An 83,500-nucleotide genomic window follows, 5' to 3' on the forward strand; every position below is an offset into this window, starting at 1 on the left:
CGCCGACGCCAACACCGACGCCGACGCCGACGCCGACGCCGACACCGACGCCGACACCCACGCCAACGCCGACGCCGACGCCGACGCCAACACCGACGCCAACACCGCCGCCGCCAACGCCAACGCCGACGCCAACACCTCCGCCGACGCCCCCGCCGACGCCGACGCCGCCGACGCCGACACCGACGCCGACGCCGACTCCTCCAGGTCCTCCACCCGGGCCGCCACCAGGTCCTCCGCCTGGACCGCCTCCGGGACCAGGAGGAGAGAAATTGCCTCGCTCTCCGCGCCGGCCCGGCCCCGTGCCGAAACCGGCGGGTATCCGACCGGGCACGCAGGCCCCTCGGGGAAGAACAGGACGGTGAACGTGTAAGTGAGCGGGCCCGGTATTAAGCCGGGCTCGCATATAGGAGAAATGCCTTATGCCGCCGAATGCGAAGCGAAGTTCTGTCGATCCGGTTGGCCGCGAGACGTCTCAGCCCACCGAAGGCTTACCCGCGGTGGCCGAACAAACTCTGCCTATGGAGTGGCGGATTTGGATCGCGGAGAACAGAATTCTAGGAACCCCGCCAGATGTTCTCGTTGAAGCAGCCGTGAAGGCTGGGTACTCCCGTCACATCGTCGAAGAGGAGTTGCGCTCGGAACAGGATAACCCGTATCGCCGCGTTGCCGAACTCACGACGAAACGATATCTGAAGCTCAAGTCAATTCTCCAGGCGCGAAAGACATTGAGAAATCTAGGCTTCAACGCGCAAACGATAGAGCGCAGAAGCAAGATCTCACGCGGCGAGTTCCTTGATCGCTACTATGCCGCAAACAGGCCTGTTATCCTCACCGGGATGCTTGCGGGGAGTGTTGCGCGCCGTGACTGGACGCCGGAATATCTTGCGGAAATGTGCGGAAACGCCGATGTCCAGATCATGGCGGGGCGGGGCTCCGACCCTCATTACGAACTGAATTCGGATCTACATCGTCGTGAACTAAAGATGGCCGAGTACGTGTCGATGGTGACCGCTGGAGGGCCGAGTAACGACTATTATCTGGTCGCTAACAACCACTTTTTTGAAAGAGAAGAGTTTGCTAAACTCTACGACCAAATTCCACGAATTGATGAGTACATAAATCACGATGACGGAAAAAGGAAGACTTTCCTTTGGTTTGGACCGTCAGGAACGATTACGCCCCTACATCACGATCTGATGAATGTGCTTGTTGCCCAAATATTTGGCAAAAAGCGTTTCATATTAGTATCACCAGAGGATACTCCATTTATATACAACGAGTCTGGATGCTACGGGGATGTGAATTGTTCGCTTCCAGACTACGACAAACATCCGCTCTACAAAGAATCATCGCCAATAGCTTTGACATTGTTTCCCGGAGACGTTCTTTTTATACCTGTTGGATGGTGGCACTATGTTCAATCTATAGATGTCTCTATCATGGTATCCTATACAAACTTCCACTATCCAAACGATTTTAATTTGTACCTACCTCGCCCTTAAGAATAGAGAGAGGTCTGAGTGCATTCGGAAACCCGAAACGGGACGTTCGACTACAAGACGATGAATAGACGAGCATGGTCCCATCTTGCCAGGAGCGGATATGATTCGTCGCGTCCTCATCCACGACAGAGCGCCAACTGGGCAAAAGCGTGGCTCGATCCTAATGCTTGGATCGACTGGTCTGAAGTCCGTCATGTGCTTTGTCTCGGATCAGGTGGCGGTCAGCAGGCACCGATGCTCGCTTCGCTGGAGTGCCGCGTCACTTCCGTAGACCTTTGCCCTGAACAGATCGGCCTGGATGCCAGCGTGGCAACTGCCCTCGGCTATGATCTGGAGTGCGTAGAAGCAGATATGCTGGATCTGTCCATGCTTCATGGACGCGATTTCGACCTCGTCTATCAAGCGGTCTCCTCGTGCTATGTTCCAGACGTCCACCGACTGTATACCGAAGTAGCGAAGGTTCTGCGGCCGAATGGGTGCTACATGGCCGAGCACTGGAGCCCCGTGCATATGCAACTGTCCGACGACCGTCCTTGGACAGGTCGCGGCTATGAACTCGTGATCCCATACGTGTCCGGCTATGGCTGGGTCAGCCGCCATTCCACCGTCGATGGACAAAGCGCGGAGTGTGTCCATTACCTTCATACTCACACCGCCCTGATCGGCGGATTGTGCGACGCGGGTTTCAGCATTCGGCACTTCGCCGAGCGGAAGGCAGGCGGTCAGCCTGGTGGGCCGCAGATCGAGGAGCAGGTTCAGACCTTCGCGCCTGCATTTCTGTCGCTCTATGCACAAAAGATCTCAGCGCCCTGAATAAGGAAGTAAGTTGTGACGCCAGATACCAGTTATTTCATCTGCACCCTGCCTCGTTCGGGCAGTTGGCTTCTAGCGGAGTCCCTTGAGAAGACCGGTGTGGCCGGGCGTCCACGGGAATACTTCGAGCCGCAACTCTTTTCAGCTATGACGAATGACGCTCTGCCGTCGGCTATCAACCGCATAATACGCAAGGGTATGACCAGCAACCGCGTCTTTGGTGCAAAATTACATTGGTATCAATTCGAGCATGCGCCACGGATCATATCCCATCGACAGCCCGGAGAACTACCTGTTGCGCTGTTGATGGCTCGACGTTTTCCAAAATTGAAATACATCTGGCTGACCCGGCGCGATAAAGTCCGACAGGCAGTCTCCTACTACCGCGCAACTCGAACGGGCGTTTGGTGGGATATAGCGGGGATTTCCCCCCCAGTCGCACGATTGCCGGATTTTGATTTCCAACGCATTTTACAACTCGAGCGCCTTCTGCTTCGGCATGAGGCATGTTGGCAACGGTATTTCGACGAGCATGATATCGACCCACTGGTTCTCGTCTATGAAGAGTTCTGCGACAATCACGTCGAAGCAGTCGAGCTAGTTTTGCAGCATCTCGGGATCGAATATGCGAAGCTGGGGAAGATCCGCTCGCGGCTGAGGCGTCAGGCAGACGAGGTCACTGAAGAATGGATTGAACGGTATCTCGGCATGAAAGGCACTTTCGGGAGTATTTCTTCAGGGGCACCAACAGGTGTTCATTAAGCAGATGGACTGGGTCTTCGGTTGGCCGACATCACGGCGTCCTGACCGAACGACTAAGTCCTCCAGTCGCGTGAATGGCAGGTTCAAGAGGAGCGATCATGCTAAGCGAGTTTCGCCTCGAGGAGGTGCTCGACAATCGCGCTTGGTGCAGGACTTCGGCCCCTTTCCGTCATATCACGGCGACCTCGGTCTTCATCTCGGATTACTACGACCAACTTGACCAGGCGTTCCGTCGGATCCTGCGGGATGGGCTTGGCGAGCAGGCACGCGGCCGACGCATTTCGAGAAGTATGCCGGGGTACGACGCTTATGGAATGACGTTTCCATATGACTACAATGGGCCGTTCGCATTGTTCATGACGCGGCATTTTCACGACATGATCGCAGGGCTGTTTCAAGTGCCGTGTACCGGACATGTCAATTGCGGCATACATCATCACGCCCCTGGAAGCCTTGATGGGTGGGTGCATAACGACCTCAACCCTGCCTTCTTCGTAGACTACCGCAGCGATGATGGGATTAATATCGTGAGGCACGATCAATGCAGCTATGCTCGAGGTGTGGTGCCCAACGGCAAACCGCCGGGTCGCAAGGTGGTCAGAGCCGTGGCCATGATATTCTATCTCTGCAACGACGGGTGGGAGTGGGGAGACGGAGGCTGCACTGGCCTTTATCGATACAAGGACAGTCCCGTAGGCAGTCCCGATGTCACCATTCCGCCTCTGAACAATTCACTCTTATTGTTCGAATGTACGCCTTGGTCATTTCACAGTTACATGAGCAATACACGGGGTGCGAGGAACAGTCTTATTATGTGGCTGCATCGTAGCGTCGAGGACGTTGCCTCGCGCTGGGGTGAAGACAAAATCGTTAAATGGACCTGAGGCAATGATCGCATCGCGCGTGTGCCTCATCACCGGGGCAAGTGGCAGGCTCGGGGCGAAGTTCTGCGAGTTGTTCAGGAAGGAGTACAAGATCGCGGCTGTTTATCACGAAAACATTCCATTGCTCCCTTCACAGCACACCGAGATTTTTGATCCATGTAAGCAGATGTCCGGCGCCGGTGACCCCGACTCCCTGTTCGTCATCAAAGCTGACTTGTTCGACTCCGCGCAAATCGACCGAGTTGTCGAGCTCACCTTGGCGCGGTTTGGTAGAATAGACCTGCTGATCAACAACGCGGTCTTCTCGCATTGGGGGTCGGCAGTGGATGACAGGATGCTCGTTGACTGTGCTATGCAACAGTTTGAGATGAATGTTGTCGTTCCGCTTAGATTATCAGTCAAGATCGCAAGCGAATTCTGGCGCGACAAACTGCAAGAAAATCGCGAGGCAAACCGGAACGTAATTAACGTTTCAAGTTCGTCTGGAGTGTACATATACCAAAATTCGAAACAAGGCGTCTATAGTGCGTCCAAAGCGGCTCTCAATTACATGAGTTGTCACTTGGCGAACGAATTTCACGCATTCGGCGTTCGTGTCAACGCTGTCGCTCCAAATGCATTTCCCGGCATCGTCGCAACAGAGGATGTTGCTCGGCTGCTGAATCGAATTGATTCAGAGGCCGTTACTGGTCAGATAGTCGTATTCGACGCTGATGGAGAGCTGATGTATTCCCCATGACGTGGACGTAAGATATGGCTCACGGTCGATTTCCGATTGAATATATCAGAGATACCGACATCCGAAAATCGATATCTGAGATATATGCTGATATAGATTCATTTACGTGGGAATTGATGGATGACGACGCAGATGTCGCTGCTCGTGTAGACGTCTGTGTGGTTTTGCCCCCGATGATGTATGAAGGTGTTTTCGTTAAGGGGCTGTATTTCAGCAGGGGGGTCGATTTCCTTGCTCATGCTGTACCGAAACTGTCGGTATTTTTTAATTCGATGGCTTACAGCATGTTTTCTTCTTATCCTTGGTCCGAACAGGCAGACGGGTATCTTGCCTGTTATCGCAATGCAGCTCGGGAAAAATGGTTTCGCGAACGCAACCCCGAGAAGGCAAACATTCCCCTGATCCCGCTAGCGGAGACTGACTTCCTCGACGAATTTCGTTTTGCGCCAGTGCGAGGGACGGAACGGGACATCGATATCCTCTGCGTTTCACGTCTTCAAGATGTGAAGAATATCCAGATGATTGCCAAGGCACTCCTGGTTTACCGGGCAAAATATCGCTCGTCGCTGCGCATGACTTTGATAACCGGGCATAGAGGCGGCGTCACGGCGGAGTCTCTCGCCCCATATGCACGAGAGCAGCTTGCGATGCTGCAGCGGCTGCTCGGACGCGTGGAGGATTTCATTGACCTGATAGGATATGTGGACCACTGGAGCGAGTTGCCTCGATTTTACTCGCGTGCTCGGGTTTTCGTGCTCGGGTCGCTGATCGAGGGGAAAAATCGTAGCCTCGGGGAGGCGATGAGCTGCAATCTGCCCGTCGTCTGCTTTCGCGAGTTCAATCAGTACGCGCGCCAAGGTTTCGCGATTATGCCGGAGCGGGCCGGGGTCTGCTGCGTCTTCGACGCCGAAGCGCTAGCGGACGCATGGCATTTTGTGCTGCACAATGCAGACACCTTTTCTCCGCGACTTAGCTATCTGCGGCAGAGCGGCAGACGCAATTTCGTCAACGGTTGCCTCGACAGCATTCCCTACTATAGCCAAGCGCTGCCGAACTTTATCCCAGGTCAGAATACACAGAACCCGTGGCTAGAAGCGGCGATCCATCGTTCCTATGGTATGCAGCTCAATTCCTTCTTGTATCGCCCCGGCGCTGGGCTAGTCAGGGCTTGGGGATTGGAGCAAATCCGCCAGTTGGCGGACCGCTATGAGAAACTCGTCGGCCCAGTTCAATAGTGTAGCCGGAGAAGACTGCACTGTTGCTCGCAGCGATGGACCTTGCTGCAAGAATCAACACCGAAGCCGGATCTGCGCGCCTTACCTAGGCTCAGGACTCATTGATCAGAGCCAGAAGATTACGGCTGCGGCGATACAGATCGCGGACATGAAGGTGTGGGCGCAGCGGTCATAGCGGGTGTGGATGCGCCGCCAGTCCTTGAGCCTGCCGAACATGTTCTCGATCTTGTGGCGGCTTTTGTATAGCACGGTGTCGTGCGGGATCGGCAGGTTGCGATTGGCTTTGGACGGGATGCAGGCGGCTATGCCGCGATCGGCCAGGGCCGTGCGGAACCAGTCGGCGTCGTAGCCTTTGTCACCAAGTAAGGCTGCGGCTTTCGGGAAGGCGTCGATCATGAGCGCGGCGCCTTTGTAGTCGCTCATCTGCCCTTCGCTGAGCAGCATGATCAGCGGCCGGCCATGTCCATCGCATACAGCATGCAGCTTGGAGTTCAGGCCGCCCTTGGTTCGCCCGATACGTCGGGGAACAGCCCCTTTTTTAGCAGGCTGGCGGCCGTTCGATGTGCTTTCAAATGGGTGGCATCGATCATCAGTTGATCGGGCTTGCCGCCTTTTGCCGCCAATTCGGCGAATATCCGATTGAATACGCCAAGGCGGCTCCAGCGGATGAAGCGGTTGTAGATCGTCTTGTGGGGACCATACTCTTTGGGTGCGTCGCGCCACCGCAGGCCGTTCCTGATCACGAAGATTATGCCGCTGACGATCCGCCGATCATCGACCCTCGGCACACCGTGAGACAGCGGGAAATGCCGCTCGATCCGATGCATCTGCGCCTCCGACAGCCAGATCAAATCACTCATTGCAGCGCCTCCTCGCACCGCAAATGAATCAGCCGTTTGGCGTCGCCGCAAGAGTTTTAATAGGTCCTGAGCCTAGTGGTCACGACATCGCTTCCAACTCTAGACTGGTACGGAGTCTGCATCCCGGCATGACAAGCTGCACAAGCGGTTCGTTGTGTTTCTTCGCAAGCTACATCGGGCGACCCTGATCCAGGAACATCCGAAGAAGGACCCGTTCATACAGGCGCAGGGCCTGACGGTTACTGCACGACCGAGGGATTGCGGCCCGTAATCTGCAGGTCGCTCCTTCATCTTCCAAGCCCGCGCCGCACGTCCCGCTGGATGCTCAGAAACCTGCTGTCAAAAACGCAGGAGGCGGTTGATGGATTGTTTTGTGGGCTGGACGTGTCGATGGACGAGACTGCGGTTTCAAGCAACCTTCTGACTTACTTACTGAATCGGCGGCTGCAGCTGCTTCGAGCGATTGCACTAAGACGAAAATATTCACAGGGCATATTTGGCTGGGGCTCATGGAAGCTTTTCGAACTTTCTCCCTCGCGCCGCCAGCCGAATTGTGGGTGCTTGTGGATGGGGTCGGAAAGGATGGGTCCGGTGCGGAACACACTTGATGGACGCGCTCACGTATAGCACGAGCGGGCCGTTCTGGATTGGCACACACGACGTCCTCGTGCATGTCGCTGTGCGGTGGGGCGAGCGCCTTACAAGTGGCGAGAGCCGATTTGATTTCCCCATATCGGCGAAGTCTGAAATCGCGCGTGCAAAGCTGCCATTGCTTTGTAGGGTTGAACGAGTCTACGGTAGGCGCCCAATTATTGTTAAAGTGCGCGTAACCAACGGTAGCTTTTTCGCGCTCTGTCCCATATCGCGCCTCAACCTTAATAGTCATATGCTGCTGAGCGTATGCTTCGGTGACGAGTTGTCCAACGCTCACGTTCAAAACAAATATGGCGGTCAGTGCTATCTGCTCAAAACGATACCCTCCACCAAACCCATCGATTGTGCGCGCGGTCGTCATGCGGTGAACTCATCAAGGAGGGTGGCGGCTGACCACCTGCCGTTCTTTTGTGCAGACCGGCCATCGGAGAAGCTTGCTCAGCTAGGCTGAAATTTAAAGACTTCCATTGGTCTCGTACTGCTCTAGTCCCGAAGCATGTCCGATCATCTCGTACCGAGTTTCGCAGGCACCGGTTTGCGCATGAAGGCTAAAACAGATATGATATGGTTTATCAGTGGTTAGCTTGTAATTCGTGCGAATTGCAGTCGGGTCGCTCATGCTTCTTGTCACGAATGCAGCTGACCTTGGGACAAATGTACCTCCGTGCAATGGAGATATACAGCTATCCACGTCATGATCTTGGCAGCCGGGGTTAGGTTCATCACGACCCCCTGACCAAGCAGTTCTATCTTCATCCTCGACAAGTTTTGTGATTGTTTGTATCGCTTGTGGCGTTACTTTGGGATTTAGATCGCCGCCAGCCTGTGCGCCTTCATAGACCGCCGCGGCAATAACAAGCACAATCAAGGCGGTCAGAATTGTCAAAATGGGGCCAGATACGGGTGTTTGTGGGCCTGTCGTTCGTGCAATCAGCCATGCAAACACTCCGATTGCAGCTACGCCAAAAGTAAGCAGCATCAATGACATGATGACGGCAAACGCGTGCGACGAATCAAGCCCGGTTCCCGGCATGAACTTCTGTTGAAGCACACCCTGAAACAGCAGAAGAAAAATGCCGAGGGCTACCCCGCCAATCCCAGCGATTTTTCCCAAAGAACTAAGGAGCTTTCCTTCCACAGTCGATGCGCCCCAGCCTGTCCAGAACCAACAATCTATAGGCGAGGTCGTCGCTTGCATAGCATCAGCCGTTCAAAGATTTCGGCTGGAACCGGCGGCATGTGGCGGGCGTTGCACGAAGAGGAGCCGCAAGCATGCCCTTCTGAGCCAAAGTGGCTCTCGGCAGGCAGATTGAGGCCCCCAGCAAGGTCGAACTGGTTCTCATTTTGTCAGCTTGGCCTTTCCAGGCGCTATCTTTGGATGAAGCGGATTGTGCGGTGGGCAAAATCGCTCAACTCTGCATCGTTGATGAGTTCGGGCGCGAAGGCCGGATTGGAGTCGTGATGGATGGGGCAGATACCTAAATATAATCAGTTAGTTACGAGATGCTGTGTGCAAAAATCGCACACGAAAGTTCTTCTTCTCTTCTTTTTTCGTTCCCACGAGGGAGCTGCCGACAGGCCTCTTCGGACGCTCTTTTGCCGACGATGTTGACCGCGCATTGGTGGCTGCTGCTCCGCTGGGCGCACGTCCACGTGGGCCGCCTTTCGGCTGAGCCAGGCCGGCAAGAGTTCTTGGAGAACCGATTTCAGGTAATCGACCATGCAAGGGCAACGCATGTTGCCTTCTGCCGGTTCCACGGCCTGACCCGGCTCCTTTTGCAGCGCCGGGTCTGTGATCCGAGATTAGTCCTCGCTGTCGTCGCCCTGGTCGTCCTGAATCACGATGTGGCGGTGGCGATGCATGGGGCGATCGTCGGCGCGCCTGATGACGATGGTATCGGGGCGGTGCTTCCGATGCCAATGGCGCTTGCCGTTATCGTAGAACGCCTCGGTTCCATGCTTGCGATGATGGAGGCGCTGTCCGTCCTCGTTGATGACGGCAACGTGGGTATTATTATCCAGATTGCGGTGATGATGGCGGTTTGTGGTGATGACGATCGCATCCGCCGAAGCCACCGTAGGCGCGGCCAAGCAAAGCGCCATCGCGCCCAGAATGAGGGTGGTTTTCATTATCAGTTCTCCGAGAATTTAAGGTGCCCTTCGCCACCTAAACATCGCTGCCGGGGTTTTGTTCCTGTGTCGAAGAAAGTTGGTAACGGCTGCGGACCAGTTAGGGGAGCAGAATGACGCTAGCCCAACAGGATCCCCACTTGGCGAGTCTAGTGGCGGAGATCAAAGCGGCTGAGACGGCACTTGCCGCCAGGCTCGCCGAACTGCACGGCTACATCGGGCATGGCCTTCAGCAGGCGTTACCTTCACCCAAAACATCTGCTGTCGAGCCAGAGAGGCGGACAGACCTTATCGGCAAGGAGTGGATCGAGACGGGAGCGGCGGCAAAACGGTTCGACACTTCGAAAGTGAGGATCCTCGCCTAGTGCCAACGCGACGACAACTTCGCGTGGAAATGCGGCGGGCGCTGGCTCGTCTCGATATCAAAAATGCAAGCAAAACTCGGCATCAAGTAAACTGTCGTGTTTGTCGCGTTTGTCGTGTTTTGAGCCCTTCGTTCGTCGTGTTTCGTTCGGCATCTTTCGTGCATGTCCACAGCCCGAAAGTTCGAACTCAGATGAACATCCAAACCATCGTCAAGTCGTTGCGAGGAGGTGGCAGCGACACGGCGCCGAGCCTATGGCTCGCTACAGGGCCAGTCTTCAGGCCTCGTCAAGCTAGAAGGCAACTCGGTCCGGGCGTCTCCGCAAGCCATGTTGAGCTGCCACTGGGATAGACCCGCTGAATTGGAAAGATCGAGGCCCTCGATACGGGTCAGGAAGAAAAAAGCGCGGTCAAAGTCTATCGGCGCGGTGAACGTCGCTCCTCGGAAGTCCGCCCGCGCGAGATTGGCAAACGAAAAGCGGCTGCCGCTGATGTCGGCGTCATTGAACTGCGCTCGCCCCAATTCCGCCTTTGTGAAATCAACATTGGTCAGATTGGCGTCCTGGAAATTCGAGCGGTGCACTTCCGCGCTCGTAAACACAGCGCCCTGCGCGTCCATATGGCTGAAGTCGGTCCTGTAGGCCTCGATTTTGTCGAACCGGGCGCCTTTGGCGGTCGAGTCGGCCAGGGAAGCACGCACAAGCGTTGCCTTCTCAAAATTTGCCGCAAGGAGATTGCTGTTACTGAGGTCGGTCGAAGTGAAATCAACACCGATCAGGTTCGACCCGCTCAGGTCCTGTCCTTTTAGGATGAGAAGCTTTTTGTCACAGTCCTGCCAATTGACGCCAGGCGTCGCGGCAGTGGCATTCTGCCAAGCAAATACAATGCAAACCGCTAGAACCAAGCCGGATGTGCCGTAAGCTCTGGTTCGTCTCAAAGTCATTGTTGCTGGACCTCTGCTCCTCGCCGACAATCAATCTTACCACATCTGCTGACACTCGAAAGCGACAGCATTTCCCCGATCTGCTGACACTCGAAAGCGACAGCATTTTCCCGCCAATCCCGCCTGGTCCCCACAGCCAAATGAAAAGCCCGCCACCGTGAGGCAGCGGGCCAAAATGCGTCGGCGTCGACGGGCCAGTTGAGGCCGGCCAGACATGCGCCTCCCATAAGGCCACGGGGCCGCCCTGGTGGCTGATGTCGGCCATCCAGTCATCCATCACGTGGCGCAATGGGTGAAGCCTGGTCTAATCGGCCGCGTGAAGCACTTGCGCGGCGAAGAGGATTTGCGACACGCTTCTCTGCAGGACTTCCGGGAGGATATCGATGCCAATACACACCAAGGCGAATGAGGCCGGCATTTTCGATCCATCAGAGTTGGCTTTGCTCGGCAGGGTCTATGAGCACTTGAAGCTTCATGACCAGTCGCCAGAGGCGCGAGACGCCATCGCCTCCAGGATCATCGCCAATTATATGGCCGGTATCAAAGACGAGACTGAACTTGTCTCGCTTTCAAAACGGCCCTTGGGGCGTTGAGGAGGAAGAAAATGGCGGTCGCTAAGAAGGACCAGGAGCGCGCCAACTACGCCCGGCTGTACGGCGCCCAGGCTCGCAAGGACGGCAAGGAGCGTGCGGTGCCGGATACTGGCAGGAATTTGTCGACGCCTAGCTGTTAGCGAAGCGGGTGGCCGGACGAAGCCGGAGTCGACAATCAGCCTACTGAGATTTGATGCACTCCCTTCCAATCAAGGCCAAATTTTCTGACTATGTCAAAGTTTAAGACACGCACTTCAGCTCGCTCTAATGAGGCCGTGCTTTCCTGGGGGGGTTGGGCAGGGGGCGAGGCCGTCGTTCGTGGGAAACGACGGCCTTTCTGCTTGATCTACCTCTTAAACGTGCGTCCGCTACCGGCGGGATGGCTTTATCCTTTATGCTCTCTGCCGGCGGCGCGACATTCCATTGTCGGTCGTGAGACCTCTATCGCCTTCAGGGCGGGCTAGCGACGGAGCGCCTTCGACGTTGAAAACAATTCCGGCGTCCTCCAACGCTTGGCGTATTGCAGCGATATTATGGGGGCGCGGTTTCCTAAAGCCGTTCTCAAAATCGCGGATCGTCATTTCGCTAAGATTAGCCTTTGCGGCAAGGCGCACTCGCGACCAGTTCAGTAGGGCTCGTGCTGCCCTTGATTGATCCGCTGAGAGTAGGTTTAGACTGTCCATAGAACTCGAAACATTCAATATGGCTAAAATGTTCCGGAATTGTTTTAGCGCGAGCTAATTGATCCGCATTATGCAGGTCAGTGCATGCGTCTGAAGTTCATCAAGCCCATGGAACCCGATCTGGTCGACACGCCGCCACAGGGCGGTGAATGGCTGCATGAGATCAAGTTCGATGGCTACCGGACGCAACTTATCAAGGATGAAGATGGTATTCGGCTGATCACCAAGAACGGCTATGACTGGACGAGCCGCTATATCCATCTCGCCGAAGAGGCGGAGGCGATCGAGGCTCAAAGCTTCATCATCGATGGCGAGGCGATAACGGTCAACGAGGCAGGGCTGTCCGACTTCCACGCCCTACAATCAGCCATGACCAGGCGTAAGCCGTCGCGCGACCTGTATTTGGTTGCATTCGATGTCCTGCACCTGAACGGGCATGATTTGCGCAACGTGCCGGTGGACGACCGTCGCAAGATACTACAGGAGATGATCCCGCTCGTCGGCCGCATTCAGTTCAGCAAAGCGATGCCTGGCACCGGCGACGCCGTCTATTGCCTGGCCGACAAAGCGGGGCTTGAGGGAATGGTCTCGAAGCGCAAGGACAGCACCTATCGCAGCGGGCCAACGATGAACTGGCGCAAGATCAAGTGCTACACCGAAAAGGAAATGGACATCATCGGCGTGCAGCGCGAGACCGGCAAGCCAGCGATGGTGCTCATGGCCGACAAGGGCCTTTATGCCGGCGGCGCCTTCGTCACCTTCAAGGCTGACATGCGCCAGCGCCTATGGGACCGCGTGCAGGGAAAGGTCGGTGGACCTGTCCCGATAGGGCTCAAGAACGACAAGGTCGAATGGCTGAAACCCGGTCTCGTCGGCCGCGTGCGGTTCCTTAAGGGCGAGGATAAGCTGCGGCACGCGAAGCTGCTGGATTTCCGGGATAAGCGATAGAGGCGCTTGCTGCCACTATCGATCTCAGGAATATAATCCTCCCGTTGCGGCGATCCCTCAAACGGAGTTCGTCACCATGGCTAGATCAAAACCCTTAAAGCAATTTTCTCAGGCCGAAATCGAGCGCTTTCTGGAGGCGGCGGAAGCGCTGCACAAGAGCATCGTGAAACCCTTCATATCGCCGCATTGCGACCACTACCGGGCAACGCGCGTCTTGCATGAAGTGCTGTTGAAAGCAGTGCGGGACGTGACCGGGAAGGAAGTTACCTTCATTCACTGGAACGGGACAGGTCCGTCTAAGGGCCCTACGGCTGGGTAGCGTCTAGGGACCGATGCTTGACGGAAGATTAGCAGCGTCGAATAGTTGAGTTCATGCTCGGATGTTGTCACTGGCATCCGGCAAAGGCTAGTGGGTCACAGCTCAGCCGGCCCGCGTCCTTGGTCCCTCCATGGCGCGGGCTTTTACCGATCAGGGGAAAAGATGACCGACAAGCCGGCCACAACCTATATCATCTCAGTTTTCGAGAAGCCGCATTGGCGTACGGTGCTGACCACGAAGGACAAGACTAAGGCGCTGGCCATGGCAAAGGAGATCGGCGACAAGGTGCGGGTCGAGGAGATCACGCCGAAGCCTAAGAGGCGCTAGACGGCTCTCGATGCCGCTGCAATCGGCGACATGAACTATGGTACCTGGGCGAGCTTTGAAGGTCTCGGGCTGCATGGGTGAAGAGCAGCACGATAAACAGAACGGCCGCTGCAAACGCAAACCGTGTAACGAGAGCCATACAGGCCAACGTCGCCAGCGTCGGGAAGTTCCGTGGGTAGAATGGCCGGCGCCATTGGGCTGGGAGCTGTTGTGCTGCGCGGCGCCGGCCAAGCGGACAATCAGGTCCGCCGCCCCTCAGGCGTGACGGATTCGCGAGCGTGTCGGTATGGTGCGATCACGTATCCGCTAGAGGCCGCAATATTCGCTTGCGCTAATATAAAAGTGACGTAACGTCACGCCCCAGCATCTTGGGGATGCGCAACCGTGGGGAAAGTACGATGAGAGTGGCTATGTTTTGCGCGGCGATCGTAATCGCTGCGACCGGGGTCGCTGTTGCCAAAGAGAAGAAGGTGGTGGTCAGTAATGCTGCGGCCCTATGCTCTACCAAGCATTCGGCCAAGAAGCCGGTGCCGGAGCTGGACTGCAGTATGACTGGAACGGCCAAATTGCCGGATGGAGCAACGCCGGAAAAGCCGCGCCTCGGATACGATACCAATCCTTGGATTGTCGTCGGGTTTTAAAGAAGCAGTAAGGCACCTAACGCGGCCATGGTAGGGCACTGATAGGCGGCCGCCGCTTGATCTTGGGAAGAATCGCAGATCCGGAACCTCGGCTTCGGATGTGCGGAGGGTGCTGAAACGATCGCCGAGGACGTCCTGGATTTAGCCGCCGCTCTCGAGTTCGCCGGGGGAGCCGGCGTGCGCCAGACCACCTTCCGCCACATGGCTGGCGGTAACGAGGTTCTGCATGGTGCTGGATAGTTTGCTTATCATTCTTCACATAGCACGTCGAGGCCGTTGAACCCCCAGCGGATTAGGCCGTACCGATGCAACCAGATCCTGGCTGAAAGGTTCTTGCTATTATTTTATACAGGCCCGGCGTCGATCGCCGGCTATGAGTGGTCATTTCATGGACATATCCGTTTCGCGAATTGCGGACTACAACATCGCGGCTGGCAGGAGTGGCTTGCTGCTTGTCCCGGACAATTATGACGCCTTCGCCGTGCGCGTTCTGGCGGCAAGAAGCGCCATTCGCACTCTCGACCTGATGTACTACCTTTGGCACGATGACCATACGGGTCGCCTGCTCCTGGAAGAGGTTTTCCGGGCCGCTGAGCGCGGCGTGCGGGTGCGCATGCTCCTCGACGACACCAATCCGCGCAAAAACGATTCCACCTATCTGGCGTTGAGCAATCATCCCAACATCGAAGTGAAGGTTTTCAATCCGAGCGGCATCAGGCCCGGCAGGATAATGCGTGGTGTGGAACTGCTTATGCGGCTTTTTGCGCTCACGCGGCGTATGCACAACAAGGCCTGGATCGCCGATGATACGATCGCCATCGTCGGCGGGCGCAATGTAGGAGACGCCTATTTTGATGCGGCGGAAACCAATTTCCGGGATCTCGACGTGCTGCTCCTCGGTCCTGCGGTGCAGCAAACCGCTCAAATCTTTGAGGCGTTTTGGGCTTGCAAGGAAGCAATACTGATTGGCGTCCTCGGTTCAGTTGCCGAGACCGCGCATGCTAATCTGTTTGAAAGAAGCGATGCTGATACCGCGTCAAAGCTTTTGAATGCCATCGGTGACCGCGTGTCGATTACAGAGTTCATCGCCGCAAGCAACGAGGTGCATTGGGTCGCTCAAGCGCGCGTGATTTCGGATCCTCCAGAAAAGGTGCGCGGCTGGAGACGGCGGAGCTGGCTCATGAGGGAACTGCTCCCAATCATTCAGTCGGCACGCAATTGCCTTGAAATTGTATCCCCCTATTTCATCCCTGGGAGAAGGGGTTCCGCCGTCTTACTGGACCTGGTGGCGAAGGGGGTCGATGTTTCCGTTTTGACCAATTCCCTGGCGGCGACAGATGTCGCAGCGGTCCATGGTGCTTATGCAAACTACCGCAAGCGCTTGCTCAGGAATGGTATCAAGCTTTTCGAGCTTCAACCTTTCAGCCGTCAAGCGGTGATCTCTGTATTTGGCTCCAAGGGTGCCAGCCTGCACACGAAAGCGTTCACCGTTGACGACAAGACCGGGTTCGTCGGTTCCTTCAATTTTGATCCACGGTCCGTGTCGTTGAATTCCGAAATGGGCGTGCTGTTTGAAGATGAGAAATTGGTAGCTGAGCTTCGGCAGCGCTTTCAAGCCGAGATAGCACCAGAAGCCAGCTATCGGCTTGAATTGAGAAACAATGTTTTGCACTGGCATGGGTGCGATGAAGGCGAGCTCCAGGACTATACCCATGAGCCAGAGGCCGGCGTTTTTCGCCGAATCCTGTCAGCCTTGGTTCGCCACTTACCGATTGAGTCTCAGCTTTAGCCAGCACCACAAGAACTTAGTGGCGTCAGTCCACGTTTCAGCGCGCCAACGACGCTGGTCGTGATGCCCGAGGAGTGCCAATCCGTCCCCATGACCGCGCCGAAGGATTGAAACCAGAAAGGATGGGCGAGCCTGCGCAGCGGTTCGTTGCGACCATAGTGATGGATGATCGCTTCGCACATGACGGCACCAAGGCGCGTCATGCGGTCGCCGAGCCCTTTCGGCACGCGCCCGCCATGAAGCGGAAGATCGGCACTTCCTCATCGTTGGGACAATTTGTGCGGCCTGTCCTGTTCGCTGCCTTCGACAGATAGTCATCCAACTGGCAAACAGGAAGCTGCCTTGGGCTATCAGTCGGCTACTTTTCCCAACGTATCGGCGACGACTGCACCACGCTTGCCCATGGGAAGCGCCGGACCCGTGGTCGAGTCGATCGCCGTCTGATGCTCCATCTCCGCATTGATTGCCGCACCAGCGATCAGGATGATGACCGAAATCCAGGTCCACATCATCAAGCCGACAACCGCACCAAGCGATCCGTATGTGGCGTTGTAGTTGGCGAAATGTTGCAGATAGAATGAGAACAGCCACGAGGCAGCGATCCAAACTGCAGTCGCCGAAAAGGCACCCCAGCTCAACCATCGCCATTTCGCACGCTCGCGGCTTGGGCCGAAGCGGTAGAGCAATGAAATTCCCGACAGCATTGCCACCATCAGAACCGGCCATCGCGAAACGTTCACAAGCGTCTCCGTCCAGGCATCAAGATAGAAAAAGCGCAACAGCGCGGGGACAACGCCAACCGTCAGCAGCAAAACGATGCCGATGACCAACGCCCCAACCGTGAACAGGATCGACATAAGATTCAGGGTGATGAAGGTACGTTTCTCGCTTTCCTCGTAGGCGATGTTCATTGCATCGAATAGCGCCTTCATCCCGCTGTTGGCACTCCAGAGCGCGATGGCCAGGCCGAAGAAAAAGCCGGTCCCGAGTGCTGCCGGTTTCTGTGTGGCAAGGGCATGCAGCTGATCACGGATGAGGTCGAGACCTCCCGATGGCAACAATCCGCCAAGATACGCGACATGGTCCGCAACGGTGACTGGATCGGCGACGAAACCATAGATCGAAATGAAGGCCGCCAGCGCCGGAAACAGCGCAAGCAGGAGATAGAAGGTGGCTCCGGCCGCGACCAACAGAACCCGGTCCTTATTGAACTCTTCCCAAAGGCGCCAGAAAATGTCCTTCCAACCGAGGGCCGGAATTTGCGACGGCCATGCTGCATCGCGCCCCCGATCCCCATGCTCTGACCTTAGCGCAGCCCTACTCGCTTCCGTCGTTGATTCCGCGCGACTGGCCGCTTCGTTATCAATTAACGAGGGCTTGTTGTCCATCGCGTGATGGCTCCGTTCCGTTGGAAATCCTGTCTTTGCTTTGGCAGAAAGCCTGCCGAGGCCGCGCCGTTGCGGGAAGTTGCTATGGCTGATCTACATTCACTTTTATCTCGAGTGCAGTCCTGACGACTACAGATCGACCTTGGCGACGTTGTCCTTGTAGCTCTCCTTAGGGTCGAACCCGAGCAGCATCTTGATGCCCGCCATCACGCTTGAGCCATCCAGCCAAATCTCTGCCTCCTGCGGATCGAACCGCAGCAACGCAAGCTTGGGGTCCTCTTTCCCGCCTTCAAACCAGGCAGCCACGAAGCGGTTCCAAAGCCGATCAATCGCCGCGCGGTCTTTGTCCAGCCAGAGCTTCCCTTGCACGGTAGCAAACAGATCATGGTTCTTGGAGGTGAAGGTAGCGGTTACCTGCCTGCCGCTCCCCAGGCCCTGAACAAGCTCGCTGTCTTTTGCGGTGAAGAACCAGATCGGACCGTTTCGGTCACCCTCTAGCTGCGCCGTCATCGGTCGCGGGATCACTTTCGATCCGTCGATGCCGATCATCATTGTCATGTCGGCCTTGAGGGTCTTCCAGAACTTGGCTTCGAGTTCGGCAGGGGTCGGCATATGCACTTCCTTTCAGCATTGCGAAAGAAGGCAAACGACCGCGGGTCATGTCTGTTCCATTCAATTGAACAAAGACGCATCTGAGGTCGGATGGTGCCGCCCGCCTGGTTAGCAAGTGCCTATGAGGTTGCTGAAACGAAGGTTATCAATGGATAAACAGGTGCAGCAACGATATTGCTGCAAGCGCGTTGTGTGCGACGCCATTCCGGAGAGCAAGGATATCGATTTGCGAAACATCTCAGATACGATCGCCCGCCTGAGCGCCATGCGCGGTCGACCGGTCGCTTCCGCAAAGCACCGTGACGATCGACTGTGCGATGTGACCGGCTTTGGTTCCAATCCCGGTGCTTTGCGTGCACGCCTCTTCGTTCCCGAAAATCTACAGGAGGATGCACCGCTTGTCGTCGTGCTGCACGGCTGCACGCAGATCGCAGCCGGCTATGATCATGGTTCCGGCTGGTCGCAACTGGCCGCCGAGCAGGGTTTTACGGTCCTATTCCCCGAGCAGCAACGCGCCAACAACGCTAACCTTTGTTTCAACTGGTTTGTTCCTGGAGATATCAGGCGCGACAGTGGCGAAGCCCTGTCCATCCGTCAGATGATCGAGGCAGCGGTGGTCGCGCATGGGCTCGACCGCAAGCGCATCTTTATCACCGGCCTCTCCGCCGGCGGCGCCATGGCGACAGTGATGGTGGCCGCCTATCCCGAGGTTTTCGCCGGCGGCGCAATCATTGCCGGACTGGCCTACGGTAGCGCGTCAACGATCCCCGAAGCCTTCGACCGCATGCGTGGCCATGGCGGTCCGTCCAAAGCTGAACTCCAGCGGCTTGTGCGCGAAGCCTCGCCGCACAAAGGTCCTTGGCCGAAGATTTCGGTCTGGCAGGGCTCGGCCGACAACACCGTGGTGCCGTCCAACGCGGATGCCATCGTCGCGCAATGGCATGGCGTTCACAACGTGGGCACCAGCCCGACGCGAGTCGAGACAGTCGATGGTCAGACACGACAGGTCTGGTGCGACAGCAGCGGCCGAGAACTGATCGAGAAATATACCGTTGCCGGGATGGGCCACGGCACACCACTGAAGACGGCCGGCGACGATGGGCTGGGCGGGGCAGGGCCATTCATGCTGGATGTCGGGATTTCCTCGACACGCCATATAGCCTGCTCCTGGGGCCTCGCGAAGCCACCTGTGCGGCGCGCGGAGAAGACAGAGGCAGCCTCCACGGCGCTCGCCTCCCACAACGCGTTGAAGACCTACAACATCGCTGAAAAGCCGCGCGCTGTGCGCATCGATCCCGCCGCGGAAGCGCGGTCGGGTGATGCGCGCGGTTCAGCCGCTGGCATCACCAAGGTCATTGAGGATGCCCTGCGCGCCGCCGGTTTGATGCGCTAGCCATCCGCGCGCGGACGTCGGAACGCGCCGCGATGGCGGGAGTTGTGTTCCAGCAATGGAGGACGAAATGGCGAAAGAGCCCACAACGAACGATTTGACCAAGCAGACACTGCACGGCAAAGCCTTCCAGGTGAACGAAAACAGCGTTGAAGGCGGAGAGCCGATCGGATCGCAAGCGCCGTTACAAGTGCCGCGAACCGAGAATTCCAGCAGCAAGCGAAATCGGACGAAGCTGCAGGGCAAAGCCTTCCAAGTTAACGAAAACACCGTCGAGGACGGAGAGCGTCGACGTCTCCCAAACGCGTTTGAAACCTCGTCGTTCCGACAGTGTGATAAGGGCGCCTTACCTCTGGAAGAGGGCAGGTCCAATGCGGTCGTGTCCTTTTTTTACTGAATCTGACCTTGGGAGCGCTGCTGGACTTACGACATTTTCACTTTCGGCTCTCGATCCCACAGGCGCAGTTCGCCGAGCTCGCCCAGGAAGCCGGCAACGTCTTTCGGGCCGGACAACGAAATGAGGCCCTTGTCCAGGCTGTCCGCGATGCCCGCCTTCTCCAACAGGGGCGTTGCCGCTTCGACGTAGCCGATGAACTTGCAACGCGCAAAAGCATCGGCGACGAAATCGCGAGCGGTCGATTCTTTCACAAGATCGGCGATGGCCGCCTGCGAGGGCAACAACGCCACCGCATCGTAAAGGACGGAGGGAGCGCCCGCGAGCATCTGATCCGCTTCGATAAAACTGCCGTCGCTGGCTTTGGCGCCGCCAACCTTGGGAGCGATGATCTCGAAACTGGAGCCGGCCTTGGCCAAGGCTGAAGTCAGTGCCTTCAGCAGTGCGGCGTCGGTACCGTCGGTGACGAGGATGCCGAGCTTGCGGCCCTTGAACTGCTGAGCCCCGTTTTCCAGGATGCTGAGCGATGGCGCGGCGCCGAGATCCTGGCGGGTGGCGACTGCCGCATCAGCGGGTTTTGGCATCGCCTTCAATCCAAGATCGGCAGCAACTTTTTTGGCAAGCCCATCATCGATGTTGAGAAGGTGCGCCACCATCCGTTCGCGAATGACCGGCGTTTTCACCTTGCTGAGTTCGAAGGTCAGGGCAGCCGCGATGTGTCCTTGCTCCGTCGGTGTCTGGCTGATGTAGAACTGCCGTGCCTGGCTGTAGTGATCGGCAAAGCTCTCGGCGCGAATGCGCTGTTTGGGACCTTCTTCGGGCTCGGCGAACGAGCGGAACCCGCGCTCCGGCGACTCCCGCGGCCCTTCGCCGAAGGAGTTCGGCTGGTAGTTCACCCGTCCCACGGGGCTGCGCATGGCCATGTGGCCGTCCTGCTGGAAATGATGGAACGGGCACTTCGGCGCGTTGATCGGGATATGCGTGAAGTTCGGCCCGCCGAGCCGCTTCAGCTGCGTATCCAGATAGGAAAAATTCCGTCCCTGCAGCAGCGGGTCGTTGGAGAAATCGATGCCGGGTGGGACATTCTGGGTCATGAACGCGACCTGCTCGGTCTCAGCGAAGAAATTGTCGGGCATGCGGTTAAGCACCAGGCGACCGACCGGGATCGGCGCCAGGATTTCCTCGGGGATCAGCTTGGTGGCGTCGAGCACGTCGAAATCGAAGCTGTCGGCAAACGCCTGATCGAACAGTTGCAGCTGGAGCTCCCACTCCGGAAAATTGCCGGCCTGGATCGAATCCCAAAGGTCGCGGCGATGGAAATCCGGATCAGCACCGTTGATCTTCACCGCCTCGTTCCAGGCCACCGACTGCATTCCGAGCTTCGGCTTCCAGTGAAATTTGACGAAGGTGGATTCGTCCTTGGCATTGACCATCCGGAAGGTGTGGACGCCGAAACCCTCCATGAAGCGCAAGGAGCGCGGGATGGCCCGATCCGACATCACCCACATGATCATGTGCATGCTTTCGGGGGTGAGCGAGATGAAATCCCAGAAATTGTCATGCGCCGACTGGGCCTGTGGAAAGGCACGGTCGGGCTCTTCCTTGACCGAATGGACGAGGTCGGGAAACTTGATGGCATCCTGGATGAAGAAGACCGGGATGTTGTTGCCGACAATGTCCCAATTGCCTTCCTGCGTGTAGAGCTTGACGGCAAAGCCACGCACGTCGCGCGCCAGATCCGCCGATCCCTTGCTGCCGGCGACGGTGGAGAAGCGCACGAAGGCCGGCGTCTTTTCACCGGCACGCTGGAAGATGTCGGCGCGGGTGTATTTGGACATTGATTCATAAGTTTCGAAATAACCGTGGGCGCCGTAGCCACGTGCATGGACGACGCGCTCGGGGATGCGCTCGTGGTCGAAGTGAAAGATTTTCTCGCGGAAATGAAAGTCTTCGAGGACGGTCGGGCCGCGTGCGCCGATCTTCAGCGAGTTCTGGTCATCCGACACCGGGCCGCCCTGGGCGGTGGTCAACACCGAAAAATCGCCTTCGGCCGTCACAATGCTGTGTCTGGCAGGCGGTTCCCCGCGGTTGCTGATTAACTTCGCCGAGATTGGCAACTGGTTTCGGCTGGCGAGCAACAAGCCTATGGGCGGTTGCAGAGCAATCGCAACAGGCCGTGCATGCGACGGAACGCGTTGCTGGAGCGCGCGAACCTACCGATCGTGGGGAATTGTTCAGCCTACGCAGCAGCGATCCGCTTTGCGCATAGAAGTTCACGTGGCCAGTGGCAACGTTATATCATCCAGCAGGCCAAGCGCAGAGCTGGGTTTGGCGGGCTGAAGGAGCCCCTGTGTTTGGGCCGCATTCTCAAATACTGCGAAGGCCACGGCTGGCTTGCAGACCCCCTCTTTGGCAGCTGACAGTAGACGCGCTGCTTCATTGTATGTCGCGGCTTCCTTGTTTCTCCATTGGCACGCCAGCGCTTTCTGGGCATCTGCGATGGAAGAAACGACCATCGTGGTTCCGTCTACAAATCGGATGTTGAGAGGAAGAAATATGCTCATGCCTTCACTCCCTTAGATGCCGACCGGGTGCCTACCAGCTGAACCACTCTCGGCTACGCCAGGGTCCGGCGAAAAGTCCTAGCAGGACAGTTGTTCTGTTCGAAGCGGATGTGGAGACATTCTCGACCCTTGATACAGAATAGGACGGGCCATTAACGCCGACTGCCCAAGCTGGTTGCATCATCGAAAGAAATCCAGAGTGGCAAAGCGGATCGCATGAGCCGGCCAGCAATATTGCTAAGCCGACCACCAGACATGAAGCCGTCCAAATCCATTCCTGTTGCGAGGAGGTTGATCGGTCGACAATCTTCGCCGCCGAGGAACTTCATCGACAGCGCAACGTTCTGAAAGGTTGATGAACCCTCCAAGGAGCGCGTACCGTTATGGGAAGCACAAGCGACAAAGCAGCCGGCCTTGCAAACCAAGCAGCTGGCAACGTGAAACAGGGCGTCGGCAAGGCCGTTGGAAATGACAGGCTGAGAGCGGAAGGCGCTGCCCAGGAAGCGAAAGGCAAAGTTCAGAAGGCCGTCGGCGACGCAAGGCCGCCGTGAAGGACGCCACGAACAAGACCGCGGCGGCGATCAACAAGAAGCTGTGAGCTTGAAAAAGGGTCGGCCAATGCGCTAGCCCTTTTTCCTGCACTCGCCTCTCCTGGGCGAGCGAGATGTCAGCCGAAATGGCCGACCCCGGCCAGGTTCCGTGGAACGAATCGCGCGGCCTTTGTTCCGGAGCAAATGCGATATCGCCGTTTGACAGATGGCAACTGGCTGAGCGTCAGCAGCGTGGTCGAAGTCTTAGGAGGTGACGATAATTTTTCAGGCGAAACGGGCCGCGTTTGCACTTGATGGCGTGGGCCACCGTTCCAAGCTGTTCTCGTCGGCGTCCTTCCTCGAGCGTGGTTCGGATAGTAATGGAGTGACCACCTTACGGGATAAAACAGACTGCATGCGGATCGGCGGATTTCATCAGCTTTGGATAGCTGCAGCGTTCCTCCTGGAACTGTTTTTTGTCCTTAAGTCAAATAGGGAAACTTTGTCCTGCCGTGAGGCAATTGCGCGGAACTTTTGTACACACGATTCGTTTTTCGTTTTGCTTCGATCGCTGCTTTGACGATCTCAAAATCAATCAGGAGGAATAATCATGAACATGAAAATGCTGTTAGGCGCGATGGCGCTTGCGATGACCACTGGTGCGGCACTTTCGGCCGGCAACACCTCGGCGCTCGACGATCCGGCGAAGATGTCGCCCTTCTTCACCGATGCCGGCATGAAGACGATGAAGGCGGCGGATGAATTCAAGGCCGCCTGGATGGCCATGACGGAAGAAGATCGTGCCGCGATGACCAAGGCTTGCGGCGACGAAGCCATTGCCAAGGAGCACGACAATTTCTGCAAGATGACCAAGCAGCTCGGCGGCGCCAACTGAGCGTTTCGCTTAATACAAACAGAAAGTGGCGGGCCGTCGAGTCCGCCATTTTTTGTTTCTCACACAGGCGAAATGGTTCTGTCGTGGGTTCTTGACCGCTACGAAGGGACGCCATGGCGCAAAACAGGGCTCAGACGAAACCTCTTCAGTGCAGCTTCAAACCCATCATATGAAGCTACCCGATAGCGCGCTGCGCCAAAATCGGGCAGGAGTAATGCGAATGCCCGTTTCCGGCCGCCACCTAGTCCGATTCACCTCTGCGGCCCTGCTGATCGGGTTCGTTGCGCTGATGGCTATCGTTGCCATGAACTTTTGGCTGGGCGTGAGGGCGCAATCCTATTTTGACGATGCGATCGCGGCGCGCGACACGCGGGTCGCGGCAGTTGAATTGAGAAATGCCTTGCAGACGGCTGAGTCGAGTCAGCGCGGCTTCATCATCACCGGGAACGAGATCTATTTGGCACCCTACCGGTCCGCAAAGACCCAGGCGCAGCGTCATTTGCAGGCCTTGCAGACCCTTCTGCTCTCCTATCCCAATTCAGATTTGGCTCTGGAACGGCTATCACAAATTCTCACCGCCAAATTTGAAGAGTTCGACAGCACAATATCTCTAAAGCGAGATCAACATGACGAAGAAGTCCTGGCAATTGTTCGAACCAACAAAGGGAAAGCCCTGACTGACGAAGCCAATGTCTTTTTCTCGGGCATCATTGGAAGCGCGGACGCCCGCCTGACGTCCGGCGTCGCCGAACAACGCGCCAACAGTGGATGGCTTCGGCTGGTGTCGGCCGTCGGCGCGCTTGTTATCGTCGCTGTCGTGGCTGGAGCAGCCTATGGTGTCGCTCGCTATACCAAGGAGTTGCGCAAGACGCGCGATCAGGTCAACCTGTTCAACAGCGAGCTTGAACAGCGCGTTGCCGCTCGTACAACGGATCTGGCCCAGGCCCGCGATCGGGCGGAAGTGCTGCTTTCCGAGGTGAACCACAGGGTGGCCAACAGTCTGGCTCTTGTCTCTTCGCTGGTGAATCTGCAGGCGAAGGCGCTAGGCGACCGTGCGGCGAAGGATGCGCTCGCCGAAACTCAGGATCGCATCTTTGCGATCTCGCTTGTCCACAGGCGGCTCTACGGCTCCAACGACGTGCGCACGGTTGCGCTGGAGGAGTACCTTACCGGACTCCTGGATCACCTGCGCACCTCGCTAAAAAGCCAAAGCCACGGCGTCAGTTTGGTGTTTGAGATAGAGCCGGTCGACCTCGAAACTGATGCCGGCATCAATCTCGGCGTGGTGGTCACCGAACTTGTCACCAACGCCTTCAAGTATGCCTATCCCGACGGCGTTGGAGTAATCCGTGTCCGGCTGCAGAAACTACCCGAAGAACAGGTGGAATTGGTTGTTGAGGACGACGGTGTTGGCAGGATCGATGATGCGCCCGCCAAGGGGACTGGCGTCGGCAGCAGAATCGTCAATGCCATGTGCGTCAGCCTGGGAGCCAAGATCGACTATCGACCTCGCCAGCCCGGAACCTCTGCCCATTTGCTGTTCTCGTCCAAACCACGACGTACAGCCGTTGGATAGTAGACGGCGCTCTGGCTAAATGGAAAACTACCCCGTCGGCAAAAGCCGGCGCCGTCATCATCGCTCTTCGCGTTTAGGGTCGGTAACACCGGGGAAACTGCATGCCGTCCAATCAAAACAAGCTCGCGGGGCAGGGGACACTGGCTTCGGGCATTCTTCTGCTGGCAATCGTGATGATGAGTGGCCTGACCTTGGCGACAGCGCAGGAAGGCGCACCGGGTATCACGCAACGCACCTTGTTCGCTACCTTCGACCCCAAAGCGCCGGCATGCAATCCGCCGCCAGGCCTGACCAAGTCGCTGGCCTATGTGCAGGAAAATGAGCGCGACTTCCTGCAAGGCGTCGACCACGGCCTCGCCATGGCCGCGAAGGATCGCGGATTGGAATATCATAGGGTCTTGGTGGAAAATGATGCTGCTAAGGCAGTTGAGCAGATACAGTCGTTGCTCGCCGCCAAAGTCGGCGCGTTGGTCGCTACATCGCCCGACCCTGCGGCCCTGAGCAAAACCCTTCAGAAGGTTATCTGGTCGGGAGCATTTGTTGGGACCATCGTGCCGCCACCGGCTACGTTGCTGCTCAATGCTCCGCAATACGAAACCGGAAAGGTTCTCACCGACGCTGCGATCGCCCATATCAACGCCAAGCTCGGGGGCAAAGCCAAAGTCGTCCTGCTGACCCAGGACACAATGGAGTTCCTGGCGCCCCGGTTCGAAGCAATGCGCGACGGTCTGAACCAACTGCCCGGGGTGACCATCGTTGCCGATATCGCGCCAAAACCTGTCACAAAGGAAGGTGGTTTGGCCACCATGAAAACCGTCTTGCTTGCCAACCCGGATATCGACGTCGTTCTCGGCGGCGACGCGGTGGTGCTTGGCGCGCTTCAAGCATTGCGCGCTGACGGCAAGGACAGGGCCGATCAGTTCCTCGGCGGTATTGACGGTGAGGCGGAGGCCGTCTCCGAAATCAAGAAAGGCGACAGCCCCTACAAGGCAAGCATATCTCTGTCGTCACCCGTCTTCGGTTATGCCATGGGCCAGTTCGGCGCCGATTGGCTCGAAGGGAAAAGTATTCCGCAGGCGATGGATATTCTCCCCATCGCCCTTACGAACAGCAACCTTGCCCAGTATGAGGCCGATCTGGCCGATCCAGCGGCCGTTTATGCCGATCCGGTGCGTCGGGACTCATACCTCAAGATGTACGGCAACATCTGCTACGACACGCGCGACCAATACGTGAACTTCCCCTGGTCGTCTGAGCAGAAATAGTAGCCCTGGCGCTGGCACCTTCGCGCGTAGGCCGAGCGACAGTTCTGCGTACAAGGTTCATTTCGATTTGGCTCCCCGCCCACTAGCTTTTGTGTCCGCTCATTTTCGTTCTTTTTTTGGGCCTATGCGACCGTCGATCCATATACTAGGGAACTAAACACTGCCTTGCCGTGTTCCCTACGGTTGCAATTGCTTAAGGGGCCAGCGTGACCCACATGAATCTTGTCAGCCGGGCAGAAGAGCCCAAATCAGCCGTCGCGGAGTTCGACTATAAGGATTTCTTCGAGAATGGCGGTATGGCTCTTCACGTCGTGGATGGTAGCGGAACTATCCTTCACGCGAACCAGGCCGAACTCGACCTTCTCGGCTATGAGGCTGGTGATTACGTAGGTCGCAACATCGGCGATTTTTACCCGGACACCGAGGTGATTGATGATATTCTTGCTCGGCTCAGCCGTGGCGAGAAGATCGATAAATATCCAGCACGCCTATGTGCGTCGGACGGATCGATCAGGCATGTCGAGGTCACATCAACCGCTCATTTCGAAGATGGAAAGCTTGTCGGCACGCGCTGCTTCACTGTCGATGTCACGGACTTGCACCTGGCGCGCACAGAGTTGCTCAGTCAGGACAGCCAGTTTCATCAGATCCTCGATAGTCTTCCAGTCGCCGTCTATACGACCGACGCGGCGGGCACGATCACCTACTTCAATCCTGCCGCAGCTGAGTTCGCGGGCCGGACACCCGAAATTGGCAAAGACAAGTGGTGCGTAACTTTTCGGCTGTTCAATCCTGACGGCTCCGAATTTCCCCACGATCAGTGCCCCATGGCTGTCACCCTCAGAGAAAACCGTCCCGTGCGCAATCAGCAGGCCTTGGCACAGCGTCCGGACGGTACCCTCTTTCCGTTTGAGCCTTTCCCAACTCCGATCCGTGATGAAGATGGCAAACTGATTGGCGCCGTTAACATGCTTCTGGATCTTACCCAGCGTGCGATTGCCGATGAGGCGAAGCAGCATCTGTCAGCGATTGTTGAGTCCTCGTTCGATGCCATCGTCAGCAAAAATCTGAACGGGGTGATCAGCAGCTGGAATGCGGGCGCGGAGCGGCTTTTCGGCTATACGGCCGAGGAAGCAATAGGCAATCCGGTCAGCATGCTTATTCCGCAAGACCATCAGGATGAAGAGCCTAACATCCTGAACCGCATCCGGAAGGGTGAGCGGGTGGAAAGCTACGAGACCATCCGCCAACGCAAGAATGGCAGCCTGGTGCCAGTGTCGCTGACCATCTCTCCTGTCCGCAGCGCCACGGGGCGCATAATCGGGGCGTCGAAGATTGCTCGAGATATTTCCGAAGCAAAGGAGAGTGAGCACCGCATCCGCATGCTCATGCGCGAAGTCAACCATCGGGTGAAGAACCAATATTCGGTCATTCTTGCGATGATCCGGGAGACCAACAAGCGGTCCGAGAGTCCGGCTGTGTTCGAGAAACAGGTACGCGAGCGCATCATGGCACTTTCGCGTTCGCACGATCTGCTGGTGTCGGCGGACTGGAAGGGCGCGACGATTTTCGAATTGTTGCTGGCACAGTCAAAGCCGTTCGGAAACGATGACCTGCTTTCAATGTCGGGACCGTCCATCACTCTCAGCCCAAATGCCGTTCAATATCTTGGCATCGCCTTCCACGAACTTGCCACCAACTCCGCCAAATATGGCGTTCTGGCCGGCAACAGGGGCAAGATCGCCGTAGCCTGGCACGTTGCCAAGGTTGCGGCAGGACCACCGTCCTTCAAACTCACTTGGGCCGAAACAGATGGTCCAAAGGTCCAATCTGTTGCCAATGGCGGTTTCGGCACGGTGGTGCTGGAACGTGTCACTCCGCAGGCTTTGAGCGGCACGGGCAATCTCGAATACAGCCAGCAGAGTGTCGTCTGGACGCTTGAAGCACCGCTGGCTTTTGTAGAAGCCGGCTTCAACGAACCCCAGTAGCTTGTGGCGGTCTCACCCGCTCACTTCTTCTTGGCGGCAGCCGCTGGGTTCTGTCCCGTCGGGGCGCTCGATTTGGCGTCCTTTGAGTGCGCGGCGAGTGCCGGTCCGGCACCCGTCGCCTTCCTCATGTCGCCTGCCTTCTTGTCATCTGCTTTCTTGCCCGCCGATCCAGAAAATAACTTTCCGAAGAAACCCATTTGAACCTCCCGATAACGGCGACCGACCATCCTGTCGCTCAGGTTCTAAATTGCGGGTCGACGAGTTTGTTCCTTACGCAGCCGATGAATGCAAGCACGGTCGCCGGTGAAGGGTCTCTTGCTATCGGGACACGGCGGCTGACCCAAGCCCCGGAGCCGCGCGTGAGCGTTCGCGATGGCGGGCGAGGGTCATCGCTGATACTGATGGCGCCAACGCAGAGCGCAGGTCCCCATATGATATCGGATTCCAAAAAGGCCGAGGCGGTCGAGCAACTGCTCGATACGCCTGACCTAGCCACCGCACTAGAAAGCGACCAGTTCAAGAAATTCCTTGATCAGGTGCCGATTGCCATTGCCGTTTCGGATCTGAGCGCAAAGGAGCGCCTCGTATACACCAATCCGGAATTCGAGAAACTGTCAGGCTTAGACGCCGCCAAACTTAACAGCCAGAACTGGGCGGCGCTTTCAGGCATCGGCATCCACCAGCAGAAGGATCGACCGCTTGACGAGGCCGTTGTCGAGGACACCGATTTCGTCGGCACATTTCGGCTGGAGCGCAAGGAAAAGCCTGCAATTGTCGACGTCTATTCCAATGTCATTGAGGATGACAACGGCAAGATTTGCTTCCGGCTGGTAGCGCTGATCGACGTGTCGGCCCATGGCGAGGCGGGGGACGCGCGCGCGGCGGAGGAGCGCATTCGTGAGAAGGATACGCTGCTGCGCGAACTGCAGCACCGGGTTAAAAACAATTTGCAGATGATTACTGCTTTAATTCGCCTTGAAACTCGCAACGCGACTGAGCCGGACCAGAAGCGCTTCGAGAGGTTGGCAGGGCGGGTGGACGCACTGGCTATCCTCTATCAGACGTTGTCTGCCGACGATCAAAAGGATGAGGTCGATCTCGGCGTCTATCTCAGCCAGATCGCGTCTGCTGTCATGGCCTCCCATGCGGTTGAAGGCATTCGCCTTGACCTGAAGGTTGATACCTATCCGGTGTCGATAAACGTCGCGATGCCGACAGGGTTGGTCGTCAACGAACTGCTAACGAATGCGCTTAAACACGCCTTCCCGGGGCGCGAAGGTGGCAATATCACGCTGCACAGCATTGTGAACGGCGACGGTTGCCGGGTTGTCATTGCCGATGACGGGGTTGGCTTGCCTCAAGGCGAGACATGGCCAAAGGCCGGCAAGCTCGGCGCATTGATCGCGCGCTCGCTGACTGAGAATGCAAAGGCAGAGTTCGACGTCAAATCAAGCGCAAACGAGGGTACCAGGGTGACCATTGTTTTCAGGCGATCGGCCGCCACCGCGAATTGAAAATCCACAACGGCCAAGTGAACGCTGCGAGCCGACTTCAGATCACCGCGCCGCAGTTGCCTGTCTGGCTCCACAGATACAATTGGCATCGTCCACACGGCAGCCTAAAGTCAAAAACGCCTATCAGTCGCCTCGCCAGGCGGCCCAGCCGCCGTCTGGGCGCCGGTCGTGCTCATACTGTCCAGCCCATCCAGGTCCAGAAGCCACGGCTCGCGCCGACCAATCCAAAGTTCGTAATCCGGGATAAGATCGCTTGGCGCTGATCTAGATTACCTATTGGCCGAAGCTGAACAGACGCGATCCGCAAGAGACAAATGCTTGCACTTCACGCACCCAGATTCACGCTAGCCTCGGATGAAAGCTCCGGCGGGCGCCAAAGCCGATTCCGGTCGGATCAAAGGGAGCCTTCAGGCTGTACCCGCGTTGAGGCGGTCAAGGATCATTTCATGAGCACTGACCCTATCAAGCGGAAAGAACTTGGAGCCGAGGAGCGCCGTGAACGGCGAAGGCTGCGTAGAGAGAAGCAGCGAATCGAAAATCTTGGACGGGCCGTCAAAATGCATGCCGCCCGCATAGCCGAGAGAACAGCAAATGGCGGGAACACCTCGTCGCGTTTGCATGCATCTGTCTATGTCGGCTGCGCGGGCTGGTTTTACTGGAAATGGCGGGGGCAGTTTTACCCTACAGATTTGCCGACAGGCGAATGGTTCGATCACTATGCGAAGCGATTCGATACCGTGGAAATCAATGCATCCTTCTATTCATGGCCGACGGTCACGAATGTCAAAAGCTGGCTCCGGCAAGCTGGTAACCGCAACTTCGTCTATACGGTCAAGGTCTGTGAGCTGATTACGCACATCAAGCGGTTCAAGAACACCAAAACCCTGATTATGGATTTTGGAATGATTGCCGATATTCTCGGCGAGCGAATGGGCTGTTTTCTATTCCAGCTGCCGCCGAGTTATCATTTCTCAAAGGCACGCCTGGGCGGCATTCTCGGACAACTCGACCCGGCCCGGCGCAATGTGGTGGAGTTTCGTCACGCCAGCTGGTGGAACGAGACTGTGTACTCGGCCTTTCGTGAGACAGGCGCAATCTTCTGTTCATGCAGCGGCCCTCGTCTTCCGAATGTGTTGGTGCGTACGGCTGATGATGTCTACCTGCGGCTCCACGGTCCAGAGCGCTGGTATCGGCATGATTACACCACAGACGAACTGACGACATGGGTCGACAAAATCCGAGCCAGCGGCGCAAGAAGAGTTTGGGTCTATTTCAACAACGACTATGAAGGTCTTGCGCCAAAGAATGCTCGGACAATGCGCCGCTTGCTGGTAAAACGACCTGCAGACGATCAACTAGCTCTGGCTGCCGATGCACAAATGCTTCCTGACTACAGGCGGAAGCGGCATGATTGTAGCCAGCCTGGTTGTCCACCTGATGAATAAACCTGGTCCTGCTGCCATTACTTGTTGGGATTCCTCACGCAACTGCCAATGCGGGTTCCTTGATCGTCAGACGATGAGTCTCGGTCGGAGAAGGCGGGGTTGAAGGCCCGGGGATTTGGAGCCTTGATCCGCGCTCTTTATGTCATGGCCAATTGGGGCTCCATATACATCATTTGTTGCTGATGGAACGGAACGCCACGCCCATGCTTAGCTGCCGCGCCAACCCGTCCTATAGAATATTCGCTGACGCCAGGAACCGCAGCAGGACCGCGGAGTTCACCTTGAACAACAGGAGGAAAAACACCGTGAACACCCCCAACGCCACGCCGCTCTCCGGATCCAAGCTGTCAGAAGACAAAGAATTCCAGAATCAGTCGGACGCCGAACGTGCCGGCAAGAGTGCCGAAGCTTTCAGCAAATTGAAGACCAGCGCGGCGGAAACCGCGACCCACCTGAAAGACACAGCGGCTTCGGTTTCAAGCGACGCGAAGGACTATGCCGGCTCTGTCGCGACCGATGCTGCCGGTGCATTCAAGGAAGCGGTCGAGACCAACAAGACCGCTGGCGCCGACGCAATCGCCAACATCGCGCACTCAGTCAAGGAGGCTGCCGACGGCATCGAAAAACAATCGCCTCAGGTGGCCGGCATGGTGCGTAACGCCGCCGAAGGCGTGGAGCGGATCTCGACAGACATCAGGGATCGCAACGTCGGAGAATTGCTCGACTCCGTTACGAAATTCGCGCAGCGTCAGCCCGCTGCCTTCTTCGGGGTCGGCATCCTGGCCGGCGTGATGCTCACGCGGATCATGCGAAGCTCCGATAGGTCCTGAAGAAGAGGGAACTTCCAGATGGAAGATGGTGCCGACCGCCGTCCCTTCAGCAGCGTCGTCAACGAAGCGATCGGTCACGTCGCTTCGTTGATGCGCTTGGACCTGCGCCTGCTCGAGGCGGAAATGAGGGGAAAGACCGCGACGATCCTCTCTTCCGGTGCATGTGGAATGGCGGCCGCTATTTTGTTCATGCTGGCAGCCTTCGCCTTGGTCGAATTTCTGATCCTGGCAATGATCCATCTTGGTGTCGGCTCAATGGTCGCCTGTCTGCTTGTCGGCATCGTCTTGATTGGCGGAGGTTTTTTCTCCCTTCATCTCGCCAAACAGGCCCTGGTCGGATGGACCATCACTCCCGTCGAGACGGTCAACCAGGTGCGCAGCGATGTGGCCGCATTGAAGCAGGGGATCCGCTATGGCTCAACTCAACAATGACATCCGGCAGATCATGGTGCAAAGCCGTGCCGAGCGGCAGGCACTGTTTGAGCCGGTCAGTGAGATCAGTCGTCGTGTACAACCGCGACATTTGGTCGAGGTGAGCACGCACTACGCCAAGCACAAGGTGGCAGGCGTGATCGGCGGCGTCACGGACGCCATCAAGAACAACGGCGGCATGGCGGCTGCGGTCGCCTTGGGCGCAGTCGCAGTCTTTGACGCCGGCAGGAGGAGTGCTGAAGGCAGCACTGAGACAGCGAACGCCAAGCGGCTCGAAACACCTTCTGGCGAACAGGATGCGGGAGAGGTGATCGGTCCTCAAATGGAGCGTCCACAACAGCACGTCACGAACCTGTCACGTGCAAAGGTATTGGCCGGTCCCGCCGGAGGATTGTTGCTCGGTCATATTATAGGCCGAGCGTTTGATCCAACCGCAAAAGAACAGGAACTGTTCGGGAAAGCTGCGGGCGAAGTCCATGACGCGGCTTCCGAATTCATTAACCAGCATTCGCATGGTGCAAAAGTGGCAGCGGCGCAGGCCTTTGGCTTCGCCAGATACACCGCGGCTTTCCTGGCCATTTTGGCTGCGGCCAGCGACTATCTGAAGCAGCCTGTAGAAGACGGGGGCGGCCGTTCGTCTGACGCCTAGAGCCGGAGCATTTCAACCAAGAAGTTCGACCGCGTCAACGCGACTTCGTAGGGGTGTTGTATTCCCTGTTCGCCGCATAGTCGATCTTGAATGTTTCCTCGGCGACGTGAATGTCCTCCTTCACGTTGGAGATTGTTATCGTCGTCGTTTGCCCCCTCTCGTCGGTAAGGCTCCATTTTCGTAGATCGAATGATTTCTTGTCAAACATCATAGAAATTTTCGCATTACCGAAGGCTGACCTATCGGCCAGCCTGACAATGACAAGATCGCCTTCCTCCGTGATACCTTTGAAGCGTCTGCCGGAGAACTCGACGTTGTTGTCGAGCAGCAGCTTCAGTGGTGTCTTAGAGAGGGCTTAGAGCCGCGATGTCTTGACCTTCTTGTTGTAAACGACCAACGATTTGCCGTCTGCAATCACGCTGACTCCTGATTGGCCTGCCTAGTTGAACCGGATCTTGCCAGGGCGTTGGAGATAGAACTTGCCACGGGTCTTTTCGGCCTTGGGGCCTGACTGAACGAAGTCCCCGGACATTGATTTTACCGATGAGAAATGATCGGCGATCGCCTGCGCTTCTACAGGAGCGGCCGAAACCGCGGGCGCAAGTTCCCCATTCACGGTGGCGCCCAGAACGAACCAAAACCCAATGATTTTGTTAGTCATAACAGCCATGCGGTTGTCCTGGGGCACTTGGGAAAGGCGCGTGACCGCAAGCGATCACGCGCCTCGATATCAATAGCCGTCTGGGCAGCGTGCAATGTAGACGCGTCCATTCCGATCGCGATACCGGCATTGGCCGGCCTCACTTGCGTGGCCGATCACAGCGCCGGCGATCGCACCGACTGCACCGCCGACCACAGCTCCCTGCACGGGGTCGCCGGCAACCGCGGCACCAATCGCGGCGCCGCCAAGGCCGCCAACTGCAGCCCCCTGTTCGGTACGGGAGCACGCTCCCAGCGGAATGAGCAGGCTCAAAACAAGTAGTGTCTTTTTCATTCGTTCTCTCCTGGGCTTTAATTAGCCGGAGATAAAATGCGCCAGTACGTCTTTTAATCCATACTGCCGGTCGTCTGGCCTCAGCGTTTGATCATTCTACCCACTGCAATCAAGATACACGCCCCGATGAAGCCTGCGACCAAGTAACCGAGCCAGCCGGCCAACGATATGCCGAGTACTCCGAGGAGGACGTTTGCAACAATGGCGCCCACAATCCCCAAAATGATGTTCATGAGCACGCCCATGTTGCTTTTCATGAACATCTCGGCCAGCCATCCGGCGATACCGCCGATGATGATCGCCGCGATCCAACCAACGCCAGGATTCTGCATGATTTCCCCCTTCTTCGAACCGCAATTGGTTCGATGAAGGGAACGTTCAAAAGCCAACTAAGTTCCAACGGGAAAGCAAGCTGCAGCTGCCGAAATGCCCGGTTTCCAACAACATGAAGCGTCATGGAACTTCGTCTCATAAGCCTCGTTGTGCAATCGCAAACGGTGCCGCGTTCAGCCTCCCTGCAAGGTTCAGCCGAACGCGGCGTGCATCAACACTAACGCACAAGGAAACGTATCATGATCCGCAAACTTTTGGCTACCACAGCAGTAGCTACGCTTCTAACCTCTGGCCTATGGGCCACAGGTGCCACTGCCGAAGACGCTGCCAAACCCGCCAACACGACCCAGACCACGGCCGCTCCTGCGGCGATGGCAGACGGGAGCCTGGTCTCGAAGATCATTGGCGCCGACGTCTACGATAGCGCGGCGGACAATGCCGAGAAGATTGGCGATGTGAAAGACATCGTGCTCACCAACGATGGCAAAGCCAAATTCATTATCATAGGCGTCGGCGGGTTCTTGGGCATCGGCGAAAAAAACGTCGCCTATGATTTCACCAAAGCCGAATGGGTTGAGAAGAAGGGTGAACGCTGGCTGGTCGCCAAGACCACCAAGGAAGACCTCGTGGCGCAACCCGATTTCGACCTGAAGGTCTACGACACGACTACGGCTTCGAACGCGACCAACAGCGAACCGGCTGCCACGACGGACAAGACAGCCACCGCAGCTATCGACAAGGCGGCGCTGACCGAACTGCCGCTGGACAAGATCAGCACCAAGGACTTCATCGGCACCACAGTCTATGGCGCCGACGATGCGAAGATTGGCGAGATCGGCGACGTCGTCCTGAGTGGCGACAAGAAGGTGGATGCCGTGGTTCTCGACGTGGGCGGTTTTCTCGGCATTGGCGAAAAGGAAGTAGCTGTCGGCCTGGAGAAATTGAAGTTCATGTCCGACAAGGACGGAAACCGCTATCTCTACACAAATTTCACCAAAGCCCAGCTCGAAGCACAGACCGCCTATGACAAGGGCACCTACGCTCAGAATCGCGACAAGCAGCGCATCGTTATTAGTCAGTAACCTTGAGATGGCCCGAGCCGGCAGGCCGGCGCGGGCCACACTCTTGCGGGTCTTTTGGAAATGTCATGAGCAAGACAACGTCTGGTGAACAGCATGGATAAGAAAGCAGTGCCAGAGGACCGAGCGAGTTTTCATATCGGAGAAATGAGCCGCTTGTCAGTACCGCGGCACGAGTTGGACTTCATCAGTAAGGTCGGTCGCATAGATCACCAGGAAGCCTTGGCTCTGCTCCAGAAGCACAAGGGAGACCGGGAAGCTGTCTTTTCGGAGCTGGTATCGCGGAAGAAGCGTTGACCTTCAACCGCGACGGGCTACCGCAACAGGCCGTCGTCCTCGAACGCGTGCCAGCCCTCTAAATTTGCTGCGTTTGTCTGCCGGGCGCCCCCCGACACCAGGCGCCTGCCTCTACCTTTCCCGCCCGGGTCTGTGCGGCCTTACCGGCGCCACGGCGCCTGTTCCGGGCAACTTCCTGCGCATCCTCTTCTCGCCAGACGGTTGGCAGATCGCGATCCAGAACGTCCTCGATGTGGCGCGGATCGAACACATGGAAGGAGACTTTCTTTGATCGGCCGCGCATCTTTACAGTGCACGTGCTTATGCTTTGCAGCCGCCCGTCCTTGACCCACTTGTGACGCTCGCGAGAAGAGATCGTCAGAACATCCTCTGCCTCGCGCGGGAGCACGGGCAGCGCTTCGATGCCCTCGAGCATTCTGGAGATGGTGGCCGAGGCGGTTTCGAATTCATGGGCGGCGTCGTCTCGCATTCGCAAGGCAATGCGACCCGTCTCAGCCTTGAGGTACTTGGGTACAGCCCATGGCAGGCGAGCCCGCAGTTCGCGTTCAATCCCTTTCGTGCGCACGGGAGGCCCAAGGGTCGCTGCCGGCTGCAGCGGCCATTCGGCGATCAAGGACATGCTCGTGCTTTCCCTGGGCGTCATCGCCCACCCTACGAACCGACTAATAGAGATTCAACTTGTCCCGGTCGCACAAGTTCCCTTCGCCCGTTCGCTTCATCGTCAGCCAATCTAGATTGCAGGGAAGTGCACGTTTTTCAGGAGGCGATGTCCGTGTTCGCCGGCGCGAACGGCAGCTCTGTGCCTCGAAACTGTAGTGGCACCAATTGGGGACGGTCGGCCCATGACAGAGGCGCGAGGCGCGGCCAGGATTTACATCGGTTTCGCGCAACGGAACGGAACCATTGGCTTCGCCCGCTCTTTCTCCCGAAGCCAATTCGGGCAAGGAGCATTTATGATGAAAACACTGGCCGATATTTTCGAGCATACCCTTCAAGACATGTATTACGCGGAGAACGCGATTATCAAGGCTTTGCCCAAGGTGGCAGGTGCGGCCAAGGACGCCAAGCTGAAGATGGCTGCGGAGGACCATCTTGAGGAAACGAAGGGGCAGATCAAGAAGCTGGAGCAGGTGTTCAAGTCGATAGGCAAGAAGGCCTCTGGCGAGAAGTGCGACGCCATTGAGGGCCTTATCAAGGAAGCCGACGGACTGATGGAGGAAGCGTCAGGAACGGCCCTTGATTCGGGATTGCTCGCGGCCTGTCAGGCAGTCGAGCACTACGAAATTTCCCGGTACGGCTCTCTGCGAGAGTGGGCAAAGGACCTAGGGCATGACGAGGCGCACAAGCTGCTCAGCGAAATCCTTGACCAGGAGAAAGCCACCAACAACAAGCTCACGAACCTCGCGGTCACGTCGATCAATAAGCCACATTGATCACCGACCTTAAAGTGGCGTGCGGGCAGTCATCCGTTCTTCTTGGTTCGTCGGAAGAACTTGGCAAAGAAGTCAGCAATCAAGAGGCCTGATTGAGCAACTTGTAAGCTCGTCGTTCTCGGGCGCATCTAGCCCCCGCTTGCAGCGATCGTTCGGCCCGCTGCGTCTCAGGCGCGGCGGGCTTTTCGTCGGAGCCTCCAGTTCGGCAACGGCGCCTCCAGGAGATTGTCATGCCCCGCAAGCTCGATCTCAGAAGCGGCCAGCCGGTCTGGTTCGCCTACCGGGCGCCTGCGGTGCCCGTCGAAAAACTCGCGCGCGACGTGACGACCGACGTGTTGATTGTCGGCATGGGCATCAGCGGCGCCATGATGGCGGAGGCGCTGACGCGCGAGGGCCATTCGGTGGTCGCGATCGACCGGCGCGGTCCGCTGAAAGGCTCGACCCCGGCAACGACTGCGCTCGTGCAGTTCGAGATCGACCAGCCACTGACAAAACTTTCGCGCATGATCGGCCGAGCCTCAGCGGAACAGGCGTGGCGACGCTCGCGGCTTGCCGTCGTCAATCTTCGCGGACGCATCGCTGAACTGGGCATCGACTGCGGCTCAACCGGCATACAGTCGCTCTATCTCGCCGGCAACGCGCTCGGACCTTCGCAATTGCACGATGAAACGGTGGCCCGCAGGCAGGCGGGCATCGGCGCAACCTACCTGAGCCATGAACCATTGGCGCAAAAATTCGGCATCGACCGCGCCGCCGCCATTCTCAGTCATGACAACCTTGCGCTCGATCCGCGCAAGCTCACCGCCGGCCTGCTGCTCAAGTCGCGGGCGCGCAAAGCACGGTTCTATGCACCGGTCGAGGCGACTACCATCGAGGACAGTCGCGACCAGGTCGTTGTCGGCAGCAGCCTCGGCCCGACCATCACGGCCAAACATGTGGTGCTGGCAACAGGCTTCGAACTGACCGACATCGTGCCGGCGACAGCACACCGTATCACCTCGACATGGGCGATCGGCACCCGTCGACAGCCGCGCAACATCTGGCCGGGCGCCGCCTTCATCTGGGAAGCATCTGAACCCTATCTCTATATGCGTGCGACAGCGGACGGTCGCGTTATCTGCGGCGGCGAGGACGAGGATTTCACCAACGAAGACCTTCGCGATTCATTGACGGCCGATAAGGCTGCACGCATCGCCGAAAAACTCGGGCGACTGTTTCCGCATCTGGACACCGGGCCTGAATTCGCCTGGGCCGGGTCCTTTGGCACCACGACCACGGGACTGCCCTATATCGGCGCGCTGCCGCAGCATCCGCGCCTTCATGCGGTGATGGGTTATGGCGGCAACGGCATCACCTTCTCGCAGATCGCCTCCGAGATCGTTTCCTCCGCAATTGGCGGCGCCGATGACACCGATAAAGAGCTGTTCGCATTCGATCGTTAGAAGGCGAGGCGCCAACGCCATTGAAATTCGAGAAAATGTAAAGCCAAGACCGATCCCTGTGGTGTCAGCACATTTTCACCTTCGGTTTCGCGGCTCCAAAACTTTGCCAGAAAGGTCGCGATATCGTTTGTGCCCGAGAGCACAAAGATTCTTTCGTTGGCCCGGATTCCGGCTTTGTCGAACAACTGTTTCGCCGCGTCGACGTAGCCGGTGAACTTACAATTGGGCGAAGGCATCGGCGTCGAAATCACGCGCGGCCGACTATGTCAGCAGATCGGCGATGACCCTTAAGGACCTTTAAAAGTCCCCGGCCGCCGATCACTTTTTCACCGACGACGTCAAATGCAATAGCGCGACAACCGCATAAAACATATCATGAACTTATGTCAGCAGTTCCTGTCCGCGAGAAGCTCGCAATCCTGTCCGACGCCGCCAAATACGACGCCTCTTGCGCCTCGTCGGGTTCGGCTAAGCGCGATTCATTAAAATCCGGCGGCATCGGCTCCACCGAAGGCATGGGCATCTGCCATTCCTACGCGCCGGATGGCCGATGCATTTCGCTGCTGAAAATCCTGCTGACCAATTTCTGCATCTACGATTGCAGCTATTGCATGAACCGCTCGTCCTCGAATGTGCGACGCGCCCGCTTCAGCATTGACGAAGTGGTTAAGCTGACCATGGATTTCTATCGACGCAACTACATCGAGGGCCTGTTCCTGTCCTCAGGCGTCATCCGCTCGCCGGACGAGACAATGGGCGAGATGGTGGAGGTGGCGCGGCGGCTGCGGCTGGAAGAGAAGTTTTCCGGCTACTTCATCTCAAGACCATTCCGGAAAGCTCGGCAGAACTGGTCGAGAAGGCGGGCCTGTATGCCGACCGCCTGTCGATCAATGTCGAACTGCCCACCGATGGAGGTGTGAAAAGGCTGGCGCCAGAGAAGAAGCCGGTAACGATCCGGCTTTCGATGGCGAGGCTGCGCCAGAAGATGGAGGAAAAAGCCGAACCGACGCTGAGGACCAAGAAGCGCGAGCGCTTCGCGCCAGGTGGCCAGTCGACGCAGATGATCATCGGCGCCGACAAGACCTCCGACGACGGCATATTGCACACCAGCGCACGGCTCTATGGCAGCTACCATCTGCGGCGCGTCTATTATTCCGCCTTCAGTCCGATCCCGGATTCGTCGTCGTCGCTGCCGCTGCAGAAGCCGCCCTTGATGCGCGAGCACCGGCTTTACCAGGCCGACTGGCTGATGCGCTTCTACGGGTTTTCCCAGCCGGAAATCCTGGCCGGCAGCAGCGACGGCATGCTGGACCTCGCCATCGACCCAAAACTGGCCTGGGCGCTGCGCAACAGGGGACAGTTTCCGGTCGACATCAACCGCGCCAACCGCGAAGCCCTGCTGCGCGTGCCGGGCCTCGGCACCAAGGTGATCGGGAAAATCCTGGAGACCCGCCGCCACCGGCGGCTGCGGCTCGAAGATGTCGGGCGCCTCTGTCAATCGATTGTCAAGCTGCGGCCATTCATCATCGCCGAAGGCTGGTCGCCGGGCGGGCTGACGGACAAGGCCGGGCTGCGCAACACCATCGTGCGCTCCTGCGAACAGCTGTCGCTATTTTGACCATGCAGCCGGCTCAGCTCAACCTCGCCCGATACAGCGTGCATCTGAGCAGCGAGACCGATTTTGCCGGCTGGCGCGATGCGGCACGGCGGTTGGCGCTGAACGAGGTTAGGCCCGAGGACATCAGCTGGCATGTCGAACTCAGTCGGGCTCTGTACGACAGTAGATTGCCCGCTATTTCCGCCAGTGCCCGGCTCGACGTTCCACGCGCGTTCATCGACCATGCCGAAACGGCCTTCTGCCATTCCGACCCCACCCGGTTCGCTTTTCTCTATCGGTTGCTCTGGCGACTGCGCACCGAGCCCAAACTGCTGGCCATAGCATCGGATGACGACACTAGGCGCCTCGAAACCATGGTGAAAGCGGTTCGCCGCGACATCCACAAGATGCGCGCCTTCGTGCGGTTTCGGAAGATCGGCGACGGCAACTGGGAGCGCTATGTCGCCTGGTTCGAGCCGGACCATTTCATCGTCGAGTGCAACGCGGCTTTCTTCGTCAAACGCTTCACCGGCATGCGCTGGACCATTTTGACACCACATGCGTCCGCCGACTGGGATGGCGAGAGGTTGGTCATAGGCCGGGGCGCTGCCCAGGGCGAAGCGCCGGCTGAAGACGATACCGAGAAGCTGTGGCGCACCTATTTCGAAAACATCTTCAATCCGGCACGTCTGAAGGCGAAGGCCATGCAGAAAGAGATGCCGAAGAAATATTGGCGGAACCTTCCCGAAGCGTCGCTCATTCCAGCTTTGATCGCAGGAGCGGACAAGGCCACCAAGGATATGATTGCCAGAATGCCGACAACGCCGGCGCCACACCACGCGAAGGTGCAGGCAAGGCATTGGCCGAAGCGTGAGCCTGCCGAGGTGATGGCGGACGGGGCCAGTACTCTTTCCGAACTGCGCGAACTGGCGAAGGGTTGCAGGCGCTGTCCGCTGTGGCGCGAAGCGACGCAGACCGTGTTTGGCGAAGGGCCTGGCAACGCGACGGTGGTTTTCGTCGGCGAACAGCCGGGCGATCAGGAAGATATCGCCGGCAAGCCTTTCGTCGGGCCGGCAGGCAAGGTGTTTAATGCGATACTGGACGATGCCGGGGTGGATCGGCAAAAAGTCTACGTCACCAACGCGGTCAAGCATTTCAAATTCGAGCCGCGCGGCAAGCGTCGCATCCACTCCAAGCCTAATGCCGGCGAGGTCCAAGCCTGCCGCTGGTGGATCGACCGGGAATTCGAGCTGATCAAGCCGGAGCTTGCTGTGGCGCTCGGCGCAACGGCGGCGTTGTCACTGCTGGGCAACGCGATCCCGGTCACGAAAATGCGCGGCCAGGTGATCGAGCGCGAGGATGGCTTGCGGGTGTTCATCACCATCCACCCTTCCTTCATCCTGCGCATTCAGGAGCCGGCCGACAAGGAAGCAGAACGAGAGCGGTTCCTAGACGACTTGAAGCAGGTGAAGAAGCTAATGACGGTTTGAGCCCCTTTGGTGCCGGCGGTGGCGGGCTCGGCGTTTCTGGCACGCTACAAGGGCTGCAGGGACAGCTTCCGCCGTTGCGATCGTTCTCGTAGTCATCGCAGTAGTAGTCCTGCTGTTCTTCACCGGCATTAACCTCCACGGCGGCGGGAGCGGACAGGACATCAACGTAAAGGTAGAAGCGCCGAAGGAGGCCCCCAAGGTGGAGGCGCCCAAAGTCGATGCTCCGGCGGCTGCTGTTCCTGCCAAACCAGCCGAATCTGCACCTGCCGCGCCGGCACCGGCTAGCGGCGGTTGAGGACCGCCACCCTGTAATAAACGACAAAGGCCCGGAACCATATATATTTGGCAGAGTTGTTTTTCGGCAGTGAAACACACTGCCTAACGGAGCTTAAGTAAAGAAAGGTTCGATCATGAAGAAGTATCTTGTCGCTACCGCTGCAGGTCTTGTGATGGCCGCCGGAATTGGTGCCGCCTTTGCGGAAGACGTGGTCATTCTCAAGCCGGAACAGCAGACGGTCGTTCGCGAATACGTCCACTCCCACAAGCTTGCCTCTGTGAGCCTGCTGGGTATCGAACTTGGCGTTGGCACCGCGCTGCCGGACACCGTCGAACTTCACACCATCGATGTTCCTGACGTGAAGTACAAGTATACGGTTGTCGGGGACCATGCGGTCCTGGTCGACCCTGATACCCGCAAGGTCGTGCAGATCATCGAATGAATCGGCTTTTCTGAAATCAATGCAGTGGCCCGCTTCCGCCTCTTGGAAGCGGGCCAATGCTGTTTGACGCTACACGCTTCGCTGTAGGCTTCGCGAGAATTAGATGCCCATCAGACGAAAAGCCGTGGATGCCGGGATCCTTGAACCTTCCGAATTAGCTTTGCTTGGGCGGGTTTTCGAGCAGCTCAAACTCGATCACCAATCAGCTGACGCGCAGGGCAGACTGGCCTCTCGGATCATCGCCAACTCTATGGCCGGCGTGGTCGATGAAGCGGAGTTGATTTCACTTTCACGGCTCCCACTGGGCCGCTAAGAGGGATTGCCGGATCGAACTGAAGGTCGCCGACAAGCGGGCATTACCTCCCGCGCTATTTTTTATGATGTTGCCGTGATTCAAGTCGAAGGCTTCGTGCGTCGCGCTTGCTTTTGAAAGTCATCCTGAAGCTCACCCCATTCGCCCATGTAGGCGCCGCAACTGCTGCAATGAATAGCGGTGTGCTCTTCGGCGTTTTCTGGGATACGGATTGTCCCACAGGCTTTGCAGTCGAGCTTGTGATCTAGCCGCTTGCTGTTCATTGGTTCTGTTTATCGATCGGCCGGCGAACCGTCTACACGCCTATTGTCCGATCTGCTTTTCTCGCGTCGACCGGAACGAAAACAGCGCTCCCCCGTTCGGTTCTGGCATTGCCCAGGGGGTATCCATGCACGACCCTTTTTTTGCAGTTCCAATTATCGTTGAGACCGAAGCGGTGGGCAAATTTCGTACTTTGAGCAGCGTGTCCGAGGCCGCCATCTTCATGATGGAGCGCTGGCCTGAATCGCACGGGCCAAGTTACCGGGCAGCACTGCAGGCTTGCACGGGCCCGCTGACTACAGCCGAGGACGTTGGGAATGCTCGGCGAGCCTTTCTGGCGGCTGCCAAGGAGGCTGGCCTGAATGTGAAAGCTGTTTCAGTACAAGACGACGCTCCATTGCCCCGCTCACTCGAGCAGCCCAAATCGTCCTACATCGGCGATGAGAAACGACGCGACCGCGGAGATAGGGAGGAGCAAGAGGATTTTCTCGTCCGCTTCCTTGCGCGGGAAACCGGCATCACCGAAGCGCAGGCTCGTGAACTGATCAATCTGATTGGCACGGATAGAGCATCATTGCTGCGAGAGGCCAGAATATTGAAGGCGCGGCAGTGATGAGCATGCGCGGCACCAACTTTCTTGACAAGTGGATTTGCAGCAACGTCCCGGAGACGGTCGGCGCCGACATCATCTCAGTCGACGAGCTGACGCAAAAGCTGTTCGCCGACGCCAAGGCGCTCGGGATCACCAGCTCCGAGATCGAGGAAGATATGGGCAGCGTCTATGAGACGATTCTCAACGCGATAGTCCACCATGATGCCGGCCGGTAATGGCGAGCGCCTAGCACAGGCGTCGGGCCTTACATGAGCCGCGCTGATCTTCGCGCCCGTGGCAATAAGAAAGGCGACGGAACATTAGCGAGTTCTAACAGTTTGTGCTTGCGACCTAGGAGATAAAAGCCAGACCATGTCCCAATCCTCCGTTGAACCACCGATACTGCCAGAGGGAAACCCAGACCGTGAGATCAACTGTGAAGTGGCTTTGGAAGCCGCGTTCGCGGCCTTGGTGACAGCCTCAGAGGCTCAGGGATGGACGTCTCAAGAAACGGCTACGGGTCTGCTTAAGATCGCTACGGAGCATGCCCAACGGATCGCAGCCACTGCCGCAGCTGCTGCGCCGGGGGCTACTAACCAGGCAACGAAGGACGTCAGCGAAAATGTGCGGGTCGAGACGATCACCCCAAAGATAAAGCGTGACGGGCGCGCGCTGAAGGGCACCAAAAAATGAGCGTGCGCGGCGTCAACTTCCTCGGTAACTGGATGGCCGATCACCTGCCCAATGCCTTCACTGATGACCCAGCCGCGATCAGCGATCTTGCCGACCAGGCGATGAAGGCAGCGGAAGAGCAGGGTATATTCCCGGGTGAAATTTCCGAAGACGTTGGCAGCGTATTCGAGGTCATTCTTGAAGCCATGCGGTACCGCGACGGGAAAAAGGGGGTTTACAGCCGCAGGCAGGAATAGGACTGATTGCCCTCAGTGGGGCGACCTCCAGCGGCTGGTCAAGAAGGAGCGCCTCTCTGGCATACGTACGGCCAACGCTCGTGAAACGCGAAGTGCTTGGGAAAGTCGTCGCATTCATCGGATCTCCGCCCGCTAAGAATTAGTGACAACTTGAAACCATCAGAAGGCCCCCTCACGGTGGCGGGTTTTTTCGTTTGCCCTCGGAACTTCCTTCGAAGCGGCCTGTTGATTCTGCGGCAGCTAGTCCTTGAAACCTTCGGGCTGCTGGCCAAGGGGTGTTCTTGGTCGGCCCGCGTTCTCCGCCAGAGGCGCGGGCCACAGGTAAGATACAGCCGGAACATTAGAGCGTTCAAAGAGTTCTAGATGTGTCGGCACCCCCCGGCATCGTATAGGCCCGCCGCTGCGTGAATGCAGCGGCGGGTTTCGGTGTGATTGGGGAATGGAATGGGGAATGGATGATAGCTGCTCACCGCATCAATTCATGGATCACTACTAGGAAGCCAATGGCTGTTTGCGATAGCTGCATCGTGGATGCGGTGAATGTAACTCCGGCTCAAGTTGCGCAGATCACAGGCGCACTCGGCACCACCTCCGATTTCGAGCGGGACAAGGGAGTCTGCGGTAGCTGCAGCCAATCCAAGACCGTCATCCGTGCAAAGTAGGGTAACCCCAGCCAGCCGTGAAGACTGTTGGCCGACCATCGCAAGGGTCACGTCGTAGCCAGAGATGACGAAAAACAACCAGACCCCCCATCCGAAGGGGAGGAGGTCGTTGTGGTGGGCTACCCACGGCCGTCATTACGAAACATCTTAGCGTGTCGATCGATCCGACGCGGTTGCTGCAGCAGCCGCCTAAGGCTAGGTAGCGCTAGCGGTACCTTTTCCTGCCAGCCCGTTGGGTCGCAAGGAAGGGACATCCGAATGGTTGATGGAGCAAGGCAAGCCGCACGCTGGCAACAGCCTTGTTGTGCGCCGACTTGTCGAAGATACCGGCATTACGGTCACTTGGCATCCGGTGCAAGGCTGGTGGGAGCCGTCATTGATCCCTCCATGGCGTAGCAACCGATCGCGCTCTTTTCGAAATGCAAGGGCCTGCTAAATTACCTTGAGGGAGGTGGGGCATCATGAAGCAGAAGCGTAAGAGGCCCCCTACGTCGTAACCATAGGCGGCGCCTCACTCGCTGCCGTTTTGGGCGTTCTTATGTACTTAATAGGCGCGGGCTAAACCCTGCCCGAAACGCGCTCCGGCGCCTCCACGCATATTAGACGGCCCTGCAACAAAAGCCGGGCCGGACCGTTTCCAATCTGCCAGACCCCAATCTGGCAGACCCCAAATTTCCGCTGGCTTCGGCCGGCGGGCTTTTTTGTTAGTGTCGGAACTTCGCTGACGATGGCCTGTTGAACCCGATGCGGAGGCGGGCTCTGCTTGGCAGACGTCCGAGATTTCCTCGCTTCGACGCGATCATCGCCAGCGAGGCGAGCTTACCCTCACTCAAGTTGCGGATGTAGTTTCTGCGGCGCTGCACGAACTCTTGACCGAGCACGATCTCGTTGGCCTGCTGTTGCGCGGGTGAGGGCACGATGCCGGCATTCGCCCGTTTCAACGCCAGTTCGATATGCTCGCCGGTTTCGTCGATCAAGTCGTCGACCAAGAAGCCGGCATCGGCAAAAAGGCTTTTCAGCGTGTCCCCGTCAACGAGGTGGCTGGTCGCGGGCGACACCGCCCAGGGCAGGGGATAATGGGGATCACCGTCCACCAGCACGGCCTCGGTCCATATCAATCTGCCCCTCGGCTTCAGCACGCGAAAGGCTTCGCCGATGACCGCTGCCTTGTCGGCGATGTTCATACCGACATAGAAGCAGATCGCCGCGTCGAAGGTGGCGTGGGCGAAAGGCAGCTTTGTGGCGTTGGCCTCGCGGAAACGAACCTTGTCGCTCAGCCCGCACAGTTCGGTTAGCCGGCGGGATGCCTCGACAAAAGCCTGTGTCAGGTCGACGCCGTCGACGCTGCAGCCATAGGTGTCGGCCAGGAACCGCGCCGGGCCGCCGATACCGCTGCCGATATCGAGGATCCGATCGGTGGACGAGGGGGCAAGACGCGCGGCATGATCCTGCGTCGCCCCCAGTTCGCGGCCGTGCAACTGGTCGAACGGATAGAGTTGCCTGGCAACGAGGGCGTTGGCATCCGGCACCGCGGCCAGAATGCGTTCGACGATGCCGTCGCTGCCATAGTGGCTTGTAATGTCGGTCAAATTGCACCTCACGCTTAGACATGCCTCATTCTTCCCCGCAACGAATGCGAAATCAATTCGGAGACGAAAAGGGCTGCTGGGGTGGAGCGCTAGTTCGGCAAGCCACCTTTCGCCCTCCCGGCCGATCGCGGCACCGGGGTGCTCTGTTATCGCGGCACCGGGGTGCTATATTGGAGCGGCCCTTTTTCCTGCTAGGCTGAAAACAACCGTGCCGTCTCGGGCGGCCATCTGAGCGTGGAAGGGAACCTTTTCAAAGATGCCCTGTTCCCGTACCTGACGCCCCATTGGCAGGTACACCCTGACGCTGCGTGCCTTGGCTAACAATTCGGCTGGCGCATCTAGCTCATGAAAGGCCACAGTAGCGGCCACCAAGCGTGACCGGCCCAAGCGGGAACGCCAGCGGCCTCAACGGCAAAGCGACGGACGACCGAGTCAGTGAACGCCTGCCAGACTGAAAACGACCGTGCCGTCATCTTTGCGAACTTCCACAGCCACGATACCATCGACCTCCTTGCGAATGGGAAATGTCGCGAGCGCTTGGTCGCGAGCAGCTTTCTCGGCGTCGAAGGGAATCTGTTCAACGATACCTTGCCTACCGTACCAGATCAGCGTGTAGGCCATTGTTAGGACACTTCTTTTCCAGGCGGTGCACCGCCAAAACAACCTCTATAACCTTAGCTCGTGCAGCCAGCCGGCTAATGGCTTTGCATAGCCGCAAGAGGACAACGGCTAAGTGATCTTCTAGCTTGCCATTGTGGTTCGCCAGCCCTGGTGTCACTGGACGCATCACTTCCGGATCATCCAGCGTCGCAGCGCCGCAGCGGCAGGAGTGTGCCCGTTGAGCGCGCATATCATCACGTGGGATGGGCGGGCCAGCCCGTTTTCGCGGGCCATCTTCGGCAACAAGCAGGCGGACGACCCTGCGCACCGCGCGTCGATGGGTATCTGAACAATTCGCTTTTGCCATCTGGATCACTCGCCCGCAAATAGGGCGGTCTTGATTCAAATTCTGAATTGGAGCCAAGAGGCGGCATACCAGTCCGCCGGGTGCATAGTCGATCTCGACGCGCGCCCCGAAATCTGCCGATAGGACGCGATTTACGAGGCGAGTCCCAAAGCCCTCCTTCACCGGTGCGGTGACCGGCGGGCCGCCTGCCTCAATCCACTCGAAGTGAAACGTGACGGCATCTCCCTCACGCTCCTCCCGCCAGGAAACGTGAACCGTCCCCCGGTTGTTGGAAAGCGCCCCATACTTGGCAGCATTCGTCGCCAACTCATGGGTGGCTAGGGCGAGCGACAACGCCTGTTTCGAGCCCAAGGTGATTTCTGGGCCAGATATGATGAACCTCCCTTGTCCGGTCCGGTGGGCTTCAAGTGCGTCGTGGACAACATTCCTTACTGACGCCGTAGCCCAGGTGTCTGCCGTCAGAGTGTCGTGGGCTTTTCCGAAGGCGGCCAAACGCCCGTGGAAGGTCGCCAGGGCAGCGGCGGAAGGAGTTCCCCGAAGGGTCTGTCCGGCGATTGCGCTGACCATTGCCAACGTGTTCTTAACTCGGTGCTTCAATTCCTGATTCATCAATCTCAAATGCTCTTCGGCCTGGACGTGGTCAGTGACATCGATCCCTTCGCAGAAGATTCCCGTGCTCTCCCCGGTTCTCAGGATGATCGGCTGATAGACAAAGTCGACCACTCTTGTCTTGGCAAGCGCTTCGGCGTCTCCAGCAAAGATGACCGGGACCCGCCTGCCAACATGAGCGACGCCTGTTCGATAGACCTCATCTAGCAATTCGAAAAAACCTTGGCCCTCCATCTCTGGGATCACATCGCGCACAGTTTTTCCTACGCATGTCCGATCCCCAACCAGGCGCTTGTAGGCAGCGTTGGCAATTTCGAAGACATGGTTCGGACCTTGGAGCACCGCTATGAAACCGGGCGCTTGTTCAAAGAGTTGCTCAAGGTAGCGAGTGTGATCTTCCAACGCCTCCTTTGCCAGATGCCTCTCAGTAACGTCATTGCAGATGACCAGGACCCCACCGACCTCGCCATCGACATCAATCGGCCCGTAACTATACGTCCACCAGACATCCTCGCGCTTGCCGTTGCGGGTCACGGGGACCAAGGCGTCCTCGTGCCAAGTCGAGCCTTTTCCGGCCATGACGTATTCGATTTGAGGACCGATGATGTGCCAGATTTCAGCCCAACAATCCTTGCCACGGTCTCCGAGGGCGGTCGGATGCCGCTCAGGTCCTAGTGTGGCCCGGTAGGCATCATTGTAGAATTGGATGAGGTCGGGCCCCCACCAGATGAACATGGGGTGACGCGACTGGAGCATCAGCTTGACGGTGGTACGCAAACTTTGGGGCCAACCTTGAGGTGGCCCGAGGCCGGTCTTGTTCCAGTCGTAAGCTCGGGTGAGCGAGCCCATTTCCCCGCCACCTGACAGGAAATTGGTATTCGACGGAGAATCACCGATCGGCGCAGTGTCTAGAAGGTCGTTCAACACGCATCCTCCCTTGCAGGCGAAAGCGCGAAGCATCTTTCAACCACCAGCTTGCCGGGGCGATGCTGAGGGCGCTCCACATTACTCGCTGAGGCAGGCTCTCACAACACACTTCGGATTGCCACAAGGCCGGATCCGCGTAAGCGCTCCCATCTATGTGCCAGCTGATGGTCTTCCCCCAGCGAGACTCTACCCGGTCCTGGCGACCCACCGTCTTCTGTACTAGTGGCAGGGGCCAAGGCCGCATCTTTAACTCGGACGGTGTTTGAATGGGCAGCGTGAGTTTCGCCGACTTTGAGACGGTCGTCGGTGGCCAGATGCTAGGGCTCCGTCAGACAGCGTGATCTCCTCGAATGGGGGCATGCACACTCGTTCCACATGACGCTACGTCAAGAATCAGCTACCGCTAAAGTTGCGGCGGACCTCTATCCCGCCTGGCCGGCGCTGCATTTCCCTCCCATTTGTGCGCGCCGGCCATCTTATTCCGCCGGCCAGCTATTCTTAGCGATCAGCGTTTTCGGGTGGCTAGAATGCGGGCCTCCCGCAGGAGCGCCAGTGTACCCCAAGAAGGCGATCAGCTCGCGAGTCTGCTCTTCAGCGATGTCCACCTCATTGACTAAGCAAAACCCATTTCATCCTCCTACGAGATGGCACCTTTGATGTGGGGTGAACCCTGGCGATCGACCACCAGGGCTCGCGAAGACGGACCGATGTGCCTGTCCTCGCTAGGCTGCCTCGGCAGCGACGTTGACCGCAGATTCCGCGAGTTCGGTAAGAGTCGCGTCGGTGTCTTTTTCTTCGCCCAGCGTCAGGTCCAACAGATTGACTGCCTCGGTCAGGCCGAGTTCCGCCGCCCAGGTCCGCATCGTGCCGTAGCGCGAGATCTCATAGTGTTCCACAGCCTGTGCCGCCGCGAGCAGGCCGGCATCGAGGGCAGGGGAGCCTTTATACTCCTCCATGATCTCGGCGCCTTCGTCAGTGATGCCGACGATGGCAGCACAGGTCTTGGCCGTAGGCTTTTTACCGATGACCTCAAAGACCTCTTGGAGGCGGGCGACGTGCTCTTCGGTCTGGCCGCGATGCTTCTCGAAGGCAGCCTTCAGGTCGGCACTCTGTGCGGCCTTCGCCATCTTGGGCAGGGTTGCGAGGATCTTCTTCTCCGCGAAGTAGATGTCCTTGAGGGTGTCGTGAAAAAGATCGTTGAGGTTTTTGGATGATGCTTTGGGTGGTCGCCATTTCTTTTGCTCCTGCCTGTTGTTGGGCCTCGTCAATTCGGGAGGCCCGTCGTTAACAGAGTGTCCACTTTCCCGTTCCCACCCCATACGAATAGTGTGGGGGCGCAGCTTTAAGAGCCGCGCCGCTGGAGTTCCTCGTAGGTGCAGGTGGCGACGATATCGCCACGATCACTGCGTGCGCGCACCGCCCATCCGACCGGCGCCTCCGACTTGTCGAGCGCGTCTTTCCACAGATCCCCGCTTGACCGATTGACCTCGTCCTGGACGGCGCCGAGATTGGGCAAGGAAATGCCCGGCACGATCCCCACCACGCCCTTGTCCTGGTACTCGAACGTATAGATGCCACTCTCACCTTTTGCGTGGTCCGCGTGCAGGTCCGGGCGGTCGAATGCTATAACCTGCACCATCATCTGCTTGGCCGTTTCTACCAGCTCCTCGTCAGTGCGTGCCGCCTCGCCTGAGACATTGCGAGAGCCTCCGCGTGGTCAATGCCGTTGATGCCGACCCTGGTGGACAAGCCGCCAGAAGGTGCGGACTGGATTCACGAGGTCAAATTCGACGGCTACCGATCCCAGATGATCATCGACAAACAGGGCACCCGCATCTTTACCCGGCGCGGGCTCGACTGAACTTCGAAATACCGCGACCTGGCCGCTGCCTCGGCCGCGCTCGACGTCGAGAGCCGCTGGAGGAGCGTCGCGAGATTCTGGAAAGCATGATTCCGGCAGGTCCCGTGCCACGATCAGCCAACAGCGCCCGGATCACGGTGCCGCGGCACGAGTTGGACTTCATCAGCAAGGTCGGCCATATGGGAGATCGAGAGGCGGTCTTTTCGGAACTGATGTCTCGGCTGAAGCGCTAGACCAGCATTGCCGAATGGCGCTCAGTTAATCCCATTCGCGGCGCCCCAGCCCGGCCTTCAATTGCGGTTCAGTAGCTCGGCACAAGGCGCGTGTTGCGCAGCGGCAGGGCCATGGTGAAATGCAAGCCGTCACGATGGTAGTTCAAGTCGAGTTTGGCGTTGCACTGCACGGTCACGACCTTTTCCAGAAGTGTCGTGCCAAATCCGCGGCGCTTGGGCTGCTCGACCTCGGGCCCGTCCCGTTCCCGCCAGTCGAGATTGACGATCGGGGTGTCGCCGGACGTGTCTATCGACCAGCGGACATCAAGGCGGCCTTGAGTTCGCGACAGCGCGCCGAACTTCGACGAATTGGACGCCAGTTCGTGGAAAGCCATCCCGACGGGAATCGCAATGTCGGCGACAAGCGCGACGTTCGGGCCTTCCAGAACGATACGCGGCCTGTCGCGTGTCTCGTAGTGGTCAAGCTCGCTTTCGAGCAACTTATGCAGGGAAGCAGTCTGCCAATAATCGTCGGTAAGCATCGAATGGGTGTCGGCCAAGGACACGAGCCTGGCCGAAAAATCACGCACGAAATCTTCGACGTTGCCGCTCGACCTGGCCGTCGCCCCCATCATGGCGCGAACGTTGGCCAAGGTGTTCTTGACGCGGTGATGCAGCTCGCGGATGAGCAGCTTCTGCCTGTCGGCGACTTCCTGCTTCTGTTCGATGTAGGATTGGACCTCCCGCTGGCGGGCGCGGGCGCGCAGGGCGGAGCGCACTGAGTTGGCAAGGCTCGAGGCCAGGAATGGCCGTTCAAGCACGATCAGATAGCGGTCCAGAAATGCCAGCCGCGTATCAACTTCGGCGCCCCGCATGGTCAGAAGCACAATTGGAAAATCCGACCATGCCGGTTGGCTTTCAAGCCAAGCTGCGAACCGGCTTCGATCGGAACTGATCAGTGCCTCTTCCGCCACGACAAGACACTGCGCTTCGTCGAGCAGGGGCACGGTTTCCTCCAGGTTGTCGCAGACATGTGCGGCAATCTGGTTTGTCGCCAGGATGGCGGCTGCGAGCTTCGCATCGCGGCCAACCGGCGCCAGCACGAGGACTGCGGCGCTCGACGACATTACGATGCCTTGTCTCTCAGAAGATCGGTCTGCTTGCCCTCAAACTCTGGAGATCCCATCAGAATGCCGCGGAACTGTTCCAAGGGCTCACCGACCGCCACGCCGGTGACGCCGATCTTGAACTCGCGAATGGTCTCCTCGTGCGGGCCGACGCGTTTCTTGATGACCGAAATGGCGCGTCGCAACCGGCCTGCGGTTTCGAAGAAACGCAGCAGCATAACGGAATCGCAGAGATAGGTCATATCGACGGGTGCTGCCATTTGACCAAACAAACCATGATTGGCTAACAGCAGGATCGTCACGACAGCCTTCTGATTGAGGTAGGTGAGAATCTCGTGCATTTGAAGCACGAGATGCTGTTCTTCCGACATGGCATTGAGATAGCCGGTGAGGCTGTCGATCACGACGATCCGGGCATTGGAGCCTTCCACGGCCGCCTGGATGCGCGAAGACAATTCGCCTGGCGAAAGCTCAGCCGGATTGACCGGCTCGAGCATCAGCATGCCATCATCGGCAAATGGTTCCAGGTCCATGCCAAGCCCTGCGGCACGTGCCAGGAAAATGCGCTTGGTTTCGTCAAACAATAGCACCAGTACACGCTCGCCCCGTTTGAGCGCGGCATGGCAATAGGTGCAGGCGATGGTCGACTTGCCGACGCCGGACGGCCCCATCAAGAGCGTGCTGGTACCGCGTTCCAGGCCGCCGCCCAGCAGGGTGTCGATCTGGTTGTTGCTTGTGGCCAGGATGCCGTGCTCGACCATCTCGTGCTCGGCTGCAACCAGCCGCGGAAAGGCGGTCACGCCACCTGGGCGAATGACGAAATCGTGAAAGCCGCCCCGGATCTGCACGCCGCGCATCTTGATCACGCGCAACCTTCTGCGCTCCCCGCCATAGATAGGCGACAGTTGCTCCATGCGAATGACGCCGTGACTGATCGAATGCAAATTGAGGTCGTCCTGCTCGGCAGTCAGGTCGTCGAGCATAAGCACCGTGACATTGTTGAGCATGAAGAAGCTCTTGAGCGCCAACACCTGACGCCGATAGCGCAGCGACCCTTGGGACAAAAGCCGGATTTCAGACAGCGAATCGAACACCACACGATCGGGTTTGATACGCCCGATCTCGGCCAAGGCAGACTGCACGGTTTCCCCGAGTTCCAGTTCCGAGGAGTGGACCAATGTCTGAAGCTGCGCCGGATCGAGACTGAGCTCCGGAGGCACAAGTTCAAGAATTTGCACGCCCTTCAGATCCCAGCCGTGACGGCCGGCAACCGAGAGCAGTTCGCGCTTGCTTTCTGACAGAGTGATGTAAAGGCATGTCTCGCCGTTCTTGGCGCCCTCGATCAGGAACTGGAGGCCAAGGGTCGTTTTCCCAGAACCTGGTTTCCCCTCGATGAGGTGGGATCGGTTCTTGGCGTAGCCGCCACGAAGGATGTAATCGAGACCGCTAACTCCAGAAGCGATCGCTGAGGCATCGTCTCTGTCCAATTGATCCCCCGAATTCCGAGAACGAGATAACGGCGGGAACCTTTGGCGGTTCCACGTCAAGTTGCGGGCATTCCGTTGCTTCTTAAGAGACGACTGGAAAGCGGAAGAGTTTCGGCGCCAAAAAGGGGCGCTGTGCCTACAGCGCCCCTTGCAGTTCAGTTGGGAATTATCTACCAGCCTTGCCGGCCGTACCAGTCATCGATGTCGCGCCGAGCGCGATCCTTTTCGATACCGTAGCGTTCCTGAATTTTGCCTTCCAGCTGATCGCGCTTGCCCGCGATACGGTCGAGATCATCGTCAGTAAGTTTGCCCCACTGTTCCTTGACCTTGCCCTTGACCTGCTTCCAGTTGCCTTCGACACGGTTCCAGTCCATGGCACCTATCCTTCACTGTTTGAGACAGAGCAAAAACGCCGTCAGGCGAGGGGAGTTCCCGTCAATTTTCAGCAGATCGACTGACGAAGCGTGGCGAGCTAAGCGGGTTCCAAAGCATGCCCTCTGACGCGATAGATCGCTCGAAGCGGCCGGTGTTTCCCACCGTCTCCGATACAAACGCTCGGGATCGAAGCTTCGGGGTAACGACATGGGCGCTGGGCCGGCACGTTCCAACTACAGCCCGCTTCCCAGCAGGGTGCGGGCCTCGATCCCCGCAGCCTTCGGGGGGAAGCGCCTGACGCTTGCCGCCCGCGAACTTTTTTCTGGCCGCGCCATCCGAGCTGCCGGGTCTAGCCGACCTCCAGCTTCTTCAGGTGCTACTTCTTGGTGATGTTGCCGTTGTTCAGATCGAAGGCTTCAGTGCCGCGCGCCTGGGCGTAGAAATCGTCCTGCAGTTCTCCCCATTCTCCAAGGAAGGCCCCACAACTGCTGCAGTGAATGCGGGTGTGTTCTTCGGCGTCTTCGGGAATATCCATCCGGACTGTCCGGCACGCTTTGCAGTCCAATTTGTGGTCGAGCCGCCTGGCACCCATGTTTGGTTTTCTCCGCGCCTCGCGCATTCAACTGGCCGCGATTTAACATGTGACATCGTAACAGAGGATTCTAATCGCTGCGACCTTTGACACGCGGATGAGGCGCGCACGCGGCAACGAACTTCCGAAAGATTGGCTGGAGGTCACGTCGGCACATTCACCCAGCTTTTGCTGACGCGAGCCGAGCCAGGACCTTTGAGGGGCGAGCGGAAAGCGAAGCGCCATCCTACGCGACCTTGTGTCGGCGCAACCATTCGGGGTCGCTGGCACCTGGACTGATAACAGCTCATCTGATTTTGTTTGCCCGACATCCGAAGGCGCGGTTCCCCGAGAACAAATCGGAGCGGCCTAGGTCCGCATAGCTACCCAATTGCCCGGCCCACCAGCAACACGGTCAGGACGACCACCCCACCCCAGACCGCAATCGTTGCCAGGGTCCGCGCGTTCAATCGGCCCCTGCGATGCCGTCTGGGTGGGTGTGATCTTGACATCGGTTAGTAGCGGCGCCAATCGCAAATGCGCACCTTCTTGATGACCCAGTGATGGTGACGCCACACCTTCTTGACCTTCACGAAGCAATGGCGATTGTGATGACGGCGCCAGTGATGCCGGCCCGTATTGCCATTGTCCGTTGTGATGATGACGCTTGCGGCTTGCACCGGTGCTACCGCTGCGGATGAAACGGCCGAAAAAGTAGAGACGGCGATAAGCGCCGATAGGATGAGGTTTTTCACTTGGGTTTCTCCCAGCTATTGAACTAAGCTTATATATACTCACGCCCGGCAAATTGCTCCGAGGGGCATCTACTTCCGCGTTGTGCGCTTGCAGCCGTTTTGACCTTCATGGCGAGCGACGATCTGGGGATCGTCTTTGTTGAGGTGGCCGCACTCTCCGACATATGGATCGAAGCCTGTCGCCCTTCGGTAGGGCAGACGGGCTTCGGCCGATTCTCAGTCGTAGACCTTGATGATCTTATGGGTCTCTGGATCCACGACCACTGTCCGGTTGTCGATCACCGTATACCGGTATTTGATATTGGGAATTTCATGCAGCTCGACCGTGTCCGGGAGAGCCGTGCCGAGATTGAGTTCCACGCCCGGCAGCTTCAGCGAAGCGAGAGGCTGCTTCTTTACATATTCGCGGATGACCGTATCCTGTTCCGGCTGAATGATGACGGTGTCGGCGGCGGCAGCACCGATACCGGCGAGCAGCAAAATCCCTGCTGCAACTGCGGTAAGATTTCTCATGATTGTCTCCTAGTAGGGTTATGTGCGCCAGTCGACGTTGCCTTGCCGCCAGCGACTATCGAACGTGAGACAATTGCGAACGTTCCCCGCCCGGGGCCTTGGTCGGAGGGGTATCGGACCAAGGTCTGAAGTTGAACTGCAATGATCTGACTAGCGTTGCGCGCAAGACCACGCGGCGGCAGCGGTGCCGACGCAGCACCGCATAGCACCGTCTGACGATTGCTTCGAAATGGCTGAAGTCGCTTTGACCTCGCACTTCGCCTCGATCCACGCGCTTCAGATAATGTTTGAATTTCAATCCGTTGTGTACTTGTTTGCACCACCAACTGTTCTAGTTGTCGGGAACTCATGCAGGGGCCGTGAGGACACCCCGCGTACTCAGACATCCGTGGAACCGTGGCATACCTTCAGAATTTCTATCAACGCTGGAACAGGCTTTCGCTGGCCGTGCAGTTCCTCATTGCCGGTGGTCTTGGTCTGCTGGCAGTGATGTTTGTGGTCGGCCTCTGGGTCACATCGCAGATCAACGTCATGGGCGCTCGCACGCGTCGCAGCGTGTCTAAGTCGGAGGGCGGAAACTCCCCAGGTTCGGGTTTCCGGTTACAGTTGCGATCTTAGCCAGCTGGCAAGCCAGTGACCTTTTCGCGCAAGGGACGCGCTTGCCATTCTTCAAGGCTGACCTGGCGCGATAGCCGCAAATCTTGCTCGAACACATCGATTTGGGTCTTCGCAAAAACTGTGCCGTAAACATTCAGCATGGCTTCGTCGTTGAGCCTTAGCGAGCGCTCGTCCAAATTGGCCGAACCAAAGCTCGCCCAGACATCGTCAACAATCAAGAGTTTGGGATGGTACATTGTGGGCTGAAATTCGAAAACTCGTACGCCGGCTTCGAGCAAAGTGCCCCAGAAGTAGCGCGAAGCCTTTCGAGTGAGCGGCACGTCCGTCAGCGAATTTGGCACGATGATGTCGATCGCCACGCCTCGGTTCCTGGCGTCAAGGATCTGTCGGAGGGCGATGTCATCGGGCACAAAATAGGCCATGCCGATCCGTAAGTGGTCTTGGGCTGCGGCTATCGCTGCCAACATCATCAATTCCATGTCCTCGGAACCATTCGGCTGCGAGGACAGGACCAGTTGGGCGTCAAGTTCGCCTGCGGGCACGGGCGGTGGATAAAAAGTCTCACCCTGCAATGTCTCACCAGTTGTCTCCAACCAGTTTTTCCCAAACGCGGCCTGGAAAGCTGGCACGGCAGGGCCTTCAATGCGGTAGTGCGTGTCGCGCCATTCATCGGGATTACGCGCCTGGCCGCGCCAGTTATCAGCAATGCCAACCCCCCCGGTGAACGCAACGCGACCGTCGACGACCAGCAGCTTGCGATGGGTGCGATTGTTTACGCGGTCAATGGTGTACCAGTGGATGGGCCGATACCGCTCGAACCTCACCCCAGCGCTTGTCATGATACGGATCAGGTCTTCATCGAACGGGAGGCTTCCGACCCAGTCAACCAGCACGCGGACCTCGACGCCTTCCCTCGCCTTGGCCGCCAGGGACGTTGCGAACTCATAGCCGACGGTACCGGACCAGTAGATGTAGGTTTCCATATCGATCGTCGAATGGGCCGCTCGGACCGCTTGCAGCATTGAGGGGAAGATCTGGTCGCCGTTGACCAAGGTTTGCACGGCGTTCGCCCGGAACATCTGGCCTTGCGAGAAACTGCTCATTGTCCTGGCGAATTGCGGATCCGACGCGTTGAAGCGATGCGGCACAAGCGTTCGCAAGACGCGCGGTTCGGGAGTCAGATTCACGGCCAGCATGGTAAGCAGGCTGGCGATGGCGGCAATGGCGGCATAGATGGGCCAGTTCCGCAGACGCCGCAGTCCGATCGCTGGCGCGCCTGCAGGTGAATTCATGAAGCCCGCTGACTGAACTTTTGGCCCTCTTTTGCCTGCGACCACCTCTAGGCCACCAGAATGAGGGAAGTCCCGGCCCGGACTGAGGCGAGTAGGCTTGTGATCGAGTGCATTGCCATCCCCAAGAACTCACGACGGTCCCGCAGGTTCCCGAGGCTCGTCGCAGATCATGAATCACATAACAGGGCGCTGCTGTTGGCTTCGTCCTGATAGAAAAGGTCGAGCCGGGAGGAGATGTTATAGCTCTCAGGACCTGTCGACGGCGCCAAAAGCGTCCTGATGCGGCGAAGCAATTCGGCGGTTCTGTCGTTCGGGTTCTGTCGTCACCGAGGGGAAACCCGCCAGCCGGATCACGTGAGCGAGCCAGATTTCTGCGCCGCTTCCTCCTCAAGGATAGCTAGCTTTTCCCGGATCTGTTCCGGTTCTGCGTGCTCAAGCCCGACAACGTCGTTTCTGGTCTCGGCCAGTGAAACGATGATCTCATCGAGTTTGGCGTGAATGGCGGCGGTGTCGCGATAGCCCTGTATCAGCACCACGCCGGTTATCACGATCGCCGCAACGGATAGGGCGTAGGTAACAACATTTGTCAGGCCGAAGGGCACGAGCGCTGTGCACAGCACCATGGCTATTAGCATCACATAAAAACCGGGTGGCCGGGACAAGAAATCGGCTGCGACAAAGAGAAACCGGTTCATATACTGACCAATGTGAAGAGCGCGATCACGGCGGTTATGGCCGCGCAAATGGGCACTGCTGCCAGAAGGGCCGCCTCTACAAACCTGGTCTTTGACACACATCACCTCTCCGCGTGAACCCGGCCGTAGTTGGCCGCGCCGTTGCATCAAGACAGGCAGGATCCGCTCGCTGATCTCCGCAGCGAGCGGATCCTACCAGCGCAGGAAGGGACACAGCTGCGCTGGTGGCAAAATTCTTTGAGTTCGCGTCAGCCAAGGGAAACTCCAATCACCAAGAAGGCGACGGCGATTGCGAAAACCGGCGCGAGCAACCACCGCGCTTGACCGACACTTCTATCCATTGTCTCCTCCTGCAATCTGCATCGGATAACTACGTCAGGTGGCGGCTGTTCCGAGCATCGGTGCTGGTTGGACTTTTGCGGTATGCGATCAGACTTTGGTCCAACACCACGCCCTACCGGAGTCCCACTCGGGGACGATGCGGGGTCTGCCCAAGTCGTGTCTGATGTCGGGGTGACTGGCGTCCTCTGTAACTCACACGGAGAAGTCGTGAGCCGTGGCTAGCCGATGCTGCCGAAGACGGCACTCCCGTGCTGACGACCGAGCTCTGTTCTGCTCGATCCCGCCGGGAGATTGGTGACGCGAACTATACTAGGCGGCCCTGCAACTCACACCACTCAGTTCCATTTCATCTCCAATCGGGCAGTCCAGCCAGCTCGCGCGTGCTTCCATGTCCTGAGCGGGAACGTCAGCTGGCTGTGTCGGTTCCTGCACAGGAACGAGTCCGCGCAAGTGACGTTTCGTATCGTTGATCGCCGCGAAGACACTGCTGGTCGAGGAGGCGCTGATGTCGATGCCAGGTCTGGCCTATGGTCCGTTGGGCGATCGGTGCATGCACATCTGCGTCGACATGCAACGCCTGTTTGCCGAACCATCACAATGGGCAACGCCGTGGATTACTCGCGTGCTTCCACAGATCGAGAGGCTGGTCGAGAGACAGGCGTCACGCATGGTCTTCACGCGCTTTTTGCCCGCTCAAAGGCCGGGGCAAGGTGTCGGGACGTGGAAGCGCTACTACAAGCGCTGGGCGTCGATGACAGTCGAGACGATCGGCCCCGAAATGGTAGAACTGTTGCCGGCCTTGGCCGGCTACTGCCCGCCGTCGGTCGTTATCGACAAGCACATCTACTCGCCCTGGTTCGAAGGTCGTCTTCGAGCCTTTCTGATGGAGCGGGATGTCGATACGCTGGTCATCACTGGCGGCGAAACCGATGTCTGCGTGCTGGCCACGGTGCTCGGCGCCATCGATTTCGGTTATCGCGTCGTTCTGGTCACGGACGCGCTGTGCAGTTCTTCCGATGCAACGCATGATGCGTTGTTGACCGTCTATCACCAGCGCTTCGCGCAACAGGTCGAGACGGTCGAGATGGAGACGGTGCTCTCGAACTGGACTTGAAAAACCGGCCGACCTAGTCGGCTGACGATCAGGCGCCCAGGTCGATCAAGGCGGCGCCCATTTCGGGGCGCTTGCGACGGCGCAGGTGACCGCGCGCTTCCACCAACGTGACCTCGAGCGTCGGCCGAACGATGCCTTCGAGCAAATGCCCGCCTCTGGTGGTGCCGTCGCTCAAGCCGAGCACCACGTGGACGTGGGCAAGGAGGACGTCGTCTATCCCAAGCCCGAGCTCGAAAAGGTGCTCGGAAAAACGCTAGGCGTCCCGCTGTTCCAGGAGCAGGCTATGCGGGTCGCGATTGAATGCGCTGGCTTTACGCCTGGCGAAGCCGATCAGCTTCGCCGCGCCATGGCCACGTTCAAGCACACTGGCGGTGTTTCCAGCTTTGGCGCCAAGCTGATCGGCGGCATGGTGAAGAACGGCTATGAGCGCGCCTTCGCCGAAAAGACCTTCAAGCAGTTGGAAGGCTTCGGCAGCTATGGCTTTCCGGAAAGCCATGCGGCGAGCTTTGCGCTGATCGCCTACGCGTCATCCTGGATGAAATGTCATCACGCGGATGTCTTCTGTGCAGCCCTTCTCAACGCCCAGCCGATGGGTTTTACGCGCCGGCGCAAATCGTTCGCGATGCCCGCGACCACGGTGTCGAAGTGCGGCCGGTCTGCGTGACGCGTCGCGCTGGGATTGCACGCTCGAGCCCACCGCGGACGAGGACCGGTTCGCCGTTCGCCTTGGCATGCGCATGGTTCGGGGCCTTGCCAATGCCGATGCTGCCTCCATCGTCACTGTACGCGCTGACCAGGCCTTTGCCTCGGTGGACGACCTCTGGCATCGCGCCGGCGTGCCCGCTGCCTCTCTGGTCGAACTCGCCCAGGCCGATGCGTTTCAGCCGTCGCTGTCGCTGGCTCGGCGTGAGGCCCTATGGGCGATCAAGGCGCTGCGCGACGAGCCGCTACCGCTGTTTGCGGCTGCCTCCGCTCGCGAGCAGCGCACGGTGGCGGAAATCGACGAACCGGCGGTAGCACTGCGTGCCATGACGGCAGGCGGCGAGGTGGTCGAGGACTACGGGCATGTCGGGCTGACCCTGCGCGATCATCCTGTGTCCTTCCTGCGTGCCGACCTGCGGCGCAAGCGCATCGTCTCTTGCCGAGAGGCGATGCAGGCCCGCGATGGGCAATGGCTGGAGGCGGCTGGCCTCGTGCTGGTCCGGCAGCGGCCAGGCTCGGCCAAGGGCGTGATGTTCATCACGATCGAGGACGAGAGCGGCATCGCCAACCTGGTCGTGTGGGTGAAGGTCTTCGAGAGATATCGAGGGGTCGTGCTCAGCGCCGGCATGATCGGCGTCTATGGGCGCATCCAGCGCGAAGGCGAGGTGGTCCATCTCGTCGCCCATCGGCTGAGCGATCTCTCCGCTGAACTTGCCAGCGTTGGCGATCGCGATGCTGCCTTCCCGCTGCCACATGGCCGCGGTGACGAGTTCCACCACGGCAGCCCGACGCCCGACCCGCGCGGGCTGCCGAAAGGGCCGCGGCCGCGCAACATCATCGATCCCAATCTGCACATCGACCAGATCAAGGTGAAGACGCGGGATTTTAAGTAGGACGCGAAGGTCGGACAGTTTCCGCCCTGAGGCCGACTGGACGCGGATCCAAGGTTTGTCGCATCAACGATCCTTTGCATTGGCCATGATTGTCATGCCGGCAAACGCGCTCGCTCTCCACGACACGCGTAGGTAGTAGGACCGTTGTCGGCAGCATTCAGCCTTCCGCCCTAAGCCAATAAGACCGTAGTCCCATAATGTGGAACCTACTGAGCTTGATCGCGTTTGCTGGAAGCTAGAACGCGGACACCACCCTCACAGAAAATCTACGTGTTCTTAGCGTAGGTTCGCTACCTCCAGGAGATGGACCATGAACAACATTATATGGTTGGTCGGGGCAGTTGTAATCGTAGTCGCTATACTTAGTTTCTTTGGCCTTCGTTGAAGCGTTTTTATCGACGCCTGACCGCAATCCGGAGGAGAGAACAATGAAAAATGCTCTAATCATATTGATGATGCTAGTTCCCCTGGCAGCCTGCTCGCGCACGGAACAGGGCGCGGCAGTTGGTGGCTTGGGCGGTGCTGCAATTGGTGCCGCGGTAGCTGGCGATCCGGTCAAAGGCGCCGTGGTTGGCGGAGCAGCCGGTGCCATAGCCGGCGCCGTAATCGGCCACGCCAGCGAAGCTGGTCAATGCAGGTATCGCGATCGTCACGGCCGCATCTACATTGAACAGTGCCCAGAGGGCTATTGATCACGCATCTTGATGCGAAACGTTGGCCGGCGGGGTCCGCCGACCAACTCGGCACTAGAAGACCATGAAACCGAGGATGCCAACGGAGTGTCGGAGGGGGTCTGTCGAGCTAGTGCCTTCGACCGACCCTCTCACAGCGGCGTGGACCGGATAGCGCTCGCGTCGAGCGTGCGCTGCGTGAGCAGTTCCAGGTCGAAGTCGGACGGGCCATGAAACCTTTTGATTTTTAAGTCGTTGTCGGCCGCATGTCACAAACCAGATCCAAGCCAAAATCCGCCAAAAGCGCCAAACCGCGCCCTATCAGGAAGTCGCGCAAGGAGCAGGCGCCGGCTGTCGAAGTCGTGTCCAAGTCGGTTGACGAGGCTGCGCCGCCGCCAGAAGCCATTGAACCCAGTCCCGGTGTGACGCCTGAGCAGGCAGAGCAGGCGCGCAAGAAATATCTCTTCACCCGCTTCTGGATCAGCGCGCGCGGCTACTGGAGCCGGCGCGGCGACCGGCTCGCCTGGCCGCTCACGATCGGGCTGTTGATCCTGATTTGCATCAATGTCGGCTTTCAATACGGCATCAATGTCTGGAACCGCTCGATTTTCGACGCCATCGAGCAGCGCAATGCCCGCAACGTGTATTTCCTGAGTGCTGTCTTCGTGCCGCTGGTGCTGGCAAGCGGTAGCCTCGTTGTTGCCCAGGTCTATCTGCGCATGACAATCCAGCGCCGCTGGCGTTCCTGGCTCACCACGGCGCTGATCAGCCGCTGGCTCGCCAATGGCAGGTACTATCAGTTGAACCTCGTCAGCGGCGATCACCAGAACCCGGAAGCCCGTCTCACGGACGATCTGCGCATTGCCGCGGAATCGCCTGTCGATTTCGTCTCCGGGGTCATTAACGCGTTTTTGGCGGCCTCGACCTTCATCGTCGTGTTGTGGACGATCGGCGGAGCGCTGACCCTGCCGATCGGTGGCGAGACCGTCACAATTCCGGGCTTCCTGGTCATCACCGCAGTCATCTATGCCGCCATTACCTCCACCTCGATGGTGGTCATCGGCCGCAACTTCGTCCAGCTCTCCGAGGAGAAGAACCAGGCCGAAGCCGAATTCCGCTACACGCTGACGCGCGTGCGCGAAAATGGTGAAAGCATCGCCTTGCTCGGCGGTGAAGAGGAGGAGCGCAGCGGCATCGACAGGAATTTCGGCCATGTGCTGAAACGATGGGCGCTGCTCACGGGCCAGCACATGCGCACAGCACTGGTATCCCAGGGGTCTAGCCTGTTTGCGCCGGTGGTGCCGGTTCTGCTGTGCGCGCCGAAATTCCTTGAAGGCTCGATGTCGCTCGGGCAGGTAATGCAGGCGGCATCTGCCTTTGCCATCGTGCAGGGCGCGTTCGGATGGCTGGTCGACAACTATCCGCGTCTCGCCGACTGGAACGCCTCTGCGCGCCGCGTCTCCTCGCTGATGATGTCGCTCGATGGGCTCGAGCGCGCCGAGCAGAGTGATGCACTCGGACGCATCAACCACGGCGATACAGAAGGCGAGGTGATGCTCAGCCTGAAAGATTTGTCCGTATCACTTGACGATGGCACTGCCGTGGTCAAGGAGACCGAGGTCGCCATCGAGCCCGGCGAGCGGGTGTTGGTGTCCGGCGAATCCGGTTCGGGCAAGAGCACGCTGGTGCGGGCGATCGCAGGCCTGTGGCCGTGGGGCGGCGGCAGCGTGAACTTCCACCCCGACAAGCGATTGTTCATGCTGCCGCAGCGCCCCTATATCCCAACAGGGACGCTTCGCCGCGCGGTCGCCTATCCCGGGGCGGCCGAGAGGTGGACGCTGGAAGAAATCAAGGCTGCCCTCGACAAGGTGGGCCTTGGTCACCTGAAGGACAGGATCGCGGAAGACGCGCCATGGGACCAGACTCTGTCTGGCGGCGAAAGGCAGCGGCTTGCGTTTGCCCGCCTGCTCTTGCACGCTCCCGATATCATCGTGCTGGACGAAGCCACGGCAGCGCTCGATGAGAAGAGCCAGGACAAGATGATGGAGACCGTCATCCGCGAATTGCCTGATGTCACCATCATAAGCGTTGCGCATCGGGCCGAGTTGGAAGCCTACCACAGCCGAAAGATCACTCTGGAGCGGCGCAAGGATGGGGCAAAGCTGGTCAGCGATATCGATCTGGTCCCGCGCAAGAGCGGCCGGAAATTGATTGCGAGCCTCCTCAGGCGCCGGCGCTCCGGCTGAAAGGCCGCGTTACTTTCACCAAGGCAACCGCTTCCCCGGGCATAAAATGCAGGCAGCTTCCCATCCATCAGGGCCGTGCCGAAAGGAATATTTGGCGGAGGTTTCGAAACGGGCTTGCGAATCCTGCCAAGCTCGACATTCCACGGAGATTTCCGGACGATCGATGCGAATTATGTTGAACGAATTTGCGGCTTTGCGAAGCCGCGACGAAACGGCCGTTCCCGCCTGAATAAGCAATGCGGCATAGCCGTCGATCAGGTAACGCCTGGCGCTCGAACTGGCGCGATGAAGATGCTGGTGCCCAGACAGTATGATGTCTACGCCACTGCGTGAGAATGCATCCATTGCAAGACTTGCCCGGCCGACGATACCATCGTCGCTCTCGAAATCCAGCCCTTCGAATGGATGATGCGTGACCACTATCCGCGTAACGTTATCTGACACGCCTGCAAGTTTGTTTTTTGTCGCTTCAAGCTGACGGACATTGATCCTGCCGTCCTTGATTGTCAGGGATCGCGCAGTGTTGATCCCGACGACAGCGAGTTCCGCATCGGCGTAGAATGGATCGGTGTTCGCGTCGATGTAGCGCTGGTAGCGAGACAGAGGCGTTAAGGCGCGCGCGAAGACATTCCAGAGTGGAACATCGTGATTGCCCGGCACCACAATGCGGGGGCCAGGAAGGGAATCTAGGAATGCTCGCGCCTGCAAGAATTCAACTTTGCGGGCGCGTTGGGTCAAATCCCCGGAAACGACCAGCAAATCTGGACCGACAGCGCGAACCTCAGCCGCAATGGCTTCCACAAGCTGGATCTCTGTTTTTCCGAAATGCAAATCCGAAAGATGGACGAGGGTCTTCACCAGATTGCTCCGCTGACCACTATTCGATTGCATTTTTGGCAGGTGCAAGGACCTGCAAGGCGGCCGGGCGAATTCGAAAGTTCAGGGGCATACCCATGCTGACGACTTCGCCATCCAGCGAGATCAGCATGGAGGTTCGATGCGACGTGATCTGGAGGGTTTTTGTTCTATACGTCTCTACATCTCGATCCGAGTCGATCATGCCCAACGCGATTTTGAACGGGAGCAACGCCAGGCCAAGCCACGATTGCTGTTTGACGACATAGACACACAGCTGCTGTGACGACAGGCCTTTGCGGCGACCAAGGTCGCCGATGTCGTAAAGATTGTTCCCGACAAACACGCAGGGCGTCAGCAGTCTCTTGCGTTCACCTTGAGCTGTAACACGGACAGCCTGCCATGACGCGGACCTTAATGTTCGCGCGAGCGCAGGACCGATAGCCGCGAACTTACCCAGCCCTCGACGCCGCTGCTCGGCGGAACGTTTTGCAACAAAGAAGGGATAGATGCCAATCGATGAGTTGTTGAGAAAAACACGGTCGTTGACCTCGGCGACATCGACTGCCACAGGCCTGTTCGCCGCGATCGCATCCATCGCCGCGTCGAGTTCGATAGGCAAACCCAGGTCCTTGGCAAAGTGGTTCAAGGTACCTAGCGGAAGGATACCGAGCACCAGATCAGTTCCCGCGAGAGCCGAGGCCGCGGTGCCAAGAGTCCCGTCACCACCACCAACGACCAATGTTGATCTAAGGCCGGATCTTGAGTTGTCAGCGACGAAACCACGGGCGATCTCGCCAATCTGGCGCCCAGCCACTAACTTCACATCTGCCTCGATGCCGCGTTTCGTGAAGCCGTCACGGACGAGGTTTTCAATGTCGCCGATGCGCGCAGCAGCGCCAGCGCTTTGGTTGATGAGCGCCAAAACCCTCACGTCTCTATCCCCTGCTTGGGCTGGTCTGCTGGAACCACAATGCGACCGTCCAACAAAGAATCGCCCAGCCGGAACCGATGCACCATCCTGCAAGGACGTCCGTGGGATAGTGAACCGCGAGATAGACGCGGCTGACGCCCACGGCGACTGTCAGGAAGACGGCGAGCGCCATGAAATATCCTTTAAGGCGTTGGTCCTCGTTTGCGCGGGCAAGCAGGGCCCCGATGGTGAGGAACGCAATCGCGGAAAGCATTGCATGTCCGCTTGGGAAGCTCGCCGTGAACACCCGCGTGACGTGGAGTATGTCCGGCCTAGGCCGATCGAAGCTCATCTTGAGGATCGTGCTGAGGAGTTCGCCGCCAACCACCGAAACAGCCATCAAGACGGCTAGGGCGCGCTTGTGGCTCAGAAGGAGGTAGCCGACCGCTGCCAGCAGCACGAATCCAAGGAACACCACGCTGCCGATCGATGTGACATCCCTGGCGGCTTCTTGAAGCCACGGCGGACCGATCGGATTGGCCGGATTTGCAGCACTGCGCAGGGCTGACATGATGGCGACATCAAAAGCCGTGGTCTCGCCTTCAAGGACCTCCTCAGCAAGCACGCCAAACACGAGACAAAGGCCTGCTACAAGCAGGCCCGCGCCAATAAACCAGTTTGCTCCATGCTTAAATTCGTCGCCGATCCGGGCGAGCGAACCTGTGTCGCTGCTCGCATGGCAATTGCGCTCGTTATTTGGGATTAATTCGTTCAAGCGCACGACCCCATTTTCGAGCTGACAACGAGCTTGTCAGGACGAAGTTCCCGCTTGACCGGCCGGGTACAAAATATGGCAACTTAGAGCGTGGTGGCGCGGTGATGTTCGGGAGCCGTATGACTGGGAAAACTCTGGCGATTGCCGTTCAAGCTCGCTCACGGTTGAAGGTCGTATTCGCGTCGAAACATCGCAATGAACGACCGGGAAATGGCGCTAGGCGGGGAGGCAAATGGCTCCTCGACGTTAGCAGTCGGTAGCAGTGTGTAGGCCTCACTGGCGCCTTTTTTAGCGCAGCAGTCCCTCGTCTTCGAATGCGTCCCATCCCTCCAACTTTGGCCGTAGGTCGGTTGCTGTTCGGGCGTCTTTCGCAACGACACCTTTGCCGTTGCCTTTTCCCGCTCTTGTCAGCGCGGCCTTCCCCGCACCGCGTCGCCGGTTCTCCGCAATCTCCTGCGCATCCTCCTCACGCCAAACGCTTGGCAGGTCACGATCCAGAACATCCTCGATGTGGTTGGGATCGAAAACGTGGAAGGTGACGGCCTTGGATCGGCCGCGCATTTTCACGGTGCGCGTGCCGATGCTTTGCAGCCGGCCGTCTTTGAGCCATTTGTGCCGCTCGCGCGAAGAAATTGTGAGCACATCCTCTGCCTCGCGGGGAAGCACTGGCAACGATTCGATCCCCTCCAGCGTCTTCGAGACTTTTGCCGAGGCAGCCTTGAACTCGTCTGCCTCGGCTTCGGGCATCTGCAAGATGATGCGCCCGGTCTCGGCCTTAACAAATTTCCTGACTGCCCAAGACAGGCGCGCACGCAGTTCGCGCTCGATCCCCTTCGTGCGCACCGACGAGCCGAGCGTCGCCGCAGGCGACAACGGCCACTCGGCAACCAGTGATGATGTCGTGCGTCGTTGGGGCGTCTTTGGACGCGCTTGGCGAGGCCTGAATGTGTGAAGCAGGCTGGCACCTGCTTGCGCTAATGCCTTGAGCGCCGGTGCCTTACGTTTCCGGACGCTCTTGCGTGCTTGCCCTTTCGTCGGTTTGTCCTGTTTCGCCAATGGATACCTCAACGGCGGGACCGGCCCGAACCTTAGTCGCTTCCTTGTCGCACGGTTTATACCGCCAACGACCCGGCAGGCAGGGCCTTCAACAGCTCCGCCTCGGGCTTGGTGAGATGGATCCAGGCCGCCCAGTCTTCCGGGCGCAGCACCACAATCTGTCGATTATGGATCGGCGCCACGTCAGGCCCGGGCTCGGTCGTCAGCATCGCGAATGTCGGCGACTTGTTGCCTTCGCCCTCGCGCCACAGTCCGGCGATCGCCATGAAGGACGCGCCGTTGAGCGTGAAGCGATGCTTGGCCTTTGGCGACTTCTTTCCGGTGAATTCGAAAAAAGCCGATGCCGGAATTAGGCAGCGCTTGCTGTTGGAGAAATTCCGTCCCTCGGAACGGAAGTTGAAGACCGGCCCGCCTTTAGGCCCGGACGGTGGAAAAGCAAACGTCATACGCGTCAGTTCGATCGTGCCGCCGGCGGCGCGCATGATCGGCGCCGGCTCGCTGATGCGAATGTCATCCGCCTGCGGCAAATCCAGTTCGGTTTGATGAGTGGGAATGTCGAGAGCCAGCGACTCCATCATCCAGCAATATTCGGCCCAAGCGATATGCTGCTCATAGTCGTTGCACATAGCTGCCCACGCTTTCAGTCAATTGATGACTTAGGACAAATAGCGCGGCTTGGCTGCGGCGCCAGCGTCCGGAGATATTCCGCTATGGCCCGAAAATCTCGCGCGATCTGCTTGAGCACTTCGCGCGGTTTGTCGGTGATGACATCGCCGTGGCTCACAATGATGCGCTCAAGGTCCGGCTCGTCCGACCATTTTCGGAAAGCAGCACCAAGCGCCTTGCGAAGCATCTTCCAACCATCAGCTTGCCGTGGCGATGCTGAGGGCGATCCACATTACTCGCTGAGGCAGGCTCTCACAACACACTTCGGATTGCCACCAGCTTGGAACCAAGTAGGCACTTTGTTGGGCTCGTTAATTCGGGAGGCCGTCATAACGGAGTGTCCATCTTCCCGCTCCCACCCCACTCGAATTATGGGGGCAGCTTGGGAAACGGCATCTGATTTCGTTCCGGAACCAAACCCTGCCCAACGCCGGTATCGTGCATCCTTCCGAAGGCCCTTAGGATCGTCGCATTTGGGCCGGAGGGGAATGGCGGCTCTCGGCCCAAATGCGACGTAAAACCCTGCATGGCCGCTCAATCCTGGGCGATGCGCCGGCCGGCTCGATCGCGCCGTACATCGGGCTACGTCGATGCCGATCGATCAAAGTCGACCCGCGCGACAGCGTAGGCGTCAAGCGAGATGAATTGGTCATCCAGCTCTACGGAACTTTCCATGAAGTTCGGATCGATTGCCGCCCGCTCCAAATGGTCAGCAGCAAGAAGAGCAATGCGGGCGTTGATCCTATCCGAAAGCCGCACCAACTGCGTTTTGGCGGTGAGATTTGAGAGCCAGAGGGTCGCGCGCCCGTCTGTTTCAGCCGCCATCACCGCGATGCTGTCAGCGCCGGGTGCCTCGACACACAACAATTTGGCATCCGCGAGCTGTGAGAGACCTGCCACCACATGGAAAGCGGGATACACCATTCGGCCATCCTGCTGGTCATACCACGGCTGAACGAATTCGGCCGGCCTGTACACGTGTCCGAACGGGCCGGTGACCTGGCCGAAGGCTACGGCCTCGGCCCCCTCGCGTGCGCAGGCCGCGAAATAGCCGAGTGTCCAAGCCGCATTGAACAGCCCGCGCTGCCGAGGATCGATGCGGCTGAGACAGACGCGAGCGTTCGCTTCGTTCGGCGCAGTGGATTTTCCATATGGGTTCTCGCGGCAGCCGAGCTGGATTGGCCCCATACGCAGGGGCAAGCGTTCCCCCATGAAAACACGCGCGGAGCGGATTAGATGGGGGATGGCCTGAAGCGTCTCCATCACTGAGACATCATCTGCTGCGTGCACGCTTGGACAGGTGGTGAAACTCCCGTAGTCGAGCGCTTCGGCCGGCGGACGCTTGCGATTGAGTTCGGTAAAGTATGCGGCCATGCCGCCGCCTAACGGTATACCCGGGAAGGCTCGGCGAGCGGCGGAATAGTTTTCGTGGAAGCTGGGCATAGCGGGCCACGAGGCTCCCGGCTGTACGGATTTCATGTCCTGCGCCGGAAAGACGCAGACAGCTTCCAGTTTAAGGCCGAGTCTATGGACGGCGTTCGCGACGGGCGCCAATTCGCCGAATGGATCGAGCGTGCCCTTGGTGATAATCTCGAGGACAACGCCCGCGCCGGTCAGCCGTGCAAGCGCGGCGAAGCCTTCTAGTTCATCCTGGCCGTGTCCTAAGCGCAGATCCACTTGGCAGACCATCCACTGTGGAGCCATTCGCCGAAAGAGTTCGGGGGTTTCAAGCGCGTGCTTTACCTCGTCGGCGGCGACGCCGACGCCAGTGCGGGGCACTCGGCCGACGGGTCCGCCGATCGTCAGGTTGACAGGTTGATTGCGGTTTTCAGACGTCCCGGCAGGGAGCGTTCCTGACACGTGAAGCCGGACCGCCTGCGTGAATTTCTGGCCCTTGGGCAGTCTGTAAGGCCACGGGCGACGCAAAGGGCGAACATAGGTTTTATAGGAGGCGTCGGACCAATTGCGTTGATCCTCCATCTCAAAGGCATCACCGTCCATGGTGCATGTGGCCCAGATCCCAGGAGCGATCTCGTGCGACAACGCCCGGATGTCTGTGAACGGACATTTTGGATCGATGTGGTCGGGAAAGAGCGATAGCTCTTCGTGACCATCCTCATGCAGCACCTTTATCGGCTTGCCGGCCAACGCCTCGATCGGATGCAAGACGACGAAGCCCGTCCTGTTCGTCAAAAGGTCGGTTTCCGGCTCTGCCTCCGCCACAAACGACAGCGCACCATCGCCGCTGCCCGAGATCCGGACCTGGTAAACCAGGCGACCGGATGTTGCGGAACATGTTCCTCGATATGCGACGGTGAACATATCCAGGCTTTCGTCGATGTGGAGATCATCGAGAACCGGCGTAGAGGTTCCCCAGTTTTCGTCGCGTACGAGGAATGAAATCCCGCGCAGAATCTCAATCCCGCCCATGCGGATATAGCGTAACGCCCCATTGTCGAACTCGACCGACAAGGGTCCCGCGCGAAGTGTGCGCAGCGGTGGCTCAAGCTGTTCGGTTCCACACAAACGGACGGCTCGAGATGCTGCCGAGGTCAAATTGCCTGCTCCGTCGTAGCGTCAAAAATCGAAGCCCGGTTCATGTTGATGTCTATCGGCAGCCTTTCCCCCGGACGGCTAACGTCGTGCGCCTGCAGCTCTGCCACTACTGGCGCGCCGGCAAGGCGGAAGGTCGCATAGCTGCGCGAGCCGGTCGGCTGCACCAGGTCGATGGTTGCGTCGTAGCGAAATGTGCCCGGCGCGGGTGTAGCAGCGTGCGCGCGTGTCAGATGTTCTGGCCGCAGCCCGAGCAGCACCGACTGCCCATGTGTAGCGCCATTTAGAGTCCGCCCGGGGGCGATCGGCAGCAGACCATCGGCCAGCCGGATGGCGGCGGCGCTGCCGTCCAAAGCCAGCGTGCCCGGCAGGAAGCTCATGCGTGGCGAACCGAGAAAGCCAGCGACGAAGGTCGAGACGGGCCGCTCGAATAGGTCGAGTGGCGCGCCCTGCTGCTCGATCAACCCGTCGCGCATCAGCACGATGCGGTCAGCCAGTGTCATCGCCTCTATCTGGTCATGGGTGACGTAGATCATTGTTGTAGCGATGTCCTGGTGAAGGCGCTTGATCTCGCCACGCATTTCGTCGCGAAGCTGGGCGTCGAGATTGGACAGCGGCTCATCAAACAGAAAGATGCGGGGGTTGCGGACTATGGCGCGGCCGATGGCGACGCGCTGGCGCTGCCCGCCGGACAATTGGCGCGGAAAACGCCCAAGCAACGGGACGATGCCAAGCATGCGCGCTGCCTCGGCAACGCGCGCCTCGATCTCTGGCTTCGGCATCTTGCGAGCCTTGAGACCGAAGCCGATGTTCTTGGCTACGCTCATATGCGGATAGAGCGCATAGTCTTGAAACACCATCGCCACGTCACGGTCGCGCGGCCGGAAGTCATTGACCAACTCGCCGCCAATCTCGATCGTGCCTTGTGAACTCTCCTCCAGTCCTGCGATGGTCCGGAGCAGGGTACTCTTGCCGCAGCCGGACGGGCCGACCAGAACGGCGAACTCGCCGTCGCGCACGTGCAGGTCAATGCCGCGCACCGCGTGGAAGGCGCCGTAGCGCTTGTGCAAGCCGGTGATCCTGACTTCGGCCATGCCGACCCTTTCTATCCGCGAACGGCGCCGAGCGTGAGCCCGCGCACGAGGTGGCGTTGAGCAAGTACTCCCAGGGCGATCGATGGCACGAGGGAAACAATGGCAAGGGCCGCGGCTTCGCCATATTGCGCGCCCTGAAAGCCGATGAAGGCGCGGAACACGGTCGGCAGCGTAAACGCGGTGCGGCTGGTCAGGATCAGCGCGAAGAAGAACTCCGTCCAGCAGGCGATGAAGGCGAAGACGGCGGCCGCGACGATCCCAGGGGCTGCAAGCGGCACAGCAACGCGCCAGAACGCCTCCCAGCGCGTACAGCCGTCGACCAAGGCCGCTTCCTCCATCGATTTCGGCATGCCGCGGAAATAGGCGAACATCATCCACACCGAGACCGGCAGCGTGAAGACCGTATAGGCGATGATCAGGCCGACATGGGTGTCGTAGAGCCCGACCTGGCGATAGATCAGGAACACCGGCAGCACGATGCCGATTGGCGGCAAAAAGCGCTGCGACAGCACCCAGAATGACAGATGCTTGCCGCCGGTGTCGTAGCGCGCCAGGCTATAGGCCATCAGCGTGCCGAGCAGCGCCGAAAGCACCGTCGCCGACAGCGAGATGATCAGACTATTGATCAGCCCGTCGAGGCCGCGATAGGTGAACAGCGCCGCCTCGTAGTGAACGAGCGTCGGGTGGGCGGGGAACCAGACCGGCGGCACGGTGAGATAGTCGTCGCTCGGCTTGATCGACGTGTTGAACATCCAGTAGAGCGGCCACAGCACGAAGATCAGGAAAAAGCCGAGCAGCAGGATGCGGCCGATCGGCACGGATCGGCGTTTCCTGCGGCGGACGGGCGCTGTGGTGGCCATCAGACCGGCTCCGTCTTCAACAGCCGCCGGACCAGCAGCGTGACGACAAATGCAGTGAAGATCAGGAACAGCCAGCTTCCGGCGGTCGCCTGGCTCAGATGGAACTGGGTGAAGCCGACCGTGTAGAGATAATAGGACGCCGTGTAGGTCTGCGTGCCCGGCCCGCCGCCCGTCATGATGAAGATGGTGTCGAACATGCGGATCGCGTCGAGCAACCGAAAGGTCAGCGCCAACAGCATCATCGGCGCGAGATGCGGCAGGGTGATCGCCCAGAAGGCCTGCCAGGCGCTGACGCCGTCGAGTTCCGCCGCCTCGTAGAGATTGGGGGGGATGGCGGTAAGCCCGGCGAGCAGGATGACGAACATGAACGGTGTCCACTGCCACACGTCGGCGACAATCAGTGAGATGTAGAGCCACGGCCTCTCGGTCATCCAGCCGATCGTCACCTCCTGGCCGAGAAGTTGCGTCAGAAGATAGTTGGTGGGTCCGAAAGGCCGCTGCAGCAGCAGCGTCCAGGCCTGGCCGACGATCACCGGGCTGATAAACAGCGGCACGATCAGTATCGACATGATCACGCCGCGGCCCGGAAAGCTCTTCACCATCGTGAGCGCCACCAGCAGGCCCAGCACGAATTCGATGGCGACGCTGATCGCCGACAGCCACGCGGTCAGGAACAGCGACCAGCGTGCGACGGGATCGAACACGACCCGCTCGAAATTCTTCAATCCGACAAAGGCGTGACCCGGCACCTGGAAATCGTAGTTGATGAAGGACACGACCAGCGAAAATAGCAGCGGGTAGATCGACAGCGCCAGGATTAGCAGCACCGCCGGCGCCACCAGCAGCCACTTGAAATGGCGGTCCGCCCATTGCCCGAAGCGCGACAGCCGTCGCGGGGGACCGGCGGCCTGCATTCGTGTGATGGTTTGGGTGGTCATTGCAATCACTCGGAAAACTGAGCAGGTGCGTCCTCAACGGTACCGCCAGTCCTCCCCCGCTTCGCAGGGGAGGATTGGTCCGTGCCGCCTATAACTTGACCGCCAAGCCAAGTTTCTCGACGGTGTTTTCCGCAGTCGCACCCGGCAGCTTCAGGAACTCAGTGTAGAACGCCTTCTGCGATTCCACGCCCAATCGGTCGGTGGTTTCGTTCCATTCGGTCGCCGCCGTTTCCAGCGACGCCTTCGGGTCGGCGCCGGCCCAGACCGCCGTGCACATGCGGTCGAGGCTGAGGAAATAATCCTGGGCGCCGGGCATGATCGGGTCGAGCAGGCCGACATTGGCCGAGTTGTTGAGGTTGATCAAATATTCCTTCGCGCCGGGGAACAGCCCGCCATAAAGGTCCGACTTGTAGTGCGAGATGCGGTACGGATCACGCAGCGCGTAGGGCAGCATGACGCGGGCCAGCGAGACCTCAGGCGAGGTGACCCACTGCATGAAAAGGTAGGACGCCTCGAGATTGGCCGAATCCGCCGCCAGCGCCTTGTTGTAGCCGACGGCATGTTCCGGATTGCCCGGCACGACGGCATAACCGACCTTTCCGGCAATCTGCGACTGCGGGATGAAGTTGATCGCGGTGGCCGACTGCGAGTAGTTACCGGCCATGCGGCCTGTCGGCGGCCACGAATAGATCATCGCCACCTTGCCGGTGAGGAACGCCGCCCAGAGCGAGACCGCGTCGAGCTCGTTGTTGCCGGGGATCGAGGCTGCGTTCGACGCCACCATGCTGGTCAGCGTCGCGACGCCGGCATCCGACACCAGTCCGGCCTTCATGTCGTCGCCGAACAATTTGCCGCCATTGGCCCGGAATTGCTGCAGGAAGTCGAACTGGTTGCCCGGGCTGCCCGCCTTGCGGAAATGGCCGGCGCCGTAGGTTTTCGGCGCCATCTGATCGGTGATGAACTGCGCGATCTGGTTGTACTCCGCCCAGGTCTTGGGTGCTTCCAGCTTGCCGTTGAACTTCGCCTGATAGGCCTCCATCATCTTCGGATCCTCGAAGATGTCCTTGCGGTAGTAGAGCGCAAAAATGTCGCCGTCGTCGAAGAAGCCCCAGATCTTTCCCTTGTAGGTCGGCAGCGCCTTGTAGAGCGGGTGGAAGTCCTCGAAGTCCTTCATGTTCATGTATTTGGTGATAAACTCGTCGAGCGGCGCGATGACCCCTCCATCGGCCAGTGATGGCGTCCAGGCCGGCGAGATATCCAGCACGTCATAGGCGCGAGAGCCCGCGATATGTTCGGCCACCGCCTTCGAATACTGATCGGGGTTGGACAGTTCGACGACGTTCATCTTGGTTCCGGTGAGTTGCTCCCACATCGGGCCGCTGAAATTGCGCGGATCGAGCGCCTGAAGTCCGGCCTCGGACGTCATGTTGATCGTCACGCCCGGGAACTGCTTGGCCGCTTTGGTAGCGCGGAAGGCCGAACCATCCGCCGGTCCCTCGGTCGAAGCTTTTAGCGCCAGGGCCTGCGCCTGGCCGAGCGGCGAAGCCGGGTCCGCCAGTTCGAGCTTCTGCTGCGCCACCGCCCAGTCGGTCATCATGCCGAGGACCGGTCCGGAGACCGCCAGCATGCCAGTCATCTGGCCAAAGCGGGTGATAAACGTTCGGCGGGTGGATTCACCCTTCAGGAAAGCGTCCACCTCGCTTTCGAGGCCGGCCTGAAAATCACGTCTCTCGCTGTCGTTCATGGTGCTTGCTCCTCCCATTCGGTGGCTGCGTTGATCGCGGCGACCGCTTCGTTTGTATATGCTCGACCGCGGCGCCACGGCTGAGCTTACCTAGAGAGCCGTCACTAAAACCCGCGGCGGCGCGCCAAATTCCTTGCTCCTACGGCCTTGAGTGGGCGGCCAAGCCGGCCAGTCGCTTCTTCCACGCCTCGGTCGAAAGCACCTCGCGATTGACCACGCCGCGCGGTTCGCGTCCGTGCTGCACCTCGATCGCCGCCGCCACGTCGGCCGCGCCATTGCCGGCAAAGCACTGGTCGGTCCAGCAGAGCGCGTGCGGCGCCAGGATGACGTTGTCGAGCTTGAGGATCGGATCGTCGGCATCGGGCGGTTCCTGCTCGAGCACATCCAGTCCCGCCCCGGCGATGCGGCGCTCCTGAAGCACCGTGGTCAGTGCCTTCTGGTCGACGATCGGCCCGCGCGCCGTGTTGATCAGATAGGCGGTCGGCTTCATCAGCGCGAGCCGTCCGGCATTGACGATATGGCGGGTTTTGGGCGTCAGCGGACAGCTTACCGACAGCACATCGGCGCGGCGGAACAAATCCTCGATCTCGACCAGTTCGATGCCGAGTTCGGCGGCGACTTGTCTGTCGGCGAACGGGTCGTGTGCGATGAACTTCATGTCGAAGGGCTTGGCCATGCGAAACATCTCGGCGCCGATGTTGCCAATGCCCAGCGATCCGAGCGTCCGGCCGACCAGGCCCACACCCATATGCTCCGAGCGCTTGTAGAACCCGTCGGGCCCCTTTCGCGTCAGCGCGTCCTTGGTCAGCAATTTGCAGGTCAGCGCCAGCATTAGCGTGATGATGGACACGGCGACGGGCCGCCGCACTCCGTCAGGTGTAATCACCAGTGCTATGCCCGCGTCGGTGCAGGCCTTGACGTCAACGGTATCGTAGCCGACGCCGAAGCGGGCGACGATGGCAAGCCGGCCGCTCCTCGGAACGCTCGTCGCATCGAAGCGATGGGCGAGCAGGATCAGCGCATCGAAATCCTCAAGCTGATCGGCCCGCAGCGGGTTGCTCGCCTCCAGGAAGGCCATCTCGACGCCCGACGCATTGCGCAGTGGCTCAAGGTCGAAGTCGGGATAGGTGGGCGAGCCGTCCGCCTTGCGGAAGTCGCCGGAGAGCGCCACCCTGAATTTTATGTTGGCCATCGTCTCCTTCGCCCTCACTTGCACCCGGCGCGGATTTTTGAGACCGCGTCGGCCATCGCGTCGTGCAGAACCCAGACATCGCCCGAATAGCAGATGAAGTCGAAGCCCTTGGCGTAGAAGTCGTGGCCCTGCTGGACGTTGGCCACCAGGCGGCCGAGCGACTTGTTGTGCTTCTTGGCAGCGGCCACGATCTTGTCCATCGCGGCGGTAAAGCTTGGATGGGCGAAGTCGCCCGGAATGCCGAGCGACACCGACAGGTCGAAATGTCCGACCCACAGGCAATCGACGCCGTCGAGTGCTGCGATACCGTCGATGTTCTTGACGCCGTCGGCAGTCTCGATCAGGCAGATGAACGCCGAGCGCTTGTTGGCGCCCGCGAATTTGTCGGCGACCGAACCCGGACGGTAGCGGTCATGCGCGATCTGCAACGCCACGCCGCGCGCGCCGGCCGGATGATACTTCATCGAATTGATGATGTGCTGCGCCTGTTCGACCGTACTGACCATCGGCGCGATCAGCCCCTCGGCGCCCATGTCCATGGCGCGGGCGAGGAAATGGTAGTCCTGCGACGGCACACGAACCATTATTGGCAGGTCCGCCGCCTCGAAATAGCGGATCGCGCTCTTCACCGTCTCCATGCTGAAGCCGGAATGCTCCATGTCGAAAAAGACGAAATCACAGCCGGCCGACTTGAGGATATGGCCGATTCCCGGTGTCGCGAACTCCGCGACGAGCGTACCGAGCTTGACCCCCCTGTGAGAGGCTAACGCCTTCAGACGTGGCTCCGACATACACTTCCTCCGTTCGTCCCAAGGGACGCAATCCGCTATGCTTTCTTCAAGTCGAAGCCTCAAGAACGAGGTCGCACCTCGTCACCACCTTGGTGTCGACGAGCGGCGCGCTTTGTGTGTTGAATTCGTCAAAATGAGCCGTCCGGCAGTGGTTCTCGAATGCGGCCTCGCTGTCATAAATCTCGTAGAGCAGCACCCGGTCAGGTTCGCCGCGCGCCTCCATCACATCGAAACGGCGGCAGCCGGCCTCGTCGCGGACCGATGCGGTCGCGTTGGCGGCAACGAGCGCTCGGAAGCTGTCGCGGGCACCACGCTTGAGGCGGAAATCGACCCAGACGACGAAGCCACTCATGACTTCGGGCCCGCAATTTCCAGATAGCGCTTGGCCACATATTCGAGATGCCGGCGCATAGCAGCTTCGGAGGCGTCTGGATCGCCCGCGGCGACGGCATCAAAGATTTCTCGATGAGCCTCGTAGGCCTTGCGGTCTTCACCTTTGGCCAAAGTCGTGCGCCGCTGTTCGAGCAGCCATTCGGCCAACGCCGCGTGGATAGCTGTGAAGATGCGATTGCGGGTGATCACCGCCAGCACGTAGTGGAAGTCCACGTCCGTGCGCTCGAAGCGCGCCAGGTCGCCGATCGACTGCCGGTTGATTTCGAGCGCCTCCTTGAGGCTTTCGATATCCTCCGGGGTGGCATTCACAGCGGCGTTGCGGGCAAGCCCGACCTCGAAAAACAAACGCGCGCTCTGGAAATCGTGAACCCCGCCCGGGGCCGAAATCATGTGCCGTGCCGGCCCTGAGAGGGCGTCGATCACGAATTGGGGGGTGGGCCGAGTGACCCGGGCACGCTCACCGGATCTCACCTCGACAAGGCCCATCTTGCTCAGACGCAGAAGCGCCTCGCGGATTGACGGGCGCCCGACCCCGAATTGCCGCATGAGTTCCCGTTCGGACGGAAGCCGGTCAGCTTCGGCAACCTCTCCCTTGCGGATCAGCCGCTCGAGGTGTTCTGCGACCTCTTCCGAAAGCTTCCGCTGTTTGATCAGAACTCCGATCACTTGGCGTACCTTTGATACCAGGCCATCAGGCTATTGCCTTCGGCCGCCATTTGTCAAATGCAGATATCGACAGACGCCCGCTTCAAGCGCAAAAAGGTGAAATAGGCCTGATCCACTACAACAGTCGGCATGTGATGGAGAAAATCCTGACACCAGGCGAGGTCAAGATCCCGCCACAGACCATCATTGATGGCAGCGTTCACGCCGGCCTCGATGTGGCGCTCGGCGACCTTCGCGAGTGGCATGTGTTGCGAGCCTGGTGCAAATCCTGTTCGCACCATGCAACGGCAAAACCCGCCGGCCTCATCAAGCGTTATGGAAAGGGCGCTCTGTTCAGTTCGATCGAGCGAGCGCTCTTCTGCACGAGTTGTGACAGGGGGGGCCGGTGAGGGGCGAAGGGGTGGAAGGCCTCATCGATTTCGTCCAGGCCACCCGGCGCTGGGTTGGACAATCCGATCGCGATCAGCATCCTTGACTGTAGAGAACCGGAAATGCGCCCGATCTCGGCCGGTCGGCTTCGACGCAAAACATGCGGACCACCGCGGACGGGGACAGTCGGTCCCGCGTCCCGTCCTGCGGCCGGCGCTATGCTGACGCTCCTACGGCTGTCCCGTTCACCGCCCGCGGCGGGGACGAATTTCCTCCGTCCTGCGCGCGACAATCGTCCGTTTTTGCGGACGCGCGCAGGACTGCGGCTTATACGCCGTTCTTCCTTTGAGCGCCGACGGTCGCCGGCGCGAGATGCTTGGGCATGGAACCGAATCCCAGGCTGGCTATTGAATCGGACTATCTATCCGAGTTCCGCATGTCGGCTGTAGATGGCACCCTCAGCATCAGCAAAAGGCGCACACGGCGCAGAGATTCAGAATCTATCCCTAAATATCCGCTGCCGGGGTTTCGGCCCTTCCAACTCTGCACATTGACAGACTATATACCGGTGGGCGGAGATTGGCTCTTCGAGATGAAGTTCGACGGCTATCGTGCCCAAGTCGCCATCTCCGGCTCGAACGTCGTCGTCTATACCCGCAATGGCCACGACTGGACCCGACAGTTCAAGGTCATCGTGCCGGCGCTTCAGAGACTGACCAAAGGCGCGGTTCTGATCGATGGTGAGATCGTCGCCATCGACAGCCAGGGCCGCACGAACTTCTCCATGCTGAAAACCGGCATTGCCGCGGGCATGCCCCTCAAGTTCTACGCCTTCGATCTGCTTGAATTCGATGGCGAAGATCTGTCGAACCAGCCGCTCCTCGAGCGCAAGGCGCGACTTGCGTCCCTGCTGGGCGCGCGCCGCCCTGACGACAGCCTGCAATTCTCCAGCCACATCGTCGACGAGGGCAAAAGGGTGTTCGACGCCATGTGCGAGGGCGGCCACGAAGGCGTCATCGCCAAGCGCGCCGACAGCTCCTACGTCGGCGACCGCACCCGGAGTTGGCTCAAGATCAAGTGCACGAAGCGACAGGAATTCGTTGTCGGCGGCTATCGCCCAAGTGACACAGGACATGGCATGGCCTCGTTGATCCTTGGCACCTACGAAAACGGCAAGCTGGTTTACCGTGGCCGCGTCGGCACCGGCTTCACCGAGGCGATGCGCAACGACATCCTCGCGAAGCTCGAGAAACGCCGTGTTGAGAAATCGGCTTTCGCCTCCGTTCCGAGAGACATTGCCCGCCGTGCCCGGTGGGTGAGGCCCGAGCTTGTTGCCGAGGTCACCTATGCCGAAGTGACACCGGACGGCAGCTTGCGGCATCCAAGTTTTAAGGGCATGCGCGAAGACAAGCGAGCTGACCAAGTGGTGATGGAAATGCCGAAGACTGTATCCCGGGACCAAGGTGACTAAGGCCACGCTCGCCGCCTACTACTGCCAGGCATGCCCAAGGCCATCCATGACGGCCAGTCGGCGAAGATGTCGGGTAAGGAAAGCCGCATCTTGTGGGTCGATGACCTGGCTGGGCTGATCGCAGGCGTCCAGATGAACGTTCTCGAATTCCACATTTGGGGAAGCCGTCGACAGCAGCCGGATCTGCCGCACCGCATGATCTTCGACATCGATCCCGACGAGGGCCTGGGCTTCGCTCCCGTCAAGCAGGCAGCCCTCGACATTCGGGACATTCTTGAAGCGCTTGGACTGCAGTCGTGGACGTTGCTGTCCGGCGGCAAGGGCGTTCATGTGGTCGTGCCGCTCGTCCCGGAGGCAGACTGGGACGAGGTCAAGAGCTTCTGCCAAGACTTCGCCGAACTACTGGCCCGTACAGATCCGTCGCGCTTCGTCGCCAACATGAGCAAGGCGAAGCGCAAGGGCCGAATGTTTCTTGATTACCTGCGCAACGGCCAGGGCTCCACGGCAATCTGTCCCTGGTCGACTCGGGCACGCGCGGGAGCGTCGTGCGCAGTGCCCGTCAACTGGGAGGAGTTGCCCACCTGCGAAAGCGCCAACGGTTTCGATGTTTTCGCCGCCGCGCGGGCTCAACTGCCCGAAGCCTGGGAGGGCTATTTCGGCGTCGAACAAACGCTTACCGACCGCATCCGCCACGCAGTCCGGTAGCAAACCACACTTAGATGTTCAGCGACATTTGCCGATTCGGCGCTGACCGCCTTTGCCCAAATTCGAGAGCGTCTCCCTTTCTGCGAGAGGCTCCCGCAACGCCGTCTAGAGTGAGAGTACGGACCGGTTTGCCGTGACGGGTTGAGAGCTGGAGGAGAGGCCTCCGGCGCCCGTCGCGGAGAACCGCAATGTCAAGACACTACGCTCGCGCCGGCGCCGACCGGGCAAGCCTCTATGACGATATCACCAACAAGATCATCGCCGAGCTGGAGGCTGGGCGCTTTCCCTGGGTGCAGCCCTGGGGCACGGCGGCGGCGCAAGCGCCCCTTGCCATGCCGGCCAATGCCGCCTCCGGCCGCGCCTATTCGGGGATCAACGTGCTGATCCTGTGGGGTGCGGTCGTCGAGCATGGCTTTCCCGTCCAGGGCTGGTTGACTTTCCGCCAGGCGCTATCGCTGGGCGGCCATGTCCGCAAGGGCGAACACGGGACCACCGTCGTCTATGCTGACCGTTTCATCCCTGACGACGAGAAGAATCGCGCGCGGGAAACCGGCGAGGCGGCACAGGCGATACCGTTCCTGAAGCGCTTCATCGTGTTCAACGTGGCGCAATGTGAAAATCTGCCTGACGATCTGGCCGCGGCTCCGTCTGCACCGGAGCCCGGACTGATCGAGCCTACAGTCGAGGCGCTGATCAAGGCCGCAGGTATCGATTTCCGCATCGGTGGCAATCGCGCCTATTATGTGCCGGCGCACGACTACGTGCAGGTGCCGCCTCCTCAGGCCTATTTCGAGACCATCGACTGGCACCGCACCGCCCTGCACGAGCTTGGCCATGCAACCGGCCATGCCTCCCGGGTCGGCCGTGACCTCGGCGGCGCCTTCGGCACCAAGAGATACGCCTTCGAGGAACTGGTCGCCGAGATGAACGCGGCCTTCTGCTGCGCCTCGCTCGCGTTCACGCCGGAAGCGAGGACGGCTTTGAGATTGGTGCCGGCTGGAAACGCTCCAGCGAGAAGGCAGGAGACTATGTCTCGATCCAGTTAGACGATCCGACCTTCGCGCAGCCGATACGCGCGAACCTCTTTCGCAA

General features: G+C 58.9%; 87 protein-coding genes and 9 pseudogenes. 50 read left to right on the forward strand and 46 right to left on the reverse strand.

Features of this window, described 5'->3' with window-relative positions; genetic code table 11:
* From C8D77_RS33840 to C8D77_RS33870, 7 genes are all read left to right on the forward strand, one after another.
* Window positions 1-373 (forward strand): hypothetical protein (locus C8D77_RS33840; RefSeq protein ID WP_215732101.1); only part of this gene is annotated, 373 nt, incomplete at its 5' end.
* A 49-nt stretch (window positions 374-422) separates the two neighbouring features.
* Window positions 423-1,505 (forward strand): cupin-like domain-containing protein, encoded by a 1,083-nt coding sequence (locus tag C8D77_RS33845; RefSeq protein WP_109671779.1) that lies wholly within the window; start codon window positions 423-425, stop codon window positions 1,503-1,505.
* Between the two features lie 60 nt (window positions 1,506-1,565).
* On the forward strand, window positions 1,566-2,318 hold the full coding sequence (locus tag C8D77_RS33850) for a class I SAM-dependent methyltransferase (RefSeq protein WP_109671781.1): 753 nt from the start codon (window positions 1,566-1,568) through the stop codon (window positions 2,316-2,318).
* A gap of 15 nt (window positions 2,319-2,333) precedes the next feature.
* Complete coding sequence (locus tag C8D77_RS33855) at window positions 2,334-3,080, forward strand: Stf0 family sulfotransferase (RefSeq protein ID WP_109671783.1); 747 nt, start codon at window positions 2,334-2,336, stop codon at window positions 3,078-3,080.
* 98 nt (window positions 3,081-3,178) lie between these two features.
* The gene (locus tag C8D77_RS33860; protein WP_170136893.1) at window positions 3,179-3,964 is read left to right on the forward strand and encodes a 2OG-Fe(II) oxygenase; all 786 of its coding nucleotides are present in this window, start codon (window positions 3,179-3,181) and stop codon (window positions 3,962-3,964) included.
* Window positions 3,965-3,968: 4 nt separating this feature from the next.
* Window positions 3,969-4,703 carry an SDR family NAD(P)-dependent oxidoreductase gene (locus C8D77_RS33865; RefSeq protein WP_109671788.1) on the forward strand — a complete coding sequence of 245 codons (735 nt, stop codon included), beginning with the start codon at window positions 3,969-3,971 and terminating at the stop codon, window positions 4,701-4,703.
* A 14-nt stretch (window positions 4,704-4,717) separates the two neighbouring features.
* Window positions 4,718-5,938 carry a glycosyltransferase family 4 protein gene (locus tag C8D77_RS33870; RefSeq protein WP_109671790.1) on the forward strand — a complete coding sequence of 407 codons (1,221 nt, stop codon included), beginning with the start codon at window positions 4,718-4,720 and terminating at the stop codon, window positions 5,936-5,938.
* A gap of 105 nt (window positions 5,939-6,043) precedes the next feature.
* Here the strand turns inward: C8D77_RS33870 and C8D77_RS33875 are convergent.
* A protein-coding gene (locus C8D77_RS33875) for an IS5 family transposase (protein WP_109671792.1) occupies window positions 6,044-6,798 on the reverse strand; the annotation gives its coding sequence in 2 pieces (ribosomal slippage) (window positions 6,044-6,465 and window positions 6,465-6,798; 756 coding nt in all).
* A gap of 607 nt (window positions 6,799-7,405) precedes the next feature.
* Between C8D77_RS33875 and C8D77_RS37385 the strand changes: the two genes are divergently transcribed.
* Complete coding sequence (locus C8D77_RS37385) at window positions 7,406-7,903, forward strand: hypothetical protein (RefSeq protein WP_146211856.1); 498 nt, start codon at window positions 7,406-7,408, stop codon at window positions 7,901-7,903.
* A gap of 3 nt (window positions 7,904-7,906) precedes the next feature.
* On the opposite strand, the gene C8D77_RS37390 is transcribed toward C8D77_RS37385, so the two are convergent.
* Together C8D77_RS37390 and C8D77_RS33885 are read right to left on the reverse strand one after the other, a co-directional pair.
* Window positions 7,907-8,650: a hypothetical protein gene (locus tag C8D77_RS37390; RefSeq protein WP_146211857.1), complete on the reverse strand. Its 744-nt coding sequence runs from the start codon at window positions 8,648-8,650 to the stop codon at window positions 7,907-7,909.
* A gap of 605 nt (window positions 8,651-9,255) precedes the next feature.
* Window positions 9,256-9,582 (reverse strand): hypothetical protein, encoded by a 327-nt coding sequence (locus C8D77_RS33885; RefSeq protein WP_109671797.1) that lies wholly within the window; start codon window positions 9,580-9,582, stop codon window positions 9,256-9,258.
* 113 nt (window positions 9,583-9,695) lie between these two features.
* Here C8D77_RS33885 and C8D77_RS33890 point away from each other — a divergent pair, with 113 nt between their 5' ends.
* Window positions 9,696-9,947, forward strand: a complete 252-nt coding sequence (locus C8D77_RS33890; protein ID WP_109671799.1) for a hypothetical protein — start codon at window positions 9,696-9,698, stop codon at window positions 9,945-9,947.
* A gap of 251 nt (window positions 9,948-10,198) precedes the next feature.
* On the opposite strand, the gene C8D77_RS33895 is transcribed toward C8D77_RS33890, so the two are convergent.
* Window positions 10,199-10,888, reverse strand: a complete 690-nt coding sequence (locus C8D77_RS33895; RefSeq protein WP_109671801.1) for a pentapeptide repeat-containing protein — start codon at window positions 10,886-10,888, stop codon at window positions 10,199-10,201.
* A gap of 286 nt (window positions 10,889-11,174) precedes the next feature.
* On the opposite strand from C8D77_RS33895, the pseudogene C8D77_RS38170 reads away from it, so the two are divergent.
* The 3 genes and pseudogenes from C8D77_RS38170 to C8D77_RS38890 all read left to right on the forward strand — a co-directional run.
* Window positions 11,175-11,297, forward strand: a pseudogene (locus tag C8D77_RS38170) (ATP-dependent DNA ligase); the annotation flags it as partial.
* A complete protein-coding gene (locus C8D77_RS33900) occupies window positions 11,272-11,481 on the forward strand; it encodes a hypothetical protein (protein ID WP_109671804.1) in 210 nt (69 codons plus the stop codon). The pseudogene C8D77_RS38170 and the gene C8D77_RS33900, both read left to right, overlap by 26 nt.
* 11 nt (window positions 11,482-11,492) lie before the next feature.
* A complete protein-coding gene (locus C8D77_RS38890; protein WP_281277070.1) occupies window positions 11,493-11,621 on the forward strand; it encodes a hypothetical protein in 129 nt (42 codons plus the stop codon).
* A gap of 252 nt (window positions 11,622-11,873) precedes the next feature.
* Here the strand turns inward: C8D77_RS38890 and C8D77_RS33905 are convergent, their stop codons facing one another.
* Window positions 11,874-12,164, reverse strand: coding sequence for a helix-turn-helix domain-containing protein (locus C8D77_RS33905; RefSeq protein ID WP_109671806.1), 291 nt, complete (start codon window positions 12,162-12,164; stop codon window positions 11,874-11,876).
* A gap of 84 nt (window positions 12,165-12,248) precedes the next feature.
* Between C8D77_RS33905 and C8D77_RS33910 the strand changes: the two genes are divergently transcribed.
* The 5 genes from C8D77_RS33910 (at window position 12,249) to C8D77_RS33925 (ending at window position 16,188) form a co-directional block, all read left to right on the forward strand.
* Entirely contained in the window at window positions 12,249-13,112 is an 864-nt protein-coding gene (locus C8D77_RS33910) for an ATP-dependent DNA ligase (protein ID WP_109671808.1), read from the forward strand.
* Between the two features lie 76 nt (window positions 13,113-13,188).
* Window positions 13,189-13,431, forward strand: coding sequence for a hypothetical protein (locus tag C8D77_RS33915; RefSeq protein WP_109671811.1), 243 nt, complete (start codon window positions 13,189-13,191; stop codon window positions 13,429-13,431).
* 162 nt (window positions 13,432-13,593) lie between these two features.
* Window positions 13,594-13,758 carry a hypothetical protein gene (locus C8D77_RS37890; protein WP_170136894.1) on the forward strand — a complete coding sequence of 55 codons (165 nt, stop codon included), beginning with the start codon at window positions 13,594-13,596 and terminating at the stop codon, window positions 13,756-13,758.
* 398 nt (window positions 13,759-14,156) lie between these two features.
* On the forward strand, window positions 14,157-14,399 hold the full coding sequence (locus C8D77_RS33920) for a hypothetical protein (protein WP_109671936.1): 243 nt from the start codon (window positions 14,157-14,159) through the stop codon (window positions 14,397-14,399).
* Between the two features lie 388 nt (window positions 14,400-14,787).
* Window positions 14,788-16,188, forward strand: coding sequence for a phospholipase D family protein (locus C8D77_RS33925; RefSeq protein ID WP_109671938.1), 1,401 nt, complete (start codon window positions 14,788-14,790; stop codon window positions 16,186-16,188).
* A gap of 14 nt (window positions 16,189-16,202) precedes the next feature.
* On the opposite strand, the pseudogene C8D77_RS33930 reads toward C8D77_RS33925, so the two are convergent.
* The 3 genes and pseudogenes from C8D77_RS33930 to C8D77_RS33940 all read right to left on the reverse strand — a co-directional run.
* Window positions 16,203-16,415, reverse strand: a pseudogene (locus C8D77_RS33930) (DUF763 domain-containing protein); the annotation flags it as partial.
* Between the two features lie 123 nt (window positions 16,416-16,538).
* Window positions 16,539-17,576 carry a YihY/virulence factor BrkB family protein gene (locus C8D77_RS33935; protein WP_109671813.1) on the reverse strand — a complete coding sequence of 346 codons (1,038 nt, stop codon included), beginning with the start codon at window positions 17,574-17,576 and terminating at the stop codon, window positions 16,539-16,541.
* A 129-nt stretch (window positions 17,577-17,705) separates the two neighbouring features.
* Window positions 17,706-18,188 (reverse strand): pyridoxamine 5'-phosphate oxidase family protein, encoded by a 483-nt coding sequence (locus C8D77_RS33940; protein WP_109671815.1) that lies wholly within the window; start codon window positions 18,186-18,188, stop codon window positions 17,706-17,708.
* Window positions 18,189-18,414: 226 nt separating this feature from the next.
* Between C8D77_RS33940 and C8D77_RS33945 the strand changes: the two genes are divergently transcribed.
* Both C8D77_RS33945 and C8D77_RS33950 read left to right on the forward strand, forming a co-directional pair.
* On the forward strand, window positions 18,415-19,581 hold the full coding sequence (locus tag C8D77_RS33945) for an extracellular catalytic domain type 1 short-chain-length polyhydroxyalkanoate depolymerase (RefSeq protein ID WP_170136901.1): 1,167 nt from the start codon (window positions 18,415-18,417) through the stop codon (window positions 19,579-19,581).
* Between the two features lie 67 nt (window positions 19,582-19,648).
* Window positions 19,649-19,975 carry a hypothetical protein gene (locus C8D77_RS33950; protein ID WP_146211858.1) on the forward strand — a complete coding sequence of 109 codons (327 nt, stop codon included), beginning with the start codon at window positions 19,649-19,651 and terminating at the stop codon, window positions 19,973-19,975.
* Window positions 19,976-20,001: 26 nt separating this feature from the next.
* On the opposite strand, the gene katE is transcribed toward C8D77_RS33950, so the two are convergent.
* On the reverse strand, window positions 20,002-22,068 hold the full coding sequence (gene katE, locus C8D77_RS33955; RefSeq protein ID WP_245951958.1) for a catalase: 2,067 nt from the start codon (window positions 22,066-22,068) through the stop codon (window positions 20,002-20,004).
* Window positions 22,069-22,245: 177 nt separating this feature from the next.
* Window positions 22,246-22,536 (reverse strand): DUF982 domain-containing protein, encoded by a 291-nt coding sequence (locus C8D77_RS33960; RefSeq protein WP_109671819.1) that lies wholly within the window; start codon window positions 22,534-22,536, stop codon window positions 22,246-22,248.
* A gap of 383 nt (window positions 22,537-22,919) precedes the next feature.
* Between C8D77_RS33960 and C8D77_RS33965 the strand changes: the two are divergent.
* The 5 genes and pseudogenes from C8D77_RS33965 to C8D77_RS33985 all read left to right on the forward strand — a co-directional run bounded on the left by C8D77_RS33965 (window position 22,920) and on the right by C8D77_RS33985 (window position 28,790).
* A pseudogene (locus C8D77_RS33965) lies at window positions 22,920-23,134 on the forward strand (CsbD family protein).
* Window positions 23,135-23,676: 542 nt separating this feature from the next.
* On the forward strand, window positions 23,677-23,961 hold the full coding sequence (locus C8D77_RS33970; RefSeq protein ID WP_109671823.1) for a hypothetical protein: 285 nt from the start codon (window positions 23,677-23,679) through the stop codon (window positions 23,959-23,961).
* Window positions 23,962-24,181: 220 nt separating this feature from the next.
* Complete coding sequence (locus tag C8D77_RS33975; RefSeq protein ID WP_170136895.1) at window positions 24,182-25,537, forward strand: sensor histidine kinase; 1,356 nt, start codon at window positions 24,182-24,184, stop codon at window positions 25,535-25,537.
* 101 nt (window positions 25,538-25,638) lie between these two features.
* Window positions 25,639-26,802 carry a sugar ABC transporter substrate-binding protein gene (locus C8D77_RS33980; protein ID WP_245951952.1) on the forward strand — a complete coding sequence of 388 codons (1,164 nt, stop codon included), beginning with the start codon at window positions 25,639-25,641 and terminating at the stop codon, window positions 26,800-26,802.
* A 215-nt stretch (window positions 26,803-27,017) separates the two neighbouring features.
* Entirely contained in the window at window positions 27,018-28,790 is a 1,773-nt protein-coding gene (locus tag C8D77_RS33985; protein WP_109671828.1) for a PAS domain S-box protein, read from the forward strand.
* Window positions 28,791-28,810: 20 nt separating this feature from the next.
* Here C8D77_RS33985 and C8D77_RS37895 read toward each other — a convergent pair whose 3' ends face one another.
* Entirely contained in the window at window positions 28,811-28,987 is a 177-nt protein-coding gene (locus tag C8D77_RS37895) for a hypothetical protein (RefSeq protein WP_170136896.1), read from the reverse strand.
* A gap of 234 nt (window positions 28,988-29,221) precedes the next feature.
* On the opposite strand from C8D77_RS37895, the gene C8D77_RS33995 reads away from it, so the two are divergent.
* The 6 genes and pseudogenes from C8D77_RS33995 (at window position 29,222) to C8D77_RS34020 (ending at window position 33,660) form a co-directional block, all read left to right on the forward strand.
* The gene (locus C8D77_RS33995; protein WP_109671945.1) at window positions 29,222-30,304 is read left to right on the forward strand and encodes a sensor histidine kinase; all 1,083 of its coding nucleotides are present in this window, start codon (window positions 29,222-29,224) and stop codon (window positions 30,302-30,304) included.
* 47 nt (window positions 30,305-30,351) lie between these two features.
* Window positions 30,352-30,438, forward strand: a pseudogene (locus C8D77_RS39005) (integrase core domain-containing protein); the annotation flags it as partial.
* 312 nt (window positions 30,439-30,750) lie between these two features.
* Window positions 30,751-31,749, forward strand: coding sequence for a DUF72 domain-containing protein (locus C8D77_RS34005; RefSeq protein WP_245951953.1), 999 nt, complete (start codon window positions 30,751-30,753; stop codon window positions 31,747-31,749).
* A gap of 305 nt (window positions 31,750-32,054) precedes the next feature.
* Entirely contained in the window at window positions 32,055-32,579 is a 525-nt protein-coding gene (locus C8D77_RS34010; RefSeq protein WP_109671836.1) for a hypothetical protein, read from the forward strand.
* Between the two features lie 18 nt (window positions 32,580-32,597).
* Window positions 32,598-33,011: a phage holin family protein gene (locus tag C8D77_RS34015; protein ID WP_109671838.1), complete on the forward strand. Its 414-nt coding sequence runs from the start codon at window positions 32,598-32,600 to the stop codon at window positions 33,009-33,011.
* Window positions 32,992-33,660 carry a hypothetical protein gene (locus C8D77_RS34020; RefSeq protein WP_109671840.1) on the forward strand — a complete coding sequence of 223 codons (669 nt, stop codon included), beginning with the start codon at window positions 32,992-32,994 and terminating at the stop codon, window positions 33,658-33,660. Before C8D77_RS34015 ends, C8D77_RS34020 begins: the two co-directional genes overlap by 20 nt.
* A gap of 34 nt (window positions 33,661-33,694) precedes the next feature.
* Here C8D77_RS34020 and C8D77_RS34025 read toward each other — a convergent pair.
* The 3 genes and pseudogenes from C8D77_RS34025 to C8D77_RS34035 form a co-directional block, all read right to left on the reverse strand.
* Window positions 33,695-34,330, reverse strand: a pseudogene (locus tag C8D77_RS34025) (outer-membrane lipoprotein carrier protein LolA).
* 60 nt (window positions 34,331-34,390) lie between these two features.
* Window positions 34,391-34,654 carry a YMGG-like glycine zipper-containing protein gene (locus C8D77_RS34030; RefSeq protein WP_109671842.1) on the reverse strand — a complete coding sequence of 88 codons (264 nt, stop codon included), beginning with the start codon at window positions 34,652-34,654 and terminating at the stop codon, window positions 34,391-34,393.
* Window positions 34,655-34,734: 80 nt separating this feature from the next.
* Window positions 34,735-34,986 (reverse strand): GlsB/YeaQ/YmgE family stress response membrane protein, encoded by a 252-nt coding sequence (locus C8D77_RS34035; RefSeq protein ID WP_109671844.1) that lies wholly within the window; start codon window positions 34,984-34,986, stop codon window positions 34,735-34,737.
* A 240-nt stretch (window positions 34,987-35,226) separates the two neighbouring features.
* Here C8D77_RS34035 and C8D77_RS34040 point away from each other — a divergent pair, with 240 nt between their 5' ends.
* Window positions 35,227-36,069 carry a PRC-barrel domain-containing protein gene (locus C8D77_RS34040; protein ID WP_109671847.1) on the forward strand — a complete coding sequence of 281 codons (843 nt, stop codon included), beginning with the start codon at window positions 35,227-35,229 and terminating at the stop codon, window positions 36,067-36,069.
* 352 nt (window positions 36,070-36,421) lie between these two features.
* Here the strand turns inward: C8D77_RS34040 and C8D77_RS34050 are convergent, their stop codons facing one another.
* Window positions 36,422-36,982, reverse strand: coding sequence for a hypothetical protein (locus tag C8D77_RS34050; RefSeq protein WP_342770064.1), 561 nt, complete (start codon window positions 36,980-36,982; stop codon window positions 36,422-36,424).
* A gap of 337 nt (window positions 36,983-37,319) precedes the next feature.
* On the opposite strand from C8D77_RS34050, the gene C8D77_RS34055 reads away from it, so the two are divergent.
* Together C8D77_RS34055 and C8D77_RS34060 are read left to right on the forward strand one after the other, a co-directional pair.
* A complete protein-coding gene (locus C8D77_RS34055; protein ID WP_109671947.1) occupies window positions 37,320-37,796 on the forward strand; it encodes a YciE/YciF ferroxidase family protein in 477 nt (158 codons plus the stop codon).
* Window positions 37,797-38,026: 230 nt separating this feature from the next.
* Window positions 38,027-39,238 carry an NAD(P)/FAD-dependent oxidoreductase gene (locus C8D77_RS34060; RefSeq protein ID WP_109671852.1) on the forward strand — a complete coding sequence of 404 codons (1,212 nt, stop codon included), beginning with the start codon at window positions 38,027-38,029 and terminating at the stop codon, window positions 39,236-39,238.
* Here C8D77_RS34060 and C8D77_RS34065 read toward each other — a convergent pair.
* A complete protein-coding gene (locus tag C8D77_RS34065; RefSeq protein WP_146211860.1) occupies window positions 39,235-39,423 on the reverse strand; it encodes a hypothetical protein in 189 nt (62 codons plus the stop codon). The two genes, C8D77_RS34060 and C8D77_RS34065, sit on opposite strands and share 4 nt — an antisense overlap.
* A gap of 198 nt (window positions 39,424-39,621) precedes the next feature.
* Here C8D77_RS34065 and C8D77_RS34070 point away from each other — a divergent pair.
* The 8 genes and pseudogenes from C8D77_RS34070 (at window position 39,622) to C8D77_RS34110 (ending at window position 45,139) form a co-directional block, all read left to right on the forward strand.
* A pseudogene (locus C8D77_RS34070) lies at window positions 39,622-40,856 on the forward strand (putative DNA modification/repair radical SAM protein).
* Window positions 40,857-40,858: 2 nt separating this feature from the next.
* Window positions 40,859-42,325, forward strand: coding sequence for a UdgX family uracil-DNA binding protein (locus C8D77_RS34075; protein ID WP_109671856.1), 1,467 nt, complete (start codon window positions 40,859-40,861; stop codon window positions 42,323-42,325).
* Between the two features lie 410 nt (window positions 42,326-42,735).
* On the forward strand, window positions 42,736-43,044 hold the full coding sequence (locus C8D77_RS34080) for a DUF1236 domain-containing protein (protein WP_109671858.1): 309 nt from the start codon (window positions 42,736-42,738) through the stop codon (window positions 43,042-43,044).
* A gap of 103 nt (window positions 43,045-43,147) precedes the next feature.
* On the forward strand, window positions 43,148-43,357 hold the full coding sequence (locus tag C8D77_RS34085; protein WP_109671860.1) for a hypothetical protein: 210 nt from the start codon (window positions 43,148-43,150) through the stop codon (window positions 43,355-43,357).
* A 388-nt stretch (window positions 43,358-43,745) separates the two neighbouring features.
* Window positions 43,746-44,231 carry a DUF982 domain-containing protein gene (locus C8D77_RS34095; protein ID WP_109671864.1) on the forward strand — a complete coding sequence of 162 codons (486 nt, stop codon included), beginning with the start codon at window positions 43,746-43,748 and terminating at the stop codon, window positions 44,229-44,231.
* The gene (locus tag C8D77_RS34100; RefSeq protein ID WP_109671866.1) at window positions 44,231-44,446 is read left to right on the forward strand and encodes a DUF768 domain-containing protein; all 216 of its coding nucleotides are present in this window, start codon (window positions 44,231-44,233) and stop codon (window positions 44,444-44,446) included. Before C8D77_RS34095 ends, C8D77_RS34100 begins: the two co-directional genes overlap by 1 nt.
* 136 nt (window positions 44,447-44,582) lie before the next feature.
* A complete protein-coding gene (locus tag C8D77_RS34105) occupies window positions 44,583-44,903 on the forward strand; it encodes a hypothetical protein (RefSeq protein ID WP_109671869.1) in 321 nt (106 codons plus the stop codon).
* On the forward strand, window positions 44,900-45,139 hold the full coding sequence (locus tag C8D77_RS34110; protein ID WP_109671871.1) for a DUF768 domain-containing protein: 240 nt from the start codon (window positions 44,900-44,902) through the stop codon (window positions 45,137-45,139). Before C8D77_RS34105 ends, C8D77_RS34110 begins: the two co-directional genes overlap by 4 nt.
* Window positions 45,140-46,505: 1,366 nt before the next feature.
* On the opposite strand, the gene C8D77_RS34115 is transcribed toward C8D77_RS34110, so the two are convergent.
* The 5 genes from C8D77_RS34115 to C8D77_RS34140 form a co-directional block, all read right to left on the reverse strand.
* The gene (locus C8D77_RS34115; protein ID WP_109671873.1) at window positions 46,506-47,390 is read right to left on the reverse strand and encodes a class I SAM-dependent methyltransferase; all 885 of its coding nucleotides are present in this window, start codon (window positions 47,388-47,390) and stop codon (window positions 46,506-46,508) included.
* A 432-nt stretch (window positions 47,391-47,822) separates the two neighbouring features.
* The gene (locus tag C8D77_RS34125) at window positions 47,823-48,011 is read right to left on the reverse strand and encodes a hypothetical protein (RefSeq protein WP_109671877.1); all 189 of its coding nucleotides are present in this window, start codon (window positions 48,009-48,011) and stop codon (window positions 47,823-47,825) included.
* Window positions 47,983-49,890 carry a PAS domain-containing sensor histidine kinase gene (locus tag C8D77_RS34130; protein WP_245951954.1) on the reverse strand — a complete coding sequence of 636 codons (1,908 nt, stop codon included), beginning with the start codon at window positions 49,888-49,890 and terminating at the stop codon, window positions 47,983-47,985. The genes C8D77_RS34125 and C8D77_RS34130 overlap by 29 nt, the downstream gene beginning before the upstream one ends.
* Window positions 49,891-50,615: 725 nt before the next feature.
* Window positions 50,616-51,161 carry a YciE/YciF ferroxidase family protein gene (locus C8D77_RS34135; protein WP_109671881.1) on the reverse strand — a complete coding sequence of 182 codons (546 nt, stop codon included), beginning with the start codon at window positions 51,159-51,161 and terminating at the stop codon, window positions 50,616-50,618.
* 74 nt (window positions 51,162-51,235) lie between these two features.
* Window positions 51,236-51,529: a DUF6894 family protein gene (locus C8D77_RS34140; RefSeq protein ID WP_215732102.1), complete on the reverse strand. Its 294-nt coding sequence runs from the start codon at window positions 51,527-51,529 to the stop codon at window positions 51,236-51,238.
* Between the two features lie 93 nt (window positions 51,530-51,622).
* Between C8D77_RS34140 and C8D77_RS38895 the strand changes: the two genes are divergently transcribed.
* Entirely contained in the window at window positions 51,623-51,754 is a 132-nt protein-coding gene (locus tag C8D77_RS38895) for a DNA ligase-like domain-containing protein (protein ID WP_281277071.1), read from the forward strand.
* A gap of 301 nt (window positions 51,755-52,055) precedes the next feature.
* Here the strand turns inward: C8D77_RS38895 and C8D77_RS34150 are convergent, their stop codons facing one another.
* The 8 genes from C8D77_RS34150 to C8D77_RS34190 form a co-directional block, all read right to left on the reverse strand.
* Complete coding sequence (locus C8D77_RS34150; RefSeq protein WP_109671886.1) at window positions 52,056-53,093, reverse strand: sensor histidine kinase; 1,038 nt, start codon at window positions 53,091-53,093, stop codon at window positions 52,056-52,058.
* The gene (locus C8D77_RS34155; protein ID WP_109671888.1) at window positions 53,093-54,580 is read right to left on the reverse strand and encodes an ATPase domain-containing protein; all 1,488 of its coding nucleotides are present in this window, start codon (window positions 54,578-54,580) and stop codon (window positions 53,093-53,095) included. Before C8D77_RS34155 ends, C8D77_RS34150 begins: the two co-directional genes overlap by 1 nt.
* 170 nt (window positions 54,581-54,750) lie before the next feature.
* The gene (locus tag C8D77_RS34160; RefSeq protein ID WP_091586081.1) at window positions 54,751-54,954 is read right to left on the reverse strand and encodes a CsbD family protein; all 204 of its coding nucleotides are present in this window, start codon (window positions 54,952-54,954) and stop codon (window positions 54,751-54,753) included.
* Window positions 54,955-55,331: 377 nt separating this feature from the next.
* Window positions 55,332-55,490 (reverse strand): hypothetical protein, encoded by a 159-nt coding sequence (locus tag C8D77_RS34165; protein WP_109671890.1) that lies wholly within the window; start codon window positions 55,488-55,490, stop codon window positions 55,332-55,334.
* Between the two features lie 551 nt (window positions 55,491-56,041).
* The gene (locus tag C8D77_RS34170; protein ID WP_109671892.1) at window positions 56,042-56,281 is read right to left on the reverse strand and encodes a hypothetical protein; all 240 of its coding nucleotides are present in this window, start codon (window positions 56,279-56,281) and stop codon (window positions 56,042-56,044) included.
* 216 nt (window positions 56,282-56,497) lie between these two features.
* Complete coding sequence (locus C8D77_RS34175; protein WP_109671894.1) at window positions 56,498-56,794, reverse strand: DUF1236 domain-containing protein; 297 nt, start codon at window positions 56,792-56,794, stop codon at window positions 56,498-56,500.
* A gap of 614 nt (window positions 56,795-57,408) precedes the next feature.
* On the reverse strand, window positions 57,409-58,704 hold the full coding sequence (locus C8D77_RS34185; protein WP_245951955.1) for a phospholipase D-like domain-containing protein: 1,296 nt from the start codon (window positions 58,702-58,704) through the stop codon (window positions 57,409-57,411).
* 350 nt (window positions 58,705-59,054) lie between these two features.
* The gene (locus C8D77_RS34190) at window positions 59,055-59,399 is read right to left on the reverse strand and encodes a low affinity iron permease family protein (RefSeq protein ID WP_109671899.1); all 345 of its coding nucleotides are present in this window, start codon (window positions 59,397-59,399) and stop codon (window positions 59,055-59,057) included.
* An 847-nt stretch (window positions 59,400-60,246) separates the two neighbouring features.
* Between C8D77_RS34190 and C8D77_RS34195 the strand changes: the two genes are divergently transcribed.
* On the forward strand, window positions 60,247-60,855 hold the full coding sequence (locus tag C8D77_RS34195; RefSeq protein ID WP_109671951.1) for a cysteine hydrolase family protein: 609 nt from the start codon (window positions 60,247-60,249) through the stop codon (window positions 60,853-60,855).
* A gap of 28 nt (window positions 60,856-60,883) precedes the next feature.
* Here the strand turns inward: C8D77_RS34195 and C8D77_RS34200 are convergent.
* A pseudogene (locus C8D77_RS34200) lies at window positions 60,884-61,051 on the reverse strand (PCC domain-containing protein); the annotation flags it as partial.
* On the opposite strand from C8D77_RS34200, the pseudogene C8D77_RS34210 reads away from it, so the two are divergent.
* From C8D77_RS34210 to C8D77_RS34220, 3 genes and pseudogenes are all read left to right on the forward strand, one after another.
* Window positions 61,052-62,450: pseudogene (locus C8D77_RS34210) on the forward strand (helix-hairpin-helix domain-containing protein); the annotation flags it as partial.
* 428 nt (window positions 62,451-62,878) lie between these two features.
* Window positions 62,879-63,142: a YMGG-like glycine zipper-containing protein gene (locus C8D77_RS34215; protein WP_109671901.1), complete on the forward strand. Its 264-nt coding sequence runs from the start codon at window positions 62,879-62,881 to the stop codon at window positions 63,140-63,142.
* A gap of 245 nt (window positions 63,143-63,387) precedes the next feature.
* Window positions 63,388-65,367: an ABC transporter ATP-binding protein/permease gene (locus C8D77_RS34220; protein ID WP_109671903.1), complete on the forward strand. Its 1,980-nt coding sequence runs from the start codon at window positions 63,388-63,390 to the stop codon at window positions 65,365-65,367.
* Between the two features lie 15 nt (window positions 65,368-65,382).
* Here C8D77_RS34220 and C8D77_RS34225 read toward each other — a convergent pair whose 3' ends face one another.
* From C8D77_RS34225 to C8D77_RS37900, 16 genes are all read right to left on the reverse strand, one after another.
* Window positions 65,383-66,225: a metallophosphoesterase family protein gene (locus tag C8D77_RS34225; RefSeq protein WP_109671905.1), complete on the reverse strand. Its 843-nt coding sequence runs from the start codon at window positions 66,223-66,225 to the stop codon at window positions 65,383-65,385.
* Window positions 66,226-66,244: 19 nt separating this feature from the next.
* Entirely contained in the window at window positions 66,245-67,156 is a 912-nt protein-coding gene (locus C8D77_RS34230; protein ID WP_109671908.1) for a diacylglycerol/lipid kinase family protein, read from the reverse strand.
* Window positions 67,157-67,160: 4 nt separating this feature from the next.
* Entirely contained in the window at window positions 67,161-67,916 is a 756-nt protein-coding gene (locus tag C8D77_RS34235; RefSeq protein ID WP_245951956.1) for a phosphatase PAP2 family protein, read from the reverse strand.
* A 282-nt stretch (window positions 67,917-68,198) separates the two neighbouring features.
* Window positions 68,199-68,867 (reverse strand): hypothetical protein, encoded by a 669-nt coding sequence (locus tag C8D77_RS34240; protein WP_170136903.1) that lies wholly within the window; start codon window positions 68,865-68,867, stop codon window positions 68,199-68,201.
* 155 nt (window positions 68,868-69,022) lie between these two features.
* A complete protein-coding gene (locus tag C8D77_RS34245; RefSeq protein ID WP_109671910.1) occupies window positions 69,023-69,592 on the reverse strand; it encodes an SOS response-associated peptidase in 570 nt (189 codons plus the stop codon).
* Window positions 69,593-69,606: 14 nt separating this feature from the next.
* A complete protein-coding gene (locus C8D77_RS34250; protein WP_109671912.1) occupies window positions 69,607-69,819 on the reverse strand; it encodes a hypothetical protein in 213 nt (70 codons plus the stop codon).
* A 395-nt stretch (window positions 69,820-70,214) separates the two neighbouring features.
* Window positions 70,215-72,188 (reverse strand): D-apionate lactonase family protein, encoded by a 1,974-nt coding sequence (locus C8D77_RS34255; RefSeq protein WP_109671914.1) that lies wholly within the window; start codon window positions 72,186-72,188, stop codon window positions 70,215-70,217.
* Window positions 72,185-73,279: an ABC transporter ATP-binding protein gene (locus C8D77_RS34260; protein ID WP_109671916.1), complete on the reverse strand. Its 1,095-nt coding sequence runs from the start codon at window positions 73,277-73,279 to the stop codon at window positions 72,185-72,187. The genes C8D77_RS34255 and C8D77_RS34260 overlap by 4 nt, the downstream gene beginning before the upstream one ends.
* Before the next feature lie 11 nt (window positions 73,280-73,290).
* Window positions 73,291-74,139 (reverse strand): carbohydrate ABC transporter permease, encoded by an 849-nt coding sequence (locus C8D77_RS34265; protein WP_109671918.1) that lies wholly within the window; start codon window positions 74,137-74,139, stop codon window positions 73,291-73,293.
* Window positions 74,139-75,077, reverse strand: coding sequence for a carbohydrate ABC transporter permease (locus C8D77_RS34270; RefSeq protein ID WP_109671920.1), 939 nt, complete (start codon window positions 75,075-75,077; stop codon window positions 74,139-74,141). Before C8D77_RS34270 ends, C8D77_RS34265 begins: the two co-directional genes overlap by 1 nt.
* 88 nt (window positions 75,078-75,165) lie before the next feature.
* The gene (locus tag C8D77_RS34275) at window positions 75,166-76,821 is read right to left on the reverse strand and encodes an extracellular solute-binding protein (RefSeq protein WP_109671922.1); all 1,656 of its coding nucleotides are present in this window, start codon (window positions 76,819-76,821) and stop codon (window positions 75,166-75,168) included.
* A gap of 139 nt (window positions 76,822-76,960) precedes the next feature.
* A complete protein-coding gene (locus tag C8D77_RS34280; protein WP_109671925.1) occupies window positions 76,961-78,013 on the reverse strand; it encodes an NAD(P)-dependent oxidoreductase in 1,053 nt (350 codons plus the stop codon).
* A 14-nt stretch (window positions 78,014-78,027) separates the two neighbouring features.
* Window positions 78,028-78,804 carry an HpcH/HpaI aldolase family protein gene (locus C8D77_RS34285; protein ID WP_109671927.1) on the reverse strand — a complete coding sequence of 259 codons (777 nt, stop codon included), beginning with the start codon at window positions 78,802-78,804 and terminating at the stop codon, window positions 78,028-78,030.
* A gap of 46 nt (window positions 78,805-78,850) precedes the next feature.
* A complete protein-coding gene (locus C8D77_RS34290; protein ID WP_109671929.1) occupies window positions 78,851-79,156 on the reverse strand; it encodes a putative quinol monooxygenase in 306 nt (101 codons plus the stop codon).
* Window positions 79,153-79,863, reverse strand: coding sequence for a transcriptional regulator NanR (gene nanR / locus C8D77_RS34295; RefSeq protein WP_109671932.1), 711 nt, complete (start codon window positions 79,861-79,863; stop codon window positions 79,153-79,155). Before nanR ends, C8D77_RS34290 begins: the two co-directional genes overlap by 4 nt.
* Window positions 79,864-79,916: 53 nt before the next feature.
* A complete protein-coding gene (locus C8D77_RS37900) occupies window positions 79,917-80,108 on the reverse strand; it encodes a hypothetical protein (RefSeq protein WP_170136898.1) in 192 nt (63 codons plus the stop codon).
* Between the two features lie 506 nt (window positions 80,109-80,614).
* On the opposite strand from C8D77_RS37900, the gene ligD reads away from it, so the two are divergent.
* The 4 genes and pseudogenes from ligD to C8D77_RS38590 all read left to right on the forward strand — a co-directional run.
* Window positions 80,615-81,703 carry a non-homologous end-joining DNA ligase gene (ligD, locus tag C8D77_RS37905; protein WP_170136899.1) on the forward strand — a complete coding sequence of 363 codons (1,089 nt, stop codon included), beginning with the start codon at window positions 80,615-80,617 and terminating at the stop codon, window positions 81,701-81,703.
* Window positions 81,704-81,733: 30 nt separating this feature from the next.
* Entirely contained in the window at window positions 81,734-82,408 is a 675-nt protein-coding gene (locus tag C8D77_RS37910; RefSeq protein ID WP_170136900.1) for a DNA polymerase domain-containing protein, read from the forward strand.
* A 188-nt stretch (window positions 82,409-82,596) separates the two neighbouring features.
* The gene (locus tag C8D77_RS34310; protein WP_109671934.1) at window positions 82,597-83,454 is read left to right on the forward strand and encodes an ArdC family protein; all 858 of its coding nucleotides are present in this window, start codon (window positions 82,597-82,599) and stop codon (window positions 83,452-83,454) included.
* Window positions 83,421-83,500: pseudogene (locus C8D77_RS38590) on the forward strand (DUF736 family protein); the annotation flags it as partial. The gene C8D77_RS34310 and the pseudogene C8D77_RS38590, both read left to right, overlap by 34 nt.

The organism is Mesorhizobium loti, assembly GCF_003148495.1.
Lineage (GTDB): Bacteria > Pseudomonadota > Alphaproteobacteria > Rhizobiales > Rhizobiaceae > Mesorhizobium > Mesorhizobium loti.

Coding starts and splice junctions, on each gene's coding strand:
- C8D77_RS34165 (WP_109671890.1), bottom strand. CDS start 55,490: ATGGATATTCCCGAAGACGCCGAAGAACACACCCGCATTCACTGCAGC.
- C8D77_RS34020 (WP_109671840.1), top strand. CDS start 32,992: ATGGCTCAACTCAACAATGACATCCGGCAGATCATGGTGCAAAGCCGT.
- C8D77_RS33865 (WP_109671788.1), top strand. CDS start 3,969: ATGATCGCATCGCGCGTGTGCCTCATCACCGGGGCAAGTGGCAGGCTC.
- C8D77_RS33975 (WP_170136895.1), top strand. CDS start 24,182: ATGCCCGTTTCCGGCCGCCACCTAGTCCGATTCACCTCTGCGGCCCTG.
- C8D77_RS34215 (WP_109671901.1), top strand. CDS start 62,879: ATGAAAAATGCTCTAATCATATTGATGATGCTAGTTCCCCTGGCAGCC.
- C8D77_RS34055 (WP_109671947.1), top strand. CDS start 37,320: ATGAAAACACTGGCCGATATTTTCGAGCATACCCTTCAAGACATGTAT.
- C8D77_RS33900 (WP_109671804.1), top strand. CDS start 11,272: ATGCCAATACACACCAAGGCGAATGAGGCCGGCATTTTCGATCCATCA.
- C8D77_RS33980 (WP_245951952.1), top strand. CDS start 25,639: ATGCCGTCCAATCAAAACAAGCTCGCGGGGCAGGGGACACTGGCTTCG.
- C8D77_RS34195 (WP_109671951.1), top strand. CDS start 60,247: ATGTCGATGCCAGGTCTGGCCTATGGTCCGTTGGGCGATCGGTGCATG.
- C8D77_RS34110 (WP_109671871.1), top strand. CDS start 44,900: ATGAGCGTGCGCGGCGTCAACTTCCTCGGTAACTGGATGGCCGATCAC.
- C8D77_RS34005 (WP_245951953.1), top strand. CDS start 30,751: ATGAGCACTGACCCTATCAAGCGGAAAGAACTTGGAGCCGAGGAGCGC.
- C8D77_RS33970 (WP_109671823.1), top strand. CDS start 23,677: ATGAACATGAAAATGCTGTTAGGCGCGATGGCGCTTGCGATGACCACT.
- C8D77_RS34290 (WP_109671929.1), bottom strand. CDS start 79,156: ATGAGTGGCTTCGTCGTCTGGGTCGATTTCCGCCTCAAGCGTGGTGCC.
- C8D77_RS34265 (WP_109671918.1), bottom strand. CDS start 74,139: ATGGCCACCACAGCGCCCGTCCGCCGCAGGAAACGCCGATCCGTGCCG.
- C8D77_RS34015 (WP_109671838.1), top strand. CDS start 32,598: ATGGAAGATGGTGCCGACCGCCGTCCCTTCAGCAGCGTCGTCAACGAA.
- C8D77_RS33850 (WP_109671781.1), top strand. CDS start 1,566: ATGAATAGACGAGCATGGTCCCATCTTGCCAGGAGCGGATATGATTCG.
- C8D77_RS34160 (WP_091586081.1), bottom strand. CDS start 54,954: ATGGACTGGAACCGTGTCGAAGGCAACTGGAAGCAGGTCAAGGGCAAG.
- C8D77_RS34245 (WP_109671910.1), bottom strand. CDS start 69,592: ATGTGCAACGACTATGAGCAGCATATCGCTTGGGCCGAATATTGCTGG.
- C8D77_RS34080 (WP_109671858.1), top strand. CDS start 42,736: ATGAAGAAGTATCTTGTCGCTACCGCTGCAGGTCTTGTGATGGCCGCC.
- C8D77_RS33905 (WP_109671806.1), bottom strand. CDS start 12,164: ATGGACAGTCTAAACCTACTCTCAGCGGATCAATCAAGGGCAGCACGA.
- C8D77_RS34185 (WP_245951955.1), bottom strand. CDS start 58,704: ATGAATTCACCTGCAGGCGCGCCAGCGATCGGACTGCGGCGTCTGCGG.
- C8D77_RS33860 (WP_170136893.1), top strand. CDS start 3,179: ATGCTAAGCGAGTTTCGCCTCGAGGAGGTGCTCGACAATCGCGCTTGG.
- C8D77_RS34085 (WP_109671860.1), top strand. CDS start 43,148: ATGCCCATCAGACGAAAAGCCGTGGATGCCGGGATCCTTGAACCTTCC.
- C8D77_RS33935 (WP_109671813.1), bottom strand. CDS start 17,576: ATGGACAACAAGCCCTCGTTAATTGATAACGAAGCGGCCAGTCGCGCG.
- C8D77_RS34035 (WP_109671844.1), bottom strand. CDS start 34,986: ATGCAGAATCCTGGCGTTGGTTGGATCGCGGCGATCATCATCGGCGGT.
- C8D77_RS33885 (WP_109671797.1), bottom strand. CDS start 9,582: ATGAAAACCACCCTCATTCTGGGCGCGATGGCGCTTTGCTTGGCCGCG.
- C8D77_RS33915 (WP_109671811.1), top strand. CDS start 13,189: ATGGCTAGATCAAAACCCTTAAAGCAATTTTCTCAGGCCGAAATCGAG.
- C8D77_RS33940 (WP_109671815.1), bottom strand. CDS start 18,188: ATGCCGACCCCTGCCGAACTCGAAGCCAAGTTCTGGAAGACCCTCAAG.
- C8D77_RS34175 (WP_109671894.1), bottom strand. CDS start 56,794: ATGAGAAATCTTACCGCAGTTGCAGCAGGGATTTTGCTGCTCGCCGGT.
- C8D77_RS34260 (WP_109671916.1), bottom strand. CDS start 73,279: ATGGCCGAAGTCAGGATCACCGGCTTGCACAAGCGCTACGGCGCCTTC.
- C8D77_RS33950 (WP_146211858.1), top strand. CDS start 19,649: ATGGCGAAAGAGCCCACAACGAACGATTTGACCAAGCAGACACTGCAC.
- C8D77_RS34275 (WP_109671922.1), bottom strand. CDS start 76,821: ATGAACGACAGCGAGAGACGTGATTTTCAGGCCGGCCTCGAAAGCGAG.
- C8D77_RS33995 (WP_109671945.1), top strand. CDS start 29,222: ATGATATCGGATTCCAAAAAGGCCGAGGCGGTCGAGCAACTGCTCGAT.
- C8D77_RS34100 (WP_109671866.1), top strand. CDS start 44,231: ATGAGCATGCGCGGCACCAACTTTCTTGACAAGTGGATTTGCAGCAAC.
- C8D77_RS37390 (WP_146211857.1), bottom strand. CDS start 8,650: ATGCAAGCGACGACCTCGCCTATAGATTGTTGGTTCTGGACAGGCTGG.
- C8D77_RS33960 (WP_109671819.1), bottom strand. CDS start 22,536: ATGAGCATATTTCTTCCTCTCAACATCCGATTTGTAGACGGAACCACG.
- C8D77_RS33870 (WP_109671790.1), top strand. CDS start 4,718: ATGGCTCACGGTCGATTTCCGATTGAATATATCAGAGATACCGACATC.
- C8D77_RS37385 (WP_146211856.1), top strand. CDS start 7,406: ATGGACGCGCTCACGTATAGCACGAGCGGGCCGTTCTGGATTGGCACA.
- C8D77_RS34190 (WP_109671899.1), bottom strand. CDS start 59,399: ATGAACCGGTTTCTCTTTGTCGCAGCCGATTTCTTGTCCCGGCCACCC.
- C8D77_RS34040 (WP_109671847.1), top strand. CDS start 35,227: ATGATCCGCAAACTTTTGGCTACCACAGCAGTAGCTACGCTTCTAACC.
- C8D77_RS34270 (WP_109671920.1), bottom strand. CDS start 75,077: ATGACCACCCAAACCATCACACGAATGCAGGCCGCCGGTCCCCCGCGA.
- C8D77_RS34280 (WP_109671925.1), bottom strand. CDS start 78,013: ATGGCCAACATAAAATTCAGGGTGGCGCTCTCCGGCGACTTCCGCAAG.
- C8D77_RS34075 (WP_109671856.1), top strand. CDS start 40,859: ATGCAGCCGGCTCAGCTCAACCTCGCCCGATACAGCGTGCATCTGAGC.
- C8D77_RS37900 (WP_170136898.1), bottom strand. CDS start 80,108: ATGCCACTCGCGAAGGTCGCCGAGCGCCACATCGAGGCCGGCGTGAAC.
- C8D77_RS38890 (WP_281277070.1), top strand. CDS start 11,493: ATGGCGGTCGCTAAGAAGGACCAGGAGCGCGCCAACTACGCCCGGCTG.
- C8D77_RS34150 (WP_109671886.1), bottom strand. CDS start 53,093: ATGTCGTCGAGCGCCGCAGTCCTCGTGCTGGCGCCGGTTGGCCGCGAT.
- C8D77_RS33920 (WP_109671936.1), top strand. CDS start 14,157: ATGAGAGTGGCTATGTTTTGCGCGGCGATCGTAATCGCTGCGACCGGG.
- C8D77_RS34105 (WP_109671869.1), top strand. CDS start 44,583: ATGTCCCAATCCTCCGTTGAACCACCGATACTGCCAGAGGGAAACCCA.
- C8D77_RS34220 (WP_109671903.1), top strand. CDS start 63,388: ATGTCACAAACCAGATCCAAGCCAAAATCCGCCAAAAGCGCCAAACCG.
- C8D77_RS34095 (WP_109671864.1), top strand. CDS start 43,746: ATGCACGACCCTTTTTTTGCAGTTCCAATTATCGTTGAGACCGAAGCG.
- C8D77_RS34060 (WP_109671852.1), top strand. CDS start 38,027: ATGCCCCGCAAGCTCGATCTCAGAAGCGGCCAGCCGGTCTGGTTCGCC.
- C8D77_RS34050 (WP_342770064.1), bottom strand. CDS start 36,982: ATGTCCTTGATCGCCGAATGGCCGCTGCAGCCGGCAGCGACCCTTGGG.
- ligD (WP_170136899.1), top strand. CDS start 80,615: ATGGAACCGAATCCCAGGCTGGCTATTGAATCGGACTATCTATCCGAG.
- C8D77_RS37890 (WP_170136894.1), top strand. CDS start 13,594: ATGACCGACAAGCCGGCCACAACCTATATCATCTCAGTTTTCGAGAAG.
- C8D77_RS37910 (WP_170136900.1), top strand. CDS start 81,734: ATGCCCAAGGCCATCCATGACGGCCAGTCGGCGAAGATGTCGGGTAAG.
- C8D77_RS34125 (WP_109671877.1), bottom strand. CDS start 48,011: ATGGCCTACACGCTGATCTGGTACGGTAGGCAAGGTATCGTTGAACAG.
- C8D77_RS38895 (WP_281277071.1), top strand. CDS start 51,623: ATGCCGACCCTGGTGGACAAGCCGCCAGAAGGTGCGGACTGGATTCAC.
- C8D77_RS34030 (WP_109671842.1), bottom strand. CDS start 34,654: ATGAAAAAGACACTACTTGTTTTGAGCCTGCTCATTCCGCTGGGAGCG.
- C8D77_RS33985 (WP_109671828.1), top strand. CDS start 27,018: ATGAATCTTGTCAGCCGGGCAGAAGAGCCCAAATCAGCCGTCGCGGAG.
- C8D77_RS34285 (WP_109671927.1), bottom strand. CDS start 78,804: ATGTCGGAGCCACGTCTGAAGGCGTTAGCCTCTCACAGGGGGGTCAAG.
- C8D77_RS33925 (WP_109671938.1), top strand. CDS start 14,788: ATGGACATATCCGTTTCGCGAATTGCGGACTACAACATCGCGGCTGGC.
- C8D77_RS33910 (WP_109671808.1), top strand. CDS start 12,249: ATGCGTCTGAAGTTCATCAAGCCCATGGAACCCGATCTGGTCGACACG.
- C8D77_RS34310 (WP_109671934.1), top strand. CDS start 82,597: ATGTCAAGACACTACGCTCGCGCCGGCGCCGACCGGGCAAGCCTCTAT.
- C8D77_RS37895 (WP_170136896.1), bottom strand. CDS start 28,987: ATGGGTTTCTTCGGAAAGTTATTTTCTGGATCGGCGGGCAAGAAAGCA.
- C8D77_RS33890 (WP_109671799.1), top strand. CDS start 9,696: ATGACGCTAGCCCAACAGGATCCCCACTTGGCGAGTCTAGTGGCGGAG.
- C8D77_RS33895 (WP_109671801.1), bottom strand. CDS start 10,888: ATGACTTTGAGACGAACCAGAGCTTACGGCACATCCGGCTTGGTTCTA.
- C8D77_RS34250 (WP_109671912.1), bottom strand. CDS start 69,819: ATGCTTCGCAAGGCGCTTGGTGCTGCTTTCCGAAAATGGTCGGACGAG.
- C8D77_RS33845 (WP_109671779.1), top strand. CDS start 423: ATGCCGCCGAATGCGAAGCGAAGTTCTGTCGATCCGGTTGGCCGCGAG.